Annotated in this window: 123 protein-coding genes, 2 tRNA genes and 1 pseudogene (1 of these 126 running past the window's edge); 57 read left to right on the plus strand and 69 right to left on the minus strand. The window is 56.3% G+C overall.

Annotated elements, in window-relative coordinates:
* From M0R30_RS07440 to M0R30_RS07450, 3 genes are all read right to left on the minus strand, one after another.
* On the minus strand, nt 1–923 hold a 923-nt coding region (locus M0R30_RS07440; protein ID WP_292545443.1), incomplete at its 3' end, for an ABC transporter permease.
* Nucleotides 920–1,585, minus strand: coding sequence for an ABC transporter ATP-binding protein (locus M0R30_RS07445; RefSeq protein ID WP_292545445.1), 666 nt, complete (start codon nt 1,583–1,585; stop codon nt 920–922). The genes M0R30_RS07440 and M0R30_RS07445, both read right to left, overlap by 4 nt.
* 10 nt (nt 1,586–1,595) lie before the next feature.
* Complete coding sequence (locus M0R30_RS07450; protein ID WP_292545447.1) at nt 1,596–2,855, minus strand: hypothetical protein; 1,260 nt, start codon at nt 2,853–2,855, stop codon at nt 1,596–1,598.
* A gap of 132 nt (nt 2,856–2,987) precedes the next feature.
* Here M0R30_RS07450 and M0R30_RS07455 point away from each other — a divergent pair, with 132 nt between their 5' ends.
* Complete coding sequence (locus M0R30_RS07455) at nt 2,988–3,836, plus strand: helix-turn-helix domain-containing protein (protein WP_292545448.1); 849 nt, start codon at nt 2,988–2,990, stop codon at nt 3,834–3,836.
* A 95-nt stretch (nt 3,837–3,931) separates the two neighbouring features.
* On the opposite strand, the gene M0R30_RS07460 is transcribed toward M0R30_RS07455, so the two are convergent.
* From M0R30_RS07460 to M0R30_RS07470, 3 genes are all read right to left on the minus strand, one after another.
* A complete protein-coding gene (locus M0R30_RS07460) occupies nt 3,932–5,116 on the minus strand; it encodes a Xaa-Pro peptidase family protein (RefSeq protein ID WP_292545450.1) in 1,185 nt (394 codons plus the stop codon).
* Between the two features lie 167 nt (nt 5,117–5,283).
* On the minus strand, nt 5,284–5,964 hold the full coding sequence (gene ribB / locus M0R30_RS07465; protein WP_292545452.1) for a 3,4-dihydroxy-2-butanone-4-phosphate synthase: 681 nt from the start codon (nt 5,962–5,964) through the stop codon (nt 5,284–5,286).
* On the minus strand, nt 5,961–6,626 hold the full coding sequence (locus M0R30_RS07470; protein ID WP_292545453.1) for a DUF120 domain-containing protein: 666 nt from the start codon (nt 6,624–6,626) through the stop codon (nt 5,961–5,963). Before M0R30_RS07470 ends, ribB begins: the two co-directional genes overlap by 4 nt.
* A gap of 124 nt (nt 6,627–6,750) precedes the next feature.
* Here M0R30_RS07470 and M0R30_RS07475 point away from each other — a divergent pair, with 124 nt between their 5' ends.
* The 8 genes from M0R30_RS07475 to M0R30_RS07510 all read left to right on the plus strand — a co-directional run bounded on the left by M0R30_RS07475 (nt 6,751) and on the right by M0R30_RS07510 (nt 13,009).
* Nucleotides 6,751–7,461, plus strand: coding sequence for a transcriptional regulator (locus M0R30_RS07475; RefSeq protein WP_292545456.1), 711 nt, complete (start codon nt 6,751–6,753; stop codon nt 7,459–7,461).
* A complete protein-coding gene (locus M0R30_RS07480) occupies nt 7,455–8,504 on the plus strand; it encodes a hydroxymethylglutaryl-CoA synthase (protein WP_292545458.1) in 1,050 nt (349 codons plus the stop codon). The genes M0R30_RS07475 and M0R30_RS07480 overlap by 7 nt, the downstream gene beginning before the upstream one ends.
* Nucleotides 8,501–9,667 carry a thiolase domain-containing protein gene (locus tag M0R30_RS07485; RefSeq protein ID WP_292545460.1) on the plus strand — a complete coding sequence of 389 codons (1,167 nt, stop codon included), beginning with the start codon at nt 8,501–8,503 and terminating at the stop codon, nt 9,665–9,667. Before M0R30_RS07480 ends, M0R30_RS07485 begins: the two co-directional genes overlap by 4 nt.
* Before the next feature lies 1 nt (nt 9,668).
* Nucleotides 9,669–10,061 carry a Zn-ribbon domain-containing OB-fold protein gene (locus M0R30_RS07490; RefSeq protein ID WP_292545462.1) on the plus strand — a complete coding sequence of 131 codons (393 nt, stop codon included), beginning with the start codon at nt 9,669–9,671 and terminating at the stop codon, nt 10,059–10,061.
* 240 nt (nt 10,062–10,301) lie between these two features.
* Entirely contained in the window at nt 10,302–10,805 is a 504-nt protein-coding gene (locus tag M0R30_RS07495) for a hypothetical protein (RefSeq protein WP_292545464.1), read from the plus strand.
* Nucleotides 10,806–11,068: 263 nt separating this feature from the next.
* A complete protein-coding gene (locus M0R30_RS07500) occupies nt 11,069–11,581 on the plus strand; it encodes a hypothetical protein (RefSeq protein ID WP_292545466.1) in 513 nt (170 codons plus the stop codon).
* A gap of 104 nt (nt 11,582–11,685) precedes the next feature.
* Complete coding sequence (locus tag M0R30_RS07505) at nt 11,686–12,342, plus strand: hypothetical protein (protein WP_292545468.1); 657 nt, start codon at nt 11,686–11,688, stop codon at nt 12,340–12,342.
* A 64-nt stretch (nt 12,343–12,406) separates the two neighbouring features.
* Entirely contained in the window at nt 12,407–13,009 is a 603-nt protein-coding gene (locus M0R30_RS07510; protein WP_292545470.1) for a MarR family transcriptional regulator, read from the plus strand.
* A gap of 104 nt (nt 13,010–13,113) precedes the next feature.
* Here the strand turns inward: M0R30_RS07510 and M0R30_RS07515 are convergent, their stop codons facing one another.
* Nucleotides 13,114–14,493: a SpoIIE family protein phosphatase gene (locus tag M0R30_RS07515; RefSeq protein WP_292545472.1), complete on the minus strand. Its 1,380-nt coding sequence runs from the start codon at nt 14,491–14,493 to the stop codon at nt 13,114–13,116.
* 148 nt (nt 14,494–14,641) lie between these two features.
* On the opposite strand from M0R30_RS07515, the gene M0R30_RS07520 reads away from it, so the two are divergent.
* Entirely contained in the window at nt 14,642–15,676 is a 1,035-nt protein-coding gene (locus tag M0R30_RS07520) for a 3-oxoacyl-[acyl-carrier-protein] synthase III C-terminal domain-containing protein (RefSeq protein ID WP_292545474.1), read from the plus strand.
* A 98-nt stretch (nt 15,677–15,774) separates the two neighbouring features.
* Here M0R30_RS07520 and M0R30_RS07525 read toward each other — a convergent pair whose 3' ends face one another.
* The 5 genes from M0R30_RS07525 to lonB all read right to left on the minus strand — a co-directional run bounded on the left by M0R30_RS07525 (nt 15,775) and on the right by lonB (nt 21,783).
* The gene (locus tag M0R30_RS07525) at nt 15,775–16,716 is read right to left on the minus strand and encodes a ketopantoate reductase family protein (RefSeq protein ID WP_292545476.1); all 942 of its coding nucleotides are present in this window, start codon (nt 16,714–16,716) and stop codon (nt 15,775–15,777) included.
* Nucleotides 16,717–16,947: 231 nt separating this feature from the next.
* Nucleotides 16,948–17,211 carry a pro-sigmaK processing inhibitor BofA family protein gene (locus M0R30_RS07530; protein ID WP_292545478.1) on the minus strand — a complete coding sequence of 88 codons (264 nt, stop codon included), beginning with the start codon at nt 17,209–17,211 and terminating at the stop codon, nt 16,948–16,950.
* Between the two features lie 15 nt (nt 17,212–17,226).
* Nucleotides 17,227–18,513: a TldD/PmbA family protein gene (locus M0R30_RS07535; protein WP_366513119.1), complete on the minus strand. Its 1,287-nt coding sequence runs from the start codon at nt 18,511–18,513 to the stop codon at nt 17,227–17,229.
* On the minus strand, nt 18,500–19,831 hold the full coding sequence (locus M0R30_RS07540; protein ID WP_292545481.1) for a TldD/PmbA family protein: 1,332 nt from the start codon (nt 19,829–19,831) through the stop codon (nt 18,500–18,502). The genes M0R30_RS07535 and M0R30_RS07540 overlap by 14 nt, the downstream gene beginning before the upstream one ends.
* A 5-nt stretch (nt 19,832–19,836) precedes the next feature.
* Nucleotides 19,837–21,783: an ATP-dependent protease LonB gene (gene lonB / locus M0R30_RS07545; RefSeq protein WP_292545483.1), complete on the minus strand. Its 1,947-nt coding sequence runs from the start codon at nt 21,781–21,783 to the stop codon at nt 19,837–19,839.
* A 222-nt stretch (nt 21,784–22,005) separates the two neighbouring features.
* Here lonB and M0R30_RS07550 point away from each other — a divergent pair, with 222 nt between their 5' ends.
* From M0R30_RS07550 to M0R30_RS07575, 6 genes are all read left to right on the plus strand, one after another.
* Nucleotides 22,006–22,854 (plus strand): ribose-phosphate diphosphokinase, encoded by an 849-nt coding sequence (locus tag M0R30_RS07550; RefSeq protein ID WP_292545484.1) that lies wholly within the window; start codon nt 22,006–22,008, stop codon nt 22,852–22,854.
* Between the two features lie 51 nt (nt 22,855–22,905).
* Entirely contained in the window at nt 22,906–23,361 is a 456-nt protein-coding gene (locus M0R30_RS07555) for a nucleotide-binding protein (protein WP_292545486.1), read from the plus strand.
* A gap of 20 nt (nt 23,362–23,381) precedes the next feature.
* Entirely contained in the window at nt 23,382–23,990 is a 609-nt protein-coding gene (locus M0R30_RS07560) for an orotate phosphoribosyltransferase-like protein (protein WP_292545489.1), read from the plus strand.
* A gap of 81 nt (nt 23,991–24,071) precedes the next feature.
* Nucleotides 24,072–25,670: a thermosome subunit alpha gene (gene thsA, locus M0R30_RS07565; RefSeq protein WP_292545491.1), complete on the plus strand. Its 1,599-nt coding sequence runs from the start codon at nt 24,072–24,074 to the stop codon at nt 25,668–25,670.
* A gap of 125 nt (nt 25,671–25,795) precedes the next feature.
* Nucleotides 25,796–25,880 (plus strand) — tRNA-Ser (locus M0R30_RS07570).
* A gap of 248 nt (nt 25,881–26,128) precedes the next feature.
* The gene (locus tag M0R30_RS07575) at nt 26,129–26,332 is read left to right on the plus strand and encodes a hypothetical protein (RefSeq protein WP_292545493.1); all 204 of its coding nucleotides are present in this window, start codon (nt 26,129–26,131) and stop codon (nt 26,330–26,332) included.
* 116 nt (nt 26,333–26,448) lie between these two features.
* On the opposite strand, the gene M0R30_RS07580 is transcribed toward M0R30_RS07575, so the two are convergent.
* Both M0R30_RS07580 and M0R30_RS07585 read right to left on the minus strand, forming a co-directional pair.
* Entirely contained in the window at nt 26,449–26,892 is a 444-nt protein-coding gene (locus M0R30_RS07580; RefSeq protein WP_292545495.1) for a plastocyanin/azurin family copper-binding protein, read from the minus strand.
* 52 nt (nt 26,893–26,944) lie between these two features.
* Complete coding sequence (locus tag M0R30_RS07585) at nt 26,945–29,098, minus strand: DEAD/DEAH box helicase (RefSeq protein WP_292545497.1); 2,154 nt, start codon at nt 29,096–29,098, stop codon at nt 26,945–26,947.
* A 241-nt stretch (nt 29,099–29,339) separates the two neighbouring features.
* Here M0R30_RS07585 and M0R30_RS07590 point away from each other — a divergent pair, with 241 nt between their 5' ends.
* The 3 genes from M0R30_RS07590 to M0R30_RS07600 all read left to right on the plus strand — a co-directional run bounded on the left by M0R30_RS07590 (nt 29,340) and on the right by M0R30_RS07600 (nt 31,437).
* Nucleotides 29,340–29,465, plus strand: a complete 126-nt coding sequence (locus M0R30_RS07590) for a symporter small accessory protein (protein ID WP_292545500.1) — start codon at nt 29,340–29,342, stop codon at nt 29,463–29,465.
* A complete protein-coding gene (locus M0R30_RS07595; RefSeq protein ID WP_292545502.1) occupies nt 29,455–31,020 on the plus strand; it encodes a sodium:solute symporter family protein in 1,566 nt (521 codons plus the stop codon). The genes M0R30_RS07590 and M0R30_RS07595 overlap by 11 nt, the downstream gene beginning before the upstream one ends.
* 84 nt (nt 31,021–31,104) lie before the next feature.
* Nucleotides 31,105–31,437: a 4a-hydroxytetrahydrobiopterin dehydratase gene (locus tag M0R30_RS07600; RefSeq protein WP_292545504.1), complete on the plus strand. Its 333-nt coding sequence runs from the start codon at nt 31,105–31,107 to the stop codon at nt 31,435–31,437.
* Between the two features lie 43 nt (nt 31,438–31,480).
* Here M0R30_RS07600 and M0R30_RS07605 read toward each other — a convergent pair whose 3' ends face one another.
* Both M0R30_RS07605 and trxA read right to left on the minus strand, forming a co-directional pair.
* Nucleotides 31,481–33,295, minus strand: a complete 1,815-nt coding sequence (locus tag M0R30_RS07605; RefSeq protein WP_292545506.1) for a KUP/HAK/KT family potassium transporter — start codon at nt 33,293–33,295, stop codon at nt 31,481–31,483.
* Between the two features lie 109 nt (nt 33,296–33,404).
* Entirely contained in the window at nt 33,405–33,809 is a 405-nt protein-coding gene (gene trxA, locus M0R30_RS07610) for a thioredoxin (protein WP_292545508.1), read from the minus strand.
* Nucleotides 33,810–33,930: 121 nt separating this feature from the next.
* On the opposite strand from trxA, the gene M0R30_RS07615 reads away from it, so the two are divergent.
* Both M0R30_RS07615 and M0R30_RS07620 read left to right on the plus strand, forming a co-directional pair.
* Nucleotides 33,931–34,005 (plus strand) — tRNA-Met (locus M0R30_RS07615).
* Between the two features lie 91 nt (nt 34,006–34,096).
* Nucleotides 34,097–35,587 (plus strand): hypothetical protein, encoded by a 1,491-nt coding sequence (locus tag M0R30_RS07620; protein WP_292545510.1) that lies wholly within the window; start codon nt 34,097–34,099, stop codon nt 35,585–35,587.
* 27 nt (nt 35,588–35,614) lie between these two features.
* Here the strand turns inward: M0R30_RS07620 and M0R30_RS07625 are convergent, their stop codons facing one another.
* The 6 genes from M0R30_RS07625 to M0R30_RS07650 form a co-directional block, all read right to left on the minus strand.
* Nucleotides 35,615–36,313, minus strand: a complete 699-nt coding sequence (locus tag M0R30_RS07625; RefSeq protein WP_292545513.1) for a tetratricopeptide repeat protein — start codon at nt 36,311–36,313, stop codon at nt 35,615–35,617.
* A gap of 211 nt (nt 36,314–36,524) precedes the next feature.
* Nucleotides 36,525–37,202, minus strand: coding sequence for a class I SAM-dependent methyltransferase (locus M0R30_RS07630; protein WP_292545515.1), 678 nt, complete (start codon nt 37,200–37,202; stop codon nt 36,525–36,527).
* 25 nt (nt 37,203–37,227) lie between these two features.
* Complete coding sequence (locus tag M0R30_RS07635; protein WP_292545517.1) at nt 37,228–38,001, minus strand: response regulator; 774 nt, start codon at nt 37,999–38,001, stop codon at nt 37,228–37,230.
* Between the two features lie 87 nt (nt 38,002–38,088).
* Entirely contained in the window at nt 38,089–39,510 is a 1,422-nt protein-coding gene (gene purF / locus M0R30_RS07640; RefSeq protein WP_292545519.1) for an amidophosphoribosyltransferase, read from the minus strand.
* 9 nt (nt 39,511–39,519) lie between these two features.
* Nucleotides 39,520–39,702 (minus strand): 50S ribosomal protein L37e, encoded by a 183-nt coding sequence (locus tag M0R30_RS07645; protein ID WP_292545521.1) that lies wholly within the window; start codon nt 39,700–39,702, stop codon nt 39,520–39,522.
* Between the two features lie 11 nt (nt 39,703–39,713).
* Nucleotides 39,714–39,944, minus strand: a complete 231-nt coding sequence (locus M0R30_RS07650) for an LSM domain-containing protein (RefSeq protein ID WP_292545523.1) — start codon at nt 39,942–39,944, stop codon at nt 39,714–39,716.
* 197 nt (nt 39,945–40,141) lie between these two features.
* Between M0R30_RS07650 and M0R30_RS07655 the strand changes: the two genes are divergently transcribed.
* The 5 genes from M0R30_RS07655 to M0R30_RS07675 all read left to right on the plus strand — a co-directional run bounded on the left by M0R30_RS07655 (nt 40,142) and on the right by M0R30_RS07675 (nt 43,498).
* On the plus strand, nt 40,142–40,639 hold the full coding sequence (locus M0R30_RS07655) for an RNA-binding protein (protein WP_292545525.1): 498 nt from the start codon (nt 40,142–40,144) through the stop codon (nt 40,637–40,639).
* A gap of 122 nt (nt 40,640–40,761) precedes the next feature.
* Nucleotides 40,762–41,130 carry a cell division protein SepF gene (sepF, locus tag M0R30_RS07660; RefSeq protein WP_292545526.1) on the plus strand — a complete coding sequence of 123 codons (369 nt, stop codon included), beginning with the start codon at nt 40,762–40,764 and terminating at the stop codon, nt 41,128–41,130.
* Complete coding sequence (locus tag M0R30_RS07665; protein WP_292545528.1) at nt 41,131–41,655, plus strand: ZPR1 zinc finger domain-containing protein; 525 nt, start codon at nt 41,131–41,133, stop codon at nt 41,653–41,655. It abuts the gene before it with no gap.
* A 254-nt stretch (nt 41,656–41,909) separates the two neighbouring features.
* On the plus strand, nt 41,910–42,368 hold the full coding sequence (locus tag M0R30_RS07670) for a hypothetical protein (protein ID WP_292545530.1): 459 nt from the start codon (nt 41,910–41,912) through the stop codon (nt 42,366–42,368).
* 725 nt (nt 42,369–43,093) lie between these two features.
* Nucleotides 43,094–43,498, plus strand: coding sequence for a hypothetical protein (locus tag M0R30_RS07675; protein WP_292545532.1), 405 nt, complete (start codon nt 43,094–43,096; stop codon nt 43,496–43,498).
* Between the two features lie 44 nt (nt 43,499–43,542).
* Here the strand turns inward: M0R30_RS07675 and M0R30_RS07680 are convergent, their stop codons facing one another.
* From M0R30_RS07680 to M0R30_RS07690, 3 genes are all read right to left on the minus strand, one after another.
* Complete coding sequence (locus M0R30_RS07680; RefSeq protein WP_292545533.1) at nt 43,543–44,040, minus strand: phosphate-starvation-inducible PsiE family protein; 498 nt, start codon at nt 44,038–44,040, stop codon at nt 43,543–43,545.
* A 107-nt stretch (nt 44,041–44,147) separates the two neighbouring features.
* A complete protein-coding gene (purM, locus tag M0R30_RS07685) occupies nt 44,148–45,227 on the minus strand; it encodes a phosphoribosylformylglycinamidine cyclo-ligase (protein WP_292545534.1) in 1,080 nt (359 codons plus the stop codon).
* A complete protein-coding gene (locus tag M0R30_RS07690; RefSeq protein ID WP_292545536.1) occupies nt 45,220–46,608 on the minus strand; it encodes an aspartate kinase in 1,389 nt (462 codons plus the stop codon). The genes purM and M0R30_RS07690 overlap by 8 nt, the downstream gene beginning before the upstream one ends.
* Nucleotides 46,609–46,682: 74 nt before the next feature.
* On the opposite strand from M0R30_RS07690, the gene tfrA reads away from it, so the two are divergent.
* Both tfrA and tfrB read left to right on the plus strand, forming a co-directional pair.
* Complete coding sequence (tfrA, locus tag M0R30_RS07695) at nt 46,683–48,311, plus strand: fumarate reductase (CoM/CoB) subunit TfrA (protein ID WP_292545538.1); 1,629 nt, start codon at nt 46,683–46,685, stop codon at nt 48,309–48,311.
* Nucleotides 48,308–49,771 carry a fumarate reductase (CoM/CoB) subunit TfrB gene (gene tfrB, locus M0R30_RS07700; RefSeq protein ID WP_292545540.1) on the plus strand — a complete coding sequence of 488 codons (1,464 nt, stop codon included), beginning with the start codon at nt 48,308–48,310 and terminating at the stop codon, nt 49,769–49,771. Before tfrA ends, tfrB begins: the two co-directional genes overlap by 4 nt.
* 18 nt (nt 49,772–49,789) lie before the next feature.
* Here tfrB and M0R30_RS07705 read toward each other — a convergent pair whose 3' ends face one another.
* On the minus strand, nt 49,790–50,938 hold the full coding sequence (locus M0R30_RS07705) for an FAD-dependent oxidoreductase (protein ID WP_292545542.1): 1,149 nt from the start codon (nt 50,936–50,938) through the stop codon (nt 49,790–49,792).
* Between the two features lie 114 nt (nt 50,939–51,052).
* Here M0R30_RS07705 and M0R30_RS07710 point away from each other — a divergent pair, with 114 nt between their 5' ends.
* Nucleotides 51,053–52,411: a LamG domain-containing protein gene (locus M0R30_RS07710; protein ID WP_292545543.1), complete on the plus strand. Its 1,359-nt coding sequence runs from the start codon at nt 51,053–51,055 to the stop codon at nt 52,409–52,411.
* An 8-nt stretch (nt 52,412–52,419) separates the two neighbouring features.
* Here the strand turns inward: M0R30_RS07710 and M0R30_RS07715 are convergent, their stop codons facing one another.
* The gene (locus M0R30_RS07715) at nt 52,420–52,923 is read right to left on the minus strand and encodes a rubrerythrin family protein (RefSeq protein ID WP_292545545.1); all 504 of its coding nucleotides are present in this window, start codon (nt 52,921–52,923) and stop codon (nt 52,420–52,422) included.
* A gap of 202 nt (nt 52,924–53,125) precedes the next feature.
* Between M0R30_RS07715 and radC the strand changes: the two genes are divergently transcribed.
* Entirely contained in the window at nt 53,126–53,788 is a 663-nt protein-coding gene (radC, locus tag M0R30_RS07720) for a DNA repair protein RadC (protein ID WP_292545546.1), read from the plus strand.
* Between the two features lie 109 nt (nt 53,789–53,897).
* On the opposite strand, the gene M0R30_RS07725 is transcribed toward radC, so the two are convergent.
* Nucleotides 53,898–54,491: a flavodoxin family protein gene (locus tag M0R30_RS07725; RefSeq protein ID WP_292545548.1), complete on the minus strand. Its 594-nt coding sequence runs from the start codon at nt 54,489–54,491 to the stop codon at nt 53,898–53,900.
* Between the two features lie 559 nt (nt 54,492–55,050).
* Here M0R30_RS07725 and M0R30_RS07730 point away from each other — a divergent pair.
* The 7 genes from M0R30_RS07730 to M0R30_RS07760 all read left to right on the plus strand — a co-directional run bounded on the left by M0R30_RS07730 (nt 55,051) and on the right by M0R30_RS07760 (nt 58,690).
* Entirely contained in the window at nt 55,051–55,290 is a 240-nt protein-coding gene (locus M0R30_RS07730) for a hypothetical protein (protein ID WP_292545849.1), read from the plus strand.
* Between the two features lie 109 nt (nt 55,291–55,399).
* Complete coding sequence (locus M0R30_RS07735) at nt 55,400–55,525, plus strand: desulfoferrodoxin FeS4 iron-binding domain-containing protein (protein ID WP_292545551.1); 126 nt, start codon at nt 55,400–55,402, stop codon at nt 55,523–55,525.
* 3 nt (nt 55,526–55,528) lie between these two features.
* Complete coding sequence (locus M0R30_RS07740; RefSeq protein ID WP_292545553.1) at nt 55,529–55,942, plus strand: carboxymuconolactone decarboxylase family protein; 414 nt, start codon at nt 55,529–55,531, stop codon at nt 55,940–55,942.
* Nucleotides 55,943–55,953: 11 nt separating this feature from the next.
* Nucleotides 55,954–56,598: a peroxiredoxin gene (locus M0R30_RS07745; protein WP_292545555.1), complete on the plus strand. Its 645-nt coding sequence runs from the start codon at nt 55,954–55,956 to the stop codon at nt 56,596–56,598.
* A 141-nt stretch (nt 56,599–56,739) separates the two neighbouring features.
* Nucleotides 56,740–57,393, plus strand: coding sequence for a DUF5591 domain-containing protein (locus M0R30_RS07750; protein WP_292545557.1), 654 nt, complete (start codon nt 56,740–56,742; stop codon nt 57,391–57,393).
* Nucleotides 57,394–57,462: 69 nt separating this feature from the next.
* Nucleotides 57,463–58,077 carry a flavodoxin family protein gene (locus M0R30_RS07755; RefSeq protein ID WP_292545559.1) on the plus strand — a complete coding sequence of 205 codons (615 nt, stop codon included), beginning with the start codon at nt 57,463–57,465 and terminating at the stop codon, nt 58,075–58,077.
* Between the two features lie 7 nt (nt 58,078–58,084).
* A complete protein-coding gene (locus M0R30_RS07760) occupies nt 58,085–58,690 on the plus strand; it encodes a flavodoxin family protein (RefSeq protein ID WP_292545561.1) in 606 nt (201 codons plus the stop codon).
* A 15-nt stretch (nt 58,691–58,705) separates the two neighbouring features.
* On the opposite strand, the gene M0R30_RS07765 is transcribed toward M0R30_RS07760, so the two are convergent.
* Nucleotides 58,706–59,359, minus strand: a complete 654-nt coding sequence (locus M0R30_RS07765; protein ID WP_292545563.1) for a site-2 protease family protein — start codon at nt 59,357–59,359, stop codon at nt 58,706–58,708.
* 98 nt (nt 59,360–59,457) lie between these two features.
* Between M0R30_RS07765 and M0R30_RS07770 the strand changes: the two genes are divergently transcribed.
* Nucleotides 59,458–59,742 (plus strand): chorismate mutase, encoded by a 285-nt coding sequence (locus M0R30_RS07770; protein ID WP_292545565.1) that lies wholly within the window; start codon nt 59,458–59,460, stop codon nt 59,740–59,742.
* Nucleotides 59,743–59,790: 48 nt separating this feature from the next.
* Here the strand turns inward: M0R30_RS07770 and M0R30_RS07775 are convergent, their stop codons facing one another.
* From M0R30_RS07775 to M0R30_RS07805, 7 genes are all read right to left on the minus strand, one after another.
* Nucleotides 59,791–60,756, minus strand: a complete 966-nt coding sequence (locus M0R30_RS07775; protein WP_292545567.1) for a cytochrome c biogenesis protein CcdA — start codon at nt 60,754–60,756, stop codon at nt 59,791–59,793.
* Between the two features lie 113 nt (nt 60,757–60,869).
* Nucleotides 60,870–61,283: a hypothetical protein gene (locus tag M0R30_RS07780; protein ID WP_292545569.1), complete on the minus strand. Its 414-nt coding sequence runs from the start codon at nt 61,281–61,283 to the stop codon at nt 60,870–60,872.
* A gap of 61 nt (nt 61,284–61,344) precedes the next feature.
* Complete coding sequence (argB, locus tag M0R30_RS07785) at nt 61,345–62,217, minus strand: acetylglutamate kinase (protein WP_292545571.1); 873 nt, start codon at nt 62,215–62,217, stop codon at nt 61,345–61,347.
* Complete coding sequence (gene argJ, locus M0R30_RS07790; protein WP_292545573.1) at nt 62,217–63,374, minus strand: bifunctional glutamate N-acetyltransferase/amino-acid acetyltransferase ArgJ; 1,158 nt, start codon at nt 63,372–63,374, stop codon at nt 62,217–62,219. The genes argB and argJ overlap by 1 nt, the downstream gene beginning before the upstream one ends.
* Nucleotides 63,375–63,866 carry a CBS domain-containing protein gene (locus M0R30_RS07795; RefSeq protein WP_292545575.1) on the minus strand — a complete coding sequence of 164 codons (492 nt, stop codon included), beginning with the start codon at nt 63,864–63,866 and terminating at the stop codon, nt 63,375–63,377.
* 15 nt (nt 63,867–63,881) lie between these two features.
* Nucleotides 63,882–64,868: an N-acetyl-gamma-glutamyl-phosphate reductase gene (gene argC / locus M0R30_RS07800; RefSeq protein WP_292545577.1), complete on the minus strand. Its 987-nt coding sequence runs from the start codon at nt 64,866–64,868 to the stop codon at nt 63,882–63,884.
* A 96-nt stretch (nt 64,869–64,964) separates the two neighbouring features.
* Nucleotides 64,965–65,873 carry an ADP-ribosylglycohydrolase family protein gene (locus M0R30_RS07805; protein ID WP_292545579.1) on the minus strand — a complete coding sequence of 303 codons (909 nt, stop codon included), beginning with the start codon at nt 65,871–65,873 and terminating at the stop codon, nt 64,965–64,967.
* A 164-nt stretch (nt 65,874–66,037) separates the two neighbouring features.
* On the opposite strand from M0R30_RS07805, the gene acs reads away from it, so the two are divergent.
* Complete coding sequence (acs, locus tag M0R30_RS07810) at nt 66,038–67,930, plus strand: acetate--CoA ligase (RefSeq protein ID WP_292545581.1); 1,893 nt, start codon at nt 66,038–66,040, stop codon at nt 67,928–67,930.
* Between the two features lie 49 nt (nt 67,931–67,979).
* On the plus strand, nt 67,980–68,564 hold the full coding sequence (locus M0R30_RS07815; RefSeq protein WP_292545583.1) for an acetate uptake transporter: 585 nt from the start codon (nt 67,980–67,982) through the stop codon (nt 68,562–68,564).
* Nucleotides 68,565–68,617: 53 nt separating this feature from the next.
* Here M0R30_RS07815 and M0R30_RS07820 read toward each other — a convergent pair whose 3' ends face one another.
* Complete coding sequence (locus M0R30_RS07820; protein WP_292545585.1) at nt 68,618–69,760, minus strand: ATP-NAD kinase family protein; 1,143 nt, start codon at nt 69,758–69,760, stop codon at nt 68,618–68,620.
* Nucleotides 69,761–69,782: 22 nt separating this feature from the next.
* Nucleotides 69,783–71,141 carry a TrpB-like pyridoxal phosphate-dependent enzyme gene (locus M0R30_RS07825; RefSeq protein ID WP_292545586.1) on the minus strand — a complete coding sequence of 453 codons (1,359 nt, stop codon included), beginning with the start codon at nt 71,139–71,141 and terminating at the stop codon, nt 69,783–69,785.
* A 497-nt stretch (nt 71,142–71,638) separates the two neighbouring features.
* Between M0R30_RS07825 and M0R30_RS07830 the strand changes: the two genes are divergently transcribed.
* From M0R30_RS07830 to M0R30_RS07855, 6 genes are all read left to right on the plus strand, one after another.
* A complete protein-coding gene (locus tag M0R30_RS07830; RefSeq protein ID WP_292545588.1) occupies nt 71,639–72,310 on the plus strand; it encodes a Yip1 family protein in 672 nt (223 codons plus the stop codon).
* A gap of 200 nt (nt 72,311–72,510) precedes the next feature.
* Nucleotides 72,511–73,494, plus strand: coding sequence for a CARDB domain-containing protein (locus M0R30_RS07835; protein WP_292545590.1), 984 nt, complete (start codon nt 72,511–72,513; stop codon nt 73,492–73,494).
* A 29-nt stretch (nt 73,495–73,523) separates the two neighbouring features.
* Nucleotides 73,524–74,183, plus strand: a complete 660-nt coding sequence (locus tag M0R30_RS07840; protein ID WP_292545851.1) for an ABC transporter ATP-binding protein — start codon at nt 73,524–73,526, stop codon at nt 74,181–74,183.
* Nucleotides 74,180–75,367: an ABC transporter permease gene (locus tag M0R30_RS07845; RefSeq protein ID WP_292545592.1), complete on the plus strand. Its 1,188-nt coding sequence runs from the start codon at nt 74,180–74,182 to the stop codon at nt 75,365–75,367. Before M0R30_RS07840 ends, M0R30_RS07845 begins: the two co-directional genes overlap by 4 nt.
* A gap of 66 nt (nt 75,368–75,433) precedes the next feature.
* A complete protein-coding gene (locus M0R30_RS07850; protein WP_292545594.1) occupies nt 75,434–76,297 on the plus strand; it encodes a class I SAM-dependent methyltransferase in 864 nt (287 codons plus the stop codon).
* A gap of 64 nt (nt 76,298–76,361) precedes the next feature.
* The gene (locus M0R30_RS07855; protein ID WP_292545596.1) at nt 76,362–76,610 is read left to right on the plus strand and encodes a hypothetical protein; all 249 of its coding nucleotides are present in this window, start codon (nt 76,362–76,364) and stop codon (nt 76,608–76,610) included.
* A gap of 539 nt (nt 76,611–77,149) precedes the next feature.
* On the opposite strand, the gene M0R30_RS07860 is transcribed toward M0R30_RS07855, so the two are convergent.
* Nucleotides 77,150–78,481 carry an ATP-binding protein gene (locus M0R30_RS07860; protein ID WP_292545598.1) on the minus strand — a complete coding sequence of 444 codons (1,332 nt, stop codon included), beginning with the start codon at nt 78,479–78,481 and terminating at the stop codon, nt 77,150–77,152.
* Nucleotides 78,482–79,146: 665 nt separating this feature from the next.
* On the opposite strand from M0R30_RS07860, the gene M0R30_RS07865 reads away from it, so the two are divergent.
* Nucleotides 79,147–80,139 carry a hypothetical protein gene (locus M0R30_RS07865; RefSeq protein WP_292545600.1) on the plus strand — a complete coding sequence of 331 codons (993 nt, stop codon included), beginning with the start codon at nt 79,147–79,149 and terminating at the stop codon, nt 80,137–80,139.
* Nucleotides 80,140–80,145: 6 nt separating this feature from the next.
* On the opposite strand, the gene M0R30_RS07870 is transcribed toward M0R30_RS07865, so the two are convergent.
* The 4 genes from M0R30_RS07870 to M0R30_RS07885 are packed head-to-tail and all read right to left on the minus strand — an operon-like array spanning nt 80,146 to nt 83,334.
* Complete coding sequence (locus M0R30_RS07870; protein ID WP_292545602.1) at nt 80,146–81,279, minus strand: pyridoxal phosphate-dependent aminotransferase; 1,134 nt, start codon at nt 81,277–81,279, stop codon at nt 80,146–80,148.
* Entirely contained in the window at nt 81,276–81,695 is a 420-nt protein-coding gene (ribH, locus tag M0R30_RS07875) for a 6,7-dimethyl-8-ribityllumazine synthase (RefSeq protein WP_292545604.1), read from the minus strand. The genes M0R30_RS07870 and ribH overlap by 4 nt, the downstream gene beginning before the upstream one ends.
* A 50-nt stretch (nt 81,696–81,745) precedes the next feature.
* A complete protein-coding gene (ribC, locus tag M0R30_RS07880) occupies nt 81,746–82,207 on the minus strand; it encodes a riboflavin synthase (protein ID WP_292545606.1) in 462 nt (153 codons plus the stop codon).
* Complete coding sequence (locus M0R30_RS07885; RefSeq protein WP_292545607.1) at nt 82,204–83,334, minus strand: alanine--glyoxylate aminotransferase family protein; 1,131 nt, start codon at nt 83,332–83,334, stop codon at nt 82,204–82,206. The genes ribC and M0R30_RS07885 overlap by 4 nt, the downstream gene beginning before the upstream one ends.
* A gap of 55 nt (nt 83,335–83,389) precedes the next feature.
* Here M0R30_RS07885 and M0R30_RS07890 point away from each other — a divergent pair, with 55 nt between their 5' ends.
* The 3 genes and pseudogenes from M0R30_RS07890 to M0R30_RS07900 all read left to right on the plus strand — a co-directional run.
* Nucleotides 83,390–83,782 (plus strand): AIR carboxylase family protein, encoded by a 393-nt coding sequence (locus M0R30_RS07890; protein WP_292545853.1) that lies wholly within the window; start codon nt 83,390–83,392, stop codon nt 83,780–83,782.
* Nucleotides 83,783–84,062: 280 nt separating this feature from the next.
* The gene (locus M0R30_RS07895; protein ID WP_292545609.1) at nt 84,063–84,839 is read left to right on the plus strand and encodes a class I SAM-dependent methyltransferase; all 777 of its coding nucleotides are present in this window, start codon (nt 84,063–84,065) and stop codon (nt 84,837–84,839) included.
* A gap of 8 nt (nt 84,840–84,847) precedes the next feature.
* Nucleotides 84,848–84,961 (plus strand): annotated as a pseudogene (locus M0R30_RS07900) (AIR carboxylase family protein); the annotation flags it as partial.
* A 23-nt stretch (nt 84,962–84,984) separates the two neighbouring features.
* Here M0R30_RS07900 and M0R30_RS07905 read toward each other — a convergent pair.
* Complete coding sequence (locus M0R30_RS07905) at nt 84,985–85,728, minus strand: 4Fe-4S double cluster binding domain-containing protein (RefSeq protein ID WP_292545611.1); 744 nt, start codon at nt 85,726–85,728, stop codon at nt 84,985–84,987.
* A gap of 139 nt (nt 85,729–85,867) precedes the next feature.
* Nucleotides 85,868–86,614, minus strand: coding sequence for a class I SAM-dependent methyltransferase (locus M0R30_RS07910; protein ID WP_292545613.1), 747 nt, complete (start codon nt 86,612–86,614; stop codon nt 85,868–85,870).
* A gap of 134 nt (nt 86,615–86,748) precedes the next feature.
* Here M0R30_RS07910 and M0R30_RS07915 point away from each other — a divergent pair, with 134 nt between their 5' ends.
* Together M0R30_RS07915 and M0R30_RS07920 are read left to right on the plus strand one after the other, a co-directional pair.
* Nucleotides 86,749–87,051, plus strand: a complete 303-nt coding sequence (locus M0R30_RS07915; protein WP_292545615.1) for a DUF3795 domain-containing protein — start codon at nt 86,749–86,751, stop codon at nt 87,049–87,051.
* A gap of 45 nt (nt 87,052–87,096) precedes the next feature.
* Entirely contained in the window at nt 87,097–87,531 is a 435-nt protein-coding gene (locus M0R30_RS07920; protein WP_292545617.1) for an LEA type 2 family protein, read from the plus strand.
* A gap of 492 nt (nt 87,532–88,023) precedes the next feature.
* Here M0R30_RS07920 and thiC read toward each other — a convergent pair whose 3' ends face one another.
* Nucleotides 88,024–89,334 (minus strand): phosphomethylpyrimidine synthase ThiC, encoded by a 1,311-nt coding sequence (thiC, locus tag M0R30_RS07925; protein WP_292545855.1) that lies wholly within the window; start codon nt 89,332–89,334, stop codon nt 88,024–88,026.
* Nucleotides 89,335–89,359: 25 nt separating this feature from the next.
* Here thiC and M0R30_RS07930 point away from each other — a divergent pair, with 25 nt between their 5' ends.
* From M0R30_RS07930 to M0R30_RS07940, 3 genes are read left to right on the plus strand one after another with little or no spacing between them, the layout of a single operon-like run.
* Nucleotides 89,360–89,962 (plus strand): MBL fold metallo-hydrolase, encoded by a 603-nt coding sequence (locus M0R30_RS07930; RefSeq protein WP_292545619.1) that lies wholly within the window; start codon nt 89,360–89,362, stop codon nt 89,960–89,962.
* A complete protein-coding gene (locus tag M0R30_RS07935) occupies nt 89,955–90,392 on the plus strand; it encodes a GIY-YIG nuclease family protein (protein WP_292545621.1) in 438 nt (145 codons plus the stop codon). Before M0R30_RS07930 ends, M0R30_RS07935 begins: the two co-directional genes overlap by 8 nt.
* A gap of 17 nt (nt 90,393–90,409) precedes the next feature.
* Complete coding sequence (locus M0R30_RS07940) at nt 90,410–90,967, plus strand: flavodoxin family protein (protein WP_292545623.1); 558 nt, start codon at nt 90,410–90,412, stop codon at nt 90,965–90,967.
* Nucleotides 90,968–90,973: 6 nt separating this feature from the next.
* Here M0R30_RS07940 and M0R30_RS07945 read toward each other — a convergent pair whose 3' ends face one another.
* Both M0R30_RS07945 and cofH (M0R30_RS07950) read right to left on the minus strand, forming a co-directional pair.
* Complete coding sequence (locus tag M0R30_RS07945) at nt 90,974–91,432, minus strand: pyridoxamine 5'-phosphate oxidase family protein (protein WP_292545625.1); 459 nt, start codon at nt 91,430–91,432, stop codon at nt 90,974–90,976.
* A gap of 19 nt (nt 91,433–91,451) precedes the next feature.
* A complete protein-coding gene (cofH, locus tag M0R30_RS07950) occupies nt 91,452–92,540 on the minus strand; it encodes a 5-amino-6-(D-ribitylamino)uracil--L-tyrosine 4-hydroxyphenyl transferase CofH (RefSeq protein WP_292545627.1) in 1,089 nt (362 codons plus the stop codon).
* Nucleotides 92,541–92,648: 108 nt separating this feature from the next.
* On the opposite strand from cofH (M0R30_RS07950), the gene M0R30_RS07955 reads away from it, so the two are divergent.
* A complete protein-coding gene (locus M0R30_RS07955; protein ID WP_292545629.1) occupies nt 92,649–92,948 on the plus strand; it encodes a YunC family protein in 300 nt (99 codons plus the stop codon).
* 36 nt (nt 92,949–92,984) lie between these two features.
* Here the strand turns inward: M0R30_RS07955 and cofH (M0R30_RS07960) are convergent, their stop codons facing one another.
* The 3 genes from cofH (M0R30_RS07960) to M0R30_RS07970 form a co-directional block, all read right to left on the minus strand.
* The gene (gene cofH, locus M0R30_RS07960; RefSeq protein ID WP_292545631.1) at nt 92,985–94,073 is read right to left on the minus strand and encodes a 5-amino-6-(D-ribitylamino)uracil--L-tyrosine 4-hydroxyphenyl transferase CofH; all 1,089 of its coding nucleotides are present in this window, start codon (nt 94,071–94,073) and stop codon (nt 92,985–92,987) included.
* Nucleotides 94,074–94,091: 18 nt separating this feature from the next.
* A complete protein-coding gene (locus tag M0R30_RS07965) occupies nt 94,092–94,814 on the minus strand; it encodes a signal peptidase I (RefSeq protein ID WP_292545632.1) in 723 nt (240 codons plus the stop codon).
* A gap of 224 nt (nt 94,815–95,038) precedes the next feature.
* The gene (locus M0R30_RS07970; RefSeq protein ID WP_292545634.1) at nt 95,039–95,659 is read right to left on the minus strand and encodes a LysE family transporter; all 621 of its coding nucleotides are present in this window, start codon (nt 95,657–95,659) and stop codon (nt 95,039–95,041) included.
* Between the two features lie 137 nt (nt 95,660–95,796).
* Between M0R30_RS07970 and M0R30_RS07975 the strand changes: the two genes are divergently transcribed.
* The gene (locus M0R30_RS07975; RefSeq protein ID WP_292545636.1) at nt 95,797–97,206 is read left to right on the plus strand and encodes a DNA-directed DNA polymerase II small subunit; all 1,410 of its coding nucleotides are present in this window, start codon (nt 95,797–95,799) and stop codon (nt 97,204–97,206) included.
* 3 nt (nt 97,207–97,209) lie between these two features.
* Here the strand turns inward: M0R30_RS07975 and M0R30_RS07980 are convergent, their stop codons facing one another.
* The 18 genes from M0R30_RS07980 to M0R30_RS08065 all read right to left on the minus strand — a co-directional run.
* The gene (locus tag M0R30_RS07980; protein WP_292545638.1) at nt 97,210–97,704 is read right to left on the minus strand and encodes a hydrogenase maturation protease; all 495 of its coding nucleotides are present in this window, start codon (nt 97,702–97,704) and stop codon (nt 97,210–97,212) included.
* Nucleotides 97,704–98,063 carry a 4Fe-4S dicluster domain-containing protein gene (locus M0R30_RS07985; protein ID WP_292545640.1) on the minus strand — a complete coding sequence of 120 codons (360 nt, stop codon included), beginning with the start codon at nt 98,061–98,063 and terminating at the stop codon, nt 97,704–97,706. The genes M0R30_RS07980 and M0R30_RS07985 overlap by 1 nt, the downstream gene beginning before the upstream one ends.
* Nucleotides 98,060–99,034, minus strand: a complete 975-nt coding sequence (locus M0R30_RS07990) for a complex I subunit 1 family protein (RefSeq protein WP_292545642.1) — start codon at nt 99,032–99,034, stop codon at nt 98,060–98,062. Before M0R30_RS07990 ends, M0R30_RS07985 begins: the two co-directional genes overlap by 4 nt.
* Nucleotides 99,031–100,149 (minus strand): nickel-dependent hydrogenase large subunit, encoded by a 1,119-nt coding sequence (locus M0R30_RS07995; RefSeq protein WP_292545644.1) that lies wholly within the window; start codon nt 100,147–100,149, stop codon nt 99,031–99,033. The genes M0R30_RS07990 and M0R30_RS07995 overlap by 4 nt, the downstream gene beginning before the upstream one ends.
* On the minus strand, nt 100,150–100,629 hold the full coding sequence (locus tag M0R30_RS08000; protein WP_292545646.1) for an NADH-quinone oxidoreductase subunit C: 480 nt from the start codon (nt 100,627–100,629) through the stop codon (nt 100,150–100,152).
* Nucleotides 100,626–101,159 carry an NADH-quinone oxidoreductase subunit B family protein gene (locus tag M0R30_RS08005; RefSeq protein ID WP_292545648.1) on the minus strand — a complete coding sequence of 178 codons (534 nt, stop codon included), beginning with the start codon at nt 101,157–101,159 and terminating at the stop codon, nt 100,626–100,628. The genes M0R30_RS08000 and M0R30_RS08005 overlap by 4 nt, the downstream gene beginning before the upstream one ends.
* Before the next feature lie 64 nt (nt 101,160–101,223).
* A complete protein-coding gene (locus M0R30_RS08010) occupies nt 101,224–101,553 on the minus strand; it encodes a hypothetical protein (protein ID WP_292545650.1) in 330 nt (109 codons plus the stop codon).
* The gene (locus M0R30_RS08015; protein ID WP_292545652.1) at nt 101,554–103,017 is read right to left on the minus strand and encodes a proton-conducting transporter membrane subunit; all 1,464 of its coding nucleotides are present in this window, start codon (nt 103,015–103,017) and stop codon (nt 101,554–101,556) included.
* Entirely contained in the window at nt 103,014–106,298 is a 3,285-nt protein-coding gene (locus M0R30_RS08020; RefSeq protein WP_292545653.1) for a Na(+)/H(+) antiporter subunit D, read from the minus strand. The genes M0R30_RS08015 and M0R30_RS08020 overlap by 4 nt, the downstream gene beginning before the upstream one ends.
* A complete protein-coding gene (locus M0R30_RS08025; protein ID WP_292545655.1) occupies nt 106,298–106,621 on the minus strand; it encodes an NADH-quinone oxidoreductase subunit K in 324 nt (107 codons plus the stop codon). Before M0R30_RS08025 ends, M0R30_RS08020 begins: the two co-directional genes overlap by 1 nt.
* The gene (locus M0R30_RS08030) at nt 106,618–106,860 is read right to left on the minus strand and encodes a hypothetical protein (protein WP_292545657.1); all 243 of its coding nucleotides are present in this window, start codon (nt 106,858–106,860) and stop codon (nt 106,618–106,620) included. The genes M0R30_RS08025 and M0R30_RS08030 overlap by 4 nt, the downstream gene beginning before the upstream one ends.
* Entirely contained in the window at nt 106,857–107,120 is a 264-nt protein-coding gene (locus M0R30_RS08035) for an NADH-quinone oxidoreductase subunit J (protein WP_292545659.1), read from the minus strand. The genes M0R30_RS08030 and M0R30_RS08035 overlap by 4 nt, the downstream gene beginning before the upstream one ends.
* Nucleotides 107,121–107,599: 479 nt before the next feature.
* Nucleotides 107,600–107,983: a 4Fe-4S binding protein gene (locus M0R30_RS08040; RefSeq protein WP_292545661.1), complete on the minus strand. Its 384-nt coding sequence runs from the start codon at nt 107,981–107,983 to the stop codon at nt 107,600–107,602.
* Nucleotides 107,984–107,989: 6 nt separating this feature from the next.
* On the minus strand, nt 107,990–109,069 hold the full coding sequence (locus tag M0R30_RS08045) for a nickel-dependent hydrogenase large subunit (protein WP_292545663.1): 1,080 nt from the start codon (nt 109,067–109,069) through the stop codon (nt 107,990–107,992).
* Nucleotides 109,066–109,434, minus strand: a complete 369-nt coding sequence (locus tag M0R30_RS08050; RefSeq protein ID WP_292545665.1) for an NADH-quinone oxidoreductase subunit C — start codon at nt 109,432–109,434, stop codon at nt 109,066–109,068. The genes M0R30_RS08045 and M0R30_RS08050 overlap by 4 nt, the downstream gene beginning before the upstream one ends.
* Entirely contained in the window at nt 109,431–109,898 is a 468-nt protein-coding gene (gene nuoB / locus M0R30_RS08055; RefSeq protein ID WP_292545667.1) for an NADH-quinone oxidoreductase subunit NuoB, read from the minus strand. Before nuoB ends, M0R30_RS08050 begins: the two co-directional genes overlap by 4 nt.
* The gene (locus M0R30_RS08060) at nt 109,895–110,776 is read right to left on the minus strand and encodes a complex I subunit 1 family protein (protein ID WP_292545669.1); all 882 of its coding nucleotides are present in this window, start codon (nt 110,774–110,776) and stop codon (nt 109,895–109,897) included. Before M0R30_RS08060 ends, nuoB begins: the two co-directional genes overlap by 4 nt.
* Nucleotides 110,773–111,167, minus strand: the 3' end of a protein-coding gene (locus M0R30_RS08065) for a proton-conducting transporter membrane subunit (protein ID WP_366513120.1). Its footprint extends 1,423 nt past the window's final position; the window shows 395 of its 1,818 coding nt (coding positions 1,424–1,818); its start codon lies off the right edge, out of view; it ends in the stop codon at nt 110,773–110,775. The genes M0R30_RS08060 and M0R30_RS08065 overlap by 4 nt, the downstream gene beginning before the upstream one ends.

Below are 111,167 nucleotides of genomic sequence, written 5' to 3' on the forward strand. Positions count from 1 at the left end.
CGCATGATACCGATCTCCTTGATCCGCTCGTTCACGGACATCATCATGATGTTGAAGATCGAGACCCCGGCAACGATCATGGATATCCCGCCTATTGCGGTAACGAAGGTTGTGATGGTACCAAACGTCTCGTAGAGCGAGTCGAGCGTCGCCTTGCTGTCCGTTACGCTGACGATCTTGTCCCTGCGATTCAGCTGCTTCTCGATGATCTTCTTGACTTCGGCCGTGTCCTGCCCTTCTTTCACCTTGACGACGACCTGATCGTACTGATCGATATCCCCGAAGTTGGACTCATACCAGTCCTGGGTCACGACAAGGGCATTGTCCGTACTGAGATCAAAGCTCATACCCCGTTCCTCGATGATCCCGGTGACGCGGAGCGTACCGTACTCTCCATCTGCACCGATGGTGATCCGCGATCCGACCCGGATATTATTATCCTCGGCAAACTCGGATCCCACGAGGCACCCGGAGTTCCCGTTGTTGTAATCCCCGGCCGTGAGGACCAGGTTGAAATCAGGGATACGCTGCGGGTCCACCCCATAGATGGTTGCCACGATGTCATCACTGCCCACACCCACGCTCATGCGCTGCGACGTCTGGTGTACCGGGATGGCAATGTTCGGGGCAACCGCCTGCTTGATCTTCTGGTAGTTCGAGTCAGAGATGTACTGGTCCTGGGTACTGCCGCCCGGTGCTCCTCCGCCCGGTCCGCCCTCGCTCGCACCGGAGTACGGGCTTACGATCACGCTGTCACCGACAGAGTTGAGGCTCTCGGAGACCGAGGCGACCATGCTGTTGCCCAGGATCCCCATGGACGCAATGGCAACGACACCGATCACGATCCCGAGCATCGCGAGGGTTGAGCGGAGCATGTGAAGGCGGATATTCCGCTTGGCGATCTCCCAGAAAATTGCGGTCATGCCGCAATTCTCCCGTCTATGATCCGTATGGTCCGGTTCGTATAATTGGCAACATTGGGGTCGTGGGTCACAACGATGATCGTAGCACCTTTTTTATTGAGTTGTGTCATGAGTTCCATGATACTCGCCCCGGTCTTTGAATCGAGATTTCCCGTCGGTTCATCGCACAGAAGGATATCCGGGTCGTTGATGAGGGAACGGGCAACTGCGACCCGCTGCTGCTGGCCACCAGAGAGTTCCAGGGGGGTGTGCGTATAGAGATGTTCGTCCAGCTGGACCGCCCGGAGCACTTCTTTTGCCTTCTCCACATTTACGCCTCCCTTGAGCATCTGGGGAAAACTGACGTTCTCGATGATATTCAGGAGTGGGAAGAGGTTGAAATACTGGAAGATGAACCCGATCCGGTCCCTGCGGAGACTTGTCAGTTCCACATCGGACATATCCCGTATCGGTATCCCGCTCATGGAGATACTCCCTGAGGTGGGCTTGTCAAGGCATCCCATAAGGGTGAGCAGGGTGGACTTCCCCGAGCCCGATGGCCCCATGATGGAGATAAACTCCCCCAGGTCCACGGCAAATGAAATGTGGTTGAGAGCAGTGACATCCCCCGACTTGAGCGGGTAGACCTTCACCACGTCTTCAAACTGTATTACCGGTTCCATGGCTGCCGCCTCACTGGTTCTTCTTTCTCTTCATGTAGAGGTACCCACCGGCTGCAAGCGCTATTACGAGGATTACAGCGATGAGGGGGAGCAGTGACGGCTGGGCGGCACTCTGCCCGGATGAGATGGCAGTTGCAAGATTAACCGTCTGTTGTGAAGTAATTACGTTGCCATCGGTATCCTTGTAGGACAGCTGGAGCGGAACGCTTGTTTTGCCATCAGCGGAGAATGTCACTTCAAAACTCCCGAAATCATCCGGCTTGAGTACACCGACAACATAGTTTTTGTAGGGATCCTCTGCGGTTGCGGGAGACAGCGATGAGATTGTCACTGCATTGGCAGTTTCAAGACCGGCATTGGTGACATCCCCGGTTATGTGATAGACCGTGCCTTCCTGTTTTATCACGATGTTGTTCATCTTGGGATCGGCCTGTTTCTTGTTCTCGCCAAAAGTAACCGGCAGGTCAACAGTGGATATGTGAGGATTGTCCCCATTATCGTAGTTCACGGAGATATTGACAAGAGACTCCTTGCCGGGAGTTATCGAAACGGTCCGGTTTACAGCGGTTCCGGATGCAAGGTTCCCGAGGTATATCTTCGAGGGATTTGCCGTGATTCCGTCTCCGGATACCTCGAGGATGACATTCTTCACGTCATTTTCCCGGGGATTGGCAATCTGCACGGTGATCGAATCTTTCTTGTCCTGCGTGAAGGTGTCGGGCTCATCCACGATCGTCAGCACGAGGGGAGTGTTCTCCACCTTGACCGGCATGATGTAATACAAGTTATCCGATGCATCGCGGAGGCTTAACGAGAAAGATGGATAATACGTTCCTTCATTTGCATCGGTTGCAATGGAGAAGACAAACGTCCGCGTCTGGAGCGGCCCGATATTGGCTGATGTGTCATACGTTCCGCTCGTCAGCCGGATATCCTTGTCACCAAACGTTGCATGGTTGATTGAGATACTCTGATTCGCATTCCCGTTGGATACATAGAATGTTGCGGTGCCGGTCTCCCCCGTGAAAAAAACTTCGGGATCGATGCTGACACTGGATACATATACCTTGCCGGCAGCGGCAGTGGATTCCGGGCTACTATAGGCACTGGCAGATCCGGTAAGGATACACGCCGCCAGGAATATTCCGAGTACGAGCAGGATCCCTGACCAGAGACCGGTGTTTTCGGAGGCCGGGACAACAGGATCATAGATTCTGCCGGTTTGTTCCGTAACCTGCACATTGTGTTTGCATTGTCTGATTCCAAACATGGTTTTCCTCAATTCAATCGTTGAGTTGTAGTAATTTTTTTTACTACTTGAAATGTAAAGTTAAACTTACATCTATTAAAAGATTCTGAAAAAGTAGTAAAATTTTTAACAACCAAAAGAGCATCTATCAGTATGGAGAGCATCCCCTCTGACCTCATAAAATCGCTCAACGATCTCGGGTTATCCAACTATGAAGCGAGTGTCTATGCCGCGCTGGTGCTGTACGACAACGCGGAGGCAAAGGAGATCATCGATTTTCTCTCTATTTCCAAGCCGAGCGTGTACGAGGCACTGGATCGTCTTGCAGAGAGGGGACTTGCCGTGAAGAGAATCTCAAAACCGGCCCGGTACAGTGCCATCTCTCCCGAAATGGCCATCGACCTCCTCATGGACAAACACAAAAAAGCTGCAGATCAGGCACTTGCGGCACTCAGAACGCTGGAGAAAGGGAAGGTACGCACGGAGAAGGAGGATGCCCTCTGGACCATCTACGGGGATGCCAACATCGAGTATAAAATCCGTGAACTCTTCGGTAAAGCGAAACGTCAGATCAACTGTATGATCGGGGAACGCTACCTTCCGTTTATTGAGAATAATAAGATCAGAAATGTTTCGTTGCACCTCATGGTGATCTCGGATGATCCTAATCTCAAGGGAAAACTGAAGGAATTGTTTCCGGGAAAAAACACGGACATCCATGTCATCTCTACAGAACAATTCAAAGTCCCGCCACCATTTGCTCCACCGGAATTTGAAGAACTCAACAAGCTGATGAGCGTAGAAAATATCCTTGAACTGATCATTGATGACGAGGAACTCATCATGGTTCCGCCGTTTATTTCCGGCAGTGCTTCGGTCCTCAATACCAGGAATAAAGGCGCTATACTCCAGATGAAAATGTTCAGTCAGCTCAACTGGAAACGGTTTGCCGCGGGGGAGGAATTGCCTTTTCCCTTACCTCTTCACAAAAAGGAGCAGTGATAATAATCGGAAAAAAACGGGAAAGATCAGAGTACTGCCTTCTGGAACATAATGCTCTCTGCCCTATGGGTGGTAGAGAAAATCACTTTTGTGAATCAGTAAACCTCGATTAGTCCTTTGCTCTTTCCTGTCAGCGACCGCCCACCCTGCGGGGTCACGACAAATGTATTCTCGATCCCGACCAGCCCGATATCCGGTATCCCTTTCTTGGGCTCGAGGGCAAAGACCATCCCTTCCTCAAGGGGCTCATCGAATCCCTCGGCAATGACAGGAGTCTCGTCGATCCAGAGCCCGATCCCGTGGCCGAGGAACTTCACCTTGTGGTTGCCAAAGCCCATGAAGTTGGGGAGGAATTCCGGTTCAAGGCCGGCCATGATGTTTCGGTAGATATCCGAGGGGATAGCACCGGGTTTGAGCTGCGATGCCATGGCATCCTGGATTGTCACGCATCGCTCGTGCTCCCGGATCGCGGCGTCCGGAATCGGCAGGCCGAACATGTACGACTGGGTCTTGTCGGTCTGGTACCCCTTGTACCCGCACCCGATATCAATGACGACGAGGTCACCTTTCTTAAGGTTCCGGTCCGGGCTGCCCATCTGGGGGGACGAGGGGTGCATCCCGTAGATGCCGCCGGGTGTATTCACGCAGGTGGGGCAGATCGAACTGGTGCCAAACCCGATCTGGCCGAGGAGCATCTCATTGAACATCCCGAAACGGATGATACCCTGGTGGCCTTCTTTCACCATGACTGAGAAGAGGTTGCAGGTAAGGGCCGCCTCATCGATCCCCTCGACAAGCATGCCGGGCACAAGGTCTTCGAGCACGTGACGGTGGATCTCTCCGGCCCGCTCCATCAGCGCAAGTTCGTACGGGCTCTTCTTTGCCCGGACTGCGGATACCTGCTCGTCAACGGACCGGATATCGGAGAACGGCAGGTACTTCCGGAGCCGCTGGAGCTGGGCGATTGACATAAGGTCGGTCTCAAGATAGACTGTCGAGGGCAGGGTGCCCATCGCTGCTGCCACGTCCCGGTAACTCCGCATCCTCCGGATCTCCGGAAAGAGTGACTCATCGACTGCCCGCTCGAAACTCTGCCGCACCCAGAATACCACATCGCCGTCTTGCGGGATGAGCAGCAGGCCATCCTGCATCGTGCCCGTGAAGTAGTAAAGGGGGATCTTGCCAGTGATGGCCGCAAGCTCCCAGCCGGGCTGCTTTGCATCCATCCGTGCCCGGAAGCGCTCCAGCCGGTCTTCGAGTTCGGTGAGCGGGACTTTCATGTCATTATCATGGAATGGAAGGAATGATAAAATTGATGGCATGCGCTGTTACGCCAAAGATGTGAGGTTCGGATCCGCGAACAGGTCATCCGGAGAATACAGGGAAAGAAGTGAGGGATATTCAGTTAAACTGGTATAAAAAAAGAAAAGGAAACAAATTTTTCATTCTATTTTCGTTGGCTCTTCTCTTCGTCCCACCGTTCAAGTACTTCGTTGCCTTCGATAAAGACGAGCTTGTGCTTGCGGGCATAGAGTTTCGCGTCCTCTTTCGAGAGAGCATAGCCGGACTCGTCGTCCAGCATCTCGCAGATCGTGACCGAGGGGGTGATGCCGGCCATCTCGGCCATGGCAATCGAGAGCTCGGTCTGTCCCTTCCGGACATCGAGGAGACCATCTGCAGCCCGGAGGAGCGCCATGTGGCCCGGCGTCCTGAACGTCTCGTGGAAGTTCACGTTGCCGCCATTGAGGGCACGCTTCACCTGCTCGGCGATCGCGTTCACGGTCAGTGACCGGTCACGGTCGGTGATGCCGGTGAAGGTGTTCCGGTGGTTCACCCAGAGCGAGAACGAGGAGTGGTTCTTCCGGTCGTACGGGATGTCACCTTCCCGTTCTGCAACGGCAATCGCCCGGAGGGCGTCGCTCGCAAACGGGAGACCGAGCTTCTGCGCAGCAACCGGGTGGACAGCCGTGCAGATGAGGCCACCACCGTCTTTCCTCATCCGGACAATATCCTTTGGGGTAACGGCATCGGACCGGATCGCAAAGTCGGTCTCACCCTCGCGGTCATCGAAGTCATAGAGCAGGATGAACTTCCCGTCCCGGAGTGCCGCAAGGGCGTCGTCGATCACTGCCCCACCTCGACATTAATGCTGTCATTGTCCTCGACACCGAGTTTCCGCCGGAGGGCGATGGGAGCGATCACTTCGATAAGGTCGTCGGGGTAGTGCGTCCTGCCGGGCACAACAATGCCGCACTTGATCGTGCCGATCCGGCACGCGATGCACCGGGCGTCGCCAAACGTCCGGCCATCCGTGGAGAAGCCCTTGATCCGGGTCCAGTCGAGCGCGTCGATCTTCTTCCTGATCGTTACGCTGGAGGGGGCGAGTTTGATATTGAGCGTGCCCGGGTACGGCTCGAAGCCGAGGCAGGCAGCGAACTGTTCCTTGTACGGCCCGAGGCTCATGTAATATTTGCCCTCGCCAATGCCGCTGACCACCGCACCGCTCAGCTGGTAGGCATTCCCGCCTTCCGAGAAGATCCGGCTGTATTCTTGGTACTCTTTCCGCAGTACCTCTTCACCGGGTTTTGTCACCGTCACGTGCTGGCCATCCGCTGAGAGGGTCCGGGTGATGTATCCTGCCGTCTCGAGACTCTTGAGCCGGCGCGACGCAGTCTGCTGGCTGATCGCGAGCATTTCACCGATGCTCTGGGTGGAAACAAAGATCGGGCCGCGGCACCCGCCCCGTACCGCAAGCGCCTTGAGACACTGGAGATCCTCTGCTGCTATCATGCTTATCAGAATTGAGATGCTTCTTATTTATGGGTTGCTCTTCATGCAATCCCTCGTCGGGGTTCGTTTTGTGTCGAATCTACGTTCGTTAATTATATAACACTAGGGCTCCTTGGTTATGAGCATGAAATCCGGATTGCGGAACCAGCTTGCCGAGAAGATGGCAGGTGAAATTACGCTGTCGGACTCACCGGGGCATGCGCTGAAGAAATGGCGCGTGAACTTTGAGATCGCACCGGGCGTCCTCTCGGACCGCCTTGGCGTCTCCCCGTCAGTCATCAGCGATTACGAGGGTGGCAGGCGGAAAAGTCCCGGCACTGCCGTTGTCGGCAAGATTGTCGACACGCTCCTTGCCATTGACGAGGAGGCCGGCGGTAAACACATCCAGAAATTTTCAACCATGCTCTTTTCGAATGTCGAGGATGACGTGATCTACGCCCTTCACGAGTACGAAGCACCGGTCGGTTTAAAGGATTTTTCCGAGGCGATCGGCTGCTCGCTGCTCTGCGGCTCGATGGACCAGGTCATCTTCGGCTACACGGTGGTCAACAGCCTCAACGCGATCATGCAGCTCTCATCCGATGAGTTCAACCGCATTTACGGCTGGAGCACCGAGCGGGCGCTGGTCTTCACCAACGTCTCGACCGGCAAATCACCGATGGTCGCGATCCGCGTCACGCCGTTCAAGCCGCGGTGCGTGGTGCTGCAGGGGATCGATGCCCCTGACGTCCACCCCATCGTGGCAAAGATGGCGGAGAAGGACCGCATCACTGTCTTCTGCACGAGCATGGATGTAAACAAAATCGTGAGTACCCTGAGGGAGAAAGAATGGTAGGCATCATTACGTACGGTGTATACATACCGAGATACCGTATCAAGGTCGAGGAGATTGCCCGGGTCTGGGGTGCAAACGCATCTGATATTACCGGGGGCCTGGGCGTTTTTGAGAAGTCCGTGCCAGACATGGACGAGGACGCGGCAACCATCGCCGTTGAAGCAGCACGCAATGCCCTGCGCCGCCGGGCGGTCGACCCAGCCGATATCGGCGCTGTGTACGTGGGTAGCGAGTCTCATCCCTATGCGGTGAAACCAACCGCATGTACCGTGGGCGAAGCCATCGGCGCAACGCCGAACATGACCGCTGCCGACCTCGAGTTTGCCTGCAAGGCAGGCACGGCCGGGATGCAGGTCTGTATGGGCCTTGTCAAAAGCGGGATGATCAAGTACGGGCTGGCCATCGGCTCCGATGTCTCGCAGGGTGCACCGGGCGATGCGCTCGAATACACCGCAGCAGCAGGCGGGGCGGCCTACATCATCGGGAACGATGACCCGATTGCGACCATCAACCACACCTGCTCGTTCACCACGGACACGCCCGACTTCTGGCGCCGCGAGGGGCAGAACTATCCCCGCCACGGCGGCCGGTTCACCGGGGACCCCGGCTACTTCAAGCACGTCAAGGGCGCAAGCAACCTGCTCCTGGAGCAGACCGGGAAGAGCCCGAAGGACTTCACCTATGCGGTCTTCCACCAGCCCAACGCGAAGTTCCCCCAGAAGGTGGCAAAGGACCTCGGCTTCACAAAGGAACAGATCACGCCGGGCCTCGCGGTCCCGCGCCTCGGCAACACCTACTCGGGCGCATCCCCGATCGGCCTTGCCGCAACGCTCGACATTGCAAAGCCGGGCGATACGATCTTTGTCTGCTCGTTCGGCTCCGGTGCCGGCAGCGATGCCTTCGACATCACGGTAACCGACGCGATCAAGGACAAGATCAACCGCGGTGCAGCGCCATCCGTTGAGAAACTTTTACAGGACCCCATCTACCTGGACTATGCAAAATACGCGAAACACAAGGGGAAACTGGTGATGCAGGTATGAGAGACGTAGCAGTCATAGGTATCGGGTGCACCAGGTTCGGAGAGCACTGGAACAGGTCGTTCCGCGACCTTTTCGTGGAGGCAGGGGCACTTGCCCTTGAGGACGCGAAACTCTCGGGAGAGAAGATCGATGCCATGTACGTCGGTAACATGAGCGCCGGCCGGTTCATCGAGCAGGAGCACATCGGCGCCCTCATCGCGGACTACGCGGGCATGGCAACACGCCACATTCCCGCTACCCGAGTCGAAGCGGCCTGCGCATCCGGCGGCCTTGCCTTCCGGCAGGCCGTCATCGCGGTCGCGAGCGGCATGGAAGACATTGTCGTTGCAGCGGGCGTCGAGAAGATGACCGATGTCGAGCCCGGCGCGAGTACCGACGCCCTGACCGGCGCAGCGGACCGCGAGTGGGAAGGGTTTGTCGGTGCGACATTCCCCGGTCTCTACGCGATGATCGCAACCGATTACATGCACAAGTACCACATGACCCGCGAGCAGCTGGCACAGGTAGCGGTCAAGAACCATTACAACGGTGCCCGCAATCCCATTGCCCAGTTCCCGCAGGAGATCACGCTGGACACCGTCCTGAAGTCCACGATGGTTGCAGAGCCCCTCCGGCTCTTCGACTGCTCGCCCATCACCGATGGCGCGGCCGCGGTCATCGTTGCACCGCTCGATCGGGCACGTGAGTTCACGGACACGCCGATCAAGGTGCTGGCAACAGCACAGGCAAGCGACACTATCGCCCTTCACGACCGGCGCGATATCTCTACACTGGATGCATCCGTTGCCGCCGGGCAGAGGGCATTCAAGATGGCAAAACTCACCAACAAGGACATCAACATGGTGGAAGTGCACGACTGCTTCTCGATCGCCGAGATCTGTGCGATCGAGGACCTCGGGTTCTGCAGGAAAGGAACGGCCGGCAAGTTCACCGCTGACGGCGAAACCGCAATCGGCGGCAAGATCCCGGTCAACACGAGCGGCGGCCTCAAGGCCTGCGGCCACCCGGTCGGCGCAACCGGCATCAAGCAGGTGTGCGAGATCGTCCAGCAGCTCCGTGGCGACGCGGGCAGGCGGCAGGTCGAGAACGCGAAGATCGGCATGACCCACAACGTAGGCGGCACCGGTGCCACCGTTGCCGTGCACATCCTCGGGAGGGTATAAGATGACCGTTGCACGATTCTGGAGAAAGATCCCCCAGCGGTACAACCTGGAGGGCACAAAATGCACAACCTGCGGCCGGCACTTCTTCCCCCCTCGGACCTTCTGCCCCGACTGCCGTCGTAACGGCAAGATCGCGGTCCACAAATTCGCAGGCTTCGGAACGATCGTCACCTACACGGTGATCCAGACCGAACCGGACCATTTCTCTTCCCCCGGGCCGTACGTGCTTGCCATCATCAAGCTTGACGAGGGACCCCAGATGACCACCCAGATCATCTGCGACCCGAAAGAGGCGAAGATCGGAATGCGGGTAAAAAGCGTGTTCCGCAAGATCGCGACTGATGGCGAGAGCGGTATCATCCACTATGGCACGAAGTTTGTGCCGGGGGAGTAATTTTTTTCATAAGTTTTCCAAACCAGGAATCGCACCTTACCAATGGTAATTATCAGGCAGATCGGTCACCCATCAGGATCAGCAACGGGATACTACCGGGATACTTTAAAAGATGTTCAGGTATCCGGAACAAGAGTTCCATTTTTCGGAACAATGCATTCCACATGAAATTCTCATGGTGTTTCATCACATGGACATGAGGTGTCGGTAAAAAAGCCGAACATCAAGGAGCATGAAAACATGGAAAAGATTGGAGTGACTGCAACGGTAGCGATACTTATTGTTGCGCTGCTGATAACCGGGGTTGTAAGCGCCCTGACCTCGAATGAAACGCAGGAAAAAACAATATTGATCAGGGGCATCGGCCCCGGTATCACGATGATGACGAGTGATGGACAAATTATCCGTACGAAGTTCTACAACATAACCAATGAGACGGATATCGGATCCGCGAATGAAACGCATGAAAAATATATATGGCTCAAGGCCAACGGCCCTGATACATTGATGACAAGTGACGGGCAGGTTGTCAGGGTAAAGACAATAGTCCACAAGGCAAACGAAACACTAAATGGAACAAACGGGACGGATGATAATTCCGGATCTCAATTCCTGACCACCAATTGGACCGGGGTTCATAAGTACACCATCCGTGTTGAGCCGGAGTTCGGTGAAAACCACAAGAACGAGTATGAGGTCATAATGATTGGTTCAGTTAACAACTCATCACCACTCATCCCCTGATGACATGTCCACATTAGGTATCTCTTATCTGAGATCAGTTGATCTTTACAATTCTTTTTAAGAGAGGTTGTTTTTAACGAAAGATCCTATCAGGTCCCGGAAAAACATGATAGACTCGGGATATATTAATGATGTTCAGGATTCCGGAACAACCGTTCCATTTTTTTGAGACGCTACGTTCCACGTGATATTCTCATGGCGTTCCATTCAATGCAGTATATGGTGTTCAGTATAAAATGCTGGACATCGAGGAGTGAAAAAGCATGAAACGAATAGGAATTGCAGCAGCGATATTGATTATCGCGCTGCTGATGACCGGGGTCGCAAGCGCCCTGGACACCGCAGGAATGAGCGATGGGCAGATTATCAAAAAGATAACTATCAAAGTGGACAATGAGACACCAATTGGAGACAACATTGCAATGGCAGATCCCGATCCTGTACCAAGTCCCGATCGTATTAAGATCGGCGTTATTCACAGTCCTGCCTCAAAAGGTGGATCCGGATCCGTAGCTCCCGGATATGCCGATCTCTGGGGTCCTTTCTCATGGAATGCCGGAGACATGGTGAGTGTTTCTGCTACGTGGACTCCCACGAACCAAGGCGTTTTTCTAGGCATCTATGATAGGGCCAATCCATCTTGGGATTACGTGGAGTGGAAGACCGGAGGATCGGGAACTTTTTCAAGATCTGTTCCCTACACGAGCAGCCAGTGGACATATGCAATCGTGAACCCGGATTCAAACCCTGCAACGGTATACTACACCATGACCTGAACGCACGGGAACTGCCCACTGAAGGAATATGAGGGTGCGTATCACCCATCATAATTCCTTTATTCGGAGATGTATATGCTGATTACAAACAATGGAGAAATCAGATGGAACAGAAATTTATTGCAGTAACAGGAGTGTTAATCCTGACAGGACTAATATTTGCGTTCGCCATTGCATTTCTTGTTGACGGTGTGAGCGGGCGGACAGAAGACCTCTGGCTGGTCCAGAACACGCAATTGACACATGCCTCAGATCCCCCTTCAGAAAATGGATCGGAAATTATTCCAAAGACAACAACAGAAAATGAGACCTATCCCCGGCCCGTTGTATCAAACAACTGGTCTAATGCCAGCAGGACCAGTATAAAATTAAAAACCGTCGCCTATAACCAGAGCGCGGCACTGGTATCGTCTCCCGGTGGAAAACTGGGGATGCTACTGCTAATCGACAGGAATGATCCTGAAACAATAACCGGGGCCTTAACCGCTGAACAACGAAAACAGGCAGAAAAAATTGCCCTTGCAGATGCACGGGTCCAGGATATCATTGGAGCCGGGATGTATAACGTAGATATTCAGCCGCTCAATCGTATCCAGGTGAAAAATTCCGAAGAGATTCCTCTGCGCGGGACCGGCGTTTCCATCGTCTTCACGACCGTCAATACGACTACGGCAAGGAACGAGACGACGTTCATCGTCCATGTCGATCTCGACAAGGAAAATGTCGTGCGCGTGAGCCCTCCAATCCCTGTGAGAGAGTGACAACAAAAACCTGAAAGTTATTCTTCTAAAAAATCTATTTTAATATTACCGGATAACCGATACAATGCACCTGAATAAAAAAGCCGCGCTCGCCATGGGCATATTTACAGCATCGGTCTTTCTTCTTGCCCTGACGTTCCTCCGCCCCCTGACCGTCAGCGTGGTATTCAGCGGCGGCGATCCGGCGGTAACAAGTATTCCCGGCATATACACCCTGCTGGATTGTAGTATCATTGCCATCACGGCATTCCTGCTGGGCATCGGTACGATGGTTCTTTTCCGGATATATTCCCGGCCACCGGATGACGCAGCGATAATCTCTCTCCAGAACGGGGAGCCGGTACCGGAAATCCGACAAAGTCCCGATACTTCCCCCGGCCAAACCACTGAACCGGGCCCGGGCCCTGTCCCTGGTGAAAGCCCCGGTATTGTGCTGAACCTGTTGAAAGGCAACGAGAGATCCGTCATGGAAGCACTCATGAACCACGGCGAGATGAACCAGGCGGATCTCTCCGCACGGACCGGCATACCCAAGTCCACGCTCTCAAGGACATTGCAGAACCTCGAAGACCGCAAGCTCATCTTCCGTTATGATAACGGCATGAGTAAGATGGTGAAACCTGAGGTTCACTGGAACGCTTTGAGTGATAATGACCATCACGGATAAATGCCGCATTATCCACTATGGAACGAAGTTCGTACCGGTGGAATGATTTTTTTTTAATTTTCAACCATTCACATGGCATGCGATCCGGCCGCCCGCTTATTGCATCAGCCGGCCTTGACGACCATCAGGGTGATATCATCAAACTGAGGCGTTGTGCCGCTGAACGCGAATACGGAGCTGATAATCTCATCCGCAAGTTCCTTCGATGAGGAATTGCTGTTGTTCCGGATGGTCTCGATGAGCCGGGGAAGATCATACATCTCTTCCCGGTCATTTACTGCTTCAGTGATGCCATCGGTATATAACACCATGACATCCCCGGGAGCGAGCGGGATCTCCTGCTGCGAATAGGTTGCATCCTCCAGCGCCCCGACTGCCATTCCGGTGAGCGTGAGCTCCTCGATCTCCCCGGTCTTCTTCCGTAACACGATCGGAGGGTTGTGCCCGGCATTCACATAGGTAAGCGTCCGGGTATCCTTGTCAATGACACCGTAAAACAGGGTGACAAACATGCCGGTTTTTGAATTGTTTGCGATGATGGGATTTGCAAAGGAGATTACCTCCGAAGGTTTCCTGAACCACATTGCGGTGACCCTGACAACGATCCTTGATAAGGCCATGAAAAGTGCTGCGGGTACTCCTTTACCGGAGACATCGGCAATCATGATCCCGGTCCGGGAAGAACTGATGGGCATCACTTCAAGCGGTATCACATCGAAAAAGTCCCCGCCCACCTCTTTTGCCGGAATACTTTTTGCAGCGATATCGAACCCCTCTGTCTTTGGAAGCGTTTCAGGAAGGAAATTTCTCTGGATCTCTGCAGCGATCTGGAGTTCGGCATTCTTCCGGGCCATCTCGGTCTCCAGTTTCTCCTTCTCGAGCCTCGTCTTTCGTTCACTGATCAGGTTCTGGATAATCGTCGAGAAGATGAACACCGCAACGATATTGGTGATGACCATGGGGATGGCAACCACGGTGAGAATGGTAACGAACTGGGATGCCGGCGTTGCCACAAGCATAGCTATCAGGGAGACGAGGGATTCCACCAGGGCAATGAGCACGACGGCAACCCATGTCGGCACAAGATCGCGTTTGTTGGCGAGGTACATGATTCCCCCGATGAATCCGGCAAGGATCGGGGCGATCAGGCCGGTATACATATACGGGCCACCGCCGGCACAGCGATAGAGTCCCCCGATAATGCCGGCCCCGATACCAACCCAGGGGCCGCAGCAGAGGCCGGCAATGAACGGACCTAAGTCCCGGACATTGAGTACAGCCCCATAGAGAGTGACACCGCTGATCGTCCCGTACACCGACAGCAGGCCAAAGATGACGACAAGGAGGCTCTTGGTTGTAAAAGATGGCTTCTTTCCAAGAATTTCCTGGAAAACGCGGCTCCGGGTAAAAAGATAGGCAAAAACGATGATCACGCAGATCATCTGGAAGAGGGTGATAATGCTCTGGACGATATTGGTTTCCATGCTACCGTAAAATTCGCATCCTACCTAGATAGAATTTTGTAAAAAACCCGTACCTCCCGGGATAAAAGGTTTAAAACGGCACATCCAACGAATCATTAAGGCAGATCACCGCGTACACTGTCGGTCAGGGATTTTTGAGGAGACAGATATGGTATCTTCACACCGTTCCGGGGAGATAACCGTTGGGATATCGGGGATTGGATACTATATCCCGAAAAACACGGTAACCAGCCATGACATGGCACAATGGTCAGGTATTGACGAATCTGTCTTTTCCGCAAAGATTGGCGTTGAGAGAAAACATGTTGCAGACCCGGATGAACACCCTGCTGAGATGGGGGTGACCGCGGCCAGGCGGGCAATCAAAAAAGCCGGGATCGCTGCAGATGAGATCGACATCATTGTGTTCGGGGGTCTTGGTTTCTATGATTATAATTTCTGGTCCCCGTCTGCAAAGATCCAGGCCGGCATAGGGGCATCCCGTGCTTCCACTTTCGAGATACGCAATGGCTGTAACGGGGGGAACCTGGGACTGCCCATCTGCAAAGAGCTCCTCTTAGGTGATCCTGAGAAGAAATACGCCCTCGTGGTGTGCAGCGACAAACTCTCCCTTGCGGTCAATTATACCGACCCGACCGCGGTCTCTTCGTTCACCTTTGCCGATGGGGCGGTTGCGGCCGTCCTGAAAAAGGACCATCCGGAAAACCAGCTGCTCTCCTATGCAAGCATATCCGACGGGTCCCTGGTGGATTACGTGAAAGTCCCCTGTGGCGGGACCCGGATTCCCCTGGCCGTGGCAGGCTCCCACCGCGAGGATTGTTATCTTCGCGTTACGGATCCAAAGGCCCTTGACGGCATATTCTCCCACACCTACCTGAAAAACTACGTAACAGTAATCCATGACGCGCTTGAGAAGAGCGGATATTCAGTGCAGGATATCAATCATATCTTTACAAACCAGGTGAAGAAGAGTATCACGGATGGTCTGTTGGGAGAACTCAGGCTTTCGGAAGCCCAGACCATGAGAACGATGAGGGAATATGGGCACATGGGCCCGGCAGATACCCTGTTCTGCCTGGCACTGGCACAAGAGGAGGGCAGGATCAGGCCGGGGGACCTTGTTGTGCTTGCGGGCAGTGGAATCGGTTTTACCTGGGCGGCAACCGTGCTGAAATTCCGGTAAAGATCCGGAAATCACGCGGATCTCTCCCCGTACTCCGGAAAAACCTGATTCTCATTTCCTCAATTCATCGCAACCCGCCCCATTCCGGAAGATGTCATTTATGGGGCGGGCGTTGCCTTTTTAAAAGACTCCTTGAACCGGATAAGGTCGGATACGCAGGCATTATAGGGTGTTGCAACCCCGAGTCGTCTGCCGGACGTGACAACCGCACCGTTCAGATAATCGATCTCGGTCTTATGCCCGTGTGAAATATCCTGCGACATGGATGAGGTGTGCCCGGCCATAACGGGAATCAGGGAGTCATACAGGTACTCAAGAAATGTTTCCGGATCGCCCCACAGGAGGCTGATCCCATCGCTCTGGACAACCGTGTAGGTCTCCCTGACCAGTTGTTCGATGATATGCCAGCTGTTGGGCTCCTTCAGTTCCCCATAGGTGACACCCGTAATGGCACTAAGGGGGTTCAATGAACAGTTGATCAGGTTTTTTGACCAGAGATTCCCCTTGATGTGATCTGAAGTTTCAACGGGAATTCCCGCCCGGGTCATGATATCCGCAAGGCGCTGGACCGCTGCATCATGCCCTTCCGGGAACCGGCCGATCTGCATGGGTCCTGCATTGGCCGTGACACGGATCTCCCGGTCCCCTTCACGGACAAATCCGGTCAGGACAACGCCACCGATGACACGATCAGAATAACCGGAGATCGTCTCTTCATTCCCGATGCCATTCTGGAAACTTGCAACTTCACTGGCACGAATCAGGTCTTTGTATTGCCGGCAGAGGCCCCCGGTATCCTGTGATTTCGACGTGATCAGAATATAATCAAAATCCGCTTCTCCCGTCAGCTCGCTGACGCAGGTGAACCTGTCGAACTCAATACCCCATGCGCCACAGATCTCGAGCCCCTTCTGGGATATCGCACGGGCATAACTCTCCCTTGTTACCGCAACAACTTCTGCGACACGGGACAGTCTGGCTGCCAGCGGAAGTCCAACCGCTCCGGCACCAAGAACAAGTATCCTGACCGGGCGCTTCATATTCTGAACTATCGTGTCTCATTGGTAATCAACCTTAAGGGATCATGAAGAAAGGCCGTTGTCTCAGGAGCCGACCGGTGCATCAGCAGGGGATGATCTATGAGGGGGAAACCATTACGTAATAATTGATCTGTCTGGTCACTGAGGCAGAGACGCGATAAAATCCCGGGTCGTTATAGTTGCTGAAGATAATAACAGGTGGAATCTTTTTAAAAATGATGTCCCTTTTTTTCAGATACTAATCCCAAGGATACTGAGCAGCATGAGGATCAGGACGCCGGGCAGTCCCCCGATGGCACAGATAAGAAGGGTGGTAAGGCCATAGCCGAGATCGGATTTTCCCATCCACTCCATGATATGGAGGAAATTGATGAGAAAGAGGCAGATCAGGCCCAGCACCGCGTTTACTAAAAGGACCGAGAGTTGTTTCACCAGGAACCAGACAATAGCAACGATGGCAATGACAAGGATTATGGCAACGAGAAGGTTGGTCATGGTTTTACCTTTTACCTATTTACCAATGATACGCTGTTTATTTATTTTTACTGACGGGAGGATAAGCGACCCGATCGCACGGGACGCGGGGCTCAGTCCCGAGATGGCGTGATGGAGATCGAAGACATTGCCCGAGAGCATCGCACTCCGGATCGGTTCCTGGAACTCCCCGTTCTCCACCCAGAACGCGTTGGAGAGTTCAACCGAGAATTCCCCGCTCATCGGGTTCGCCGTATGAGCGCCAACCACGTTGTGCACGTATACGACACGGTCGTCATCCACGGTTTCCCGTTTCCCGTCCACAACAAAATTGTGATGCCCGATTGCCGGTGATCCGCCAAACCCGCCCCGGACTGCGCTTGCCGTGCTCTTCTTCCCGTACCGTGATGCAGTCTTGAGGTCGTACGCGAAGGCGCACAGGATACCGTCGCGGATGAAATCAATCCTCCTGGTCGGGGACCCTTCCGCATCCCACCGGACACTCCCGTCAGCCCCGGGAAGGAGCGGGTCGTCGTACATCGAGATCATCGGGTCGGCAACCCGTTCCGAGAGGGACGTGGCCAGCCGGGAACGCCCGGCATGGACGTTCCGCCCGCTCAGGGCAGGGACAAAGACATTGCCGAGCAGCTCTGCATAGGCAAGGGGGGAGAGGAGGACATCGTATTCCCCGTACGGGATATCCTTTCCATCCGCGGATTCACTGGCAAAGAAGGTGGCACGCTCCCCCACGTTTTCGGGGTCAATGCGATCGAGAGTCCATGACTGGTCGAACTCGTACCCGGTTGACTGCCCGTGGATCGCTTCAAGGGAGACCGATACCGACGTGTTCCGATCGGAATAGCGGACCCCGTGGCTATTGGCGAGGGTTACCTCCATGGAGGAGAGGGTTGCTGATCCCGATGTCACCTCGGCCGTATGCTTTGTGGCACCGTCGAGCATTGCCTGGAGGAGCTTTTTGGCAGAGTCTGGTTCGACCTCCATAGAGGGATCAAACGAGAGCGGGGTCATATCGAGCGGAACCGGCCCGGGCAGCCCGTCCCATTCCTGGGGTGTTGCCAGTTTCCCGCTCGCCACTGATGCGGCAAGGCATTCCCGCCACCGGCCGGGATCGTTGGTGCTGGACGACCCGATCCGTCCCTTGTGGATCGTCCGGATGCCAAGGCCGCAGTCCTGCGAGATCGTGGCAAGGCTCAGTTTCTTCCGTTTCAGGTCGGCGGAGACGCTGGTGCCCTCCACGAAGTAGACTTCGACTTCGTCAACGGCCTTCCCGCCTTCCTTAATCAGCTGCTCAATCCACGCCACTGCCACCCACCACCGCATCGTTTAAGAGAATATGAGGAGCGCCGTCGCTCACCGGTACGCTCTGCCCGCCTTTCCCGCAATACCCGGGGCTCATCATCCGGTCATTTCCGCACAGGATAATCCCGTGAAGGGTCGTGAGGATCTCGCCGGAAAGGGATACATCACGGACCATCTTCGTACACTCTCCGTTCTCCACAAGATACCCGTATTCCGCATTGAACTGGAAAATGCCCCGTCCCGGGTCCACCTGCCCGCCCCGCGAACCCTTGAGGAAGATCCCATTCTTGCATTCCGCAAAGATCTCGTCCGTGGTCGAATCGCCTGCTTCGATGAACGTGTTGCTCATCCGGACAAGAGGGGGCTCGCCGGGCATTGCACGGGCATGGCCGGCAACGCCGTTCCCCACTGCTGCAAGAGATTCGCGGCTGTGCAGGAACGCATTGATCACCCCTTTCCGGATGATCTCGGTGCGGGCCACTGCCACACCCTCGGCATCCACCGGATCGAACCCGAACTCGTGGATACTTGGATCATCGACAATCGTTAAGGTCTCGTTCCCGATCCGTTCACCGGTCTTCCCGCTCAGGACAGAGTTGCCTTCCTGTATCAGGTCACCCTCGCTCGCATGGCCGACCGCTTCGTGGGCAAAGACACCCGCGAGTTCCGGGTCAAGCACGGCCCGCATCTTACCCCCTTTGGCAAGGGTTGCATCCAGGAGAGCAACGGCGATCTCCGCCGCCTTTGTCCCGGATTTCTGCTGGTGCCGGAGGTTGAACCCGTTGATAGAGTGCTCACGCTCGTATCCCATCTGGACATTGCCGTTCCGGGACGCCACCGCAAGGATGTTGAACCCGGAACGGTTCATCTCGTACGAGTACTCGTTGCCGGAACTGTCGGAGAACCGGACCTGTTCGATCCGTTCGATATAACTTGCCCGGCGGTTCACAATCCCGGGCCGGGTGGCACTCTTCTCGATACCGGCAAGGAGTGCGGACTTCTCTTCGATGCTGACATCCCGGGGGTTCTCTTTCAGCTGCGGTACTGCGAGCGTGCCCCGGGGTGCATCCCCGAGCACGACATGCTCTTCGGTGATACCCGCAAGCCGTGCGGCCCTCCCGAGGAGTTCATCGAATTTCGTACCGGAACAGGGCGTATAATTGTCGATCTGGAGGATGCCCCAGCCGGATTTGACGAGGACGCGGAGGATCGCCTTGTTAAAAAGGGAAGTCCCGGCGGATTCCACGACCGCATTGTCGATCTCGATGTGGGTGATCTCACCGGTCACGTGCCGCAGGTCATAGTAGGAGATCCCGTGCATTGCGCTCAGGCCGTTGTTGACGGGTTGATTGCCGGTACTTCTGCGATCATCGCGGTTGACCTCATCGCCATCTTCTTGAGTTTGATAAGGAAACCATCGGAATTTTCCGGGACAAGCGCGATCTTGAGGACATCCTCAATACTGTCGACCGGTATGATGGTGACCATCGGCTTGAACCGCTCTTCGATGAGGACGTCCCCGACATTCATCCGGGGGATGAGGACCGTCTTTATCCCGGCCTTCGCTGCAGCCTCGATCTTGTAGGTCACACCGCCAACCGGCAGGACATCTCCCCTGACCGACAGGGACCCGGTCATGGCAAGGTCCTGCCTGACGGGTATACCCTCAATAGCGCTCACCACAGCGGTTGCCACGCTGACGGATGCCGAATCTCCCTCGACACCCATGTAGGTGCCGATGAACTGGATGTGGATATCGATATTCTTGACATCCTTGCCGGTGAATTTTTTGAGGATCGCACTGACATTCTTGATCGATTCCTGGGCGATCTCCTTGAGCATCCCCGTTGCAATGACCGTGCCGCTGGCACCCTGTGCGGGGGTCACTTCGGCCATGATGGGGAGGACGGAGCCGGCATCGCTGCCCGTGACGGCAAGGCCGTTGACCCTGCCGACCCGGGTACCCTCCACAACGGTCATCTCGTATTCCCTGAGGTGACGGGTGATCTCGTCCGAGACCTGGTCCTCGATAGACCGTGCGGTCTTCTTCGCAGTCGTCACGTGCGCTGCCGTGGTGATCGCCGCATTCTCCTGGCGGGCGATGTCCCCTGCAACCCGGATCAGGCCGCCCATGTCACGGAGCTTCAGGGTCAGGTGGTCTTTGCGGTTGGAGCGGCGGCGGGCTTCCCGGATGATCTCGTCAATGGCGCTCTGGTCGAAGTGCGGGATCTTCCCGTCGTTCTTGACTTCCTGCGCAATGAACCGGACATATTTCTGGCGGTTCTCCGGGGTATCGTCCATGCTCTCGGCCATATAGACCTCGTAACCATACCCGCGGATACGGGAGCGGAGTGCGGGGTGCATTCCCTGGATCGCATCGAGATTGCCTGCCGCCACCATCACGAACCTGCAGGGGACCGGTTCCGTGCGGACCATGGCACCGCTCGAACGTTCGCTCTGCCCGGTGATCGGGAATTCCCCTTCCTGCAGGGCCGTGAGGAGGTTCTGCTGGGAATGGGGGTCGAGCGTGTTGATCTCGTCGATGAACAGGACGCCGCCGTTCGAGCGGTGAATCGCACCGGCCTCGACGCGGTCGTGTGCCGGTGTCTCAAGGCCGCCGCTCTGGAACGGGTCGTGGCGGACATCGCCGAGGAGAGCACCGGCATGGGAACCAGTACCATCGATAAAGGGGGCAATGCTCTTCGTATCATTCGAGACGAGGAGCTTGGGAACCATCGCTTCTTCACGGGGGGTTGAATACCGCAATGCCATGAACACAAACGCACCGGCGATGAGACCCATCAGGAGCTGCATGGTGATGATTGCATACCCGGCAATTCCCAGCAGGAGGAGCATTAAGAGGGTCTGCCGGAACTGGGTCTTCTTTTTCGCCTCGGCCTTGTGGGCGCCGACGATCTGTTTGCCACGGCCACCGGCAACGGTCCGCACGACCGGGTTGTTGGAGTCGTCGGAATTCGGGTAGACAAGGATGTCCTGCAGCTCCTCTTTTGGCAGGAGCTCTGCCATCGCCTTTGCGAGCATCGACTTGCCGGTACCGGGGCTGCCGATCATCATGACATGCCGGCGCTGGATCGCGGCCTTTTTTATTACCTCGACCGCACGCTCCTGGCCGATCACCTGGTCGATCAGCTTGGCGGGGACTTCGATCTGCGATGACGTCGCACCGGTAACCTCTGGCGTGCTCACCACAGGAGTTGCACCTTCCGTCGGGGTCGGTTCTTCCTGCGGGGGCTGTATTTCAGAATTTTCCATTGCGGTTTTACCCTCTTCCTACCCTTGGATTTTCATATACAATGTCTCATGATAGTTTAAGTACTTTCAGCTGATAGCTGGCCCGGCAGATGATGAAAACCGGATCGCGGAGCATGAGATTTCCCGAACAATTCAAAGCGGAAAACTACAATACACTTTATCGTATATTTACTTGGTTGAGAATATCCCCGCCCGGATGATTCGGGAATCAGGAACGATACCATGAGAGTGATTTGTACTGAACGATCGCAGGTCCTCGGTGCCCATCTTGCACACGTGCTCCAGGTGCCTGTTGTCAATGTAAAGTTTTCCCGGTTTCCGGATGGGGAGCACTACCTTCTTGCAGGAGATCTGGACGATGAAACGGTCATTGTCGGAAGTGTTGTCGATAATGACGCCCTGGTCCAGCTGTTGCTGTTGATCGATGCCTGCGAGCCTTCCCGTACACAGCTGGTCCTCCCCTACATGGCATATGCAAGGCAGGACAAGCAATTCAAAAGAGGTGAACCGCTCTCCGCCCGGGTCGTGGCAAAGGCGCTCAGCCGGGGCGTATCAGAAATTTTCACGATAAATATTCACGACCCCGGTGTGCTGACACACTTTGCCGTGCCTGCGCAAAACCTCTCTATTGCACATGATATCGGATCCTACATCAAATCCCTCAACCTCAAAGACCCGCTCGTTCTTGCCCCGGATGACGGCGCCCTTGCGTTTGCCGGACAGGTCGCATCGGTTGGAAAATGGGAGTTCGATCACCTCGACAAGACGCGGCTGAATGGTACTGAAGTCAGGATGGCACCCAAGACGCTCAGTGCTGCTGCCCGCCCGGTGGTCATTGTCGATGATATTATTTCAACCGGCGGGACTATCGCAACCGCCGCCGGTATGCTCTACCAGCAGGGGGCAACCGATGTGTACGCGGCATGTGTCCACGGCGTTCTCGCAAGCGGTGCATATGCCCGGCTGATGGCAACCGGCATCCGTGACGTGATCTGCAGCGATACGATCGAACGGGCATGTAGCAGGATATCTGCTGCGGAGAGGATTGCCGGGGCGATCCGGAAATCCTGATCCCATGCCAGCTTCCAAGATCACTTTTTATCTCCCGACAGGTCCCCGGTTATGAAAGCGATTCTCGATGCAAGCGTCTTTTTTTCCGACTGGCATCCGGAAGGAGAACTGTTCACGACTCCCTCGGTCTGCGATGAGCTCCGCGATATCCGTTCCAGGGGGAACTATGAAAAACTCTGTGCCGGGGGACTTGTGGTCATGTCACCGGGCAGCGGGAGCCTGAAGAGGGTGGCCGCTGCTGCCACCACGAGCCGGGATGCCAGCGTGATCTCCGGTACCGACCGGGACCTCCTTGCCCTTGCCCTTGAACTGGAAGCGGTCTTGTTTACCGACGATTTTGCCATCCAGAATGTCGCAACGGTCCTCGGAGTGCAGACACACCCCATCAGCCAGCGCAAGGCGAAGCGGGTTCACTGGAAATACCGGTGTACGGGTTGTGGGCGGTACTATGACCACGATGGCGAGTGCCAGGTCTGCGGCGCAACCGTTAAAAGAAAACTTAAATAGATACCGGCAAAGCTTTGTTCATGTCTTCGCTTGACGATCTGATTGGCAGGGCAAAGATGCTCCTTGCAGAGGGGCACAGCCCGGGTCAGATTGCTGATGAACTCTCCCTTTCCATGGAGACCATAACGTGGCTCCTGACGCAGGCAAAGGGAACAACCGCGCCCAAAGACGTCCACATCGACTGGACGGCCGTCTCCAGCCAGGCGTCCCTGCTCGAAGAGACAGCCCTGATGCTCATGAACCGGTACTACCAGTCCCGGATGGATGAGACCACCGGATCTCCGGCAGCGGAGGTGATCGTGGGTATTGCCCTCTCAGGGATCCCGCTCGCCACGGTAATTGCAGTCCAGGAAGCTGCCCAGCTCGCCATATACCATCCCTCCAAGCAGAGCCAGAGCGAGCACCCGACAGGTTCGATCAGCGGGAACTTCGCTTCCGTGAACGGGCAGCGGTGCATCATTGTTGATGATGTGATCACCTCCGGCAATACCATGAAGGAAGTCGTCAAGTACCTCAAGAAACATAATGCCACACCGGTCGCCATCTGGGTGATTTTTGACAAGCGCGGTATCAAGGACATTGATGGCGTCCCGGTCTATTCGCTCTTTAAAATCTCCCGTATCGACTGATCTCTCCTTTTTTCCAGAACATTTACAGCATAATTTATATAGAAGTTCAATTCCACCTTTTACAACATCGGAGGATATACTATGCTATCAGGACAGCCAATTATCATCCTAAAAGAAAATGTGGAGCGTAATCGCGGCAAGGAAGCCCAGCGCTCGAATATTACGGCAGCAAAGGCAATCGCTGGCGCTGTAAAATCCACTCTTGGCCCACGGGGCATGGACAAGATGCTTGTCAGCGGCTCGGGCGATATCGTCATAACGAACGATGGCGCGACCATCCTCAGCGAGATTGCCGTGCAGCACCCCGGTGCAAAGATGGTGATCGAGGTCGCTCATACACAGGACGATGAAGTCGGCGACGGGACCACCACCGCAGTCATCCTCGTCGGCGCCCTGATGGAACAGGCCGAGGGCATGCTCGAACAGGGCATCCACCCGACCGTCATCGCCGAGGGATACCGCATGGGCATGGAAAAAGCCCTTGAGATCACCAGCAGCCTCTCTCTCAAAGTCGACCCGTCCGACCGGAAGACCCTGCTCAAGATCGCCGACACGGCGATCACCGGTAAGTCAATCGAGCAGGTCAAGAAGAAGCTTGACGGTATTATTGTCGACGCTGTCATGACCGTGGCCGAGAAGGTCAACGGGAAGTATTCGGTCGATGAAGATGATGTCATGATCAAGAAGCAGAAAGGCGCTGCCATTGACGACGCCGAACTGATCCGCGGCGTCGTGATCGACAAGGTCCGCGTCCACGACGGCATGCCCAAGAAGATCACAAAGGCAAAGGTTGCGATGGTTGCAACCCCCCTTGAGATCACCAAGACCCAGGTAAAGGCAAAGATCAAGATCTCCTCTGCCGAACAGGTTACCGCATTCTCCGAGCAGGAGCGCGAGGCACTCCATAAACTCGCCGATGCAATCATTGACAGCGGTGCAAACGTCCTCCTCTGCCAGAAGGGAATCTCGGACAGCGCCCAGTTCTACCTTGCCAAGGCCGGCGTCCTTGCCATCGAAGATGTGCCGGAAAAGGACATGAAGTATGCCGCTCGGGCACTCCACGCAAACATTGTTTCAAAGCCGGAAGCACTGACCTCAAAGGACCTTGGATCCGCGGACCTTATCGAGGAAGACACTGAAGGGAATGTCACCAGAATTTCCGGTTGCAGGAACCCCAAGACCATCACGATCCTCCTCCGCGGCACCAGCGATTACCTGCTGGACGAACTCGAGCGGGCAGTAGTTGACGGAACCCGCGTTGTTATGGATGCGATGGAAGACGGAACCTACGTCGTTGGTGGCGGGGCAGTCGAGACCGAACTGCTCATGAAGATCCGGGAATATGCCCAGACGGTCGGCGGCCGCGTGCAGATCGCAATCGAGGCCTATGCAGCAGCATACGAGTCGATTCCCCGCGCACTTGCGGAAAACTCCGGGTTCAACCCGATCGACAAGCTGGTCGAGCTCAAGAACATCCATTCCAAGGGTAAGAAAAATGCCGGCCTGAATGTCTATGAGGGAAAAGTCGTGGACATGCTGGCAGAAGGCGTCATCGAGCCCCTGCGTTCAAAGCGCCAGTCCATACAGAGCGCATCGGAGACTGCCGTCATGCTCATTCGTGTCGATGACATGATGATTACCCAGCAGGGTGGCAGGGCCGGCGCCCCGCCCATGATGTAAATATCATAAAATCCAGCCCCTTTTTTAACCATGTTATCGAAATTCATTCATTGACCCCGGCCATCTTTCCGCTCTTATTCAGATAACTATTAGAGCAATCGATGAGAAAAAATAGAGAACCGGTTGCCGAGGTAGTCTAGCCCGGGAAGGCGGTAGCCTCGAAAGCTACTGGCGCTTCGCGCCTCGGGAGTTCAAATCTCCCCCTCGGCGTTCAAAGACCGCTTTTCTTCGTGTATTGTGCTATCCTGCAGGTATGGTTGTTCATTCCCTTCCCTCACTCTCTGAAATTTTGTAAAAACGTTTATTTCTGCGGTTTTTTCAAGAAAAATCCCATATATCAGGTTTTTTTATATTTTGAATTTTCAAAAGTAATAAATATGCCGTGTTCATATTATATGATAATAACACAGTGCTACTACAGAGCCATCTGTGGCTGTATGCAGGATACGTGAACAGGTATGATCCGGATAAAGCAGAACAAACCCACCATCTCCGCAGACGCGAGATCCTTTCGCGCCGTACGGAGGCTAAACCTGAATCGTACCTATATTCCGTTGAAGATCGGTGCGATTGCAGGGTATATACTCTTAGGCATGCTCTCGGCATCCACATCCATGTTCGGCATCCTTGTCGGTGCCATACTCCGCCTTTTCGGGCTGTAAAATTCTTTTTTTATCCCCGTTTCATCACAGATCCAGTACGAGACGTACTGATTTCCTGATAAACGAGGGATAGTCTATAAAAAAGTGAGATGGGAGGAGACTGCTTCAGACAGGGTTTACTCTACAACGGTGATCGTACCACGCATGGTTGGGTATACCAGACAGTCATAGTCATATATACCCGGGCTGTCGAACTGCTGGCTGAAAGACTGGCTGGTTCCGAGAAGGTAGTGGGACGTGGAGAATACCTTGTTGGCAAACTCGATATTATGCGGGTGATCGTCGCTGTTCACCCATCGCACAGTAGAGTGCACCTTCACCGTCATGTTTGCGGAGGGAGTGAAGGCATTGTTCTTGATAATAATCGTATTGTCCGAGACCTTGAGGGTCGTGACCGGGATCGCTGTCGCTGTTGGCACAGGTGTGTGCGACACGGCCGTCTGTTTCAGGGTAGGGGTAGGCACAGGAGCTGACTGCTGTTCTGAAGGCACCTCGCTGGTACACCCCCCAACCAGTACACAAAGAGTGACCAGGACAAGAAGCACGATCCATTTCTGCATACGTTACCTTCGACAGTTGACCAGAAAAATATGATCCGAACTGCTCTCCCGGTTATTCCGGCATACCGGGGGGTACTGGATCCGGGGTTGGAAGAAGTCTGATCTCCATAGATGAAAGTTCCTCGAAAAATTCCCCGATATGATAATAGTCGGAGAACGCACACGCCGAGAACAGGTTATCCGGAAGCAGGCCGGCAAACTTCCAGCCATCCCGGGGGGGAATGGGGAGCATGGCGCCGATCTCGTCACGATTCATGCTCCTTACAGACTCCAGTGCAGATGCAACTTTTTTTCCGGCACCGGTCTTTCCTGTACCGGTGACCCGGACAACAAAATCCGTGGAACGGGAACGTGCCTTTGCACCAAGACATTTCCTGAGGAGGATGGCAAGGACACGGTTGAACCGGCTCCCGTGCAGGGAGTAAACCACAACTTCCCGCCTCCCGGGTGTGTTCCTCTCCAGAATATACAGCCCGTGCGTCCCGGTCCCCTCCGGGATTTTTAAGAGGGGGGGCTGAAGCTGTTCCTTTTCACGATCTCCAAGGGGCAGCACGGATTCTCCCCGCATCCGGATCATCTCAATCCGTTCACAGACCAGCGGGGATAACCCGTTATCGCCACCGCTGCCGGTCCAGAACGTCCGGGACGCACCGGATCCTGACGGTACAACGACAACGATATTATGCCCTTCATCGCACTTCACCATCGACCACTCGCGCCCACCCAGCGTGATGCCGTCTTCGCTGCGGCTGTTGACAAACCGGGCATCGAGCTTGCCCACAAGTTCCCCCTCCGGGGTCATCGCCCGGTACTCCCCGCCACCGCTGATCACCGAGTACAGGTCTTTCCAGTTCGACCTCCCGAGCACCCGTTCCGCCTCGGTGCCGGGCATCAGCATCTCGCCATCGGCGGTGATATACCCCCCCGCGACGAGGTGCCTGAATACCTGGTCAAGCTCCTTCCTGCTGATGCTGCCAAAGACCGGGTGGGAGAGGAGTTCTGTGCTGATCTTCCTCCGGCTTGACCGGGGATGGTGGTGCAGGAAGAGAAAGAGCTGCTGGAGCAGGACATTGAACGGTTTTTCCGGCGGGCGCAGCTTCTCCACCTCACGGGCCATCGCACATTCGATGATGGCACAGGAGCACAGCAGCTCGCAGGAGTCCTTGAGCACCCATGATACGTATGCCGCCATCCCCCGCCGCCCGCTCCGGCCCATCCGCTGGAGGAACGAGGAGACCGAATCCGGAGGCCCGACCTGGACCACCACGTCGAGGTCGCCGATATCGATACCCAGTTCGAGCGTGCTCGTGCAGATGATACAGGCCCCGTCCTGCGACAGGAAGGCATCCTCCGCGGCTTTCCGCGTTTCCGTGGACAGGGAGGAGTGGTGGATGTGGAGATTCTTAACCCGGCCATGCAGGGACTTCGCCAGGTTCTCCGCACTGCTGCGGCTGTTGACGAACACGAGCGCTTTCCTGCCGGCAACAATACCGGCGATTGCATCGATCCGCTTCCGTTCTTCGGGCTCGACCAGGAAACTGAACCGTTTCTCCTGCGGGGGGGAGGGGATTGCAACCAGGGCCGTGCCATGCCGGTCATCCGAGAGCCAGCGCAGGACCTCTTCCGGGTTCCCGGTCGTGGCCGAGAGGCCGATCCGCTGGACCTGGCGCCCGGTGATTGTGTCCATCCGGTCCAGCAGCACTTTAAGATGGACGCCCCGGTCGGTCTCGACAAACGCGTGGAGTTCATCGATGATGATGAACCGGACCTGCCGGAGATCGGCGGAAAGGGTCCGCTCCTGCAGGAGGACTTCGAGGGACTCCGGGGTGATCATCAGGAAGTGGGGGGGTTCCCCTTTCCATGAACGGTCCCCCTTCGGCACATCCCCGTGCCATTTCTTCACGGACAGGGAAGTCGGGACACAGAAGGCTGCAAAACGGTCTTCCTGGTCGTTGATCAACGCTTTCAACGGGGAGATATAAAGGCAGGTGACACCGGGCCGGCCATGTTTCAGGATATCGTCCATCACCGGGATCAGGGCCGCTTCGGACTTGCCCCCTGCTGTCGGGGCAATGACCAGCACGTCGTTCCCGGAAGTCACGGCTGCGTACGACTGCTCCTGTACCTCGCGCAGCTCGGACCAGTCAAGCCGCTGGGCAAGCACCTGCTGGAGGGATTCGTGCAGGGATAAAAAGACGGATGTCACGATTTTCTTAAAAGTGATTGTGCCTGTGGTGTAATGGCCTTTCCCATCCATTGAGGTGCAACTAAAAACCGTTATATATACCGGTTTCCAGAATATGATCCGGTAAACAATGAGATCGCACGGGGCATATCCTACTGTTTCTTTCGAGAGCCCCGGCTTCGCATTCTTCTTTAGATAGGGGACCTTCGTTCGTCTTGGTCCCCGCGTAATGTCGATGAAAGAGTTTACCAGAGGTTTTCTCATGATCCTTGGAATTCCTGATCCACAGATATTGCTCGGCTATGGGCTGTCCATCGGGCTGGCCCTGGCGTGTATCGTGTACGGCTTGTTGTACTGGAACGAGGGGGACGGCAGTAATGGCAGTTGATACGCTGACGATGGCGGTGCTGGTGCTCATCTACCTTGCAGCAACCCTCATCATCGGCTACCTCGGCTACAAAAAGACAAAGAGTGCCGAGGATTACCTGGTTGCAGGGCGATGTAGTCACCCGGTGATAATCGCCCTCTCGTACGGGGCCACGTTCATCTCCACCTCTGCCATCATTGGCTTTGGAGGGCAGGCGGCGAACCTCGGCATGGGCCTGATCTGGCTCACGGTCCTGAATATTGGTGTCGGCATCCTCCTCGCCTTCGTGCTCTTCGGCAAAAAGACAAGGGAGATCGGGCACAGGCTCAGTGCGGTAACGTTCCCGGACCTGATGTGCAAGATCTACAAGTCCCCGCTCATGCAGTACATCGCCGGGTTCATCATTGTCATATCGATGCCTCTCTACACCGCTGCGATCCTCATAGGGGGTGCACGGTTCATCGAACCCACGCTCGGCATAGACTATGCGACGTCCCTGATCCTCTTTGCCGTCATCACGGCAATCTACGTTGTATTCGGCGGGCTGATTGCGGTGATGTACACCGATGCCTTCCAGGGAACCCTCATGCTCATCGGGATGACCGTCCTTCTCGCACTCACGTTGGTTACTGTCGGCGGGTTTGCCGCAGGATCCACGGCACTCACCAACATGGCGGACCTTGTCCCGAAAGCCCTCGCCAGCCAGGGTATGGCAGGGTGGACCGTGATGCCGGAGCTCGGCTCCCCCATCTGGTTCACCGTTGTAACAACCCTGGTCCTCGGCGTCGGTATCGGCGTGCTCGCCCAGCCCCAGCTCGTTGTCCGGTTCATGACGGCAAAGGACGATAAGTCCTTAAACCGGGCGATCCTTGTCGGAGGGCCGTTCATCCTGATGATGACCGGTGTCGCCTTCACGGTCGGTGCACTCAGCAACGTGTACTTCTACCAGACATCCGGCACGCTCGCCATTGACGCTGCGGGAGGGAACGTTGACGCAATCATACCGCTCTTCATCAACCAGGCAATGCCCGAGATCTTCGTGGTCGTCTTCATGCTGACGCTCCTCTCGGCCGCCATGTCTACGCTCTCCGCCCTCTACCATGCGATGGGCACGGCACTCATCTGCGATCTCTGGGGACGGGGACGAGAGTGCGCCCTCTCCATGAAGGCACACCAGGCCGGGATCGTTATCATGATGGTCCTCTCCACGGTCCTCGCCTTCCTCCTGCCGGTCAGCATCATCGCACGGGCCACGGTCATGTTCATGGGCCTCTGCGCCTGTGCCTTCCTGCCGGCGTTCGCAATCGGGGTCTATGCAAAGGCGCCATCGACAAGGGCAGCCCTGTGCAGCATGGTTGCCGGTGCGGCTGTCTGGTTTTTCTGGACCGCGTTTGTCCATGCAGCGGAGGCAAAACCTCTGGGCCTCTGCCAGGCACTCTTCGGGAAGGTCACGCTCCTCGGTTCCCCGTGGACCGCAGTCGACCCGATCGTGATCGGCCTCCCGATCTCGCTTGTCGTCATGGTTGTCATGCAGTGGCAGATCGGAAAGGCACAACCGGCGGCCGCCGCCACATAGTGGAGAGACATACATTTCGGGAGCAGCTCGGTGTTGCTGTTCCCGTAGAGAAACTTTTTTTGTCCTGCGCACCGAGACATAACCATGGAACTCGCACAGAAAAAGTGCACCACCTATAAGGCCGGCTCTCCCCCGCTTACCCGCAAAGAGACTATGGAGCTCCTCGGGCAGGTGCCGGGCTGGACACTCAATAACGGTCATATCACCAAAACCTTCGGGCAGTCAGATGCCGCATCCTGCATTGCCTTCTTCAACGAGATCGCCGCCCTCTCAACAGAGGAGGGGCACTTCCCGGATGTCTGCATGAAAGAGTCACGGCTGGTCGAAGTCTCGCTCTATACCTACCCTGCGGGCGGCCTGACGCTGAACGATTTTATCATTGCCGCAAAGCTGAACGAGAAGGGAAACGCACAATAAGAAAATAAAAAATTCCCCTTTTTTATGCCTGGAAATCCGGGCGTTACATGACAACCCGTGTCACAACCCCGTGGATCTTCTCGGGGGGGAGGGAATAGAACTGGATGAACGGCGGCGTGTTCTTCTTGATGAGGCCATAGATCTTCCAGAGAGCCTGATCGGAAACGATGGTCTCGATGCCGTAGAAGATCGTCTTCTCGTCGATTCCCTTCTCCTGCAATAACTTCACCACATCAACGATCTCCATGTACCCGCACGAGACGCGGAAGATGTGGAGCCCGGGGGCGATACCGGTATCGAAATCCGTTGTAACGCCAAACGGCTTCTCCGTGATGTTGATGGAGACGAGGATATTGTTCTCGTACAGGATCTCGTTCTGGAAGAAGACCTGGGGGAGGTACGGGGAGAGGTTCCGTACATCCCCGACAAAGTAGAGGGCGGTCCCGCGGATCTTGTGCAGGTTTGCATAGGACTCCCTGTACCGGGGGAGGAACTCCTCGAGCGGATAGGGCCTGAGGATAGCGTGGAGCCGGTCCTGCCCGAGGATGAACGTGACGATGACGATGAGGGGGATCGTGGCGATGAAAAACGACCAGTACGCGCCGTGCGGGATCTTGAAGAGAGTGGAGATGAAGAAGATCACGTCAACGAAGATGAGGATGCCGGCAATGAACATCTTCCCATACGAGTGTTTCTTGAAGAAGATCATCGTCATCAGGATGGCAGAGATCAGCATGCAGCCCGAGACCGCGAGACCGTACGCGGCCGAAAGGTTCTCTGATGACTGGAACTCGAAGATGACGAGGAGGACGGCGCCGAGCAGCATCCAGTTGACCCCATCGATGTAGATCTGGGACCGGAGCTCGGGTGATGTATACTCGACCTTCATCTTGGGGATAAACCGGGTCATCATGCCCTGGTACACGATTGAGAACATCCCGGAGATCATCGCCTGCGATGCAATGACGGTCGCACAGATGGAGAGGATGAGGAAGGGGACGAGGGCGAGGGGGCTGATATGGTTGATCATCGAGAAGAGGACGTTATGGGTATTGTCGGACTGGATCACGTATGCGCCCTGGCCGAGATAACTGAGGACGAGCGCCGGAAGGACAACGGTCCAGCCCTTGACAATCGGCTCCCTGCCCAGGTGGCCCATATCCGCGTAGAGCGCCTCTCCCCCGGTAACGCAGAGGATCACCGCGGACATGACCATGACCGATGCCCAGCCATTGTCAAACAGGAACTCCACCGCGTAGGTGGGGCTTAAGGCATAGAGCACCTGCGGGGCACCGATGATCGAGATGATGCCGGATATCGCGAGAGCAGCAAACCAGATCACCATGACCGGGCCGAACGCCCACGCAACGCGGTCGGTCCCCCTCCGCTGGAACCAGAAGAGCCCGATAGCAATAGCGGCGGCGATCAGAAGGAGGGTGAACTGTCCGGTCCCTTCAAATCCCGGGATCAGCAGGATGCCTTCTACTGCCGAAAGGATGCTGATCGCCGGGGTGATCACGCCGTCCCCGATGAAGAGGGCGATCCCGATGATCGTGAGGACGGAAACCGCAGACGCGGCGATCCCGGGCTTGAGAAGCATGTCAAGAATATTCCTGAGCACGATCGTCCCTCCTTCCCCCTTGTCTGAAAGGGACATGGCGAGCCAGATGTACTGGACCGAGATGATGATTAAGAGCGTCCAGGTGACCAGGGAGAGAAGGCCGAAGATGTTGAACGAGGAGGGGACCATGAAGAGCATGACGGCCCCCATCGTATAGATCGGGCTGGTCCCGATATCCCCGAAGACGAGGCCGAGGGACTTTACAATCTTCGAAGAGGGGCTGCCCGGATCTCCCATTACCTTTTTAGTGGATCCCCAAACCGCGTAAACCTTTTGGATTTTCCCTGTCGTGAGCGGCTGGCGCACGGAACCGGGCGGGGCAAGAGAAGCCCGGGAATGAAAAGAGTTAGTCCAGCCCGAACTTCCGGATGATCTTCTCCCGGATCGCTTCCTTGGGATATGCCCCGATGATCCGGTCCACCAGCTGGCCATGGGAGAAGAACATCATCGCGGGGATCGCATCGATGTTGAACTGCACCGCGAGACGCCGGTTATCGTCTGTGTTGCACTTGCCAAACGCGACCTTTCCTGCAAATTCAGCGGAGAGTTCGTCCATGATTGGCGCAATCCGCCGGCAGGGCCCGCACCATTCCGCCCAGAAATCGATCACTGCGCAATCATTGGTGCTCACAAACTGCTGGAAGTGCATCTCGTCGACATTCTCTACACTGCCAGTCTTCTTCTCGTGTTTCATTGTTTCCTCAAGCTCCTTCCTGCGCTTCTCCCGGAGGAGGGCAAGCTCATCATCCATATTTTCAATATAACGGCGCTGTTCATTTAATGTTAGCGAACGGGACATCCCTGCCACACCTGCCAGACGTGAGTAAAGTATATCAGCGGATGCCGACTATATTATAACCCTGATTATAGGAAGCGAGGTAGGGTAGTCAGGATATCCCGTCGGGCTCATAACCCGAAGATCGATGGTTCAAATCCATCCCTCGCTACTTGACTGTTTTAAGAGGTTTTTTTGTTTTCTTCCCCGTATCAGGAATATTTCGGCATGTATATTACGGCAATCGCATACCTTTTTCATACATGAGGAATTATTTTTTTCTTCTCCTCCTTCTCACGTTCCTGGTTTTACCGGTTTCAGCCGACGGTATGGCATTCAAGGGACTGGAAGACCGTTGGAGCCTCCAGCCGGAGACCATGCAGCTTGCGGCGATCAACTATGAGAACGGCTACGAGAACCTCCTGCTCTCGGTAACACTGGAAAACAGTATCCGGGGGAATAAAACCGTCTGGATCTTTCCGGTCCCGGCACAACCGGAGCAGATAGAGATCGATATGGTGAGAGGATATCCCAGGTTCGGGGGGAAAAATCTTGACCGGGTGACGGGGGACTCGGTCGGGACCATTGCCCTTTCATCAGCAGCATATGGCACGTTTCCTGCAAGCCTCCCCCTCTGGGTAATGGGAGGGGCAGGTTTTTTCACGCTCCAGAAAGCGCAGGCTGCGGACGGTAATCCGGCAGGCTTCGTGGTCCATGAGCGCATCGAAAAGATGGGGATTGTCACCGAATTGGTCACGGCACGGGACGGGGCATCGGTACGGGACTATGTCACCCAAAACGGGGTTGTCCTCCCGCAGGAGGCAGAAGGTCTCTTAAACGAGTATATCGGAAAAGACTATTCCTTTGTCATCTCGTACGCGGGCAACACGACAGGATCCGCAAGCCTTGCAGGGCTGGAGGAAAAATCTCCGGGAACACCTCCTGATGTCATCGGGGTCTTTGTCCGGTTCCCGGCAGACCGGATATACTTCCCGCTCCGGCCGACAAGCATCTATGGGAAACAGGTAATCCCGGTTGTAATTGATGTCACTGGATTTGTGACGCCACTGCCGGACGACAAAATCCGCCCGGTAACGGAAGTGTCCTATTTTGTCGACGAGAATTTCTGGTACTATTATTCCGCTGGTGAACTGGGGAAATTCTTCAATTACCCAACAGAGTTCAGACCGGTAACATACACCCGGGTCAGGATTACTGCCCCCTCGGAATACTTCACGAGCGACCTCATGATGGAGTCCGTGCCGCCGGCGGGAGTACGGGTGAAGGAGACCCTAATCCAGTACGCTGTGTTCTGGGCAGTCCCACTTTACATTCTCGTATCTGTACTCGTAAGTCTGGTTGCAGGCACAATCGTGTTTGGCCGTACTCCGGCAAACCCGAAGATCCTTGCCCTGCACGGCCTCTGGAACTGCGGAACCATGGTCGGGTTCGCTTGCGGGACGGCCCAATTCCTGAAGATCGAAGGGGCATCCGGAAAGAAGAGACTGGGTTTCTTCGTCCTCTTTTATCTGCTCTTCATCGCAGTTTACACGCTCGCAGCAGCAATTGCGAGCCCGGCTCTGGCCCACGGACTTGTGAACCTCTTCACCTTCCTGCTCATCCTGCCTGTCATCGGGTTCATGTTCGGGATGTACATCTTTGCACGGGACCCTGTCCTTGCAATCATCCTTTTCACGCTGAATGCCGGGTTTTATGGCGTGTTATGGCTTGCAGTGAAAAAATACCTGAACTGATTTTTCAGGAGCAACCACTAAAAAGGGTTATCGCTTCATCCCGGCTGCAATCGCGGCGCCGGCAACCACGATCCACCCGAGCGGCGACTTCACGGGGGTTGTTGCAGCAGGTGCAGGATTGCACGCGAGATTCAGGGCCGCAAGCTTCTCACTCGCGGTGCCAAAACCCGGGTACGCCAGCACGTAGTCCGGATCGATCTCCAGGGACTTTTCCAGTGCAGCAGATGCCTCGTCACAATTCCCTCCGGCGGAGAGGATGATCCCTTTGACATGCCAGTAATGGGCTGAGCCGGGGACCTGCCGGAGCGCTTCGCTGATGGCAGAAATAGCCTCGGAGTTCCTTCCCATGCCGTTGAGCGCGAGCGCTTTTACCGCATAATTTGCAGTATACGTGGCATTATGCGAGATCCCGGCATCGGCATCGGCAAGGGCAGCGGAATAGTTCCCGAGCGCAAGGTACCCGTATCCCCGGTTGGCAAACCGGATCTCGTTTGGCTCGAGCATGATCGCCTGTGACACCACGTCAACAGATTTCTGGTACTGTCCCATTTTCCGGTACGTGTAACCCTGCAGGCTGAGGAGATAGGCATTGTCCGGGTACCAGGCAAGACCCCTCGTTGTTATGAGAAGGACATTCGACCAGTCCTGTCCCTCTGTTGCGGCTATTGCATCGCTGATATACACAGAGACATCCTGTGGGGGGGTTCCCGAGGTGTCTGCTGCCACCGACGAGATCCCTGCGGTGGTGGTATCTGCAGAAACGGGGGAGACGGACAGGCATATCAGGAACAGTGCGAGAAAAATGGGTAAAACGCGAATTTTCATGTAACTTCACTGGTTGATTATTTTCTCCCGACATTTAAAATCCTGCGGGTTTTTTTTAAACGGGGGTATTCACGACATTAAGAGCAATCCGGACGCATGAACCCGTCATGGCTCAGGCCTTCCTTGCCACTGTCACGATGAACATCCGGTTCCGGTACACCACGTCCACATCGGAGAACCCGGCCTCCCGCAGCCATGCGAGCTGGTCCGAGAGTTTCTCGTTTTTATCAAGGGTGTCCCGGCGTCTCAGGATCTCCGCGTGCTGCTCTCCGGTCATCGGTCCTGCCTCAAGAAACCCGTTCCAGTAATCCAGGTACTGCACCCGGAAGTACGGGGTCTCGCCATCCGCCTGGTCGGCATTGACAAACATCCCTCCGGGTCTGAGCACGGAAAAAATACGCTTGAAGAGCTCGCGTTTATCCTCCGTTGAGAGGTGGTGGATCGAGAGGGCCGAGCAGGCAATGTCGTACGGCCCGCCCAGATCTCCCCTCGAATAATAGCTCACGATGTACCGGGTATCTTCGCGGCCGGAGAACCGTTTTCGTGCCATCTCCAGCATGTTCTCGGCGATGTCAACGAGCGTCAGGTGCGCCTGCGGAAACTTCTGGAGCATGTATGCACTCATCAGGCCGGTCCCGGCCCCGATATCGAGGATCGCAGGAGCCGGTTCCGGTGATGCTGCAGCCCAGACCGCAGCGCTATAAAACTGCCGAAGTTCCGGGATAACAAACTCACGCTGCCGGTCATAGTCCTGTGCAAACCGGTTGAATGCCTGCCTGATATGCTCCATAAAAAGGCCTGCCGGGTCCCGGGTTTTAAACTCCGCCGGTTTGCGTCTTCTCTTTTATCGACATCAGGACTGCAAGGAACTTTCCGCTGCTATCCAGGACCGGCCGGACGTTGACCTTCACCTTCCTGCGTTTGGATGTCGTCGTAACCAACGCAGTACCGGCATCATAGATGACGCCGGACATGTGACTCGCGGCCTCGGCAACGGGGTCCTTCAGCTGCTCTTCAGTCTTGTCATTGATGAGCATCATGACCTCCCGCCAGTGTTTCATGAGGATCTGTTTGGGTGGAAGGTCGATGCACCAGCTCGCGGTGGGATTGAAAAAGATGATCCGGCCCCGCTTATCCATAATGACGATCGATTCCAGCATTTCCATGAGTTTTTTCGGATCGCCCGCGGGATACGGCGCATGGCCCTTGGGCCGGGTTTTATGGACATAGAGGGCAAGATCGACATTCGTTGAGATCTCAATCGGCGTGAATGGTTTGAAGATGATCCCGTACGGCTGGGAATACTTGGCCAGTTCGAGCCGTTTCTCATCGGATATACCCGTTGTGAAGAGGAGGGGGCAGTGGAAAAGCTGGAAGATGTAATGGGCTGCATCGATGCCATCCATCGTTCCCGACAGGGTAACATCCATAATCACGAGATCGGGACTCAGCTCTCCGGCTTTTAACACCGCTTCCTCACCAGAAGTTACCGATCCTGCAACCCCATACCCTCTCTTCTGGAGCATCGATGAGAGCAGGTGGGTGATGATGGGATCATCTTCGACAATCAGGATACGGGGTGGGGCCATGGGGATCAGGACTCTGTATGTGGACGGTAATATATCCTCTTCACATTGTATAAAACATGGTTTTGCCCGGGGGGTTCTGTTCCTTGGTTACGCTTCGAACGACCCGAGCTTGGCCTGGTACGTCCCGTCAACGAAATCCACGTTGCAGGTCTTTGCCTTCTCTCCCTCAATGGGGAGCGGGTAGCACCCGGTGAGGCAACCGGTGCAGAGGTCATCCGGTGCAAACCCGATTGCTTCGATGAGGGCTTCGAGCGAGATGTGGTGGAGGGAAGTGGCCGTGATGCTCTTTCTTACCTCCTCCTCGCTCCGGTTATGCGCGATGAGTTCCTCACGCGTGGGGAAATCAACACCGAGATAACAGGGAGCCTTGATAGCCGGGGAGCCGACCCGGACGTGGACTTCCCGTGCACCGGCATCCCGGACAAGGCCGATGATCCTCTTCGATGTCGTGCCCCGGACGATGCTGTCGTCCACCAGCACCACCGACTTGTCCTTCAGGTGCGCCGGGATCGGGTTGAGCTTGATCCGGACCGCTTTCTCCCGTTCCTTCTGGGTCGGCATGATGAATGTCCGCCCCATGTACCGGTTCTTCATCAGCGACTCGACATACGGGATCTTTGACTGTTCCGCGTACCCGATAGCATACGCCGTCCCCGAGTCGGGCAGGGCACCGACCGAGTCGGCATTTACAGGAGCCTCATCATGGAGTTTCCTGCCGATCTGCCGTCGGACATCGTAGACCAGCACCCCGTCAATGACCGAGTCCGCCCGGGCGAAGTAAATGTATTCGAAGATGCAGTGCGCACACTTGCCGGCAACCGCGACCTGCATGCACCTGACCCCCTCCGCATCGATCCGTACCAGTTCGCCGGGCTTCACGTCCCGGATGAACTTTGCGCTCAGGGCATCCATTGCAACGCTCTCTGAGGCAAGCATGTACCCGTGCTCGGTCTTTCCGATGCCGAGAGGTTTAATCCCGAGCGGGTCCCGGAAGCCGTACAGGACCCCGTCGATCATGATGATAGTCGCGTAGGACCCCACCAGCTTGTGCATGCAGATGCTGACCGCATCCTCCACGGAACCCGAGTTGCTGAGCGCGTTGATTAAGATCTTTGCGATGATCTCGGTATCGGTGGTGGTGATAAAGATCTGGCCGGAACGCTCGTATTCTGCCCGGAGTTCGCAGGTATTGACCAGGTTCCCGTTGTGGGCGATAGAGATGGATTGATTCTGGTACTGGAAGTTTAAGGGCTGGATATTCTCGGGAAGATTCGAGCCGGTGGTCGGGTAACGGACATGGCCGATACCGGCCGTGCCTTTCAGATCGGATAAAACAGAGGGGGAGAAAACATCGGCAACCAGTCCACTCCCCTTGAACTTGTGGAGACTGGTGCCGTCAAACGTTGATATCCCGGCGCTCTCCTGCCCCCGGTGCTGGAGAGCGTACAGGGCATAATAGAGCTGGATTGATATACCGCCAGCATCCTCGATGCCAACGATTCCGCACATGATACAACTCTAATGCGTAACTGTTTTTGGTCGCTTTGTATGCCACTTGTAGTTGGAGATCTTCGTGCTCTTGCCAAAACCACAGGCAGAGCAGACTTTTTTCTGGGCATGGAACGAGATCTTCCCACAGCGCCGGCAGGCGATGTGAGTGAACTTGTTCATCTTTCCCATTGATGGAGTGCCTTTTGACATGTTGTTTCACCTTATTGTTCGAGTGATGGAGAGATATAAATTACATTATCCCCGCGGACGATGAGCGTGCCGACTTTCTGGACCTGTCCGTTCTCTGTCTCCTCGGCCTTGTCGAGGACGAGGTTCATATGTACATCATATCCCTGGAGAACGCCCCGTATTTCTCTCCCGCCTTTGAGAGATACAATAACGGGCTGACGGTTCAACACCTGATCCAAAATATCCAACGGCCGTTTGGTCATAATAATACCCTGTTACCATCGCTCTGGAGTAATATATGTGTGCGAGCGGATCACTTAAACATACCGTAGATCCCACAAGGGCAATAAGGTTTCCTGCCGGGAGTTTCAGGAGGGATGGACTGGGATCCCAACGGTATGCAAATTCAAGGGCATGCAAATTTTTTTCATGCCTGCGCTCTGATTGTTGAGACAGGACCATGAAAAAGATTGTCGTAAAGAAACGCCATTCGATCCGGAAAAGCCAGGCGCAGGACCTGCTGGCGCGTCTCGCTGAGCAGATCGGGCCGTCGGCGGAACTCTTCCACACGGAGATGATCGAAGTCCTCGAAACCACGGCGAACGTCTCGCTCTTCATGGTGAACAAGAAGCCGCTCCTGCTGGCCACGGAGGACTGGGTGTTCCCGACACTCAAAGGCGCACTCCAGTCCCCGTTCCCGGAACGCCGGGTAGTTGTCGATGCCGGTGCAATCCCGTATGTCGTAAACGGTGCGGATATCATGCGCCCCGGGATCGTCTCGGTCACCGATGACGTGAAGGCGAATGCACCGGTCCAGATCGTGGACGAGCGGCACGGCAAGCCGCTTGCGATCGGGATTGCCCTCTTTGATGCGCCCGATCTGCGTGCCAGTTCTGCCGGAAAGATGGTGAAAAAGTTCCATCACGTCGGTGACGAGATCTGGAACATCGAGATCTGAGCGGGATGAGGATCCGGGAGATCTGCGAAAAACGGCAGTTTTGCCCATTTTTTCTGGAAAAATCCGTATCCGGTGGCCCCAAAATAGATACTATTAAATAATTTTCGTCATACAGTTTTTTTATGGTTAAGATCATAGACACCCTTCTGGGAAAAAGCGCTTCACACTCGGACGACGACTATATGGAACTGGATCTCGCGTCGTACGAGGACCGGGGCAGCGGGTCCCCGGCACTGCTGGTTAAGATTGCCACTATCAGCGACCTCAAGGACACCCCCCGGGTCAAGGACGAGGTCTATTCCGGCAACATCGTGATCGTCGATATCTCCCGCCTCAAAATGGACAAGATCTCGTACGAGCGTGTCTTAAAGGATCTTAAGGAAGTGGCAAAGGATGTCAACGGCGACATCATCGGCCTTGGCGACCAGCGCTACGTGGTGCTGACCCCCATGTCAGTCAAGATCTCGCGCGATAAGATCGGTGGAGCATAAGTGCAGACAGTCGTCCCGGGTCCGTGTCCCTGTTGCAATACTGATATCGAATACCTGTATAAGACGGAAAATATTCCCTATTTTTCTGATATCCTTATCATTTCCGCGATCTGCCCCTCGTGCGGGTACAAGTTCGTCGATACGCAGCTCATAAAGCACGGGGAGCCGGCACGGTACACCCTGGCCATCCATACGGAAGACGACCTTTCGGTCCGGGTGATCCGGAGCATGAGTGCTGCCATCGAGATCCCGGAGCTCGGGGTACGGATCGATCCCGGCCCGGTCTGCCAGGGTTTTGTCTCCAATGTTGAGGGGGTGCTCGACCGGATCGTGGACGTGGTGAAGGGAGCCTTCCGCTGGGGCACGGACGTGGAGAAGGAGAATGCCACTGCATTGCTTGCGGATATTGCGAGAGTGAAGACCGGCACATTCCCGATCACGCTGATCCTGGAAGACCCGAGCGGGAACAGCGGGATTGAATCTGATAGGGTGGTGAAGGAGAAGTACGAGCCGGAGCCGGAATAATTTTTTCAAACAATTTTTAATTCAATTTTTTTAAAGAAAGGGATCGACTCCCAGGAGCGTCGAACCAATTCTAAAACATTTTCAGACCACCTGTTCTCATTATTGATCCAACCACATCAATCATATAAATATAAATAATACGTTATCTCACACTTGCGATGAAAGTTTTCCGGCGCGATCAATGATTCTCGCCACCATTCATCACAGGAGCACCCACCCATGACCAACAACACCAATTACCGGACGATCACCTCATGAAACGCGGCCGGCCAGCAACAACAGGAATCAACGATGCCGTTGCCATCGCAAAGAAACGCGGCTGCGTGATGCGGGTCACGTACGCACCCGACAGCGTCTGCGATTTTTTTATCCGGACCGTGATGCTCGTATCCTTTGTCCGGCTTATTCGAATTGAAAAGATCATAGCGCCCGCGAGCGAGATCGAACACGAGTACCGCGAGATCATTGCCGAGCTCCGGTTGTTCCCGCAGTCGCCGCAGATCCAGAAGGAACTCTGGGTCTACAACAAGTACGGAACGTATCGTTTCTTCCGGCTGACCGATGCCGGCCTGGAAGAGATCCAGCAGAGCGGGGAGCCGGTCAAGAATGGGGAACCGGAAATTAATGCCAAGACAGAAGGAGGGAACAGTCCGGCCACTGAACCGGTTTCCGAGAAAGACAATAAAGAGGTCCCGGGAGCGCCCCCGTCGTAGACAGAGATCTACCCCCGGAGAGTACAACCCTTCGGGAGAGGCTCCCCCGAAGATCCCGTATCGGGGATTCACCGTCGGAGAATTCTGACACCCTCAGGCGCCTAGGGACTAAGTACCCCAAAATGAAGGACTAATTCGGGAAAATGAAGGACTAAGTCCCTCATTTTTTCCATTTTTACGTCGTAAAAATGAGACGCAAATAGCGCTAATACAGCCGCGAAAGTCGGGTCCGGATGGACTGCGGGTTGTCGTTTTGGAAAGATCAGGGGGATCTGGATCGAGTCCGCCGACGGAGGTGACACCCTACGGGAGCAGAAGCGCCGGCGATGCCTCTGTACTACCTTCATGCGATCCTCGCTGGTGTGGATAGGTAATACGTCGTCATCGCTTTGCGGGGGATGCCTACGCGGCGGGGTCCGACTGGTTCTTCAGAACCTGGAGGAGAAGAAGAATCCCTCGGGATTCTTCGACCGCGAAAGTCGAAGAGCCCTTGGCTCTTCTCCAGTCTCACCTCACTATATGAGGTTCGACTCCCCCAAGAGCGTCAAACCTCCGGAAAATCTCCGGAAAATTTTCAGTACCGATTGATCCGGATTTTTTCACGATCCTAATCACAACAATTTTTTTGAATTGTGAAATCTGTAAAGGAACATTTCTGATATCCGGATCAGATCATCAATCTTCATCGTCCGGCAACGTGAGAAGTACATCAAAGGAGTCCTCTCATGTCCCTCCCTCTCACCTCAACCTGGCGCCGCCGGCTCATTGGCGCATTCCTGACCTGGCTCATCCCGTTTGTTGTTGCCATCCCGTTCTATGGCCCCAGCGGACTGCTGATCGACCAACAGCTCTTCAAGTCTCTGATGATCGTTGTCGGATCGATCACGGCAGCGATCCTGATTATCTGGTGTTTCCGGACCATTGAGCGGGATTTCACCCGCGAGGCTGTCATGACCGGAATTGTCTGGCTGCTTGCCAACTGGATCCTTGATCTGATCGTGCTTGTCGGCCTGCTGGGGATGACGATGCCGGATTATGCAACGCAGATAGGGCTGCGATACCTCGTGATCCCGGCGATGGTGATTGCAGCCGGGGTTGTGGCGGATGAAACAGTGAAAAAAGAGAGTTAAACCACCGGAAAAATTTTCGGAAATAATCAAAAAACCAGGAGGGGTCAGGGTGCCCCTTCAGATCCTCTTCTCCAGTACCCGTCAAAGCTCTTCCTCATCTCCCTTAAGACCGATCCTTTCATCTCGCCCTCAGACTCGGTCTTCCGGACCGCCCCGAAGTGCAGGAGGAGGAGGAGCGCAATGAAGAGGATTGATACCGCGATGATGGTCCACGGGTTGATCTCAAGGACACCTATCAGGATGATTTCCCTGAGCACGGATACTACCCCGACCTCGATCATGATATCCACGGCAATCCGGTGCTCCCTCAGGTAGATGATGAGGAGCCGGTAGATCTCGACAAGTACGAGGGCATAGATAAGTTCCGCTGCAATCACTCTGAATTCAATGGGCTGCCAGAGAGAGAAGATGAGGCTTGCGATCACCTTCAGCATCAGGATGAAGAGCACAACGCATATTCCGATGACAATAACGTCCTGGATATTTTCCAGTAATCGCCGGAAAATATCATGGATCTTGGTGTATAATACTTCCACGGCCATAGTACTTTTTTAGGTTTTTAAAAAAAAATATAAAAATTTTTTCTCAAGGGAAAAGACCCTTCAGTTGAGAGGGTATGGATATAAAAAAGGATACTAATAGTCGGATTTCAGGTGATCTCAATCTCCCCGAGCCACGCCCCCGACTCCTTGACAACCTCACCCACAACCTGAGCTCCCTTCACCATCTTCAACACGCACGCCACGCTCTTCTCCGGTACAACGTATGCATAGCCCATGCCCATGTTGAACGTCCGGTACATCTCCTCGTCCGAGATGTCGCCGGCCTTCTGCATCCAGGAGAAGATCTCGGGAGGCTTGATCGGGTTGTCGAACACGAACCCGTACTTGGAGAGGCGCTTGAAGTTCAGGAGGCCGCCACCGGTCACGTGACACATGCCGTGCACCGTGCACTTCGCCGTCACCTTCAGGACTTCGCTGTAGATCCGGGTCGGGGTGAGGAGCTCCTGCCCAAGGGTCTTTTTGTTCTTCAGCTTCGTATCGTAGTCCGCGTACTTCTCGACAACGCGGCGGGCAAGCGAGAGGCCGTTGCTGTGGACACCGGTGGACGGGACGCCCACGATCCTGTTGCCGGGCTTGATCTTCTCACCCGTGATGATCTTCTTCTTCTCCTGGACGCCAAGGCAGGCGCCCGCGAGGTCAAGGCCGTGGACCAGACCGCGGAGGGAGGCGGTCTCGCCGCCGACGATATCGATGTTCGCCTGCTTCGCACCCTCGTTCAAACCCTTGCCGATCTGGGCCATCTTCTCCATCGAGAGCTTGTCGGTCGCGATGTAGTCGACAAACGATACGGGCTCCATGTTCATGACGTAAAGGTCATTCACGTTCATTGCGATGCAGTCAATCCCGACCGTGCTCCAGTCCTCCTGCTGGTCGGCAACGAGCATCTTGGTGCCCACGCCGTCCGTGGTCAGGGCGAGGGCGAGCGGGCCGAAGTCGATGAGGCCGGCGAAGTGGCCGACAGCGCCCATCATCGCGTACCTGCCCTTGCGCCGGTGCTTCAGGTTTTTGATCAGCGCCTTGATCGCTGTTGCCTCAAGGTCGATGTCCACGCCGGCCTGGGCATAGGCACTCTTCGCTGCCGGTTTCTTGACCGGCGTTTTCTTTGCTGCGGGCTTCTTTATGGCCATCTTTTTTGTTGCAGGTTTCTTTGCCATTGTCTTACTCATCGCTCTCCTCCGAAAGATGGAACTCGTCGTGGAGCACCCGGACCGCACGCGGGCCGTCGTTCTGGCTCACGACAAACGAGATATTCGCTTCGCTCGATCCCTGCGAGATCATCATCACGTTCACGCCCGCCTTGCCAAGCGCCGTGAAGATCCGCCCGCCGGTGCCGGGCGCCCCGGCCATGCCGGCCCCGACCACCGCGACCGCACAGACATCGTGGTTGTGGGAGACCTGCCGGACAACGCCCTGCTTCGTCAGCTCGCCAAGGGCCTTCACCGCAGCGGAGACATGCGTCTCGTCCACGATCAGCGAAATGTTCGCCTCGCTCGAACCCTGCGAGATCATCATCACGTTCACTTCGTGATCGGCGAGGATCGTGAAGATCGCCTTTGCAACACCGGGCCTCCCGATCATCTGGGCGCCGCAGATGTTGATGGCCGCAACCTTGTCGATGTAGGTGAGTGCTTTCACGACACGGTGGTCCCGCTTACCGTCCCTTACAATCACCGTGCCCGGGTGACCGGGGTTGAAGGTGTTCTTCACCCGGACCAGGATACCTTTCCTCATGGCCGGCTCGATCGAACGGGGGTGCATCACCTTCGCACCAAAATACGAGAGCTCCATCACTTCAATATAGGACAGCGAGGTCATCACGCGGGCATCGTTGATCACCCGGGGGTCACAGGTCATGATCCCGTCCACGTCGGTCCATGTCCAGATCTCGTCTGCATCGATACCCGCACCGACAATGGAGGCAGAATAATCCGAACCGCTCCGGCCGAGGGTGGTGAGGACCCCCTCGCGGGTGCAGCCCATGAACCCCATGATCACCGGTATCTCTTTCCCGAGGAGGGGGCCGATCCGGCGCTTGATCCGCTCGTCACTGTCCGGGAGGGACATGGACTCGCCGTGCTGGGCGGTAGTGAGGATACCGGCCTCGCAGCCATCCATCACGGTCGAGGCAATGCCCCGCTGCCGTATGGCAGCAGAGAGGATCGGGGCGAGCAGCCGTTCGCCAAATGAGATGATGTAGTCTTTCGAGCGGGGAGTGAGTTCCCGCAGGTTATAGATCGCAAAGAGGATGTTCTGGAGCCGGATCAGGTGCTCTTCCATATCCGCCCCGACTTCCGCAACGTAGTCGGGTGCCGCTCCTTCGAGCGTCGTGATATGGCGTTTGCTTAAGGCCCGGATCAGGGGTACAATGGCAGTATCGTCCTTTGCGGTGGGAAGAGCCGTTGCAACCGCGATGAGCTGGTCGGTCACGCCACGCTGTGCCGATACGACAACGGCAAGTTCGTCTCCTGCTTTGTGGTGTTTCTCGAGGATGTCGACAACACGCTGGATACACTGGGCATCGGCAACGGATGTCCCACCGAATTTCATCAGAAATCTCATTCTTCCTCTCACTCTGGACGTGCCATTTATTTATGTAACTATACGATCCACAAAATAATAAGATGCTTGCAGATGAGGTTGTGGACTGTCACGTACTGGTGATCGGGAGCGGCGGTGCGGGCGTCCGTGCTGCCATTGAGGCGTCGCAGTACGGCGACACGGTCCTCATCTCCAAGACCATCGTGGGGAAAGGCGGGTGCACCACGATGGCAGAAGGCGGGTTCAATGCGGTGCTCCGCGAACAGGACTCGTGCGGGATCCATTACGAGGACACGCTGAAAGGCGGAGCATACCTCAACGATCCGGAACTCGTGAACATCCTGACAAAAGAGGCTCCCCTGAGGATGGGGGACCTCGTGAAGTGGGGGGCCGTGTTCGATTTCACCGATGCGGACGAAATTGCCCAGCGGCCGTTTGGGGGCCAGCGGTTTCCCCGGACCTGTTACGCGGGCGACCGGACCGGCCACGAGATGATGATGACGCTCGTGGACCGGCTCGCTGCAACGGATGTCACAACACTTCAGGAATATACCGTCATTGATCTGCTGAGGGACGGGGACACGGTCACCGGGGCAATCGCGCTGGACGAGAAGGGCACCATTGTCCTCATGAAAGCGGACAGCACGGTCCTTGCAACGGGAGGGGGTACGAAGGTCTACGACATCTCCACCAACTCGTCGAGCGGTACCGGTGACGGGTATGCGATGGGATACCGGGCCGGCGCCGAACTGATCGACATGGAGATGGTCCAGTTCCACCCGACCGGCGCGGTCTTCCCGTACGATGCCCGGGGCCGGCTCGTGACCGAGGCGGTCCGGGGCGAGGGGGGCGTTCTTAAAAACTCACAGGGCGAGCGGTTCATGAAAACGTACGACCCCGCCCGTATGGAACTTTCCACCCGCGACGTGGTGGCACGGGCCATCGCCACCGAGATCCTCAAGGGGAGGGGGACACAAAACGGGGGAGTACACCTCGATGTCACCCACCTGCCCCGCGAACAGATCGAGAGCCGGTTGCCGGTGATGCTCGAACAGTTCTTAAAATTCGGTGTGGACATCCGTACGGCCCCGATGGAAGTGGCACCGACAGCCCACCACATCATGGGCGGCCTCCGGATCACACCCGAATGCCGGACCACCCTGCCCGGGCTCTTTGCCTGCGGCGAAGTCTCCGGCGGTGTGCATGGCGCCAACCGGCTCGGGGGCAATGCCCTTGCCGAGACGCAGGTCTTCGGGAAACGCGCCGGGGAGGCGGCAGGAAAGGCCGGGAAGCGGCAGAAGACAGCAGACGAGCGGCAGGTCGATACGTGGCAGAAGCGGCTTGACGGGTTCCTCACCGGGAGCATGAACCCGGCGCAGGTAAGGAAGAAACTCCAGCTCGCCATGTGGCAGGGTGCCGGCATCTTCCGGAACGCGGGTGCTCTTGAGGAGACACTCCAGACGATCAGGCAGCTCCAGACCGTGAACCTGAAGGCCGCCTCGGCACGGAACCTTGCGGAATGCTGCATTGTCCAGAACATGTGCCTGACCGCTTCGCTCATCTGCCGGTCTGCCCTGCTCCGCACGGAGTCACGCGGGGCGCATGTCCGCACGGATATCACCGCGACCCACGATGCAGAGTACTCGCCCTTCGGCCACACGTTCGTCTCCAACGCCCGAGAAGGGATCGAGACACGGGAGGTGAAGGCATGAAGGAGCTGACGGTCACGGTCCGGCGGTTCGACCCGGACGTGGACAAGGAACCCCGGTTCGTGACCTACACCGTCAGGGTCAGCGAGGGCGCCCGCGTCCTCAACGTGCTGCACGCGATCCACGACAGCATCGACCCCACCCTCTCGTACCGCTATTCCTGCGCCTCGGGCCAGTGCGGATCGTGCGCTGTCCGCGTGAATGGCGAGCCGGTGCTTGCCTGCATGGAGGAGGCAAAGGACCGGATCACGATCGAGCCCCTGAACCTCGCAGTGAAGAAAGACCTCATCACCGATCTCGTGCCACGGCTCGACCAGATCGCATCCCTCCTGCCAAAGACGGAAGTCGTGCTCCCGAAGAAGGCGGACATAGACGCAATAAAACCGCTCAAGGACTGCATCGAGTGCCTCTGCTGTGTCTCTGCCTGCCCTGCGGTGGACGTGACAAAATTCCTCGGCCCGACCGCGATGCGGCAGGAGATGCGGCTCGCCCTTGATCCCCGCGACAGTGGCGACCGGATCTTGGACGCCGTCCGGGACGGCCTCTTCACCTGCACCACCTGCCAGGCCTGCTGGAAGGTCTGCCCCAAGAAGATCGAGACCCCGGCAAAAGCGATCGAGAAACTCCGGGCACACGCAAACCGGCGCGGCTTCACGCTGCCCCGGCACAAGGAGGTTGCGGCAATGGTCAAGGAGACCGGCCGGAGTATTCCCCGCACTTCCGAATCGTTCCTTGAAAAGGTGGGCGACGTCATCGAACCCGATGGGCCGGTCAAGGCAACGGTCGGCTTATTCATCGGCTGCGTCTACAACCTCCGTCAGCAGCAGTCTGCGCTCGATGCAATGGAAGTCCTCAAACGCAACGGGATCCGGGTCATCATCCCGAAGGAACAGGTCTGCTGCGGCTCGCCACTTATCCGGACCGGGCAGCTCGCATACGTGGATGAACTCAAACAGCGCAACATCGAGACCTTCACTTCAAGGGGCATCGACACTGTCCTGACCATGTGCGCCGGTTGCGGCACCACGCTGAAGCACGATTACCAGACGCCATTCACCGTGATTGACATCAACGAGCTCCTCACACAGTACGGCATCGAGGCGCCCGCGAAACTCCCGATCAAGGCAACATACCATGACCCCTGCCATCTCATGCGGGGGCAGGATATCCATGACCAGCCCCGCGAACTGATCCGGCAGGTTGTCGATCTCGTGGAGATGCCGTCCATCTGCTGCGGTTCTGGTGGCGGTGTCCGGGCCGGCAACCCGGACGAGGCCGCAGCACTCGGGAAGCGGCGGGGCGAGGAGATAAAAAAGACCGGTGCGGAGATCGTCATCACCTCCTGCCCGTTCTGCGAGTTCCACATTGCCGGGCACACCGACAAGCCGGTGAAAAATATCGCAACAGTGCTGCTGGAAGGGTACCGGGAAAAAGACCGGAAGACTGCAGCGGGGAAGGATTGAGGTCCGGCACCCCGTTCCTTACTGTTTCACCAGGTACTCGTAGGCCTCGAGCGCCGCTTTTGCACCGTCGCCGGCAGCGATGATGATCTGTTTGCTCCTGACATTCGTCACATCGCCGGCAGCAAAGATACCGGGCACGCTCGTCCTGCCATCGCAGTCAACAATGATCTCTTTCTTTTCGTTCAGGGCAACGAGCCCATCGACCATGTCCGAGTTTGGGAGCCAGCCGATCTCAAGGAAGACGCCATCAAGATCCATCACCTGTTCCCTGCCCGACTCATCCTTAATCGTGATCCCGCTCAGGAACTTGTCGCCATGAAGTGACGAGATCTGCGTGTTTTTATAGAGTGTGATATTCTTGATCTCGTCCAGTTTCCCGACATAGACCGGGTCGGCCTTAACCGTGCTCCGGACGATCAGGCTTACGGAGGCAGCGATCCGGCTCATCTCGATCGCGGTCTGGAGCGCCGAATTGCCCCCGCCGACCACCGCGACACGCTTCCCCTTGAAGAGCGGCCCGTCACAGGTAGAACAGATCGAGAGCCCGCGGCCTAGATACTGTTCCTCGTTTGCCACACCCAGTTTCCGGGGGCGGTTTCCCTGCGTGAGGATCAGCGCCCGTGCCCGGATCGTGGTCCCCGAGGCCGTGGTTACCACGAAGATCCCCTCCTCACGGGCGACAGACACGACCCGGTCCAGCTCCAGCCGGATATTCAGTGTCCTGACCTGCTCCTCGAACTTCTTCATCAGGTCTTCGCCCGTGATCATCCGGTAGCCCATGTAGTTCTCGATCGCCCACGATTCCAGTGCCAGCCCTCCGATATTCTCGCTGATGATGATGGTGTTGAGCATCTTCCGGGCACAGTAGACTCCCGCGGTCAGCCCTGCCGGGCCGGCACCGACAATCAGGACGGAATAAATGTCCGTGGTCCTCACCTCCCCGAAGAGCTCGTTCAGCCGCTGCGAGTCAAACCCGACGATCACTTCATCGTCTACCGTGATGACCGGGACCCCGCGCTGGCCGGAGAGCTCGACCATCTTCCGTGCAGCCGTTTCATCCTCACCGACATCGATACTGTCGTACGGGACGGCATATTTGTCGAGAAATGCCTTGGCCATCCTGCAGTACGGGCAGTTTTTTGTCGAATAAACGGTGACTCTGGTCATTATCCCGTAGAAGGCTCTTGAAAAATATAAACATAGTGACGGGGGCACCAGAATGGCTGCCGATCCCATCGCAATGTTCTTTTTGGACGAGTTCAAATACACCATTGACAAGCCATGAACACCGACCCGTCCGCCCGGAGGCTGAGAGGATTTTTCATTTTCTGCATCGTACTCCTTCTCCTTGCCGGCACGGTTCATGCCGAAACGGTCACTACCGAGACGCAGGCAGAACCTGTGACCTACCTCGACTTCAACGAGGGGAGTGGCAGTATTGCTCTCGATGCCTCCGGTCACGGGAACTCTGGTTTGATCGCGGGGGCTACGCGCACCCAGGGTGGCGGCTGCGGGGGCGCCCTCCTCTTCAACGGGACGGGAGAGCATGTCAGTATCCCGTACTCCTCCCTGAACCACCCGGAGAACGAGATCACCGTTTCCACCTGGTTCTATGTCGACTCGTTTGGTTCCCAGACTCTCGTCTCAAGTTACAAGAATGGCGGATACCGGCTGGGATTTGGTGACGGGAACGACCTGTGGTGGACGGTCTATACTGAAAAATCCGGTAGTGTCAGTGTCCCGGTACTACACGAGGGCATTACACCAGGCCTTTGGCACCATGTCACGGGGACCTATGACGGGGAGGCCGTGAAGATCTATCTTGATGGGGCGCTGAGGAACCGCGTCAACGCATCGGGTCGCATACTCTACGAATATCCAAACTATGTCATGCTCGGAGCGGATGCAGGGTCATCTACAACACCTGACTCTCCCGAATGCTCCCGGTACCTGAAGGGCGGGCTGGATGAAGTCAGGATCTATGATACGGCGCTGGAATACAGCCAGGTCATGGATGACCGGTTCCGCTGCTCGGCAGAACCAAAGACCATCCCACCTGAACCTGCGAATGCGACTGTCGGCCTCACCACGTGCACAGCCAGTTCCGGCACATTGCAGCTCAATGCCGGGGAAACTACATTCCGGACCCTCCAGTTCAACGATAAACTGGAGAACGGGACCTGGTATGTTTCCGTGCCAAAAGGTTCAAAACTTATCGTCAAAGGACGCGATCTCTTCTCCTCTGCCTACCCGGATGCCTGGTATATCGAGATTGCGGACGGGACAGAGCGTGTGGACCGGTCGATCGCATTTCCCAATACCAACAATGCACCGGTTGCGGGTGTGATCCCTTCCGGGAACGCCACGGTGCATATCCGGTATTTTGACGGGAAATACCGTTTCCCGGCCAGTGTCGAGATGCAGTTCCAGTGTATTGCACCGCCCCCCCTTCCCCCGGTGATTATTCCCAGGAATATCCTGGCGAATCCCGGCATCGTGATCTATTCAGCATCATGGGCCACCCTGATAGCGGTACTGGTTGTGGTTGTATGGCTGCACCGGCGCAAGATGAAGGCCAGGGAAATGAGCAAGGGTGCGGAGCGGAATACTGAGACCGATAACGGTGGACCAAAAGAATAAAAAGAGATTTACAGGGTAATTTCCCGGAACTGCTTGGCAAAAACACCACAGATCGGACACTTGTCTGGGGCCTTGCCGAGTTCGATATTGCCACAGACCGGGCAGAGGAATACCTTCTCCCTCCCGAGGTCGTGGCCGGCCTTTACTGCAACCAGGGCCTTCTTGTACAGCCCTGCATGCACCTGCTCTGCCTTCATCGCGTAGGTAAATGCAAGGATCGCATCGGTCTTGTTCTCTGCCTCAGCGGTTTTGAGAAAACCCGGGTACATCGTGGTGAATTCTTCGGTCTCTCCTGCGATCCCACCTTCGAGGTTCTGGGCAGTCGTGCCAACGGCAGAGAGCACTTTTAACAGTTTCTTTGCATGGATCGCCTCGGCCTCGGATGCCGCCCTGAAGAGGGTGGCCACACCCTTGAACCCCTCCTCAGCTGCTTTCTCCGAGAACGCCTGGTATTTCCGGTTTGCCTGCGATTCTCCGGCGAACGCTTCCTTCGCGTTGTCTATGGTTGACATAAGGGAATGGTATGGCGGGTAGTGGTTCTTAAACATTCTTTATGCGGCATCAGGGCGGGAGGGAGCCAGACGACAGGCGATACAGTACATTTGCGACAGGGAATAATTTAACATAAATAAAACACAGAATTATGGTGATTGCAAAAAGGCAGGCCGGGTTCCGGGATGGCAACCGGGTATGCCCGCCAGGATACCGTGCTGTATGAGAAAAATGAGAGATGTGCCGTTTCAGGACAGGCCCCGCGAGAAGATAGCAAAAAAAGGTGCGTCCGCACTCTCGGATACTGAACTGATCGAGGCAATCATCGGGAGAGGGACAAAGAGAAAGGATGTCAGGGAAATCGCCAGGGACATCTGCGGGATCCTGAATGAGAGGCGGGACATCCGGTATGAGGACATCCGGGCACTCGAGGGGATCGGCCCCACGAAAGCATCCCAGATCATGGCCTGTTTTGAGATGGGGAGGCGGTATTTTGCACCCGACACGGCTTGTGGGAAGGTCACAAAACCCAACGATATCCTCCCCCTCGTTGCCCACCTCCGGGACAAGCGGCAGGAACACTTCTGTTGCATCACGCTCAATGGTGCCGGGGAAGTGCTCGGTAACCGGATCATTACGGTCGGCCTGCTGAACCACAGCCTTGTCCACCCGCGGGAGGTGTTTGCCGATGCGATCACGGACCGGGCGGCCTCGATCATCTGCGTCCATAACCATCCCTCGGGTTCCCTTGAACCAAGCTCGCAGGACATCGCGATCACAACCCAGCTCAAGGAGGCCGGGTCCCTTGTCGGGATCCAGCTCATCGACCATGTCATCGTAACGAAGACCGGGCACCTGAGCATGCGGGAACGCGGGCTGGTGTGAGACAGTGGTCCCTGAAAGGAACCGCTGGCTGGAGAAGACCATCAGGTCTTCGACCGAGCGTAGCAGAGTTCTTCGAATGGATAGTTTACATAGGAGCCTTATGGAGCCTTTACGGATTGAGTGTCTTACCCAGTGCAAATCCCTTGTCGTAAGCGGCATCCATCAGCCCGGGCTGCTGCGTGATGTCGCCAATCGTATCCATGTCGCTGACCAGCAGTTCGTCCCAGTACGTACAATCGATAATATCGAAGAATGCCTTCACGGTTAATTTGGCACCGACAAATACTTCCGGGACCTTCATACCGGAGATGCAGATGAAGAGCGCCTTTCGCACGACTCTCTTTTCAGCTGGGACAAGAGATTTTTTCCGCAGGTACTTTGCCATGAAAAAGACCTGGCAGCGGTCGATGAAAGACTTGAGCTTCCCGGGGATTCCCATGCACATGATCGGTGTTGCAAGGATGATACTGTCCGCATCCCGCACCTTCGGGTACAGCTGCTGCATATCGTCATCCATGACGCACGTCTCGTGGTCCCTGCAGAAGAACATCTCCTGGCAGGCATCGAAACAGAGGTTTGTCACCACGATCTTTTCCACCGTGCAGCCGGCATCCTTTGCCCCCTCAAGTGCCCGGTCCAGCAGTTGTGCCGTATTGCCCTCCGGGAGGGGACTCCCCAGAATCCCGATTACCCTGCCAGCCATACAACAACTGGAGGTCAAAGAGGTCATATAGTTTTGCAAAAAAGCCTGACTGTCATTCACGATGAAAGCCGGATTGTCCTATCCCGAAATAATTTCCCAAAATAATCACGAATATGAGCAAGCCCACCCCCTTCGGGGGTCGCTCGGCCGCCTCGTCGGGGCCTCGCTGGGCAAGAATGTTGTTTGAAACTTTCGAGATTACAACGGGGGTCAAGGGGGCGCACCCCTTGGGCTGTCTTCGCAGTCTCGGACAGCGAGACGAGAAGATGCGCAGCATCTTCTCCGCCCTCGAAGAATCCTTCGGGTTCTTCTGCGTCCTCATGATCCTGTTGGACCATTCGGACTCCCCCTCTGGGGACCGACCGAAGGGAGGTTGCAGAAGAACGCGTTAGCGTTCTTCGAAGAGAGAGGGGGTCACTCTCATAACACAAAAAACGGGGCATCCGATGAGATTATACCTGATAGCATTTTTGTGAAATAAATCCGGGATATCACAGATGAAAAGCCGGATTGGCATCAACACAATTCATATATATCTTTGGGGTCGATGAGAGGTTTGGTGTTTCATTTGACCGAACAGAAGACCTACAACGCCGGCCAGAAAGTTGGGCCGGGCAAATACGTGTGTATCGACTGCGGAAAGGAGCTTACGCTCGACAAGAGCGAACAGGACCTCAGGAAATGTCCTGCCTGTGCCTGTGAAGAGTACCAGTGCTTCCCGATGACCCACATCAGGCCGGACATCAAAACGGCGGAAGATGTAAAGAACCCGCCAAAACGCGGCAAGAGCAACATCTGATCTCTTATTTTTTCTTTTCGCACCGTTATTCGAATGCTGGTGCCGGGGCCGCAACATCCGGCCGGTATTTGTGCACCAGGATCAATCCAGAATTGGGGAGACAAAGAACATGGTGAATGTTTCAAAGGAGGGGCAGGTCTTCAGGTGCGAGATCTGCGGTAATGTTGTTGAGGTGAAGGAAGCCGGCGGCGGAGAACTGATCTGCTGCGGAGAAGCAATGCAACTGGAGGAGTAAATCATGGCAGTGAAAAAACCAATGATGAGGAAGGCGCCGGCAAAGAAGCCGGCCGTAAAGAAGGCAGCGACAAGGGGAAAAGATCTGAAGGGGCTTGAGAAGAAGATCGGCAAGGTCCCGAAATTCTTCAAGGAACTGACTACGAACGACCCAGAAATGTTCGATCTCGTCATGAAGTTCGAGAACCACATCTGGGACGATGGCAAGCTCACAAGGAAGACCAAGAAGCTGATCGCCATTGCGATCGCTGCGGCCCTCAGGGACCAGCACGCGGTACGGGCCCAGCTCGCGGGAGCCGCCAGCCTTGGCGTTACGAAAGCGGAAGTGGAAGAGGCGCTCCGTGTCACGTTCCTTCTCTCGGGTATGCCGGCTTATGTGTACGGCAAGGCCCAGCTCGATGAAGTGATGAAAAAGTAAGGTGGCCCGCGATGGATACAGAGGAATGTGTTTCATTCCCGGTCCTGGGAGAACCAGCCCCGGACTTCACAGCAGAGACCACCCATGGCCCGATCATGCTCTCCAGCCTGAAAGGGAAATGGGTAGTGCTCTTCTCCCACCCCGCGGATTTCACGCCGGTCTGCACTACCGAGTTCCTTGCATTTGCTGCCATATACGACGAGCTGAAGGCGCTGAATGTCCAGCTGGTCGGGCTCTCTGTTGACAGCATCTCGTCCCACCTGGGCTGGGTGCATGACATCAAAGAGATGATGGGTGTCCAGATCCCGTTCCCGATCATCGCCGACCTGAACATGAAGGTGGCAAAGAAGTACGGGATGATCCACCCGGGCCAGAGCTCGACTGCCGCGGTCCGGTGCGTCTTCTTCATCGATGACAAAGGGATCATGCGGGCCATGATCTACTACCCGCTCCAGAACGGGAGGTTCATGCCCGAGATCATCCGGCTTGTGAAGGCGCTCCAGACCACGGACAAGTACAAGGTCTCGACACCGGCCAACTGGCAACCGGGCGACAAGGTTGTCGTCCCGCCTCCAAAGACCGCAGCCGAGATGGAGAAGCGGCCATCCGAGGGGTACGAGTACAAGGACTGGTACCTCTGTTACAAAACAGTCTGAGTCCGGTATCAACCCATCAGAAAGATCCGGACACCCCTTTTTTCCGTAACGTCATCCGTAAAGGATGCTAACGCAACCCAGACTGACAAGCGGGTGATCGCGGGGTTCATCTGCTCCCGGAACGATCTGGTATGGAGGACGATGGCGGACAATGGACAGGATGATGGGAAAACAGGGGGACGGCCGGTCCTGACCGACCCCCCGTTCTACCTGCCGGAGTTCGAGCAGTCGTACCGCTATATCATCGATGAGTACGATGTTGCACCAAAAGACATTGCCATCTTCATGCCCTGTGCGGTCCGGAAACCCTACAGCGCCAGCCCGAGCCACCAGCTGATCCGGATGATCATCTCGCAGGTGTTCTCCGAGCCGCAATACCATATCGTCATCTTCGGAACCTGTGGCATTGTCCCCGCGGAACTCGAGGAGATGTACCCGTACGCCCACTACAAGTACATGCTCGGGAAGTGCAAAGACCAGAAGGTCCTGGACGATTTCCTTAAAATCGAGACCGATCGCGTTGCCGGGTATCTTGAGAAGACGAAGGGTACCTACCGGTTCCGGATCGCGTACTGTATCGGTCTCTTCCGCGAGGCGTTGATCCGGGGATCGGAGAAGGCCGGGGTAAAGATCGATCTCATCCTTCCCACCCGGGACATGATCAACAAGGTCGTGGAGGAGGGGGACTGCGTATTCGAGGAGGGGAGCCTCTCGATGGACGAGTACCTGGGCGAGTTCACAAACGAGATGATCCGGTTCCGGAATGCGCACTTCGGCAGGGACTCTGGCCGTTAACGGTTGCACAGGATCCGGTTCGTATCACCATCCAATTGTTTTTCAACGCGGATAACATAGAACAGAATAATGACGATCAAGGTCCTCGCCTTTGCCGGCAGCCCCCGCCGGCACGGGAACTCGGAGACGCTGCTCGACTGGGTGCTGGGATCGATGGCGGAGGATCCGGAAGTCGCAATCGAGAAGGTTCCGCTTACCGAGGCAAATATCAATATCTGCCGTGGGTGCAATGCCTGCGAGAAGTTGAATAAGTGCGTCCAGCGCGACGGCATGGACATCTACCACGACAAGATCATCGAGGCAGATATCATCCTGCTCTCCTCCCCCATCTTCTGCATGGGCATCGCCGCCCTGCCCAAGGCCCTCATCGACCGTATGCAGGTCTTCCGGTCGCGGAAGTTCGTCCTCAAGCTTCCCGTTGTGCCACCGGAACGGAGGGGAAAGCGGCTCGGCGCATTCCTTGCCAGTGCCGGCCAGGACTGGCCCTACGTATTCGATGCTGCAATCCCGTCCGTCAAATGCTTCTACCACGTGATTGACATCCGGGACGCCGACATCAGTTACCTCATGATCAACCATGTTGACGAGAAAGGCGCAATCGAACGACATCCAACTGCGAAGGCCGATGCCATGAAACTCGGGAAGGATATGATCGCCGAGCTGAAGAAACGGCTTTTGGCCTGAGGTTGCCATGACGATTACTGTTCTTGGGATATCGGGAAGCCCCCGGAGGCATGGCAATACCGAGACGCTCCTTGACAGCTTCCTCGAGGGGGCTCGGGAGGCCGGGGCAGGCGTTGAGAAGGTTATCCTCAAAGATCTTGATATCACCCCCTGTCGTGGATGCAATGCCTGTCACAAAGGCGGGGACTGTATCGTAAAGGATGATGCCCCGCTCTTATACGACAGGATCTTTGCTGCTGACTGCGTTGCTGTCGCCTCTCCCATCTACAGCATGGGGATCACCGCCCAGCTCAAAGGGTTTATCGACCGGGGGCAGTACCTCTGGGCCCGCAAATTCGTTATAAAAACCATGTTCTTCCCAAACGACCATATTCAGCGCCACAAGGGGCTCTTCATCTCAACGGCCGGCCAGAACTGGGACCATGTCTTTGACGGGGCGTTTCCGATGATCACCGCATTCTTCAACGGCACGGGATTCGAGTACTACGACAACATCATTGCGAATAATATGGACGAGTATGGCGGAATCAAGAACCATCCGACCGCCATGAAAGATGCGTTCCTCAAAGGGCAGCAGGTTGTCGCTGTACTGGAAAACCTGAAAAAACAATAACCCTCTGAAAAAAGATCAGAGGAAGAGATAATACGACGCAACCAGTGTTCCAAACGCGGCAGCGATGAGAACGATAAATGCCACAACGTTCCACGCGAGCACTTTTCTCCCGTCGAGGATGCTGATCGGGAGAAGGTTGAACGCTGCGATCATTGCATTGATCTGGACACCGGCCAGGCCGATCATGGCGATAAGACTGTGATTGATATATGCCGCTCTCCCGCCCACGACAAAGAACAGGGCAGCAAAGAGCAGGCACAGGACAAGGTTGACGACCGGCCCGGCCGCGGAGATGATCCCGTCCTGTTCCCGGGTCAGGCCCCGGCCGTCCTGGGAGTAAATGACCGTTGCTCCCGGGGCTGCAAATACGAACCCGACCAGCGCCGCCATGACCACGGCAATGAGGAGCATGGTGTTGTCCTTGACAAATTCCGCCCAGTAACCGAACCGGATCGCCACGAACTTGTGGGCCATCTCGTGGAGGATAAACCCGATACCGACCGTCAGGAGCGCGATGCCGAAATAAACCAGGGCGGTGACCGGGTTGATTGCCATAACAGGCTGGAGTATGCCATAGGGGGCTATGTTGATGATAGCAAACGATAGTGCGATCGCCATCCAGGCAATGAAAAGGTCCGCTTCTTCGCGCCGGGTGATACGTTCGAGCATGAGAGACACCAGATCAGATGGGATTTTTCTCAATAAGTGTTTGGTGTTTTGGTTCGTAAGCATTACGTTTATGCAAATGCAAAGGAACAGTACATGGTATGTCCCTCGAACACGTGCGGGCCGAGATCTCAATGGTGGATGCCGCCATCATCCGCCTCATTGCAAAACGGCAGGAACTGGCAAAACAGGTGGCGGAGATCAAGATACGGGAGGGGATTGCCATCCATGATGGGAAACGGACCGCGGATGTCCTCGAATCCGTCTCCACCCAGGCTGAAGGGATTGAGATTGATCCGGTCGCAGTCAAAACGATCTTTGAGATCCTCATTGCCATGAGCGAGGAGTGCCAGCGGGAGTGCTCCGGCGATGGCAACCTGCCATAATCCCCAATAATCTGTCAGGATCCTTTTTTAAAAACAGTAAGGGGTTTCTTACCCGAACCACCCGAGGAAGATCACGACCCCGAGGGCAATCATGATTAAACCGATCACAAAACGGATGAACCGCTTGTGTTCGATCCTCCAGGTGTCGGCTTTCTCCGGGGATATGCCGTATGCTGCCAAGAGTGTCACCAGCACGAGAGGCAAAACGAAGATGATGTTGTAGAGGAGGAGCCAGGGAAGGCCGGCCGACATCGTCATGCTTTGACTCATCATGGCAAGGATGCTGATGTAGATCCCTCCCGTGCAGGAGAACCCGAGGAGCCCGGCAAGTATCCCGAGGATGAACGCCGCGGATACGGAGGCGATTCGGATATAACGCGACATGAGCCCTTTACCGGATTCCGGGACGGAGAGGAAGAACGTCTCCCTGTCCCTGATCACATCCGACAGTGTTATGACACCGAGGACCACGGCAAGGGTTGCTCCCAGGAGCGAGAAGACCTTCGAGAACCCGGAGAAGCTCACGAAGGAGAAGATCCCTACACCCATGAGCAGGTGGAACAGGAAGACCGCTGCGATGTACGAGCCGCCGATAACCAAAATCCGCCTCCGGTTTGCTGCCGCGGCTATTGATATGAGGAGGAAGATCAGGACCGAGAGTGCGCAGGGATTGAGGCTGTCAACCAGTGCCGGCACAACCACCATCTGCGGTGTCAGTGCAGGGGCCGCCGGAGTGCAGTTTGTCGCTGCAACGGGTGTCAGAGGGGATATGTTGCACGATGCGATCCGCGTCTTCTCTGCAAGGATGGATTCCTCGAACCTGTCCCTGATCGCAGTATCCCCGATGAGCACCTGCTCGCCGATGAAAATGACCGGGATACCGGCATTATTCGTGGCATACTGCCGGCTCATCTCCACGAACCTCTGCTGGTTGGTCTGGTTATACCAGATCTCCAGGGATTCGAGCTGTATCTCGGGATATTTTTCCTGGAGGCCCACAATGACAGGCTTCACTTTCTCACAGTGTTCGCACCCGTCGCCATAGAAGTAAACCGCATGGATGGTACTGGCGGAAAAAGAGGGAGGGTTACCGGAAACCGCAGTCTCATCCAGGGGTGAGAGCCGGGTCAGGCTTTTTTTTTAAGGGAGGCCTGGATGAGCGCTTCGAATTTTTCGGGAATTTCCACACCGCCCGTAAGGACGGTGCTGCCGATAACGACCTCGGGGACAGCAGTCCGGGCTACACCGAGAGCGGAATTTATCTGCTGGTACAGCTGCTGGTTGGTCTGGTTATGCCAGACTTCGCGTATCTGGATATTTGCTCCGGGATATTTCTCCGTCATATTGATGACGAATGGCATCACGTAGTGACAAGCGGGACATTCCTCGCCATAGAAGAAATATATCGAATCTGTGGCAACAATGCCGCTTTCCTGCACACCGGGGTCAGCTTTGACCGGTATGCCTGAGATCAGGACTGCAATACTGATCACCGCGACAACCGCAAGAAATACTGCAACGATCTTTATGGTCTTGTCCATAGGGAAAATCCTTGTAGCTAATTAACGACTCTTTCGATAATAAAATGCCTGTTTAAAAAATTCAGGAGCGGGAGATCATCGTCCCGACACCGTCGTGCGTGAAGAGCTCGAGGATGAGGTTGTGCTCGATGTTCCCGTTGATGATGTGGGAATAACTGACACCGTTCTCCACGGCCCTGATGACCGACATTACCTTCGGGATCATACCCTCCCCGATTGCCCCGGATTGTTTGAGATCGTTTGCATCCTTTACGGTCAGTCGCCGGAAGACCTTGGTGCGGTTCTTGTCCATGACCCCGTCAACATCAGTCATGTTCACGAGTTTGTATGCTTTGAGGGCAATCGCGATATCTCCGGCGGCCGTGTCAGCATTGATGTTCAGGCTGCCACCAGAGCGGTCGATGGCAATCGGGGCAACGACCGGGATGTACCGGGTATCGAGCAGGGTGTTGAGGAGTGCCGGGTCGATTGACTCGATCTCGCCGACATGCCCGAGATCAACCTCTTTCTGGACTCCCCCGATCTCCACTTTCTGGACCTCCATCTTCTTTGCAAGGATGAGGTTCCCGTCACTGCCCGAGATCCCGATACCACGGGCTCCGCATTTGGCGATAAGGGAGACGATACCGGCATTGATCTTCCCGACAAGGACCATCTGGGCGATCTCGAGCGTCTCCTGGTCGGTGACCCGGAGCCCCGCGACAAAGACCGATTCCTTGCCCATCTGCTTCATCTTCTCGCTGATCTCGGGGCCGCCGCCATGCACGAGCACGACACGGATGCCGACATAATGGAGGAGCACGGCGTCCCGGATGGCATTTTCCAGCACAACGGGGTCGACCATCGCGTGGCCACCGAGCTTGATCACGATCGTTTTACCATGGAACTGCTGGATGTAGGGCAGCGCCTCCATGAGGACGTCTTCACGCTTCATTATGTGGTGTACCTCCCGTTGATCTCCACGTAGCGCTCGGTGAGGTCGCAGCCCCACGCGGTTGCTTCAGCTTTTCCTGCCGCAAGGTCGAGGATGAAGGTCACGTTCTTCCCGTGCATCGCGTTCTTGGCTGCAACAAGGTCGGCGATGATCTCACCGGACTTCACGAGCGGGTACTTTTTGCTGTTATCGCTGATCCAGAGCGAGACCGCGTTCGGGTCGAACTTCACGCCGGCCCTTCCCGCAGCGGCAACGACACGGCCCCAGTTCGGGTCTTCCCCATAGACCGCAGTCTTCACGAGCGGGGATTCGATGACGGTTCGGGCAACTTTCTCGGCATCGTCCTCTTTCTTTGCCCCCTTGACGATGATCTCAAGGAGCTTTGTTGCGCCCTCGCCGTCTGCTGCAATCTGCATTGCAAGGGAGCGGCAGCACTCTTCCAACGCTGCTTTGAACTCTGCAAGTTTGACTTTACCCGCTTCACCGGTGGCAGTGCAGAGCGCGATGTCGTTCGTGCTCGTGTCGCCGTCGACAACCACACGGTTGAAGGAGCGTCTGGTTGCCAGTTTCAGGGCATCGGCGAGCGGCGTTGCACCAATCTCTGCGTCAGTGTAGATGAACGCGAGCATGGTCCCCATGTTCGGTGCGATCATGCCGCTTCCCTTGCAGATCCCCCCGATACAGAATCCGTCCTTCTTCACGAGGGCATGCTTCTGGACCGTATCCGTGGTCATAATCGCCTGTGCAGTAACGACCTCTGCCTCGGCATTGCGGGCAAGCTTCGGGGCAACGGCCTTGCACTGCCGCTGGATCCGGGGCAGGTCAAGGTACCGCCCGATGACACCGGTACTGGCAACGCCTACCCGTGAGGGTTTTACGTCAAGCACCGAACCGGCGTATTCGGTCATGGTGACCGCGTCGGCAACTCCACGCTTTCCCGTGTAGGCATTCGCACACCCGCTGTTGACAATGACCGCGTCCAGTTTCCCCGCCTTGATCTGCTTTCTCATCAGATCAACCGGGGCCGCCCTTACGAGGTTCTCCGTGAACACACCGGCTGCCGTGCCATGGGCTTCGATAAGCGCAAGACCGTATTTTCCCTCTTTCATACCCCAGGCTTTTACGCCGGGGACTGCGCAGATACTCAAAAATGCCATTTATTCACCACCCTCTTTTCCGGAATAGGACGATCCGATCGCGTTGATGATATCCGCCCGTGTGATGATCCCGACGATCTTCTTCCCCTCCATGACCGGCAGGCGGGCAATCCCCTCCTTCAGCATGAGGGAGGCGGCAGCCTCGACATCCATCTCCCCGGTTGCCGTGATCACCCGGTGGGTCATGACCTTTTTGGCAGGCATGTCGCCGATATTGGTCAGCGCATGCTTGGTCTTCTCCCAGTTGATGTACTCCCGTATCGGCACTTCGATGACCTCGAACGGGGACGGGAGCCAGAGGTCATCGGAGATCCGCTCGGTCTCGAGGAGAGAGATGAGATCGGACTCCGTGATCATCCCCACCAGCTCCTTTCCCTCCATAACTGGGAGTCCGCCAATATGATTTTTCCGGAAGAGGGCGACCACGTCGCGGAGAGGGGTTGCCGATGTGCATACAACCGGATCTTTTGTCATTGCGTCCTGTACGAGCATGAGACTCACCTCCACCTATGGCAGCATGCCTGCACCAGTCAGGCCGTCGGTTTCCTCAAAGCTGCACATCAGGTTCATGTTCTGGATTGCCTGTCCGCTGGCGCCTTTCACGAGGTTGTCGATCGCTGATACTGCAACAATACGGCTCCCTTCGCTCTCCACCATCACGTCGCAGAAGTTGCTCCCGCGGACTGCAGCGAGAACGGGCTTCTGGTACCGGACGAAATACTCGTCCTTGTAGTAGTCACGGTAAAGCTTCTCCACCTCTTTCTGCTCCATGGGTTCGTCAAGCAGGATATGTGCGGTTGTCAGGATGCCCCGGTTGACAGGGACGAGATGGGGTGTGAAGTATACCTTTGCCTTCGACCCGAGGAAAGCCATCTCCTGCTTCATCTCGGCAACGTGCCGGTGGGTCGTCAGCTTGTACGGCCCGACATTGTCCCCCACGTTCGGGTAATGGGTGGTTGCCGAGGGATTGTCACCGGCTCCGCTGACACCGGTCTTGGAATCGTAGATGATCGTGTGGGCGTATTTTGCAAGAGGAGCAGCTGCGAGGGTGGCGCCGGTCGGGAAGCAGCCGGGGTTGGAGACGAACTTTGCGTTGATGCAGTCCCTGCGGTGGAGCTCAGGAATACCATAGGGTGCTGCGAAGTAGTCGGTATGGGGAACACCGTACACCTTCTCAAAAACATCCTTTGCCAGGCGGTAGTCCGCGCTCAGGTCCACCACTTTGATCCCGCGGGAGAGCAGCTTGCCCGCGTACTGCATTGCGGCAGTGTGGGGGACAGCGAGGAATGCCACATCGGCGTCGATAGCATCGGTCTCAGGATTTGTGAATGTGAGATCGGTAAACCCTTTCAAGTGGGGATGGACCTGATCCAGGGGAGTGCCTGCAAGTTTGCGTGATGTGACACACGTGACTTTTGCCGCAGAATGGTGAAGGAGGAGGCGGACCAGTTCGCCGCCGGCATAGCCGGAAGCCCCGACAATCGCAACTTTCATACAGTAATATCCGGGTGTAAAAATTTAATGCTTTTTAAACCGGCTTTTTAAAAAAGGCAACGGAAAATTATTTGTTTTATTGATTCGGGGGCTGATTCACGGGCTTTTATGCGAATAGACACTGAAGAGCCGCTGCCCGAGGAGCTCGATCCGGTCCCGGTCCTCAAGACCTTTGAGGAGATCTTCCGGAAGCGCATCCATGCCTTTTGAGGCTCCAAGGAAGGCCCCGCAGATCAGGGCGATGGTATCGGTATTTCCCCCGGTGTTGGCGGAAACCGTGAGGAGGTCGGGGGGATGGGTGTACCGGCTGATGAGGAAGAATGCAATGGGGAGGGTCTGGAAGACGGACACATCATTGCCGATCTTGAGAAGGGCGGTCTCGGTTTCCATTCCCTCTCTCTCCAGCGAGAGGGCATTACGGATCTTGCCACCAAGGACATCGTCTTCTGAAAGCGCTTTCTGCATGGCCTTTTCAACAGGGTTTGGTAACTCATGTAGTGCATGGTAGATGAGGGTAACAACGGTTGATACTGCCGCATGGGCAGCCGGGTGGGAATGGGTGATGTTGCAGGCCCTCACGGCTCTCTCACACGCCTCGTTCATGTCAGGGTATGTCAACGCAAAGGGGACCGCAACCGGCAGGCAGCCGGAAGTGGTGGACTTGACACCCTTCTGCGGGACGTTCTGTTTCTCCATACGTTCACATGCGGCAGAGATGGAGCCGTCAGGAAAACGGAGTGCTCCCCGCAGATAGAGTTCCCGGAGTGCCGTTGCGTACCGGTCTTCGTTGTATTTACGATCCGCAAGAAGGGTCCCCACAAGGATCATCAGTTGCGTATCGTCAGTGTATTGCCCGGGTTTCAGGTCGTCGTTCGGGTGACCCTTGTACGGGCGGCGGTACCCGTATTTCATTTTATTCAGATTTGGAGATGCACTCTCATTGGGCATACCGAGCGCATCGCCGATCGCCGCACCCAACAGGCACCCCTTGAACTTTTTTTGCATCGATCTTATATTGAAAAACCCGGATAGATAACCCTTCGTATATCCGCTTCTGCGGGCTTTTGATGATTTTTCTGTTTTGGAAAAATTATGTAACTGTCGAAAGAACATTCGACAAGATATATATAGAATGTTCAGCATGATTAATAATGTAGAATTGGTGCGACATGACAGAAGATTTCGATGTCAGGCTTGTCGAGGATGTGAAAACCTACACCCCCGACCCACAGTACCGGAAAAATGCATGGATGGGTGATTACCAGAAAGCGTACGATGAGTTCCTCGCGGATCCCGATGCGTTCTGGGAGAAGATGGCTAAGGAGCTTGACTGGATTTCTCCATGGGACAAGGTAAAGGAGTGGAACTACCCGTATGCCAAGTGGTTTACCGGTGCCAAGCTGAATATCACGGCAAACTGTCTTGACCGTCACGTCAACGATACCAGGCGGAACAAGGTTGCTCTGATCTGGAGAGGAGAGGGCGGACGGGAGCGGATCTTCACCTACCAGAAACTCCTCTCGCAGGTGGCACGGTTCGCCAATGCCCTCAGGAAGATCGGTGTGAAGAAAGGGGACACCGTCTGTATCTACATGCCGCTTGTCCCTGAGCAGCTCATCGCCATGCTGGCCTGTGCCCGTATCGGTGCAGTCCACAGCGTCGTCTTCGGAGGGTTTGGCGCTGCTGCGCTCAACATGCGCATCACGGACGCAGATGCAAAGGTTGTCATCACGGCAGACATCACGATCCGCCGCGGAAAGGCGATCCAGCTCAAGGCAATCGTGGACGAGGCGATCATCAATGCATCCACGGTCGAGCACGTGGTTGTCTTAAGAAGGAGAGAACCCCATGTCGACCTTCATGAAAATGAACTGGACTTCTATGAGATGATGGATGGGATGTCCGATGTCTGCCCACCTGAAGTCATGGATGCTGAAGACCCGTTCTTCATCCTCTACACGAGCGGATCGACCGGCAAGCCCAAGGGAATTGTGCACACCTGCGGGGGGTACATGGTCGGCACCTATTACACAAGCAAGTATATCTTCGACATCAAGGACAACGACACCTTCTGGTGTACAGCGGACCCCGGGTGGATCACCGGCCACAGTTATATCGTGTACGGACCTCTCGCTGTCGGCGCGACCGTCTTCATCTCCGAGTTAACCCCCGATTACCCGGATGCCGGGAGTTACTGGAACCTGATCGAAGAGCAGAAGATCACGATCTTCTATACCGCCCCCACGGCAATCCGGATGTTCATGAAGATGGGGGAGTCGTGGCCGGACAAGTACGACCTGAGTTCCCTGCGCATCATCGGATCCGTCGGTGAACCCCTGAACCCTGAGGCATTCGAGTGGTATTACCGCGTCATCGGCAAATCGAGAACACCCATCCTTGACACCTGGTGGCAGACCGAGACCGGGATGCACATGATCACCACCATGATCGGGGAACCGATGCGCCCGGGTTTTGCCGGGAAACCCATCCCGGGCGTGGAGGCGGATGTCGTGGATAAAGACGGGAACTCCGTCAAGCCTGGCACCGGGGGGCTTCTCGTGATCAAATCCCCGTGGCCGGCCATGCTGCGCACGGTCTACAAAGATGACGAGCGGTACCGGAAGTACTGGGAGACCATCAGCGGCGTCTATACCGTGGGTGACCTTGCTGTCAAGGGCAAGGACGGCTACATTATGATCCTCGGGAGGTCAGATGACATCATCATCGTTGCCGGCCACAATATCGGCACCGCGGAGGTGGAGAGCGCACTCGTCTCCCACCATGCCGTTGCCGAAGCCGCAGTCATCGGGAAACCCGATGTGATGAAGGGGAACTCGATCAAGGCGTTCGTCATCCTCCGTGTAGGGAACAACCCCAGTGACAGGCTCAAGCAGGATCTCATGCACCATGTCCGTACAACGCTCGGGCCGATCGCCATCCCCCATGAGATTGATTTCGTAGACAAGCTGCCCAAGACACGGAGCGGCAAGATCATGCGCCGCGTCCTGAAAGCACAGGAGATGGGAATTGATCCAGGTGACGTCTCAACGCTTGAAGAATGAAAGGCCATGCCTGGCAATCGGACAACAAATCACCAAGAGGCGATAATCTATGTCAGATGAGACGATAACACAGGTAAAAAACCTTGATTTCACGGCAAACCCAGCGCCCCTCGGGCTCCTGGGTTTCGGGATGACGACAGTGCTGTTGAACCTGCACAACGCCGGGTTCTTCGCACTCGGATCGATGATCCTTGCGATGGGCATCTTCTATGGCGGCCTGGCACAGGTCATTGCGGGTATCGAGGAGTGGAAGAAGAACAATACATTCGGAGCAACGGCGTTCACTTCATACGGGTTGTTCTGGATGACACTCGTCGCCCTGCTCGTCCTCCCGAAGATGGGGCTGGCTGAGGCAACATCGAAAGATGCGATGGCCGCATACCTCTTCATGTGGGGGCTCTTCACCTTGGTCATGTTCATCGGAACGCTCAAGGCAAACCGGGCACTGCAGTGTGTCTTTGCAACCCTCGCGATCCTGTTCTTCCTGCTGGCCCTTGGCGATTTAACAGGAAACGGGACGATCACGATGATCGCCGGGTACGAGGGAATCCTCTGCGGGTTCATCGCGATCTACGCGGGACTGGCACAGGTACTCAATGAGATGTACAAGCGGACGGTCGCACCGCTTGGATAACACCGTCCTTTTTCCTTTATTCCCTTCCTAAAAAAAGGAAAAACGGCTGTCCCTCATTGTTCGGGTTTATCTTTTTTTGCACCGGGTTCGTGTTGTGCCGGCTGGTGGATCTTCTTCCTCTGTGCGAGCCGGTACCCGCAGATGACCTGGATCGAATCCCCGAACTCCTGGTCAAGGGCAGGATCGCCAGTATCCACCAGCAGTTCAGGGGTCTCCTGCAGCTTATGCGATGTTGCGACAACAATGACATGCGCAACACCTGCCCTCCGCACGACTTCTGCACTGATCTGCTGGTTGCCCCGGCCAAGGATGAAGCCCTGTGCGCCGATCGGGCTGATGATGATACGGACATCCTTTTCACCTTCTGTCAGCCCGACGAGTGCCTTCTCATCCGCATCCCGGGCAACGAGCTTACTGTTTTTAACCACATCCACCCCGAGGAGAGTCTTCCTGATCCCCAGGTACCGTGCGATCGCTTCCGTTGTTGTTCCCGCCCCGAGGATGTAGAGCGTGCCCGGCAACATCACTTCCTGCATGAACTGCGCAATCTCCAGTTTCGCCCGTTCCTCATCTGGTTGCTCGTACACCTGTTTTGAGACCTGGACCATCCCCCGGATAACGGGTGTCCGGGCAATGCCATACAGGCGGGTTTCAAGGGTCCCGGCCCGGTACGCTTCCTCGTCCACGTCCATGATCTCCGAGTCACGCAGCACCGCCTTTTCCAGGCCCGTGACGAGCTCAGCTGTGGCAGCGGGGCTGATGGCAAAGACCCCGGAGTACATCTTCACTCCCGCGGGGATCCCGAGCAGGGGCATATCCCTTCCTACCACCGAGAAGATGTCCCGGGCCGTCCCGTCCCCCCCGCAGAAGAGGATCAGGTCAACACCTTCCCCCAGCAATACCCGTGCGGCTTCCTTTGTGTCCGTGGCGGAGCTTTTGCCTTGTGACGTGTAAACGATCTTGTAACGAGTTAAACCGGAACCGGCAAGTTCCGATTCGCCCATGTCCCCGGAACAGGTCAGAAAACAGAGCCCCTTTGCATTCTTTATCGGTTCAAGAGCCATCCGGGCCCGGTCACCGGCATGCGGCACTGCACCGCGGGCCCGTGCCTCCTCTTCCTGCCCGTCAGTGCCTTTCAGCCCCACCGACCCGCCCATTCCCGCAACCGGGTTGACGATGAGACCAATACGTTTCATAAAAAAGGATGGCTGTAGAGGGTTATTGTATCTTGGGTATCCGGCCAATCGCTTCCCTGATCAGTTCGTCCGGGTATTCGTAGTCCACCAGCTTGCCGGCATAGTACGCATCGTACGCCGACATGTCGAAGTTGCCATGCCCGGTGCAGTTGAACAGGATCGTCTTCTCTTCACCGGTCTTTTTGCATTTCAGCGCCTCATCGATGGCCCCTTTCACCGCGTGCGCTGCCTCCGGGGCAACGATGATCCCTTCCGTTCTCGAGAAGATCTGTCCCGCCTCGAAGGCTTCGCTCTGGTGATACGAGACCGCCCGCATCACGCCATCGTGGACAAGGCGGGATACAATCGGGGAGTCCCCATGGTACCGGAGGCCTCCTGCATGGATGGACGGGGGGACGAAATCATGGCCAAGGGTAAACATCTTCATGAGCGGCGTCAGGCCGGCAACGTCGCCGAAGTCATACGTATAGAGCCCTTTTGTAAGTGTCGGGCACGAGGCGGGTTCAACACCGATGAGATCGGTATCCTTGTGTTTCCCGGTCAGCTTGTCGCCCGCGAACGGGAATGAGATCCCGGCAAAGTTGGATCCCCCACCGACACACCCGATCACGACATCCGGGTATGCATCCACCATTGCCAGCTGCTCGCGGCATTCCTGCCCGATGATGGTCTGGTGGAGGCAGACATGGTTCAGCACCGAGCCGAGCGCGTAGTTGGTGTTGGCGTGGGTCGCTGCATCCTCGACAGCCTCGGAGATCGCAATGCCCAGCGCACCCGGCGTCTCCGGGTCCTTCTCGAGGACTGCACGCCCGGAGTTCGTCTTGGTGCTGGGACTCGGGATACATTCCGCTCCCCATACATTCATCATCGATTTGCGGTAAGGCTTCTGGGCATAGCTGGATCTAACCATGTAGATCGTGCACTCAAGGTCGTAAAGCATCGTAGCAAAGGCCAGTGCGGACCCCCATTGCCCGGCGCCGGTCTCCGTTGCGATCCGCTCCATCCCGGCCTTCATGTTGTAGTAGGCCTGGGGGACGGAGGTATTGGTCTTATGGCTCCCGGCCGGGCTGACGCCTTCCCACTTGTAATAGATCTTTGCCGGTGTCTTGAGGAACTTCTCCAGCCGGAAGGCACGGTACAGGGGGCTTGGCCTCCAGAGCCGCAGGACGTCCTGCACTTCTCCCGGTATATCGATATACCGGTCCGTGCTCACTTCCTGCCGGATCAGTTCCATGGGAAAGATCGCTGACAGGTCTGCGGGGCCAATCGGTTTCTGGGTGACCGGGTGGAGCGGTGGGTCAAGTGGTGACGGAAGGTCCGCCTGGACATTGTACCACTTTTTTGGCATCTGCTCCTCATCGAGGAGGATTTTCGTTTGCATATACAACAGTTACTTTGTATAAATATATACATTGTGGAACAAATTTGTTTATTGTTGCACTTATTAACACATTTGATTACAAATCCATAATAAGAAATATCAGGAGTCGGTTCGCGTACCAGATTTCGCGTTCATCTTCAGAAAATGGCAGTAATGTATCTCTTATTCAGATTTTTATTAGAGATAGATAACAATGTTATGACATGTCACGAGATTGGACAGAAGATCGTTCCCCCCATGTGAGCAAACTGACTGCCCCGAACCACACCAGAAAACCATTATTGGGGGAAAACGCACACTCCTATCACGGTTAGTGCCAGGGTGGACGTCCGTTTTGCGGGTACTCTGTTGATGGCAGATCTCACGTAACACTGTATCGTAATCCGAAATGACATAACAGAAAGTATATTTTTGTCAACATCCTAATGTTGACGGGAAATATTCTTCATTCAATTATTCGTTCCAGAATACCACATGAACAGGAAAAATGGTGAACTATGTTACGTACTTTTATTAACATCCTGATCCGGCCCGGTGCGTTCTTTTCAGGCCTGATGGGAGAGAAAGAAGAGAGTTTCAAGTGGCCGCTGGTCATCCTGCTGGCCGGCGGTATTGCTGCTGCAGGTTATGGATACCTGCTTGGTGGATCAACGGCACAGATGATGTCCGATGCAGTCCCCGGCATCGGGATGATTATTACCCTAGGGTCAGTCGTCGGGGCAGTAATCGGGGTATTTATCTTCTGGATTATCTGGACGGCCGTGGTCTTTGCCCTCTCGATGGCATTCAAAGGTGACGGCAGTTTCAAGCGGACCCTTCAGGTGATAGGGTACGGGTACCTTCCCCAGGTAATCGGATCCGTCATCACCCTGATCGCGGCAATCGAATACGTGCCGAAGATCGTTGTTCCCAAGATCACCTCTGCCATGATGCAGGATCCCGCGGCAATGCAGCAGGTCATGACAGGCCTCATGCGGGACCCGGCCATGGTGGAACTGACCCAGATCACGACCCTCATCACGATCGTCTTCCTGCTCTGGAGCGCGAATATCTGGATCTTCGGTCTCCAGCATGCCCGGAAGCTCTCGTCACGGGACGCGGCGCTTTGCGTGGGCATCCCGGTCGTCCTCTATATCCTCTATATGATCTATTCCCTTGGAGTCTCCTAATGAAAATCAACCGGATTTTTACAGGCATCGCCCTTCTGCTGCTTATGAGTATGACTGTTTGTGTGGTAAGCGGCGAGACGTATTCACTTCTGTATGAAGATCCAGTAACTGGAACCTATTATACCGGAAAAGTATTCGTATCCAATACGACGTTTGATCCTGTGGTTTTCTTTACCGGAGATAAGGGAACTGTCACATACTTGGTAACGAACGGAAACGCCAACACCAGCGTAAAATTAAACCATATTACATTCTATGACCGTGATTTACAACTTTTAAGTCAGAATTTTGATACCACGATTACACTGGGTCCCCTCCAGACACGGCCATTTACCTTTTCCATACTTGCAGATGCCCCTGAGGGAGACTATTACCCGACATTCTCCGCGAGTTTTTACGATTCCAATCTCAACCATAAAACACTGGTCCAGATCGACAACACGCCCGTTGAACTGACTGTTGTCGATCAGCCTGACGCCTTCATGCAGGGAAAGAAGAAGACCATCAACATGCAGGTGGCAAATCCCCGGAAAAACAATGTGCGGAATGTTATCCTTGAAGTTTCAGGAGCTGGCATAACCGCCTCACCTTCGAGGACATTTGTCGGTGACCTCGCAGCCGGGGCAAAGACGCCGGTGAACTTCTCCGTGACGCCGGACCAGGAGACGACCCTTAACCTTCACCTCACCTACGACAATGGTAACAACCCTCACGAAGTCACCATGAATATCCCCATCACCTTCGGGGTTGACAAGAAGCAGGCAGACCCTGTCATGAGTAATATTCAGGTCACGTCTGTCGGGACCACGTACCGCGTAACGGGTGATGTGACGAATGCCGGACTCGAAACTGCAAATGCCGTAATGGTGACTGCCCTTCCACCGGCGGTCCCTGAAGACCCATACAAGACCTATGTGGTCCAGGCGCTCAAACCGGATGATTTCGGAAGCTTCGAGATCACATTCACAACTGATGGAAAGGCAACAAGTGTGCCAGTTCAGGTCTCCTTCAAGGACAGCGACGGGAACATATATACCTCGGCCCAGAACGTGACTGTTCCCGATGGCAGGCTTGCCGCTGTAAAAGATGACGGCCCGCCGCTCATACCGATCATTGCCGCTCTGGTCATTGTCGCGGTATTTGTTGGAGGATGGTTCTTCTACCTCAGGAAGAAGAAGCAGTGACGCCGCAAGAAGCAGACGACCAGCCGGTCATGCTCTTCCAGGACGTGGCCAAGGTGTACCCGCTTCCCGCGGGGGATGTCAGGGCACTGGACGGTGTCTCGTTCCAAGTGGACCGGGGCGAGTTCATCTCTGTCATGGGTCCCTCGGGATCCGGGAAGTCCACGCTCCTGAACCTCATGGGGTGCCTCGATACCCCGACCGAGGGGGATATCTACATCAGCGGCACCCGGATCGGGGATATGTCGGATGCGGAGCTGACCAGCCTGCGGCGGGACCGTATCGGGTTCATCTTCCAGTACTTCAATCTCTTCCCGCTCCTGAATATCATCGAGAACGTCACGTTCCCCATGATGCTCAAGACCGGCAAGGGTGTAGATCCAGAGAGGGGGAGAGAAGTGCTCCGTGCCGTCCAGCTTGATGACTCACTCTTCACCCATACGCCAACGGAGCTCTCGGGTGGGCAGCAGCAGCGGGTCGCCGTTGCCCGGGCGCTCATCAACAACCCCGACATCCTCCTCTGCGATGAACCGACCGGCAACCTCGACTCCAGGACCGGGGCCGGGATCATGGACCTGATGACCGAACTCAACCGGAACGGTACAACCATCATCATGGTCACCCACGACCCCCATATAGCCGAATACTCGCGGCGGACAATCAGAATCTCTGACGGGAGGATCGTATCATGATCTTCTGGGAGATTGCAAAGCGGAATATCCGGCTGCACTTCCTCCGGTCGACCCTTGCGATGCTCGGGATCGTGATCGGTGTTGTTGCCATCGCGTCGATGGGGATTCTCGGCAACAGCCTGGTGGCAACCGTTTCTGACAGCCTCTCGTCGGTGGGAGACAGCGTCATCGTCTTCCCGTACGCGGGCGGCGGTGGAGGATTCGGCGGAGGAGGCGGGAGTTCCGAGAACATGAAGATCACGGACCAGCAGTTCCAACAGATCAAACGTGCCGTTGCTCCCAGCGTTGCGATACCCGTGCTTTCGACATCGGAACGGATGAAAGTCGGGGTGGGGGGCGATGACATCGTTGCCTCGGTCTATGGTGTGGACCCGAAGTATCTTCCTGACCTCAACTTCGAACTGAGCGCAGGCAGTTTAAACAATGCCAATTCCGGTTGCCTGGTAGGATCGGCGTTCGCCAAGGACAACAACATCAAGGTCGGGTCCCGGATCTCCATGGGCACTGACGGCTCGAAGGGGACCCTCCGCGTCACCGGCATTATCAAGGAGCGGGGCATGAGTTTCGATATCAGCACGGACAATGCTGTTATCGCCACCCAGGCCTGGTTTGAGAACACGTACAAGACGGAGAATTATGACGAGGTCGTGGTCAAGGTCAAGAGCGGGCAGGACACTGCGGATGTCAAGGTCGTCATCGAGAAACAGCTGAACAAGCGGGATAAGGTCGTCTCGGTGATGGACAGCAAGGCGACACTTGCCTCCATCTATGAGACGTTTGGCGCGGTCACGACATTCGTCACGGCAATCGGCGGGATCTCGATGGTTGTTGCCGGTGTCTCGATCTTCAACATCATGATGATGTCGGTCAATGAGCGGGTCAAGGAGATCGGCATCATGAGGAGCATCGGCACCCAGAAGAAGGAGGTGATGAGCATGTTCGTGTACGAAGCCGCAATCATCGGCGTGATCGGGAGCGCAGTCGGGGGCATCCTGAGCCTTGTTGCCGGATATGCCATCAGTGCCCTGATGCTCCAGTCGACGAAGTACCTGTTCACCTTCGCAACGGCGTTCTCGGTTTTTGAGGGTGTCGGGTTCGGGATCGTTGTCTGTCTTGCCTGCGGGCTTTACCCGGCATGGCAGGCGGCGAACCTGAACCCTATCGATGCGCTCCGGCACGAATGACCGGATCCCTTTCTTTTTTTGGCATCATGTGAACTTTATTACCGGCCGCGTGCATACTCTACATCTATGAGCCCTTCGGACCCGGCAGCTATGGCCCCTGACTGGAATGAGGTCTGGAAATCCAGGCAGAAACAGCACGAGCTCTCGAAAGCATCCGACGATCCATCCCATGACTGGAACAGGAAGGAGAACGCGGAACGGTACAACACAAACTCCCAAAGCGCATACGATGACCGTATCCGGCTCACTCTTGACGGGCTCGATATCAGCAGGGATTCCCGGGTGTTGGACATCGGTGCGGGGCCGGGGACGCTTGCAGTACCGCTCGCCCCACGGGTCAGGGAGGTCACGGCAGTTGAGCCCGGTGCGGGGATGGTCTCCACCCTCATGGAACGGGCGGCACGGGAGGGCATCGCAAATATCTCCTGCGTGCAGAAACGGTGGGAGGACGTGGATATTGCGCGGGACCTCTCCGGCCCGTACGATGTTGTGATTGCGTCGCTTTCCCTGACGATGGAGGATATCCGGGCCGCTCTCAGGAAGATGGATGCGGCATCACGGAAGTACGTGTGCCTGTACTGGTTCGTTGACATGCCGTTCTGGGAGCGGATGTATGCCGATCTCTGGGAGCCCCTGCACGGGACGCCGTATTATTCCGGGCCCAAGGCCGACTGTCTCTTCAACGTCCTTTACCAGATGGGGATCTACGCGAACGTGGAGATGCTGCCGCTCTCAAAGGAATACCGGTTCACCTCCCGGGAAGAGATGGAGGTGTTCTTCCGGAAACGGTTCAGTGTAAAGACACCGGAGCAGGAACAGATCATTGACAGGTACATTGCCTCACGCATCCGGACAGAGGGAGAGGACGTGATTGTCTCCGGAGATTCCACCTTTGCAAAGATCTGGTGGAAGAAGGCAGATGCTGCCTGACTACACCTCTGGCGATAGTTCCATTTCGTATTTTTTTATATAAGAGAAAGGGTTATGGTTTATCATGGCACTTTCCACGGTTATTACTCCGGTTGCCATGCTCCTTGAGCTGGTCATCGGTGTTTTAGGACTGCATGCAGGGTACTCCTTAAAAAAGACCTACGGGTACCTCTTCGCGGCGACATTTCTCCTCTTCGCACTCTTCGATTACCTGAACTCCGTGGGTGTCCCGGCAGATACCCTCGCTGTCCTGAACCTGATAGCAATCCTTGCTGCTCTCATCGGCATGTACCTCGTTATCCGGGAAAAATGAGATGCGGAACTGCTGATTAAAAAAATAGAAAATTTTCCTCTTTTCCCTTCAGGAGAAATGTGTGTTATCCAACCCTCTGGATCCGGCTCATTGCTTCCCTGAGCTTCTCCCTTGCAGTTGGCCACCTGCTGTGCGATACTGTTCAAACTTTTTTCAGGATTTTTTCCGGTTTGAAAATTTTTTAAGCGCAAAAAAATCCGGAATGAAAACCTGCCCCTGCCCGACCCCCCTTCATTTCTCCTGGAGGATTATTCGGGCATAATTACGTCATAGGTTCCATAGGAAATAAAGATATTTTTGATCCCCCTAATGAGGGGGGTCGGGCAGGGGCAAACCGGAAAAATTTTTTGCGGGACGAAAAATTTTTTGAGATTTTTTGGTTTGCGGAAAGGATCTGGTGACTTGATGGAGCTCCAGGAAATCTGAAGAGCGGGGATTTCTATCCTCAGTCCAAGTACGGTGGAATGAAGACCTGTGGGAAGAGAGATAGGTGCTGAAGAATCCTGGCTCCAGGAGCTATCATTCTCCACTTGTAACCATCAGCCCTCATGCACAGGATCCGAAAGCGGAATGGTATTGGCAAGAAGTGCCACCCATGCCGGGATATACAGGATCTCCCGGCCCCCGGCAATTCTCTTATCGAACAGGTCTTTTGTTACCAGGATGCCCGTGCTGACGTTGTACTCCTCCATGAAGATGAGCAGGTTTTTGGTATCTGACGGGCTGATGCGGTTCTGGTATTTGATCTCCACAGGTATGAGCCCGGCAGGAGTATCGAGGACGAGATCCACTTCGTGCTTGTGACGGTCCCGCCAGAAATACCGGCCGGCAAAGAGCGTCTCGACAAACTGGCCGCGGAGCTGGTCGATTACCTGTTCCTGGCTGTACCCGAGCACAGCACAGGCAATGGCCGGGTGGGTTACAAACAGTTTTTTGTTCTTCCGCACCCGCGTTGCCGGGCTTTTCGAATACGTTTCAGTGACCCGGACAAGAAATGCCGAGCGGAGGTAGAAGAGGTACGTGGAGATGGTTTCAGCGTGGACACCAAAATGGCGGGCAAGGTTCTGGATGTCAAAGAGTTGCGATGATGTACTGCACGCGTACCGGAACAGTTCGAAGAGCAGATCCGGTCTGCGGATATCAAACATAGCCGGGATATCCCGGTAGATGATCTTCCGGACGACAAGATCATGGATATATTTCCGGATCACCGGGCTCTCGTTCTCTGCCACAAGTTCCGGGAACGCCCCCTTGTACAGGTATTCAAGGAACGCCTGTTCGAACCGTTCCTTCCGGGTAAGGCACTCGTGATAGAGTGCTTCCATTGCCGGGTAATCCTGCAGGGAAACCGGCCCCACTCGGACATCCTCGCCTTTGAGCATGAGATACTCGCGGAAGGAGAGGGGGTACAGCCGGAAGGTTACGAGCCGGCCCGCAAGCGCTGCGCTGGCCTTCGAGATGTCGAGCGATTCAGAGCCCGAGAGGACGAACTTGATCCCGGTCTGGTCGTAATACCGTTTGAGGATGCCTTCCCAGTCCTCCACGTACTGGATCTCGTCAAGGAAGATCGTTGTTGCATGCAGGGTGGTGATCGCGTAGTCAAGGACGAAGACAAGGACGTCCTTTTTGCGGGAGTCTTCTTCATCGAACGAGAAGAAGATCGCCGTGCCGGCCTGATCGGCCATGAGCTGACGCATCAGCGTGGTCTTGCCGATCCGTCGGAGTCCGACGATCGCAACAGCCTGTTTCTTTTGCATCCACGGCTCGATATCCTCATACAGGTCCCGACGGGTAGCCGGGACAGGTACGGGCGTGCCCTGGAGCTGGGGGTTGTATTCCCGGATGAGCCGAACCAGGTAGTCCTTGTCCACAGTATAGTATAGTTTATTCCGGAAGTTAATACGGTTATGGTATGGTTATGTCCGGAATTTGGGGGGCATTCTCCGGCTTCTCCGAAGGAGAGTCGCACGAAGGCGAAATTTCGCACGCCAAGGGGTCTCTCCCTGAGGATCGACACCGGAACCTGCTGGAGCCGGGGTGCTCCGGGCGGATGCCAACAGAACGTTGCTGTACATTACCTCACCAATTCCCGTCATAAAACCCTGATCCGTTCCCGAATAATTACCGTGTTTTTCTGTTTCATTGCCTCTGCCAGAATGGGGGGTGAGGCAAAACGCGTACAACGGGGCACGATACGGGGCCGGATTTCTATAGGACAGGGAGGGGTCAAAACGGGGGTGTGTCCGACGGTGGGGGGGTGCATATCGCAGATAGTGTCCTGGAAAGAGTCCGGGCGTTGGACACTAATCCCCGTATGATATTCGGATGGAATTTTTCACCAAAGAGCTTTTGAAATGTTTAATTGGCAAAAGTTGGGCGCAGAAAGTCGCATGCGATCGGGCTGCGGATCGTGGGGTTGGAAGAAGGTGGAAGATCCGGGAAGAATTGGTGAGGGGTAGTATTTTCTGAATTGTAAAAAATTTCCTTCTTTAGTCAAAATTAATATTAAAATACCAATTGAGCTTATAATCAAACAATGGCTGACAGCATAAACGATTCAGCTACAAAGAATGAGACCGACGCACTTCCAAGTATAAAACCAAATAACGGAATTGGGATTTCCTCGTTGTTTGTAAATTGGTTATTCGTAATTTTAGGATTATTGTACTATGCTTTTCTTATAGAAAATTGGAATTTGGTTTTTGAGATTTTTAATTGGTTCGAGAATTCAACGTTTATCATCTTAAATTTTTATTCAGTGATCGCCAACTCATTTTCTAAAGTTATATTAACTGATGTTGCGATTGTGGTTGCTTTCATTTTCGGTATTTTGTATTTGATAATCTCAGTTGAAAGTTATGGCCATATGATATTTTCAAAAGAGAGAAAAGATGTTAACGCCCAGAATGCAACTATAGCAATTTTTATTTTAACCGTATTCAATGCGTTTTTTTTACTTCCGTTCTGTTGGTATTTATGGTTCGATGCACATCGACCCCTTGAGGCAATAATTAATGGTTCTCTATTTGTTCTTTCATTTGCGTTTGTGTTTTTATTTTCAGATTTTGTAAGAATTATGCAAAATTATTCTCTTTTGGATGAATTCTGTAAAAAAATCATACCAAATCAAATCGTGTTACCATTTAATCGAACAGATTCACTATTGATTTTGATTAACAACAAAACGAAATTTAGAGATATTTCGATTGTGTTAATGACGGTCAGTATTGTTCTTGCGTATATTTGGAATGTTAATTTTCTCTCGTTGATCTATGCTGAATTAATCCTTTTTTTCTGGATGACAATCATTCTCATGTTGAATTTTCCAGGAGGTCCCATCAAAGGGCCTGTGAATATTATTTTAGATAATGACGAAGTGTTAAATCGTGTATTCATTATCGAAGAATCTGAAAACTATATCATGACACTTCATAATGAAATGACAATTCACAATGAGAACGTGGTTAAAAAAATTATGACAGGTTCGATAGTGTACATCGAACCCTCGAATTTGAAAAATAATAATTAAAATTCTCTACCCAACCGCTTTTATTCGCTGCATCGCCTCTTGCAGCTTCTCCATCGAAGCCGCGTACGACAACCGGATCCATCCCGGCGCATAGAACGCACTCCCCGGTGTCGCGGCAACATGACCGGCATCAAGCCACCGCGACGCAACCTCCATATCGTCCCCGTCAACCCGGACAAAAGCATAGAACGCACCCTCGGCCGGTGCAGTCTCGTAGCCCATCGCTTTGAGCTCCCCGATAACGTACTTCCGCCGCTTGTCGAACTCCTGCCGCATATTCTCGACGCACTGCTGGTCGCCCTTGAGCGCCGCAACCCCGCCCCACATGGCAAAGGTCGTGACCTGGCTGATGGAGTGCTGCTGCACCTTGGACATCTCGGTGATGATCTGCTTTGGTCCCACCGCGTACCCGAGCCGCCAGCCGGTCATCGCGTAGGCCTTCGAGAAGCCGTTGATGGTGATGGTCCGCTGGTGCATATCGCCGATGGCGGCGAGCGAGATATGTTCCTTGCCGTAGATCATCTTCTCGTAGATCTCGTCCGCCATCGCGTAGAGATCATGGTCCGTGCAGAGATCGGCGATGAGCTGCATGGACTTCTTGTCAAACACAGCGCCCGTGGGATTCGACGGGGAGTTGACGATGATCATCTTGGTATTTTTGTTGACCTTTTCGAGAAGAGAGTCGTCGAGCTGGAAGGTCTTCTGGTTGATCTCGTGGAAGACCGGCTTTCCGCCCGCGATATGAATGCAGGGCTCGTAGGAGACCCAGGCCGGCGTGAGGATGATCGCCTCGTCGCCCGGGTTCAGCACGGCTTCGCAGGCCTCGTAGATCGAGTCCTTTGCACCGCAGCCGACAATCACCTGCTGCGGAGTGCAGGGGAAATGGTTCTCCCGCTCGATCTTCTCGGCAATAGCGCCCGTCAGCTCCGGGATGCCATTGCTCGGGGCGTAATGTGTCTCGCCGCGCTTCAGCGCATCAATGCAGGCATCCGTGATATGCTGCGGGGTGGCGAAGTCCGGTTCGCCGATCGAGAGGCTGATGACATCGATCCCCTCGCGCTGCATCGACTTCGCCTTGTTGGAGATGGCGATCGTTGCCGACTCGGTGACGCCGGCGATCTTCACCGACAGGGGTTTCATCTCAACCGTTTGACCATCTTGATGGCTGACTCAACGGCCCGCTTTGCGTAATCCATCCGCTCAGTTGCCTCAAGCCGGGTCATGCCGGGCCCGGAGATGCCGAGTGCTACCGGCTTGCCGAACTCTAATGAGAGATCGATGATCTTCCGGGCTGCGTGCTGCACTACGATCTCGTCGTGTTGGGTGGCGCCCTCGATAACGCAGCCGATCGTGACGACTGCGTCCACCTTACCGGCGGTCAGCAGTTTCTTGATCGCAAGCGGCATGTCGTATGCCCCGGGGACATACATGGTCTCGGTCACTTCTGCACCGAGGAATGCGGCATGTTCGCGGCCTTCAATCTCCATCATGTACGTGATGTCGCGGTTGAACTCCGCGACAACGAATCCAAGTTTTATCGGGTTGGTATCACACATAGCAGATCATCTCTTTTTTATTGAACTTCATAAATCCGTTGGCTTTTGCCCTAGCGGCGGGCCGGTCCGGCGTCGGCGAATCCCTGCCGCTGACCGGTGCCGGCCTCTTTCTCCAGCTCTTTTGGGTGGAGCACGAGTTTTACGGCATTCACCGCATGCTCGCGGGTGCGCTGCTCCATGAGCCACGCGAGCTCGCGGTCATCCTTCGCCTCGTCCTCGTGGACAAAGACCTCGATGATGTGCGTGTTCGTCATGAGCTGGCACATGATAAGGCCCTGCGAGGCCTCGTGGGCGCACATCTTATCCTTATCCTTGCCCCCGGGCATGCCGAGCGCCATGACGATCTCGCACCGGCGTTCTTCTATCAGTTTCTTGCAGGCCACCGGCAGGTCCTTGATCCCGGGCACCGTAACCCGTTCGATGGCTACACTTGCATGCTTCTTGAGCTCATCGACAGCGATGGCTCCCATGTTGACGCGCGAGAAGGTGGTATCGGCAACGCCCACCCTCATCCCAGCACCTCGCCCGCGGCCTGGACGCCGTCACCCTGCAGTTTGTACCCACATTTCTTCAGGGCAATCTGGGTTGCCGCAAGGGTAGCGAGGATCTCCGGTGCGCTGACCGCGCCCATGCTCCCGATACGGAAGATCTTCCCCTTCAGGTGGTCCTGGCCGCCGGCGATGACGATCCCCATCTTCTTGATGGCGGCCCGCATCTCGTCATCCTTGACACCGGCGGGATACTCGATTGCGGTGACCGTTGACGAGTAGTTGTGTAATGCATCGATCTTCGGGAAGAGGTTAAGGCCCCATGCCTTTGCCGCTGCCTGCACGGCCCCGGACATCTTCTTGTGCCGGGCGATCCGTGCAGGGAGTCCTTCCTCTTCGATGATCAGGCAGGCCTCGCGGAGCGCAAGGAAAAGCGGCACCGCGGGGGTGTAGGGAGTCTCCATCGGCGTTCCGCCCGCGCTCTTCCGGTATGCCGCAAGGTCGAGGTAGAACGGCGGGTTCTTGGTCATCCGATCCCATGCCCGGCTGCTCACCGAGACCATGGCAAGACCTGCAGGTGCGGCAAAACACTTCTGCGAGCCGGTGATGGCGATATCGACACCCCACTTGTCGACCTCGACCGTGTCACCGCCGATGGAGGTTATGCCGTCCATGATGAAGAGGGCGTCGTGCTTCCGGCAGAGCTTGCCGATCTCTTCTGCCGGGTTCTTGATACCGGCCGACGTCTCGTTGTGGATGAGCGTGACGACAGTTGCGCCGGCCTCGAGCTGGGCCTTGAGCGCTTCAAGGTTGACCGGTGTGCCCCACTCGGACTTGATCTCGTGCGCCTTCCCGTAGCGCTGGCTGATCTTATAGAGCCGCTCGCCGAACTTCCCGTTGACGATACAGGCGATATCCTTGTCCCGTCCTACGTTTGCAATCGCGGCTTCCATGCCGGCCGTGCCGGAACCGCTGATAACAACAAGGTCGTTCTTCGTTGCAAACGTGTTCTTGAGGACACGCACACAGTCGGCATACGCGGCACCGAACTCGGGGCTGCGGTGGTTTATTGCCTGACGCGACATTGCGAACCTGACCCGTTCCGGCATCGGCACCGGGCCCGGCAGCATCAGGAGTAGTTCTTTTTCCATGTGAATCTGCTCATAGTATTTTAATATAGACGCAATATAAGTTTGGATGGCAGATATGGCAGACGTAGCTATTATATCCGGGTCCGCCTCCGACGCGGCAATCACCGACAAGGTGAAGAAGGTTCTCGACGCAAACGGCATCTCGTACGATGCCCGGATCCTCTCCGCACACCGCGATCCTGACAAGCTCGATGCCTACCTCAAGACCAGCACCTGCAAGGTCTATATCGCCATTGCCGGGCTCTCGGCAGCGCTTCCTGGTGTCATTGCGTCAAAGTCCGACAAGCCGGTCATCGGCGTGCCTGTCAGCGGGACACTGAACGGCATGGACTCCCTGCTCTCCATTGCCCAGATGCCAAAAGGTGTGCCGGTCGCCTGCGTTGGCGTGGACAACGGTGATAACGCCGCGTGGCTGGCGATCCGGATCCTGAAGTTATCAAAGAATTAGAATCGTTTTAAAAATTCTACTCTGTAGAAATCCATTTTGATGATATTATGCCCCCCCTATGCACCACCTTGTCACACGAGGGGGACAGGGCGCATTGGGATAGGACGAGGTTGGTTACCGGCAATACGTCGTCATCCCACCAGGGAATGCCCCAGCGGGGGGGCAAAACCCCCGAGAGCGTCTGATCTTTCTGAATGGTTTCTACAGAGCAGAAAATTCCTCAAATGATCATGATATTATGTAATCGGGTTTTATGAAAAAGACAAACGGAGAAATATAAATGACTGTTTTTCAATATAAAAAATCAAAAAAATACACTGATTATGATACAATCTATGAGCAAAGCAGCGGTCCGGGTGGGCTGCAGCTTGCCGAATTTATTGCTGAAAAAATGAAGCTTGCGGCGGGCAAAAAACTACTGGATGTTGGCTCAAACCGTGGCTATCAAACGTGTTTTCTGGCAAAAGAGTATCGTGTATTTGCCGTTGGTATCGATCCATGGGATGACAGGATGCAGGGCAATCCCATGGTCGACCATTTACAAAAGAATGCTCAACACTGGAATGTTGAAAATTCCATTCTGGGAATAAAAACCGGTGTCCCGGATACGCATTTTGCTTCCGGTTCCTTTGATTATGTGTATTCGACAACCGCCCTTGAGATGGTCCGGGTATCTCAGGGTATCGAAGGGTACATGGAGTGCCTGAAAGAAATTTATCGTGTATTAAAACCTGGTGGAACGTTTGGTCTGGGTGAACCAATGCACATTGATGTTGAGATCCCTCCGGATCTTGAGCCGTATGTATCTAGTGGAGAATATTCATGGAAAAAGTGCTTCAGAAGTCTCCGCGAGACCTCCGAACTGGTAAGTCTGGCAGGTTTTGAGATCACCGAATCCGGGTACGCTCCTGATGCTCACCAGTGGTGGATATCGTATGCCAGACATGATCCTTTCTGCAAACAAAGGCCGGAAGAGGATCCGAAAACTCTTGAGGTAGACAGAGGTCGCTGGACAAGTTTTGGATATATTATCAGTAAAAAGCCAATAACCTCATAATGAGCGATCTGCTCTCGATTGCCCGGATGCCAAAAAGGGTGCCGGTTGCCTGCGTTGGCGTGGACAATGGCGACAATGCCGCGTGGCTCGCGATCCGGATCCTGAAGCTGTCAAAGAAATAACCGGATAAAAAAGTTCACCGGAATTATTTTGCATGTTTCCGGGCTTTTCGTCTCGCTTTTCTCCCATGCGGGCATACCCATACGCACAGCCCGCAGACCGCAGCGACACCCCCGCTCTTCTCAAGTTCCTTGTAGTAACGGTCGCATGCCGCAGCATCGAACCGGGCCTCGCGGGGCTCATCGTGAGAGAAAGTCCTGCCGGTAAATGCCTGGACCGGGCAGATATCGACACACTCCGTACACTTCCCGCACCGTGGTTTCATAGGAGATCCGGTCGGTGTGAGAGGGGCATCGGTAAGGACCGTGACCCACCGGACTCTCGGCCCGTGGTCCGGGGTCACGAGCAGGCAGCTCTTCCCGATCCAGCCAAGCCCGGCCATATGTGCCGCGAGTTTCTGGGAGAAGATTCCGCAGAAGTGCTCATCGTCCGTGCGCTTGGATGCAGGAACAGGGAATGCCCCATGGCCCTCCCGCTGGAGGACATTTGCAACACGGAGCGCGATCTGGTCGAGGGCGGTGTTGACAACGTCATAGGTGGTGTGACGGTACAGGATTGCCCCTTCTTTGTCTTTCTCCGGCAGGAGGTCAACAACGCTATCCTGAAGCCGTATCCCCATCACAACTCCCCGCGGGTACCTGCCGGCCCGCTCCCCTCCCTGCGCATGGATGAAGTCATGGGCCAGGGTGAGATCCGCGATACCAACGTAGTCGGCGCCGAGCGTCAGGGCAAGCGACCGGACCTGGCTGGCAATATCCTGTGATATCATTATGTACCTGAGGGCTGTACAGGCATTTTACGATGGTGGTCAGAATAAAAAAAGAAACCGGTGAGGGGCTTGAGCATACTGAGTGCTCAGCCCACTGCATGAAGAAGTCCCGCCACCACTGACCGGACCTGCTCCTTTTTCAGACCTTCTGCATCACGAAGAACGTGTACCCGTAATACCGTTTGTATTTCCGGAACATTTCGGCCTCGTGCTCAAAAGCATCGAGAAGGGCTGCATTGCCGGGATCCGATCCGTGCGTCTTCCGGAGCTCCGCGATCCGGGCCAGCATCGGGACATGGTAGTTATCCCACCACCCGGCATCCGGCAGCCGGTAGGTTGCGACGAGCCTGAGCCCGGTCCGCTTTACCCGTTCCTTCATCTCCTCTTCGGACACCGGGAGGTATCCCTCGCTCTCCCACCATTTCACAAGCTCGGCGGGAGGGTTGGGCTCGAACCAGTCTGCATCGGACACGACCATGTACCCACCCTGTTTCAGGAGCGGTTTCCAGGCCCGGAGCCCTGCCTCGAACCCGACAATGAAGATCGCCCCTTCGGACCATATGAGGTCGAACTGACCCGGCTCAAAGGGGAGGGCATCCATCGAGGCATTCACGGTCCGGATCCTTCCCTGCAGGCCGGCTTTCCCGGCCCGGGCGTTGAGCATGTCCAGGAACGGCTGGTGGTTGTCCACCGCGGTGATCGTTCCGGTGGTGAGGGTGGCAAGGTCCCGGGTCTGGGTCCCGCTGCCGCACCCGACATCGAGGATCTTCGCGTCATCCGGAAGAGGGGGAAGAAGTGAGAACACTTTCTTTGTCGCACCTGCACAGCCCGGGCCCTGCCGGGGGAGGGATTCGAACACCTGGTAAAAAAACGGAGGTAGTTGCATGATACCCCTCAGGTTGGCAGGATTGTATTGAGTGCTTTGTGGTCGGAGGGGTCTTCCTTCCCCGGTATGCTCCGCTCCTTACTTTCACGTCCCGCATACCGGCTCTTTATCCTGCCGGCTGATGATACCCGGATATGGCGAAGAAGAAGATCGAGACGGTCTGTGGTTATTCGTGCAGCGATTGCGACCACCACGGTAAGGAGTGCACGGGCTGTGAAAAGACCAGAGGAAAACCGTTCTGGACCGCCTTTATCGGTATTGAAAACTGTGCGATCTATGACTGTTGCAAAAACGAGAGGAAGTTCCCGCACTGCGGGAAATGCCCGGACCTGATGTGCGGGCGGTTCGACCGCATCAGGGATGATCCTCATCTGAACGAGGCGGAAGCGGCGGCGTGTCTTGTCGCAATGGAGCAGGAGCTCAGGAGCCGGAAATAATCGGATGGGCAGAGTTATCTAGCCGGCCTGCCGAACCTTGGTACCATGCCTGTTCTGCACGAACCGGAAGTCAGCCTTGAAGACGTGCAGCTCCGTTCCCTCTCAGTCTCGTCTCTTGAACTCGACGTGGCAATCCGGGTGCAGAACAAAAACCCCTTTGGCGTGACCGTGAAGGAGCTCCCGTTCAAGGTGCTCTGCAGGGACTGCGATACTACCCGGCAGATTGCAACGGGAAACACTGGCCGGATTTCCATACCGGCAGAGGACAGCACCCTGCTGCAGGTCCCGGTCAAGTCAGACAACGCGATTCTCCTCGCAGCACTCGCAGCCCTGGCATCCCAGGGGAGCGTGATGGTCACGATCAAGGGGACGGCAGTTGTCGATTGTATCCTCTTTCACTGGTCCATCCCGTTCACGAAGGACCTGCCAGTGACGATGGAGCAGATAACGGATGCTGTTGCAGAGCGCAAAACACCGTAATACGGTGTACCAGCCCGGCATACCAATAAAGGTGGGGGGACTACCCCCTCCCCCCCTCCGGATTTTTTTCCGGGGCATGGGCGGGTCCCTCGTACTCAGGGAGGGGTAGCTACCCCCCGCTGAGAGAGGGGTGGGTACCCCCTTCTCCCCCTTGTTCCGGAACTGATGAAGATCCAACCCTCCGTCTGAACTTCCAGAGGAAACACAACGTTTGTCCATGCAGGCAAGGGGGGTGGGTACCCCTCCGGACCATGGAGGGGTGGGTAGGGGGACCCCCCCTTCCATTTTTTTAAGTGGGGTGGTGGGGGGTGCCTCCTGCTGAGGGAGGGGGGACTACCCCCCCTGTCAGACAGGTTGGTGGAATTGGTGTTTACAGACGTGAGTTCCACGGGAAACCGGGGGCCCGTGCATGTAAAAGGAGTCGTGGGGGTGGGGGGTATCCCCTCCCTCTTTTTCCGGGAGGGGGCAGGGGATGCCCTGCCTGAAGGATAATTACTTCTTTTTTAGCGTCTTCCCTTTCCCCTTCTTCTTCCCGGTCCCGAACAGCTCGTTCACCATCTTCATAGCACACAAATCCCCGCACATCGAACAGGTCTCCGTCTCCCCGTCCCGCTCGTGGATCTTCCGGGCATGGTCGCCATAGAGCGAGAGCCGGAACTGCTCGTCCCAGTCGAGCTCGTGCCGGGCCTCCGCCATCTTTACCTCGCGTTCCATCCGCCATCCCTCCGGCTTGCGGACGGTGTCCCCAACGTGCGCCGCGATCTTCGCGACCCGGGTGCCTTCGATGATGTCCGCAACATCCGGCAGGGCAAGGTGCTCGCTCGGCGAGACCATGCAGAGGAAGTCGGCGCCGTTCAGGCAGGCAGCTGCCCCGCCAATCGCCGCGACCACGTGGTCGTAGCCTGGCGCTATGTCGGTGACGAGCGGCCCGAGGAGGTAGAGCGGGGCGTGGTTGGTGATCTCCTTGATCATCCGCACATTGTAGCCCACCTGGTCGAGGGGCATGTGACCGGGGCCCTCGATCATCCGCTGGACACCGGCAGCCTGCGCCCGCTTTGCGAGTGCGCCGAGGGTATTGTATTCCACCGACTTCGCGAGTTTCTCCGCGTCCTGCAGGCAGCCGGGCCGCATCCCGTCGCCGAGGCTGACCGTGACATCGTATTCCTTCAGGATCTCAAGGAGGTAGTCGTATTCTGCATAGAGCGGGTTCTCCTCCTCCCGCTGCATCATCATGGCGCAGTGGAACGACCCGCCCCGGCTCACAACGCCCATGAGACGGGGGTCGGCCCTGAGGGCATCGAGCGCCTGCCGGTTCACGCCGCAGTGGAGGGTCAGGAAGTCCACGCCCTGTTTGCAGTGCTCCCGGATCACTTTGAAGAGCAACTCGGCGGTGACATCGCCGGCATTACCCGCCCGGCGCACCGCTTCGTACACGGGGACCGTGCCGACCGTGGTGTCGAGTTTGAGGATCTTCTTCCGGATCGCAACCAGGTCGCCTCCCGTGGAAAGGTCCATGAGGGCGTCGGCACCGTTGTCGAGCGCTGCCTGCGCCTTTTTCATCTCGAGCGCCGGGTCGCAGCGGGAGCCCGAGGTCCCGATATTGATATTGATCTTGACCGTGCAGCCCTCGCCAATGGCGCAGGGGTGGTGCTTCCGGCCCGGGTTCTTCGGGACAACGATCCGGCCCGCCGCAATGCCCCGGGCAAGCCGTGCCGGTTCCATTCCTTCCGCCCGTGCCACGGTCTCCAGTTCCCTGGGGAGTCCCTTTTTGCACCTGCGGATGAGCGTATCCATAAGAAACATCTGTTTTGAGGCCTTATTATTGTGCATGCAGGTCAGGTGGATACCCGGCGGATCGATCTTTGCGAATGCCTATGTTATCGGGAACATTCTCGTGGACGCGGGGGTCATGCCGATGGCAGTAGCACCGTACAAGGAGACCATCGATACGATCGCCCTGACCCACTGCCATTACGACCATATCGCCCACGTAAAAGAGATCGCGCACATGTGCAAGGCAAAGGTCGCCATCCACAAGGCCGATGCCCGGGGGCTCGTCGAGGACCTTCACAGCCTTGCGATGAACTTTGGCGCCCGGTCGCCGGGCATCGTCCCCGACATCACCCTGGCGGACGGGGACTCCATCGGAGACTTTACTGTCATCCACACCCCGGGCCACACGCCGGGCTGCATCTGCCTCTACTCTGATAAGGACAGGGTACTCATCTCCGGGGACACCGTCTTTGCCGACGGGTACTTCGGGCGGTACGACTTCCCCGGCGGGAGCAGGACTGAGCTTGCCCGGTCGCTCGAACGGCTCTCCGTGCTTGATGTCGAAGGGCTGTATGCCGGCCATGGCGAGCCCACCGATGAGAACGGCAACCGGTGCATCGCAGCGGCGCTGGGGCTGATGAAGAGCGGATATGGATAAGGGATGTTACTGTCTCGTTTTTGAGAACCCGGCATGCACGGTCGGGATCGGGGCGCTCGGCCCGGTCCGGTTCCCTGCCGGCTGGCACGTGTACGTTGGTTCAGCGCTCGGGAGCGGAGGACTTGCCCGGCTTGATCGCCATGTCCGCCTTTCCGGATCAAAGGACAAAAAACCGAAGTGGCATGTCGACTACCTTTCCGTTTCCGATCGCTTTACTCTCAGGCATACCATCCATACCGTGACAGATGAGCCGCTCGAATGCCGGCTCGCAGATGCACTTGGGCCGCCGTTTGTACCCTCATTCGGGTGCAGCGATTGTCACTGCCCGTCTCATCTCTTTTACCGGAAAACAGACCCGCACGATGAGATCATTGCCGCCATCAACCGTCTCGGACATGTTGCAATCACCAAAACCATGATGAACCGGTAGTGCTGTACGGGTAACGTATGAAAAAGGTGCTGGGCATTTCGGGAAGTATGCGCAAGAACGGTAACACGGCGATTCTTGTCAAGGAGATCCTCGGCCGGTGCGAGGAATCGGGAGTGAGGACCGAGTTCGTGTCGCTTGCCGGCAGGAAAATCTCTCCCTGTCTCGGCTGCGAGAAGTGTAAGGAAAAGAAGTGGTGTGTCATCGAGAACGACGACTGGGACGAGATAATCCAGAAAGTGATGAAGTGCGATGTCCTCGTCATCGGGTCACCGACGTACTATTACGATGTCAACGGGCATCTCAAGAACTTTATTGACCGCACCTACTCCCTGTACCATGACCGCAAGCTCGCAGGTAAAAAGGGTGTTGCTGTTGCGGTCCACGCCAACAAGGGGGCGTTGCGGACCATCCAAACGCTGGAGGGTTTCCTCTCCTCCCACGAGTTCGCCTCGCTCGGGTGCGTAAAGGGCATGGGATACCACGCGGGTGACGTGCTCAAGGACGAGAAAGCGATGAAGAGGGCGCAGAAGATCGGGGACAAGATCGTCCGCCTCTTGAAGCCCAGCCACGATTAGGTGCGGTCAATAACCATATTTTTTCCCGGTCATCTCCTCTATTGCGATTTTTACCACAAGGACCCGGTCCAGCGCTTTTTCTGAGAGAACGGGGGTCTCTCCCCCGTAATGCTGCATGATGCAGGTGAGGGCTTTGTTCTTTTCAGCAGAATCTTCCACAGGCCGGGCAAAACCGGTACAGATAACGCTCTTGTACCGGACCTCCCATGAACAGGGGACCGTATCCCGGATCGGGCCCTCATACATGTCCACCTCAACGCAGCAGCGGGGGTTCCTGGTGAGGATGTCGATCTTTTTTCCCTCGCGGGCGGAGTGGACCCAGATCGTGTTGTCGGCATACCCGAAACAGAGCGGGACCACATACGGTTCTTCTCCGTCCGCCATCGCCATCCGGCAGACAGGGGCTGCCGCAAGGACGGCCTCCATCTCGCCCCGGTCCGTGATCTCCCGGTCTTTTCTCTTCATGACCTCGCAGTTCCCGCCATCACACCAGCTCGTAGAGCGTGTTACGCCGGCGCAGCGGTCTCCCGATATCCTCTGCCACCCGCTGCATCTCCTCCGGGTCAAGGTAATCGGTGTTGGTCGCCCCCGCACCCTTGGAGATGCTCTCCTCGAACACCGTCCCCCCGAGGTCGTTCGCCCCCGCAATCAGCCCGAGCTGGGCCATCTTGATCCCTTCCTTCACCCACGAGACCTGGATATTTTTAAAATTGTCAAGGAAGAGCCGGGCCACCGCGACCATCAGCTGGTCCTCCCTGCCTGTTGCCCCTGCCCGGGCATGCCCCTGCCGGAAGATCGGCGTGTTCATGTGGATGAACGAGAGCGGGACGAACTCGGTGAACCCCTGCGTCTCGTCCTGGATGTCCCGGAGGATCGCGAGGTGTGCTACCCGGTCCGCATCGCTCTCGCAGTGCCCGTACATGATAGTGGCAGTCGAGGGGATGCCAAGGCCGTGCGCCTCGGTGATGATCCGGACCCATTCTTTGGTCGGGATCTTTTCCTTGCAGATCTTCTGCCGGATATCGTCCACGAGGATCTCCGCTGCTGTCCCGCACATTGAATTGAGCCCGGCCTCCTTCATCGCCTCAAGCACCTCGACCGTGCTCATGTTGCTTCTCTTTGCGGCGTAGGCCACTTCCATCGGGTTGCTCGCGTGGAGGTGGATGCCCGGTGCCGCCTCGTGGATCCAGCGGTACACATCGGTATAGGATTGTGCGGTGAAGTCCGGGTGGAGACCGCTCACGGTGCAGATCTCGGTGCACTTACGGTCCTTTGCCAGTGCCACTTTCTCCTGGATCGCCACCTTGTCGTGGAAGTAGATCCCCTCATCCCCGGGTTTCTTTGAGTACCCGCAGAACCCGCAGGCGTTCACGCAGAGGTTGGTCACGTTGATGTTCTGGTTCCGGACGTACGTCACCGCGTCTCCTGCCCGTTGCTCGCGTACCTCGTCTGCGGCCGCAGCAATCTCCCAGACCTGCCGGTCACGGGTCCGGAAGAGCCGGAGCGCCTCGTCCCCGCTCAGCCGATATCCGCCTTTCACATCGTCCAGTAACGTCTTCAGATCCGGTCCCATAACGCCTCGGGTGTAGTACGGAGAGTATCATCTCCCCAAAAGTAAAGGTATCGAATTTCATGCCGCAGGATTATCAACCTGTACGCCAACCATTCCTGCACGAGCACTATGGAATTCACTGAAGTACGACTTTCAAGAAAAGTGGCAGACGGGTTTATTATACCGCTGGGCCCGGCGAACCTTGTTGCGATCAAGACCGATGTGGGCCTGGTCGGGTGCGGTGCCTTCGATGTGGCAGCACTCGATTCCTTCAGTTATCCCGCAGTCAAGGTCCGGCCTTCTCTTGGCCCGTCCATTGTGGACACCGATGACATCCTCAAGGGTATTGTCAAAGAGGTGAACCGCTCGGCACTGGGACGCGGGATCAAGACCGGCATGACCGGGCGCCAGGCGCTGGAACTTCTCTGAAAAAATCTACGAACAAAATCTTTTTTTTTATTATTTTTATTTTACCAGATCGTACAGCGTCGTCCTCTGTCTCAGGGTCCTGCCGAGATCCGAGACGATCCGCTCCATATCTTTCGGATCGAGATAATCCGACCCGGAAGCACCGGCATCGCCGGTCACGTCGTCCGTGAACATGGTGCCGGCAAGGTCGTTGGCACCCGAGAGGAGGGCGAGCTGGGTCATCTTGAGCCCGACTTTCCCCCATGCGACCTGGATGTTGTCGAAGTTGTCAAGGAAGAGACGGGAGACCGCAAGCATCAGCAGGTCTTCCCTTCCCGTCGGCCCGGCCCGGGCAATCCCCTGCTGGTAGAGCGGCGTGTTGGTATGGACGAACGGGAGGGTGACGAGCTCGGTGAACCCGTGTGTCTCGTCCTGGACACCCCGCAGGAGCCCGAGGTGCTCGGCCTGGTCCCGTGCGGTCTCGTACGAACCGTACATGATGGTCGCCGTTGACCGCATGCCGATCCCGTGGGCCTCTTTGATGATCCGGATCCAGTCCGCTGTCGGGACTTTCCGCGGGCAGATCACTTCACGGACAGAATCAACAAGGATCTCTGCTGCCGTGCCCTGGATGGTCCCGAGCCCCTCCGCCTTGAGCCGGGCAAGCACTTCCGGCGTCGGGATATTACCCCTCTTTGCCGCATGGGCGACCTCGTCGGGACTGAACGCATGGATGTGGACGCCCGGGGCGGCTTCGTGGATCCAGTGCATCATGTCCACGAAAGTGTCGAGGGTGAACCCGGGATGGACACCCGAAAGGAGGCAGATCTCGGTCACCTTCCGCTCGTAGGCGAGCCGGGCCTGCATCTGGATGGCGTCCCTGTCGTGGCAGTACGCCCCTTCGTCCGTCGCCTTTCTCCCGAACCCGCAGAACCCGCAGAGGTTCTTGCAGATATTGGTCACGTGGAGGTTCTGGTTCCTCACATAGGTGACAATGTCACCTGCCCTCCGCTCCCGCATCTCGTCGGCCGCCGCGGTGATCTTCCAGACATCCCTGCCGGTGGCTTTAAGGAGCCGTTCTGCTTCCTGTTCCGTGAGCCGGTGGCCACTCATTACGTCGGACAACAGCGTGGGTAGTGTGGTCATGGTCCCGTGTTCCTGCCCTTACTTCTTTCCGGCTTTCTTCTTCTGCCTGCCGCTATTGCCGCCCTTCTGCTCCTTACCTTCCCGCGAGCGGAGCCAGAGCTCGTGCAGGGCCATGATGATGACGACCACGATCACCACTTCCCAGATATGGAGGGGGAGATACCCGACGAGGGGCACGGTGAAGAGTGCCTTGCCGACGATCCATTCTTCCCTGACGGGTTCCGGTGTGCCGATCCCCTTATAGGACGCGAACTGGTCGGGATACGGGTTGTTGTCCCCCCACGTGATGTACCCGTCATGGGCGGGAGCATAGCTGGTCAGGAGCTGGTTGCCACGGATCTCCGTCAGCGGCGTGGTATTCGTGGCATACACCATGGTCCGGTGGATGATCGGGTGGACCGAATCGAGCCCGTTGGGTTTGTAGATGATCACGTCGCCGTAGCTGTTGAACTTCGAGACGTTCGCACGCTTTCCTTCCTCCCAGGTCATGAACTCCCCGTACCGGTCTTTCTGGACGACGACGACAAGGTCACCGATATTCATGTTGGGGATCATGCTCCCCGACTCGATGGTCACGACCGCCGGCCACGTGCCGCAGATGAGGAAGAGGGCGAGCGCGATGCCACCGACAACGCAGGCAACCCAGAGCAGGTCCCGGGCAAGCGAGACCGCCCAGTGGTCGCTGGTACGGAATTGTGCGAAGAGCGTGCGGAGGTCACGGGGGGTGTCTTTGGCTGCCATTGGGAATACCTGGTGCGGGTTTTTGTATAGTGTTGAACCCTGTGCACATTAACCATGTCGAAAGCCATCAGGCTTGAGACAGGAGAAGAGCCGAAGGCTCTTCGACTTGTTGAAAGTCGAAGAATCCCTTCAGGATTCTTCTCCTCCTCGACCTTCTTATGAAGGTCTCGGATTCATCAGAGATGAGATGTTAGACGAACCTGAAAGGTTCTTCGAATGCCCTGTCAACGCGGTATGAGCACTCCTGACAGGTAATACAACCCAAAGAGGATCAGGAATGCCCCGCATACTGCCATGATCCCGTGATAGGTCCTGTCCGATAAGAGGGTCTTTCCCTTCGCAACACTGGTGGAGACGAACGTGTACCACCCGGTATCGGCAGCCCAGTGGCCGACCATGAAGACGGCGGCAAGCAGCAGTCCTCCTTCAAGCGACTGGATCAGGAGGGCACTCCCGACCGAGAGCCACCAGATCCAGAAGTAGGGGTTTGCGGCACTTGTCAGGAGCCCGGCCATGTAGGGGCTGGCTCCCTCCTCGACGGGACCGGCCGCGAGCGTGGCGCTCCGGCTCCCGGAAATCGTCATGACCCCGAATGCCATGAGTGCGGTGCCGCCGATGAGGGCAATGGCGGCCGTATAGGGGCTTGCCACGCTGGCCAGCCCGAGGATGATCAAAAAGAAGATCGCGGTCTCGATCACGATGTGGCCGAGCGAGACTTTCAGGCCCGCGGTCCAGTTCCCCGCAAGGGAGGCGTTGATGGTGGCAACCAGCGTCGGCCCGGGGGCAAGCGCCCCGGTGAGCCCGATGACAAAACCCAGTACCAGCGTTGAGATGATTTCGTACATTTCTGTTCCGGTAGTCCAGTACAAGGTATACCGGGCAAGGTTATCAACAATGTCAGGCACTTCCGCAGGTATTGCCTGCCTGTGCCGGGTACGTGCAGGATAACAGGCTATATTTTCCCGGCAACCAATGATCTGGTATGCTTTCTGCGCAGGAGATCGCGCTCCGGTTCATCGATACCCGGCTCCAGGTGCACCCCGACGTGGTGCGCTACATCCAGGAGCAGGACGAGCCGGGCCTCATCGACCGGATCCTTGCGCAGGTGCCAAAAGATACCGTTGTCGTATCTACAAAGCACATCCCCGGGTTGCACGCCACCCGGGACGGGACCCGCTTCCTCCTCGACCCCAGTGTCGAGGTCGTGAGCGGCAGTTCCGGCACATCGGGACCGGTGAACGGGACCGGGGATTACCTCCACTACTTCCGGGACCGGTACAGCCGCCTTGGCGGGATGATCCGGAGCCGGATGGGTGCGATGCCCATCGAGGGGCTGACCAGGAACACCCGCTACCGGCAGGAGGAGTGCACCATCATCGGGATGGTCGTTGATGTGAGCACCACGAAGAACGGCCACCGCATCGCCGAGATCGAGGATACGTCCGCAAGCATGTCCGTGCTCTTCCGGAAAGACCGCCCCGTATTCCATGATGCCGAGCGGATCATCCATGATGAGGTGATCGGCGTTAAGGGGAAACTCTCAACCGACGGGCGCCTCTTCTTCGCAGAACACCTCTACCGGCCGGACATCCGCATCGACAACACGCCCTTTAAGAGCGAACAGCCGGGAAAGGCGGTCCTGATCTCGGATGTCCACGTGGGCAGCAACACGTTCCTTGATGGGGCCTGGAACCGGTTTGCGGACTGGCTCTCGGACTCCGACTACGGGTATCTCCTGATCGCCGGGGACCTCGTGGACGGGATCGGTATTTATCCCGGGCAGGAGCAGGAACTGACGATCAAGAACATCTACGAACAGTACGATGCGTTCGGGGCCATGCTCTCCGATCTCCCGTCACGGATTAAGATCATCGTTTCGCCGGGCAACCACGATGTGGTGAGAGGGGCAGAGCCCCAGCCCGTGATCCCGGCAGCGTTCACGAAGAAATTCCCGTCCAACTGCACACTTGTCGAGAACCCGGCGGTTGTCAACCTCCAGGGAGTCCGGGTAATGATGTACCATGGCAGGTCGATCGATGACATGATCGGCCTGATCCCCGGGGCTTCCTATGACCAGAGCGGCATGATGATGGAGGAGATGCTGGTCCGCCGTCACCTCGCCCCCGCATATGGCCGCAGGACACCGATCGCTGCCGGCAAGTCCGACCGGCTGATTATCGACCCCCTGCCCGAGATCCTCCACACCGGCCATGTCCATATCAAGGGCATCACGACCTACCGTGGCGTACTCGGTGTCAACGCCGGTACATGGCAGTCCCAGACCGCGTTCCAGAAGCAGATGAACGTGAACCCGACACCGGCGCTCGCGGTGGTCGTGGATTTACAGACACTGGTACCCGAGACGTTCAGTTTTGCAGAGCCTGCACGCTGAATACTACCGGTTTTTAAGAGTGGTCAGCAACTGCCGGAGGTTTTTTTCGAGATATGACTCATCTTCATCCGACAGGTCTTTCTCCGGATCCCTGCTGTCGGGCTGGATCCCTATGAGCGTTACATCTGTGCCAATCTCCTCTTCAACATAATCCATGACCACCGTGAGTGGAAGGGCATGCGTCGAGAGAAGGCTGGCCTGGATCTGCCCCGGCGCGATGACCGCGATAGTACCGGGCAGTTCCCCCATTTCCGCAGCATCCAGAAAAAGGACATGTTCCGGTTGGTACTTACGGAGTGGGCCGGTGATACTCTCCGGTACAGTACCGGCAAAAAAGACCTTCACATCCGGGAGATGACGCTGTTCGATCCAGCGGGCCGCGGACATCCCCAGCCGGTCCATGGGGATGAGTTCATCGCCGATGCCGACTATCGCCAGCCTTTGGGCTTTTTTTATCCTCTGTTTCACGATGTCAGTGAACGGAGCTGCATTCTCCATTACGTGATCACGACTTCCCTGTCAGTACCCGAACTTGAAAGTTCATGCTTCAGGTAGATCGCACCGGTCGGGCAGTGCCGCTCGCAAATGCCGCAGCGGATACACTTGTACAGCTTCACCTGCGGCCGTTTCTTCCGGGCGAAACTCTTTCCCTTGAATTCGACCTCGCGGGGGCCGTCGATCATGGTGATCACCTGTGCCGGGCAGACCAGCGAACATTTGGAACACCCGATACACTTGTCGTCAGTGATGGCAACCCGTCCCCGGAACGATTCCGGGATTGGAACCTTCTCTTTCGGGTAGAGGATCGTGATTGGCCGGGAGAGGAGGTTCTCCAGCATCTCACGGAGGACGCTCATGGAACCACCCAGAGATAATTGATCACAAGCACGATCCCGACCTGCACGACGGCTGCGCTCGCAATGTATTTCCAGCCGATATCGTTGAGCTGGTCGATGCGGATACGGCCAGTGGCCACTTTAATCGATGAGAGGAGCAGGAGCACGGCAAGGGTCTTTACCAGGAAGAGGACAAAGCCGGCGATACCGTTCAGCCAGAACGGGGCAAGGACCCACGGAAGCATGGGACCCCCAAGGAAGAGGGCTGCAACCAGGGCGCTGCCGACAACGAGGGAGACATCGGTCGCAAGGTCCATGAGAGCGAGCCTGCGCCCGGTCAGCTCGGTCCAGGGCCCGGCAACGATCTCCGTCTCAGCCTCGGGAATATCAAAGGGCGTCCTCTCCAGCTTTGCCTGGAGCCCGATCAAAGCGACGATAAAGCCGATGGGCTGGAAGAATATGATCCAGAGGTTGTGCTGCTGCCAGACAACAATTTCGGTTATCGACCAGCTTCCGGCCATGATGGCGGGGGTGAGGAGGGCAAGGAAGAACGGCACCTCGTAGATGAAGAGCTGCGTGACTGCCCGGATCCCTCCGATGGCGGAGAAGATGTTGCGGGAGAGCCAGCCCAGCACGAAGAGCGCGATTGTCGGGAGAGCCATGAGGTAAAGGACAACAACGAGGTCCCCCTGGAACGCAAGCGGGCTGTACCCGAGAACCGGTACATAGAGGAACGCGGTCATGACAGCAGCAAGGGCAATGAGGGGGATCGCATCAAATACCCGCCAGTCCACGCCATTCGGGTTGATCACTTCCTTGCCCAGCATCTTGATCAGGTCGGCTAACGGCTGGTAGATCGGCGGCCCGACCCGCTGCTGCATCCGGGCTGCAATCTTCCGGTCAAGGTATGCGAAGAACAGGGCATAGGAAATAAGAAAGAAGAATCCCGGGAAGATGAAGATGTAGAGGAGGATAAACACGGGATCGGTCATCGTCCCTCCTTATCCACCCTGTTGACAACGGTCATCCGCGATGTGCACGAGAGGCAGGGGTCGATTGCAGCAACGATCACCGGGATATCCGCGATGTTCTGGTTGACGAGACAGACTGCCACGGAGGTCCAGTTTGCCAGTGTCGGCGTGCGGATATCGACCCGCTCCACCTTATCGGTACCGTTTGTCCGGATGAAGTGGGCCAGCTCCCCCCGCGGGGCTTCGTACCGCGACAGGATCTCACCTTTGGGAGCATTTTTCGGTGCATCGACCCGTATCGGTCCTGCCGGGAGGTTCTCAAGGCAGTACCGGACAATCTGCGTGCTCTCCCACAACTCCCCGACCCGTACACGTGTCCGGCCGTATACGTCCCCGTGGGTGTCCGTAATGACATTCCAGGGCACCTCTGCATAGGCAAGATACGGGTCGTCCCTGCGGACATCGTAATCCACCCCGCTCGCCCGTGCCGTGGGCCCGACCGCCCCGTACTTCAGCGCCTCCTCCCGGCTCATCTTCCCGACATCCCGGAAACGGATCAGCATGGTCTCTTCGCTGTTCACCATCTCCACGTACTTTTTGATCCGCTCCTCAAGAGCCGGCAGCCTCTCAAGGGCCGCTTCGACCTGGGCCGGGGTCAGGTCCCGGCGGACGCCCCCGATCTCGTTCATGCCATAGTGGACCCTGTTCCCGCTCATCTCCTCGAGCGTGTCCTGCACGGCCTCGCGGTCGCGCCAGGTCCACATGAAGAGGGTATTAAACCCGATGACGTGCGCTGCAACGCCAAGCCAGAGGAGGTGGCTGTGCATCCGCTCCAGTTCGGCAATGATGGTGCGGATGTACTGGGCACGCGGCGGGATCTCAAGCCCCATGATCTCCTCGATCCCCTTGGAAAAGACCGTGGCATGTGAATGCGAACAGATGCCGCAGACCCGCTCGAGAAGCGGGAGGACCCGGATGAAATTCCGCTGCTCGGCAGCCTTCTCGATCCCCCGGTGGTTGTAGGAAAGGTCAAGCTCAAGGCGCACGATCTTTTCCCCGTCGGCGACGATCTTGAAGTTGACCGGTTCCTTGAGCGCCGGGTGCTGCGGGCCGATGGAGACAACGACTTCGGGCATCTACATCCTCTCCACTTTTATTCCCCCGTAGAAGACACCAGCATTCGGTTTCCAGTCCTTGCGCAGGGGATATTCGTTCTCAGGCCAGCCCTCGTTCAGGATGATCTTTTTCATATTGGGATTTCCTTCGAACGTGATGCCGAAGAGGTCGTGGATCTGCCGCTCGTAGATCCCGGCCGGGGGGAGCAGGTCAGATACGGTCGGCGTAACCGGCTTGTCGCGGGGGAGATCGAGAGAGAGGGAGATGATGATGCGATGCGATCCGATCAGGTGGTACAGCAGTTCCAGTGTTTCGCCATTGTCTACGGTACTGATGGTGATAAGGCGGTCAAATCCCAGCATTGCCTGCGCAGTTGTTATCGCGTCATGGATCTTGTCAGGCACGGTCCTGATCCTGATGCGGTTCTTCCGGACCTGCTCGACAGTCCCGAACTCCTTCATCCGTTCTGCAATCGTCTCAACAGTAACTGGTCGGGTCATGATACCACCGTGCAGCTTTTTCCCTCTGCGTCCACGCCCGTTGCGGGTTTCTTCTGCCGCCATTCCTTTCCGCCATGGGCTGCGTCCTCTTCAAGCAGGTTCAGGCAGGTGACAACAGCGTTGATGATCTCGTCCGGGCGCGGCGGGCATCCGGCCACATACACATCGACCGGTACGACACAGTCCACGCTCTCCACCATGTGGTACAGACCATGGAACACTCCTCCGGACGCACCGCAGGCACCCATGGCGATCACATACTTCGGTTCCGGCATCTGTTCCCAGACCCGGCGCAGGCGGGATGCCTGTTTCAGCGTGACGTGGCCGGTGACTATCAGGATATCCGCGTGCCGGGGGGATCCCTTCACGAGGATCCCGAAACGCTCGACATCGAAGCGGGGCATCAGACAGGCAATAATCTCGATATCGCAGGCATTGCAGGCCCCGCTGTTGTAGACCGTGATCCACGGGGATTTGGCCCGCGCCCAGTTCACGAGGCGCTGGCTCATGCCGGTGTCCGGGACTCCCATAGTTAACCATCACCTCCATGCACGCTCATTAAGCCATTGATCGGTACAATACAGACCCGCTCCTTCATTGCTCCCACCTCAGTATCATAATTGCAATTGCCATGATGGCCAGGTACCCGAGGGGCCCCCAGAGGGGGGCATCGGGCGGGGCGGTTGCAAGGACCAGTGCAGCAACGTGGACCACCGTGAAGAACAGGGCCACGTAAAAGAACTGGTAACCGGGCTGGAAGACCTGTGCCTCCGCGGCCTCCCCGCCAATATACGGCATGGTCTTGTTGACGGAATGGGTAAACGCCGGTGCAATGGTGCGGGACCAGGCATAGATCAGGTAACCGATGCCGAGTGCGCATGCCATGATGATGACCGGGGAGGTCAGGAGGTCCCACGATGCCATTTACGGCACCCCCCCGATGAAGATCTGCCCGGCGGCACTGGAGATCCAGTCGAACGATTCCGGGAACAGGCCGAAATAGAATGTCACGAGTGCAAGGAATACGACTGCGGAAACGACCGTCAGGGGCAGAGGTTTGGGATTTACCGGGCACGTATCCCTGTCCGGACCGCAGAAGAGGAGGGTCGACAGGACCGGGATGTAATACCCGAGCGAGAGTGCGCTGTTCAGGGCAAGGATAAGGGCGAGGACGACCCCCCCCGCCATGGAGGTCACCATGCCCGCCTGTTCAAGGAGCAGCTTGCCGAGGAAACCGGAGGTGAAGGGGACACCGATGAGCCCGAAGATGAATACCACCATGGATATGCCCAGGAGCGGGTGCCGGGCTCCCAGGCCCGCCATCGCAGACACACGGAAGGACCCGGCATCCCGTGAAAAAGCATCCGTTGCGAAGAACGCCCCGGACTTCATCATGGCATAGGCGATGGCATAATAGAGACCGGCCACAAAGCCGAGCGGCAGGTTGTAGATCAGGCCGATCCCGAACCCCAGCAGGATGTATCCCATCTGGGCAACGCTGGAGTAGGAGAGGATATACCGGAGGTCCGTCTGGTTGAGGGCGAGGAGGTTGCCTGCGGTCATGGTGACAACGGCAAAAAACGTAACCACGATGCCAAGTGTCCATGACAGCGTTCCTCCTGCCGGTAGTGCTGATAGCGACAGGACCATCGCGATCAGGACCCCGATCTTTGTCGGGCCCACCATGATGGCAGTGACGCCGACCGGTGCCCGGGCATAGGCATCCGGCAGCCACGTGTGGAGGGGCACAATCCCGAGTTTCACGCCATACCCGATCAGGATCAGGAGCGCGGCGAACAGGATGATGCGGGGGTCTGCACCCGCAAGGGCGGCGGGAAGCAGGGATATGCTCAGGGTATGGCCTTCGACAAACAGGAGGGCAACGCCGAGGAGTGCGGTCAGGGTGCCCATGACTCCCTGGAGGAGGTATTTCATTGCTGCCGAGAGTGCAGAAGGATCCGTCTGGTACTGGTACGCACAGAGGGCATAGACCGGGATTGCGGACAGTTCAACAAGGACGAAGATGGTGAAGAGGTCTGTTGCGAACCCGACAGCCATGGCACCGGCAAGGGCAAACAGGAAGAGCGGGTAATAGAACTGGACCGGGCCCCGGGGATCAAGGGTCCCCGCCGATGCCCATGCTGCCACGGCCCCGATACCCGTTACCAGGAGACCGCCGGTCAGACCGATATAGGAGATCGTGGGGTATGCCTCATGCTGGAAGAGGACGGAGAGGAGCAGGCAGAAGACGGCAAAGAGGACGAAGCCGGTCAGGGTCCCGCACCAGTGGCGGAGATTAAGCGGGAAGATTTTTGTCAGGAAATACATCCCGATACCGCAGAGCGCGATGAAGAAGGGCATGAACCCCGCAATATCGACCGGGTTCATAACCCCGCCCCCAGGATAACGACAGTGACCAGTGCAACGAGAACACCTACGCACATCGCGATGTTCCAGTTCGCGTCGCGGTTTTCCATGCCCATGGCGATTGTTCCGGCATCGAAGAGCAGCTGGGTTGTCATGATTGCATATCCATAGATCTTACGGAACAGAATCCAGACCCCGCGGGCAGCGAGGCAGACACCGTGGCATGCCTTCTCGTACACGAGATCGAAGTCCCTCTGCGGCACATCATGAGGTTCAAAGATCTTCTTCCCGACGGTAAAAAAGAAGAGCGCTGCAGCCCCGAGGACAAGCAGGGCGCTTATGACATGTGCCGGGTCGTACGCCACGTAGCTTGTCGTATAGGGCAGAAGAGCATAGAGGAGTGCCGGCCAGACCCCGATAATGATACAGAGTGCGGCAGTCCCCAGCATGCCTGCCTGCATGAGGAGCGGCGGGTCAGATGCCTCGGTTGTTCCCGGCCGCAGGAACGCGAAGTACCCGAGCTTGAGGAACGAGACGAACGTCCCGAATGATGCGATCTCGAGAAGCACCCAGAGCCATATGCTCGTGTGTTCCGCAGCAAGGAGGACCATGCCCTTGGAGACAAAACCGTTGAAGAGCGGGACACCGGCAATCGAGAAGGCGGCAATCCAGAAGGCGATCGCGGTGACCGGCATCTTCTTCTGGAGCCCGCCAACGCGGCTCAGCAGGTTTTCCCCGGTCTTCCAGACGATGACACCGACTGCCATGAAGAGGAGGGCCTTGTAGAGGATGTGGTTGAAGAGATGCGCCATGCCGCCGTCAAGCCCGAGCTGCCCGATCGCATCCGCCGCACCCAGCCAGCCCAGGATCCCGATCCCGGCGACCATGTAGCCTACCTGCGAGACGATATGGTAGGAGAGGAGACGGCGCATGTCGTTCTGGAAGACGGCGAAGATCACGCCGTACACGGCCATGAACGCCCCCATGAAGGCGATGAATTCTGTCCCGGGTTGGGCCCGGGCGAGGAGATAGACTGCGGCTTTCGTGGTATAGACGCTCAAAAATACACTGGCGATAAAGTTCGCCCGGGGATATGCATCGGGGAGCCAGGTATGGAGCGGGATGAACGCCACATTTATCCCGATACCCAGCACGATCAGCACCGACGCCCACAACTGGTACGTCGCCACGGGGATCCCGACGAGCGGCCCGACAATGGGGGAGCCGCCCCCAATGAAGAGCAGGGCAATCCCTGCCCCGAGGAGTGTCCCCCCGAGACAATGGAAGAGGAGATACCGGTACCCCGCCTTGATCGCCTCGCCACCCTCCTGCCAGATAAGGAATGTAGAGGTGACTGCCATGAGCTCCCAGAAGAACAGGAGCGTGATCCAGTCACCGGCAAAGACCACCCCCAATGATGCCCCTGCATAGAGGAGGGCGTAGAGGTGGAGGCGGGGCGCTGCGACCGTCGCGGCATAGAGTATGGCAAAGAACGTGATGATGGCAAAAATGAGCCCGGTGAGGTACGAGAGGGTGTCGATTCGCAGGAGGGTCAGGGTATATCCCATGAAGGGGACGTTCCACTGCATGACCCCGCCGGCAACCTGCCCGGAGAAATACCCTCCCGGGAGGAGGAGGACATCAACCAAGGCAATACCACCGAGAAGGACAAGCCCGGCCTGCCGGGCTCTCCCGCCCAGTGCCAGCACGAGCGGGGCGCCGATGAGGAATATCAGGAACGGCGGTATTGCCGTGCCCATGGCAAGTGTCCCGAAAACTGGTGCTGCCGTATGGGTCACGCTGGCAGCAACCATGGCACAGAGGGCATACGGGCTCGCGGGGACAACGGTCCAGAGGCCGGCAATGAGGGCGAGGGCCGCAGTCACCACAACCGGCCAGCGGAGTGTCGGGCGGACCTGCAGTACCTCCCCGGCCCCGGGCCGGTAAAAGGCCCGGATAATAACGGGGAGGAAATAGGCCACGTTCAGGACACTCGCCCCAACAAGGACAAGGAGGACCCACCACTGGCTGGCATCGCCATAGACAACACCCACAGAAAGATACCATTTCGCGATAAATCCCGCCATGGGAGGCAGTCCTGCCATGCTCAGGGTGGCAAGCGTGAATGCCACGAACTCCCATGGCATCTTTCTGCCCATCCCGTCCAGCTCCGATATCTTCGTCTTACCCGTCTCGACAGCAACAGTACCGGCGACAAAGAACATCGTCAGCTTGCCCAGTGCATGGGCGGTAAAGGCATATGTTGCCCCGATAACCGCCGCGACTCTCCCGACATCGGAGACGCCGGATACCCCTGCCGGCAGGAGCACTGCGGCGCCCAGCACCATGTAGCTGAGCTGGCTCACCGTCGAGTACGCGAGTCTGAGTTTGAAATCGTCCTGCAGGAGGGCAAAAAGGGATCCGACAATGATGGTAACGACTGCTGCACCGATGACAAAATACTGGAGGCCGAGAGCAGTTACCTGTTCGGGCCCGAATAGGTACCACATCAGCCGGAGGATGCCGAAGACACCGGTGTTCACGACCGCGACGGCGTGCAGCAGCCCGCTTACCGGGGTCGGGGCGATCATCGCGCTTGGAAGCCACCCGTGAAGGGGAACGAGTGCCGCCTTTACACCGAGACCTGCAAAGAGAAGGATGAAAGCCAGGCGGGCAAATTCCGGGCCGATCAGGGCAATGCCCGGGTTGCCGCCCGGGATAAAGTCAAGGGTGTTTCCCATACCGATGATGGCCATGATACCGGCCAGGATGGAGACGCCCCCGCACTGGGTGTAGATCAGGTATTTTCTCCCCGCTGCAAGCGCCTCTGCTGTTTCCTTGTGCACCACAAGGGGATAGGCAGCAATGGCGAGGATCTCGTAAAAGACGAAGAGGGAGAACATGTTGGACGAGAGGGCTACACCCATCACCGCCCCGATTGTAATGGCAAACGCCGCATAATACCGCGTCTGGGAATGCTCCTTGAGGCCCCGCATGTACCCGATATTGTAAACCGTGGTTATGATCCAGAGGAGGGAGGCGAGGGTTGCGAATAAAAGACCGAGTGCGTCGGCGGTAAACCGTATGTCAAGCCCGGGGAGGATCTGGAGCGCCGTGGTCGAAAGGGGCTGGATAGCAAACGCAGAAGGGAGGGAAAGGGCGCAGAGGAGGAACGTCAGGAGTGCTGCAACAAGCGAGACCGCCTCGCGGGCATCCGGGCGGTTATGGAAGAGCAGTATAAAACCGGTCCCGGCAAACGGGATGAGGACGATGAGAACGAGCATCCACGGGAAGACGTCCATCAGCGCTCACCGCCAGGAGAGAGACGCGAGATTGCAGCGATATCAAAGGTTTTCCAGACCTTCCTTGCGAGGATGACAAGGGCAAGCGCAAGACCGGCAACAACGGCCTCGATCGCGATCAGGGTGAACACAACCGCCTGGGATATGCCGGTATCACCGGACAGGTATCCCCCGAGAACAAAGAGAAGGCTGACGCCTTTGCCGAGAAGTTCAAGGCCCATCACCATCTTGATCAGGTTGCAGCGTGCCATCAGGCTGAACAGGCCTATCGCAAAGAGCGCCCCTGCCACGATCAGGATCACCACACCCTCGTCCGGCATCATGGGGGCATCCTCCCCCACTGCTTTTTGCCCAGCAGCAGGAGTATCGATAAGACGCCCGCAAGGATGATCATTCCCTGCAGGAGCGCCTCATACGTGCGGCTGTGCCAGAGTGCTGCCCCTACCCCGGAGGATAAGGGAATAACTGCAGGCCAGGCAGGGGCAGGCGGGACGACAAGTGCAACAAAAATACCAAGGAAGACGGTTCCCAGGATTACTGCACACGCATTTTTTGCATTCATGCGCGCACCTTCTCCTCTTCCCCGCCGGCGAGGATGAGCGCAACAAGGAACAGGACCGCGACAAGACCGCCCCCGACCACCAATTCAAGAACTGCCGCATATGGTGAGGCCAGCAGGAAAAACAGGATTGCAAGACAGACACTGGAGACGGCAAAGGCAATAACCGCCCGGATGAGGTTCTTCTGGACGACCGCGACCAGTGCCATGGCAACCGTTGCCATGCCAATCACGAGCACAATAAAAAAGTCCTCACCCGGCATAGGGTATCAGCCACCCCCGCCAGAATCCCGGTGCCGGCCTGCGGGGGGATCGCTGGCCGTCCACTGGATTGAAAATAAAAATACCGGGATAGAGAAGAGAGTTTTTCCCTCTGACACGGAGCTTGCGGAACAGGAAGGATCTGTCATGATGGTCTGTAGATGTACCTGTAATCTTCTGGCATCCTGCTCCAGAATGCCGGTCATTACTATCTTCCGGATTATCCCACTACATCGCTGACGATTTCCATTCTTTAAATGATTTCATCTTATCGCAACAGAGAGCATAAAGGTTGGGGTCTGAGCGCGGGCTATCAAAAGTTCTGTGAAATGGTGAGGGGCATCCGCCCCGGGCCACGAGAAGAACGCTTCAGCGTTCTTCGAGTGTCGGCTTATACCTCCCTTCTCTATCTCGAAGGCCTAACAGATCCCTTCGAACCTCGAACACGAGTGATTTCTCGTCCACAAAAAAGAGTAAAAAATTATTCCTTAGTCTCTTCCTTCTTCTCCGGCTTGGGCGGCTTCACGTACGTGATCGTGAAGACCTCCACACCCTGTACTGAGGCAGGTGCCGTGTACTGGGTGTCCATGGAGAGGCACCTGGTGGGACAGGTGTCTACACACGAGTTGCAGACAACGCAGCGGAACCGGTCGATCTGCCAGGTCTTTGCTTCCTTGTTGAGCAGGATTGCCTGCGAAGGGCATTTCTTCACACAGATGCTGCAGGAAATGCACTTGCTGCCGTCCTGGACAACGTGCCCCCGGGTGAGGGACGTTTTTTTCGCCGGCTGGTACGGGTACAGGATCGTTACCGGCCGGGAGAGCACCGTTTTCAGTGCTGTTTTTGTCATCTCGAAAAATCCCATGGCAGATCACCGCTCCGTACAGCTGATACAGGGATCGATCGACAATACGATCACCGGGACATCCGCAAGCTCGCATCCCTGCAGCATTTTGACGAGCGGTGGGATGTTGGTCAGGGTCGGCGTCCGGATCCGGGACCGGACCAGGAACTTGGTCCCGTTGCCCTTGAGGTAATGGACCAGCTCGCCCCGGGGCTGCTCCGCCCGCATGAAATACTCGCCATTCGGGGAACCCGTTACTTTCACATCAATGGGACCATCCGGGATCTCCGTTATTGCCTGCTGGATCAGGTCGATGGACGTGAAAAGTTCCTTGCACCGCACGTAGCAGCGGGAATAGCAGTCCCCGCAGCTGTCCGTGATGACCGGAACGTTCAGCCGGTCATAGGCACCATACCCGGTCTTGCGCAGGTCGATTGCGACCCCGCTCCCCCGGGCAGTGGGCCCGACAGCCCCGAGATGATAGGCGTCATCCCGGGAGAGGACCCCGATATTCCGGGTCCGGTGCCGGACGGTATCGTCATTGAGGAAGACGGTTGTCAGTTCCTCGATCTCCTTCTGGATACTGTCAAGGTCGCGGCTCATCCCGGTAAGCTTATCATTCGCGATATCCCGCCGGACACCACCGATCTTGCAGGACCCCTGGATCACCCGGCCACCAGTCGTCTGCTCGAACACATCGAGGATCCGCTCGCGGATCCGCCATGCCGCCATGAACAGGTTCTCAAAACCGAAGGAATCGGCAAAACAACCGAGCCAGAGCAGGTGGGAGTGCAGACGCGAGTACTCGGACCAGATCGTCCTGAGGTAATCGGCACGCTCGGGCACCTCGATGTTCATGATCTGCTCAATTCCCTGGCAGTAGGTGGCACCGTGGATGAAACTGCAGATCCCACAGGTGCGTTCAGCGATGTACACGTACTCGGTGAACTCCCGCTTCTCCACGAGTTTCTCGAATCCCCGGTGGATGTACCCGATCGAGGGGATCGCATCGACCACTCTCTCATCCTCAAGCACGAGGTCGAGGTGGATCGGTTCCGGGAGGACCGGGTGCTGGGGCCCGAAGGGGACGATGATCTGCTTTGTCATGGTTTCTCTCCTTTGGTGACCGTGACACCGAACGGGTATTTGATCGCGGTCTGGATGAAGGTCCCCTTGAAATCGATGTTGATCCCCTTCACCTGGATACCGAAGAGGTCGTGCATCTCGTTCTCGTACACGAACGCCCCCCAGTACATCCCGGTGATGCTCGGGACTTCCGTTTCCGCAGTCACGGTGATCCGCAGGTTCCTTAGGACATAGTCCTTGTCAAAGGAGTAATTGACCTCGAAGCTGTTGTCGCCCACTTTAGTGCAGCCGATCTGGGCGAGACGGTACCCCTCGTTCCTGCACTGTTCTACGCTGCCGATCAGTTGCCCGACATCGATGGGGATTATTGACTGTTCTTGTTTCATCTGGCATCACCTGCCGGTTTCGCGGCCGCACCTGCATTTTCATTCATCGCCTTCCTTTTTGCTTCAAGGATACCGAGGGCCTGGACAACTCCGTCGATGATGGACTCGGGCCGGGCAGCGCACCCGGGGACGTAGACATCCACGGGGATCACTTTGTCGATACCGCCCATCACGTTGTAGCATTCCCGGAAAATTCCGCCCGTTGCAGCACAGATGCCGATCGCCACCACGACTTTCGGTTCCGGCATCTGGTCGTACGTGTTTTTCACGATCTCCCGGTTCTTCTCGTTCACGCTTCCCGTAACAAGGAAGATGTCGGCATGCTTGGGGTTGCCGGTATTGACAATCCCGAATCGTTCCACGTCATAGATGGGGGTGAGTGCCGCGAGCACCTCGATGTCGCAACCATTACAGGATGAACCATCGTAGTGCACGATCCAAGGGGACTTTGCAAGATATGTCATGGGACCACCACCATCCTCAGGTAGTACAATACTCCCAGGTTAATGATGCCGAGTGTCCCGGCAACCAGCCAGGCGCTCCGCAGGGTCATCTGCCATTTTACCCGTGAAGTCGTGTTGTCGATGAGGATCTCGAGGAAGTAGGCGATGATAATTGCTGCTATTGCAAGCAGGGGGTTCCATGCAAAGAACAGGTAGACTACCCCCAGCAGGAAGACGTATTCGTACCAGTGGGCGATCTCCAGCTTGGCAAGGTTCGGGCCGGCGAAATCCGTTGTGACCCCCTTGACGAGCTCCTGGTGCGCATGGTGGGACGTGGAGAGATCGAACGGGGACTTCCGCAGCTTGATCGTCAGCACGATCAGGTAGCCGATGAAAACGCCCGGAAGGTACAGGACAATCGGTATGGCGGACTGCACGATGGTGCCGACGTAGAAGCTCGTCGTGACCATGTACATCCCCACCGCGGTCATAATGATCATCGGCTCGTACGCGATGATCTGGATCAGCTCGCGTTCCGCCCCGACATGACTGTAGGGGGAGTAGGAGGCATAGGCCCCGAGCACGAGGAATATGTGCGACAGCGTGAACGCGAAGATCACGAGCAGCATGTCCCCTCCCGAGAAGAAGAGGGCGCCCGAGACCGCCATGAAGACAAGGTAGCTCAGCACGTAGAAGTTCTGGGTCGTCGTGACGACGAGGTTCTCCTTCTCGAAGAGCTTGCCCACATCGTAGAAGGGCTGGAGGAGGGGCGGTCCGACCCTTCCCTGCATCCGGGCCGTCACCTTGCGGTCAATCCCGGCAATAAGCCCACCCACTACAGGTGCAAGCAGCAGGTAGATGACCGCGTTGACAACCGGGGCCCAGGGTTCAGGGATCATAAGACCACCCCCACGACCATAATGAATGCAATGAGGATGAGGCCCCAGCAGGCAAGAGTACCTGGCATGAACAGTCTCTCCTCACCGAAGTAGTTCCGTAAGTAATAATTCGAGAGCACGAGGTTACGGGAGACGCCGGCCGACCCGGTATACCTCATGCCTCCCTCCGTTGTCATCCCGCCCATGTACGGGGGAGCCATCTTCGGTGTTTTGCTCTGGAACAGCATGGAGAATGGCATGATGATCAGAAGGCCCATCATCAGGAGCATGATCGTGATATTGGCCTCCGCGAGACGGGTCGTATGCCCGTAGATCTGCATGATGAACGGCTCGATGAGCGCCGATGAGATGAGCGGGAATATCAGGGCGACAACGACAACAAGGCCGGTGA

It is taken from the genome of Methanoregula sp. (assembly GCF_023227875.1).
Taxonomy (GTDB): Archaea; Halobacteriota; Methanomicrobia; order Methanomicrobiales; family Methanospirillaceae; genus Methanoregula.

Bases quoted from the DNA above. Each gene is read 5' to 3' on its own strand.
- M0R30_RS07445 (WP_292545445.1), bottom strand. From the start codon at position 1,585: ATGGAACCGGTAATACAGTTTGAAGACGTGGTGAAGGTCTACCCGCTC.
- M0R30_RS07450 (WP_292545447.1), bottom strand. From the start codon at position 2,855: ATGTTTGGAATCAGACAATGCAAACACAATGTGCAGGTTACGGAACAA.
- M0R30_RS07455 (WP_292545448.1), top strand. From the start codon at position 2,988: ATGGAGAGCATCCCCTCTGACCTCATAAAATCGCTCAACGATCTCGGG.
- M0R30_RS07460 (WP_292545450.1), bottom strand. From the start codon at position 5,116: ATGAAAGTCCCGCTCACCGAACTCGAAGACCGGCTGGAGCGCTTCCGG.
- M0R30_RS07470 (WP_292545453.1), bottom strand. From the start codon at position 6,626: ATGATAGCAGCAGAGGATCTCCAGTGTCTCAAGGCGCTTGCGGTACGG.
- M0R30_RS07475 (WP_292545456.1), top strand. From the start codon at position 6,751: ATGAAATCCGGATTGCGGAACCAGCTTGCCGAGAAGATGGCAGGTGAA.
- M0R30_RS07480 (WP_292545458.1), top strand. From the start codon at position 7,455: ATGGTAGGCATCATTACGTACGGTGTATACATACCGAGATACCGTATC.
- M0R30_RS07485 (WP_292545460.1), top strand. From the start codon at position 8,501: ATGAGAGACGTAGCAGTCATAGGTATCGGGTGCACCAGGTTCGGAGAG.
- M0R30_RS07490 (WP_292545462.1), top strand. From the start codon at position 9,669: ATGACCGTTGCACGATTCTGGAGAAAGATCCCCCAGCGGTACAACCTG.
- M0R30_RS07495 (WP_292545464.1), top strand. From the start codon at position 10,302: ATGGAAAAGATTGGAGTGACTGCAACGGTAGCGATACTTATTGTTGCG.
- M0R30_RS07500 (WP_292545466.1), top strand. From the start codon at position 11,069: ATGAAACGAATAGGAATTGCAGCAGCGATATTGATTATCGCGCTGCTG.
- M0R30_RS07505 (WP_292545468.1), top strand. From the start codon at position 11,686: ATGGAACAGAAATTTATTGCAGTAACAGGAGTGTTAATCCTGACAGGA.
- M0R30_RS07510 (WP_292545470.1), top strand. From the start codon at position 12,407: ATGCACCTGAATAAAAAAGCCGCGCTCGCCATGGGCATATTTACAGCA.
- M0R30_RS07515 (WP_292545472.1), bottom strand. From the start codon at position 14,493: ATGGAAACCAATATCGTCCAGAGCATTATCACCCTCTTCCAGATGATC.
- M0R30_RS07520 (WP_292545474.1), top strand. From the start codon at position 14,642: ATGGTATCTTCACACCGTTCCGGGGAGATAACCGTTGGGATATCGGGG.
- M0R30_RS07525 (WP_292545476.1), bottom strand. From the start codon at position 16,716: ATGAAGCGCCCGGTCAGGATACTTGTTCTTGGTGCCGGAGCGGTTGGA.
- M0R30_RS07530 (WP_292545478.1), bottom strand. From the start codon at position 17,211: ATGACCAACCTTCTCGTTGCCATAATCCTTGTCATTGCCATCGTTGCT.
- M0R30_RS07540 (WP_292545481.1), bottom strand. From the start codon at position 19,831: ATGCACGGGATCTCCTACTATGACCTGCGGCACGTGACCGGTGAGATC.
- lonB (WP_292545483.1), bottom strand. From the start codon at position 21,783: ATGGAAAATTCTGAAATACAGCCCCCGCAGGAAGAACCGACCCCGACG.
- M0R30_RS07550 (WP_292545484.1), top strand. From the start codon at position 22,006: ATGAGAGTGATTTGTACTGAACGATCGCAGGTCCTCGGTGCCCATCTT.
- M0R30_RS07555 (WP_292545486.1), top strand. From the start codon at position 22,906: ATGAAAGCGATTCTCGATGCAAGCGTCTTTTTTTCCGACTGGCATCCG.
- M0R30_RS07560 (WP_292545489.1), top strand. From the start codon at position 23,382: ATGTCTTCGCTTGACGATCTGATTGGCAGGGCAAAGATGCTCCTTGCA.
- thsA (WP_292545491.1), top strand. From the start codon at position 24,072: ATGCTATCAGGACAGCCAATTATCATCCTAAAAGAAAATGTGGAGCGT.
- M0R30_RS07575 (WP_292545493.1), top strand. From the start codon at position 26,129: ATGATCCGGATAAAGCAGAACAAACCCACCATCTCCGCAGACGCGAGA.
- M0R30_RS07580 (WP_292545495.1), bottom strand. From the start codon at position 26,892: ATGCAGAAATGGATCGTGCTTCTTGTCCTGGTCACTCTTTGTGTACTG.
- M0R30_RS07590 (WP_292545500.1), top strand. From the start codon at position 29,340: ATGATCCTTGGAATTCCTGATCCACAGATATTGCTCGGCTATGGGCTG.
- M0R30_RS07595 (WP_292545502.1), top strand. From the start codon at position 29,455: ATGGCAGTTGATACGCTGACGATGGCGGTGCTGGTGCTCATCTACCTT.
- M0R30_RS07600 (WP_292545504.1), top strand. From the start codon at position 31,105: ATGGAACTCGCACAGAAAAAGTGCACCACCTATAAGGCCGGCTCTCCC.
- M0R30_RS07605 (WP_292545506.1), bottom strand. From the start codon at position 33,295: ATGGGAGATCCGGGCAGCCCCTCTTCGAAGATTGTAAAGTCCCTCGGC.
- trxA (WP_292545508.1), bottom strand. From the start codon at position 33,809: ATGGATGATGAGCTTGCCCTCCTCCGGGAGAAGCGCAGGAAGGAGCTT.
- M0R30_RS07620 (WP_292545510.1), top strand. From the start codon at position 34,097: ATGAGGAATTATTTTTTTCTTCTCCTCCTTCTCACGTTCCTGGTTTTA.
- M0R30_RS07630 (WP_292545515.1), bottom strand. From the start codon at position 37,202: ATGGAGCATATCAGGCAGGCATTCAACCGGTTTGCACAGGACTATGAC.
- M0R30_RS07635 (WP_292545517.1), bottom strand. From the start codon at position 38,001: ATGGCCCCACCCCGTATCCTGATTGTCGAAGATGATCCCATCATCACC.
- purF (WP_292545519.1), bottom strand. From the start codon at position 39,510: ATGTGCGGAATCGTTGGCATCGAGGATGCTGGCGGTATATCAATCCAG.
- M0R30_RS07645 (WP_292545521.1), bottom strand. From the start codon at position 39,702: ATGTCAAAAGGCACTCCATCAATGGGAAAGATGAACAAGTTCACTCAC.
- M0R30_RS07650 (WP_292545523.1), bottom strand. From the start codon at position 39,944: ATGACCAAACGGCCGTTGGATATTTTGGATCAGGTGTTGAACCGTCAG.
- M0R30_RS07655 (WP_292545525.1), top strand. From the start codon at position 40,142: ATGAAAAAGATTGTCGTAAAGAAACGCCATTCGATCCGGAAAAGCCAG.
- sepF (WP_292545526.1), top strand. From the start codon at position 40,762: ATGGTTAAGATCATAGACACCCTTCTGGGAAAAAGCGCTTCACACTCG.
- M0R30_RS07670 (WP_292545530.1), top strand. From the start codon at position 41,910: ATGAAACGCGGCCGGCCAGCAACAACAGGAATCAACGATGCCGTTGCC.
- M0R30_RS07675 (WP_292545532.1), top strand. From the start codon at position 43,094: ATGTCCCTCCCTCTCACCTCAACCTGGCGCCGCCGGCTCATTGGCGCA.
- M0R30_RS07680 (WP_292545533.1), bottom strand. From the start codon at position 44,040: ATGGCCGTGGAAGTATTATACACCAAGATCCATGATATTTTCCGGCGA.
- purM (WP_292545534.1), bottom strand. From the start codon at position 45,227: ATGAGTAAGACAATGGCAAAGAAACCTGCAACAAAAAAGATGGCCATA.
- M0R30_RS07690 (WP_292545536.1), bottom strand. From the start codon at position 46,608: ATGAAATTCGGTGGGACATCCGTTGCCGATGCCCAGTGTATCCAGCGT.
- tfrA (WP_292545538.1), top strand. From the start codon at position 46,683: ATGCTTGCAGATGAGGTTGTGGACTGTCACGTACTGGTGATCGGGAGC.
- tfrB (WP_292545540.1), top strand. From the start codon at position 48,308: ATGAAGGAGCTGACGGTCACGGTCCGGCGGTTCGACCCGGACGTGGAC.
- M0R30_RS07705 (WP_292545542.1), bottom strand. From the start codon at position 50,938: ATGACCAGAGTCACCGTTTATTCGACAAAAAACTGCCCGTACTGCAGG.
- M0R30_RS07710 (WP_292545543.1), top strand. From the start codon at position 51,053: ATGAACACCGACCCGTCCGCCCGGAGGCTGAGAGGATTTTTCATTTTC.
- M0R30_RS07715 (WP_292545545.1), bottom strand. From the start codon at position 52,923: ATGTCAACCATAGACAACGCGAAGGAAGCGTTCGCCGGAGAATCGCAG.
- radC (WP_292545546.1), top strand. From the start codon at position 53,126: ATGAGAAAAATGAGAGATGTGCCGTTTCAGGACAGGCCCCGCGAGAAG.
- M0R30_RS07725 (WP_292545548.1), bottom strand. From the start codon at position 54,491: ATGGCTGGCAGGGTAATCGGGATTCTGGGGAGTCCCCTCCCGGAGGGC.
- M0R30_RS07735 (WP_292545551.1), top strand. From the start codon at position 55,400: ATGGTGAATGTTTCAAAGGAGGGGCAGGTCTTCAGGTGCGAGATCTGC.
- M0R30_RS07740 (WP_292545553.1), top strand. From the start codon at position 55,529: ATGGCAGTGAAAAAACCAATGATGAGGAAGGCGCCGGCAAAGAAGCCG.
- M0R30_RS07745 (WP_292545555.1), top strand. From the start codon at position 55,954: ATGGATACAGAGGAATGTGTTTCATTCCCGGTCCTGGGAGAACCAGCC.
- M0R30_RS07750 (WP_292545557.1), top strand. From the start codon at position 56,740: ATGGCGGACAATGGACAGGATGATGGGAAAACAGGGGGACGGCCGGTC.
- M0R30_RS07755 (WP_292545559.1), top strand. From the start codon at position 57,463: ATGACGATCAAGGTCCTCGCCTTTGCCGGCAGCCCCCGCCGGCACGGG.
- M0R30_RS07760 (WP_292545561.1), top strand. From the start codon at position 58,085: ATGACGATTACTGTTCTTGGGATATCGGGAAGCCCCCGGAGGCATGGC.
- M0R30_RS07765 (WP_292545563.1), bottom strand. From the start codon at position 59,359: ATGCTCGAACGTATCACCCGGCGCGAAGAAGCGGACCTTTTCATTGCC.
- M0R30_RS07770 (WP_292545565.1), top strand. From the start codon at position 59,458: ATGTCCCTCGAACACGTGCGGGCCGAGATCTCAATGGTGGATGCCGCC.
- M0R30_RS07780 (WP_292545569.1), bottom strand. From the start codon at position 61,283: ATGGACAAGACCATAAAGATCGTTGCAGTATTTCTTGCGGTTGTCGCG.
- argB (WP_292545571.1), bottom strand. From the start codon at position 62,217: ATGAAGCGTGAAGACGTCCTCATGGAGGCGCTGCCCTACATCCAGCAG.
- argJ (WP_292545573.1), bottom strand. From the start codon at position 63,374: ATGGCATTTTTGAGTATCTGCGCAGTCCCCGGCGTAAAAGCCTGGGGT.
- M0R30_RS07795 (WP_292545575.1), bottom strand. From the start codon at position 63,866: ATGCTCGTACAGGACGCAATGACAAAAGATCCGGTTGTATGCACATCG.
- argC (WP_292545577.1), bottom strand. From the start codon at position 64,868: ATGAAAGTTGCGATTGTCGGGGCTTCCGGCTATGCCGGCGGCGAACTG.
- M0R30_RS07805 (WP_292545579.1), bottom strand. From the start codon at position 65,873: ATGCAAAAAAAGTTCAAGGGGTGCCTGTTGGGTGCGGCGATCGGCGAT.
- acs (WP_292545581.1), top strand. From the start codon at position 66,038: ATGACAGAAGATTTCGATGTCAGGCTTGTCGAGGATGTGAAAACCTAC.
- M0R30_RS07815 (WP_292545583.1), top strand. From the start codon at position 67,980: ATGTCAGATGAGACGATAACACAGGTAAAAAACCTTGATTTCACGGCA.
- M0R30_RS07820 (WP_292545585.1), bottom strand. From the start codon at position 69,760: ATGAAACGTATTGGTCTCATCGTCAACCCGGTTGCGGGAATGGGCGGG.
- M0R30_RS07825 (WP_292545586.1), bottom strand. From the start codon at position 71,141: ATGCAAACGAAAATCCTCCTCGATGAGGAGCAGATGCCAAAAAAGTGG.
- M0R30_RS07830 (WP_292545588.1), top strand. From the start codon at position 71,639: ATGTTACGTACTTTTATTAACATCCTGATCCGGCCCGGTGCGTTCTTT.
- M0R30_RS07840 (WP_292545851.1), top strand. From the start codon at position 73,524: ATGCTCTTCCAGGACGTGGCCAAGGTGTACCCGCTTCCCGCGGGGGAT.
- M0R30_RS07845 (WP_292545592.1), top strand. From the start codon at position 74,180: ATGATCTTCTGGGAGATTGCAAAGCGGAATATCCGGCTGCACTTCCTC.
- M0R30_RS07850 (WP_292545594.1), top strand. From the start codon at position 75,434: ATGAGCCCTTCGGACCCGGCAGCTATGGCCCCTGACTGGAATGAGGTC.
- M0R30_RS07855 (WP_292545596.1), top strand. From the start codon at position 76,362: ATGGCACTTTCCACGGTTATTACTCCGGTTGCCATGCTCCTTGAGCTG.
- M0R30_RS07865 (WP_292545600.1), top strand. From the start codon at position 79,147: ATGGCTGACAGCATAAACGATTCAGCTACAAAGAATGAGACCGACGCA.
- M0R30_RS07870 (WP_292545602.1), bottom strand. From the start codon at position 81,279: ATGAAACCCCTGTCGGTGAAGATCGCCGGCGTCACCGAGTCGGCAACG.
- ribH (WP_292545604.1), bottom strand. From the start codon at position 81,695: ATGTGTGATACCAACCCGATAAAACTTGGATTCGTTGTCGCGGAGTTC.
- ribC (WP_292545606.1), bottom strand. From the start codon at position 82,207: ATGAGGGTGGGCGTTGCCGATACCACCTTCTCGCGCGTCAACATGGGA.
- M0R30_RS07885 (WP_292545607.1), bottom strand. From the start codon at position 83,334: ATGGAAAAAGAACTACTCCTGATGCTGCCGGGCCCGGTGCCGATGCCG.
- M0R30_RS07890 (WP_292545853.1), top strand. From the start codon at position 83,390: ATGGCAGACGTAGCTATTATATCCGGGTCCGCCTCCGACGCGGCAATC.
- M0R30_RS07895 (WP_292545609.1), top strand. From the start codon at position 84,063: ATGACTGTTTTTCAATATAAAAAATCAAAAAAATACACTGATTATGAT.
- M0R30_RS07905 (WP_292545611.1), bottom strand. From the start codon at position 85,728: ATGATATCACAGGATATTGCCAGCCAGGTCCGGTCGCTTGCCCTGACG.
- M0R30_RS07910 (WP_292545613.1), bottom strand. From the start codon at position 86,614: ATGCAACTACCTCCGTTTTTTTACCAGGTGTTCGAATCCCTCCCCCGG.
- M0R30_RS07915 (WP_292545615.1), top strand. From the start codon at position 86,749: ATGGCGAAGAAGAAGATCGAGACGGTCTGTGGTTATTCGTGCAGCGAT.
- M0R30_RS07920 (WP_292545617.1), top strand. From the start codon at position 87,097: ATGCCTGTTCTGCACGAACCGGAAGTCAGCCTTGAAGACGTGCAGCTC.
- thiC (WP_292545855.1), bottom strand. From the start codon at position 89,334: ATGTTTCTTATGGATACGCTCATCCGCAGGTGCAAAAAGGGACTCCCC.
- M0R30_RS07930 (WP_292545619.1), top strand. From the start codon at position 89,360: ATGCAGGTCAGGTGGATACCCGGCGGATCGATCTTTGCGAATGCCTAT.
- M0R30_RS07935 (WP_292545621.1), top strand. From the start codon at position 89,955: ATGGATAAGGGATGTTACTGTCTCGTTTTTGAGAACCCGGCATGCACG.
- M0R30_RS07940 (WP_292545623.1), top strand. From the start codon at position 90,410: ATGAAAAAGGTGCTGGGCATTTCGGGAAGTATGCGCAAGAACGGTAAC.
- M0R30_RS07945 (WP_292545625.1), bottom strand. From the start codon at position 91,432: ATGAAGAGAAAAGACCGGGAGATCACGGACCGGGGCGAGATGGAGGCC.
- cofH (WP_292545627.1), bottom strand. From the start codon at position 92,540: ATGGGACCGGATCTGAAGACGTTACTGGACGATGTGAAAGGCGGATAT.
- M0R30_RS07955 (WP_292545629.1), top strand. From the start codon at position 92,649: ATGGAATTCACTGAAGTACGACTTTCAAGAAAAGTGGCAGACGGGTTT.
- cofH (WP_292545631.1), bottom strand. From the start codon at position 94,073: ATGACCACACTACCCACGCTGTTGTCCGACGTAATGAGTGGCCACCGG.
- M0R30_RS07965 (WP_292545632.1), bottom strand. From the start codon at position 94,814: ATGGCAGCCAAAGACACCCCCCGTGACCTCCGCACGCTCTTCGCACAA.
- M0R30_RS07970 (WP_292545634.1), bottom strand. From the start codon at position 95,659: ATGTACGAAATCATCTCAACGCTGGTACTGGGTTTTGTCATCGGGCTC.
- M0R30_RS07975 (WP_292545636.1), top strand. From the start codon at position 95,797: ATGCTTTCTGCGCAGGAGATCGCGCTCCGGTTCATCGATACCCGGCTC.
- M0R30_RS07980 (WP_292545638.1), bottom strand. From the start codon at position 97,704: ATGGAGAATGCAGCTCCGTTCACTGACATCGTGAAACAGAGGATAAAA.
- M0R30_RS07985 (WP_292545640.1), bottom strand. From the start codon at position 98,063: ATGAGCGTCCTCCGTGAGATGCTGGAGAACCTCCTCTCCCGGCCAATC.
- M0R30_RS07990 (WP_292545642.1), bottom strand. From the start codon at position 99,034: ATGACCGATCCCGTGTTTATCCTCCTCTACATCTTCATCTTCCCGGGA.
- M0R30_RS07995 (WP_292545644.1), bottom strand. From the start codon at position 100,149: ATGCCCGAAGTCGTTGTCTCCATCGGCCCGCAGCACCCGGCGCTCAAG.
- M0R30_RS08000 (WP_292545646.1), bottom strand. From the start codon at position 100,629: ATGACCCGACCAGTTACTGTTGAGACGATTGCAGAACGGATGAAGGAG.
- M0R30_RS08005 (WP_292545648.1), bottom strand. From the start codon at position 101,159: ATGGGAGTCCCGGACACCGGCATGAGCCAGCGCCTCGTGAACTGGGCG.
- M0R30_RS08010 (WP_292545650.1), bottom strand. From the start codon at position 101,553: ATGGCATCGTGGGACCTCCTGACCTCCCCGGTCATCATCATGGCATGC.
- M0R30_RS08015 (WP_292545652.1), bottom strand. From the start codon at position 103,017: ATGAACCCGGTCGATATTGCGGGGTTCATGCCCTTCTTCATCGCGCTC.
- M0R30_RS08020 (WP_292545653.1), bottom strand. From the start codon at position 106,298: ATGGACGTCTTCCCGTGGATGCTCGTTCTCATCGTCCTCATCCCGTTT.
- M0R30_RS08025 (WP_292545655.1), bottom strand. From the start codon at position 106,621: ATGATGCCGGACGAGGGTGTGGTGATCCTGATCGTGGCAGGGGCGCTC.
- M0R30_RS08030 (WP_292545657.1), bottom strand. From the start codon at position 106,860: ATGAATGCAAAAAATGCGTGTGCAGTAATCCTGGGAACCGTCTTCCTT.
- M0R30_RS08035 (WP_292545659.1), bottom strand. From the start codon at position 107,120: ATGCCGGGTGAGGACTTTTTTATTGTGCTCGTGATTGGCATGGCAACG.
- M0R30_RS08040 (WP_292545661.1), bottom strand. From the start codon at position 107,983: ATGGGATTTTTCGAGATGACAAAAACAGCACTGAAAACGGTGCTCTCC.
- M0R30_RS08045 (WP_292545663.1), bottom strand. From the start codon at position 109,069: ATGACAAAGCAGATCATCGTCCCCTTCGGGCCCCAGCACCCGGTCCTC.
- M0R30_RS08050 (WP_292545665.1), bottom strand. From the start codon at position 109,434: ATGAAACAAGAACAGTCAATAATCCCCATCGATGTCGGGCAACTGATC.
- nuoB (WP_292545667.1), bottom strand. From the start codon at position 109,898: ATGACATATCTTGCAAAGTCCCCTTGGATCGTGCACTACGATGGTTCA.
- M0R30_RS08060 (WP_292545669.1), bottom strand. From the start codon at position 110,776: ATGATCCCTGAACCCTGGGCCCCGGTTGTCAACGCGGTCATCTACCTG.